The sequence below is a fragment of the Sphingobacterium daejeonense genome, from assembly GCF_901472535.1.
GTDB lineage: Bacteria > Bacteroidota > Bacteroidia > Sphingobacteriales > Sphingobacteriaceae > Sphingobacterium > Sphingobacterium daejeonense.
Genome location: NZ_LR590470.1, coordinates 2,533,721 through 2,647,340 on the forward strand (window position 1 = coordinate 2,533,721; position 113,620 = coordinate 2,647,340).

The window sequence follows — 113,620 nt, forward strand, 5'->3', positions numbered from 1 at the left end:
ATTGGAGCAAGTTGGTTTTGCTCGTCAGATTTCAAAAAATCTTTCATTTCCTCCTTATCATGACCAAAAATCAGCTCAACATCGAGATGATAAATATTACCATAACTAAATTTGGCATCAAAAAGTTGATAGACATCCTCAAAATCCATGTATTTATAAAGCAAGAACGCATTGACATCTAATGCGTAGTAGGATAATTCGTATTCCTGTGTTTTGATTTCTTCATCCAACAGCCATTTGATCAGTGGTTTGTCGTTAAATGAGCTTTCATTGAAGAGTTCTAGAATCAACAATGCACGATTCCAAGCATTGACATCATAACTCCATTTTCCATCTGGAGTGGGTTTTATTTCTGTCTTAAAACTATCCAAAAGCGATGTATCTTGGGTATTTCTAAAATCCTCAATGATTTTTCGTAGTTCTTTATTTGGTAATCCAAGGTTACTCATATATGTTTTTCTTAATTCAGGTAAATTATTTTAATGCTACTGTTCATCCACAATAGATTTTCCTTTGGATAGATCTCCGGAAGTCCATTGCCAGGATTCATGCAATCTTATTTTTCCATTATCCAATATTTCAGGTATAGATTCACAGGTTCCAGTCATTATTTCGCCTTTTATATTAACCTGATGATATTTCATATCAATAGTACCATACTCACTGACCAAGCCTAAGAGGTGACCATATTTAATCGAACCACCAAAATATTCAGCAAAAACTATATTACCAATCTGTTTGTAATGAAATTCAGTTTCAGAACTTGTTTCACCATTTTCAGAATTGCTCACTGTCCTAAAAATTCTATTGTGATAGTTGACCATTAACATATAATCAGATATTTAATAGCAAGTTAATCATTCTAATGCCAACTACCTATTTGGCATCAATATTGAATTAAAATAAATCAAATTATATAAACATTAATATATTCTATGAAAAATTTAATTTATGTACTTGTGTTATTTACGTTATCCTTTACATCTTGTGGGAAAGACGAATTTGAAGGCGATAAAGAAGAAATCAATATTGTAGGCACGAAATGGGAGGGAAGCGGTATTGTTGGCGGTGCTGAAAACACTAAAGTTAGGTTTGAATTTCTTGAAGGTGGAAAAATGAAAGGTTTTTATGAACCTAATAACTGGGACGGTACTTACAACTTCAATGTAGAAACCAATAAAGGCGTAATCAACGAATCGGGTGAAATAGAAATGGATTTTGAGATAATTGGAAATACCCTGAAGTTTGAAATTGATCCTGGCAAGTGGTTTGAGTTAACTAAAAAATAGACCAGAATGGACCAGAATGGAACAGAATTAGAGAATTAACAGAATTATAGGGCAGACGAGAGTTTGCCCTTTTATATATTGGAATATTTAGTCTCTTATCTACGGTTTCCCGTAATTTCCGAATCAATTTAAGTTTTTTCTTTGCATTATAAGAATCACACTTACAAGTCAATATAACTATGGAACAAGACTTAAAATTGAAATTAGAGCAACTTCATCAAAGAGTTGATGCATTAAAAGAACAAATTGGGACTGAAGAAGCAACGAAAAATGCTTTTGTAATGCCTTTTATTCAAATCTTAGGCTATGATATTTTTAATCCAACAGAAGTTATTCCTGAGTTCATTTGCGATATCGGAACCAAAAAAGGAGAGAAAGTTGACTATGTTATTAAAAAGGACGACGAACCAATTTTAATCATAGAATGTAAACATTGGAGAGAAAAGGCAGATGCACACAATTCACAGTTGCACCGATATTATCACGTGTCTAAAGCTAGATTTGGAGTTCTAACGAATGGACATATTTATAATTTCTATGCAGATTTAGAGAAGCCAAATATAATGGACGAAAAACCATTCTTTACATTGGATCTCAACAATTTAAAAGAATCAAATTTAAAGATTCTAGAGAAATTTACTAAAAATGGATATAATCTCGAAAGTATTTTGGATTCAGCAGAAGGATTAAAATATATCAAAGCAATTAAAACTGAATTTGAAAGGGAACTAGCAGAACCATCTGATGAATTTGTTAAAATGTTAGTCTCAAAATTTTTTGATAAGCCTATTATAGCATCTAGATTAGCGGTCTTTAAAGATTATACAAAGCGAGCAATTGCTACTTATATAAATGAAAGCATTAATTCTCGTCTAAAAAATGCATTAAGTATAAATGATACAATTCCATCAAAAGATTCTGATAATTTAGAACAAATAGATGGAAACTCTGGCGTCAATGAAAAACAAGATAAAATAAATACAACAGAGGAAGAAATGGAAGGATTTCAAATTGTAAAAGCAATTCTGCGAGAAATCCTACCTGCATCTAGAATTGCATTCCGAGATACTCAATCATATTTTGGCATTTTATTAGACAACAATAATCGAAAACCAATTTGTAGGCTACATTTTAATTCATCTACCATTAGATATATTGAATTGTTTAATAATGGAAAAGATAATGGTGATAAAAAACAAATAGAAACAGTGGATGATATATATAATTATAAAACAGAGTTGTTAGCCACAATTAATAATTATGAAAAGTAAAAATTATTAGGGTAAATCTATTTGATCTACCCTAATTAACTTTTTGATAATATTCTAATTAAGACTTGTTCCGGTCTTTAATTTTAGATTCTTCGATTCGTTTTTTCATTTCTTTTCTAAATAAAACACTTTCTTGAAAATGTTTTTTTCTCAGGAATTCCAGGAAATAAGCTGTTAATGCTCCTCCAAATACAGCTATTCCAATTTCGGACAAAACATCTAATATGATCCGGTCAACAAAATCGCCCAATTCATTGTCTTGGAATAAGTAACGCATAAGTCGAACACCAATTGTTAATACCAATCCTAATACGAAGAAATATTGCAGGAACTTGGTTTGGAAATATGATTGGTTTATGATTGCGTCGAGGTCATTGGGGTTATTTTTGTAATACTCTACCATTTCATCAGTAATTATAACTTTTCCATGTTTAAGTGCTGACTCAAGGATTTTATCTTCAATGTTCATGTGACTAAATTTGAGGTATTAGATTTATAAGGATTAAAGAATATTTAATACGAAAAGTTTTAATATATCTGCTTATTTAACCATTTATAATAAAAAAAACACCCTATAAAAAAATAATCATACTCATTTTCAGGCTAATAAAAATAAGGTTTTGGAAGGAGTTTAAAAATTTCTACTTTTGTCGCGGAGAGTTGGCAGAGTGGTCGAATGCGGCGGTCTTGAAAACCGTTAACTGTCACAGGTTCGGGGGTTCGAATCCCTCACTCTCCGCCAAACAAATCAAAGCCCGACGTCAGTCGGGTTTTGTTGTTTCTGGGGTTTTGCCAAACTTGTTTGAGCAAAACATCCAGAAACAACAAAACAGAGAGCGGAGCGAACGGCTTTGATTTGTTTGAAGCCAACCCCAAAAAGGGATGGTTCAGGGTAGGAGTGCGGGGATGGAGCGGCTGAACCAATCCCGTAGATCTTCATTTAGTATAAGGTATTGGGAGTTTAGTATTTAGACTTTGTCTGTGTTTCATTTGTCCCCTGATTTCATCCTTTTATTCCCATTGTCCATCTCATCTAGATATTTCTATCCTTTACATCCAGAAACAACAAAACAGAGAGCGGAGCGATCGGCTTTGATTTCATGTAGTATTTAGGATAAAATATTTAGTATTTAGCCTCTGTCCGTTTTGAATTTCCCCCTTGATTTCATTCTTTCATTCTTCTCTTCAAACCCATTTTAAGCTTCCACTGCCCATTTAAATTAAAATATCACTGAATAAATATATAAGCAAAATTGCTTATATTTAAACTATGATTAAGCAGTTTGAAAAATATAAAGGAATACATCCGGGGATTGTTCTTGATAGAGAGTTAAAAAAACGTTCTATCAAGCAACGTCCTTTTGCTTTGTCTTTAGGAGAACATCCTCAAACGTTTAATGCCATTACCAAAGGGAAAAGAGGAATTAGCACTGCATTGGCATTGAAAATTGAGCGACAACTTGGGTTGGAAGAAGGTACTTTGGTAATATTACAGGCATATTATGATATCCAAAAAATCAAAGAAAAAGAAATCAAAAGCTCTCCTGATCTAAATATCCTGAGTAAAGCTTTATTCTGGGATACAGACATTCAACACATAGATTGGGAACGACAATACAAGGCTGTTATTCAACGTGTTTTTGAGCGAGGAAATGAGAATGATAAAAACGAAATAATTCGCTTTTATGGTACTGAAAAAGTTAGCCAAGCTTTGCATGAGTCCAATATCAGAAATCCATATACTATTTACAGATTTAATAAAACTAAAGACTAATCATGATGTATTATAATACAGTCAATAATCTTTTAAAAAATACATTGATTATTCTAATGGAGTCTTCTTTGTTTGAGTCTTTTCGTTTGGTTGGCGGTACAGCATTAAGTCTTCAATTAGGACATCGTTTGTCTGTAGATATAGATTTGTTTAGTGATGCCCCTTATGGTTCTATTGATTTTAAAGCTATTGATGAATTCATAGAGAAAACATTTCCCTACCACCACCATTTTTCAAATCTAGATCCGGCAATGGGTAAATCTTATAGGGTGGGTAGAGATAAGGACAATGTGATAAAATTAGATGTGTTTTATACGGACACTTTTATACAACCTCCTTTGATTGTGGATGAAATTAGAATGGCTACTACCGAAGAAATCATTGCTATGAAAATAGATGTGGTACAACGCATAGGTCGCAAGAAAGATTTTTGGGATTTGCATGAATTGCTTTCCCATTACAATATTTCTACTATGCTTTCTCTGCACCTAGACCGTTATCCATATACACATGATCAAGAACTAATACTGAACAACCTCATCAATTTTGAGCTTGCAAATGATGATTTCGACCCAATCTGTTTAAGAGGGAAATATTGGGAGTTTATTAAGGAGGATATTGTTGATGCGGTAAAAGCATATAAACCCTAATCCATATTCCGCAAAGCAAGTAGCTTCAAAGCTTGAAGAACTTGTGGCAACTAATTTTATTTATCAAAATAACAAACCTTTAGTTGCGGAGATTGAAAAGAGATTGAAGTTATGTCAATAGTAGTTACACAACTCTTTACCCCACCTTTTAGTTTTGTTAAAAAGCATTAAAAATCCTTTTCCATTTATTTATTCCTGATTTATTGTCGAATTTAGCATAAAGTGATCGAGCATGAAGAAATACCTTATTCTATTTATATCCATTATCAATATTGCCTTTGCACAAAAATTGTCTTTTGATACAAAATTTTACGATGCTGAGGACAAGTGGGTTGTATTTGACAAAAAAGATAAACAGAACACCTATGCTTTGGGATTTATATATTTTGACCCACAGTTTGGTTATACCTTTGATTATGCTGGTGAACTAGAATTTAAAAATAATAAATTCGAAAGGCTTCCAAGGTTGGATACTACTACGATTAAAAATAGGCTGGACATTAATACATTTCCAGTAGCAATCCTTCCTGACGAGAAGGTCAAAGAATTTAAGCTAGACCCACAACCTGAATGGCTCAAGAACTATAAGTTGGAAAACAGTGATTTTATAGAGAACAGGATTCGCAGGGCTTCCTTAATGAATGGTGCTGGGGCGAGTGAAAAAGCATTGAAGATTTTGCAACAGGCTTATATTGAAGATCCCCATTATCCTGGGCTGGAATTTGAATTAGGATATGCTTATAATGCAATTGGCAGTTTTTATAAAGCGGTAATCGTGTTGAATAAAGCGATTGAAAATGATCCTATAAATTTTTGGTATTATCGGGAATTGGGATTTTCCTTAAAACATCTCAACAACCTTCCTGAAGCAGAAAAAGCATATAGAAAAGCCATCAGTCTGACAGCTGACAAGGATCATATCGCTGAGGTTGCTATCAATATGGCCCAAAGTTATTTTCATACTAAGGATAAGGTCAATTTTGATGCTTGGCGCAAGATTGTGGTCGAGAATGCAGAACCTGACTCACAATTTATGGCCTATATTCAATATTTTGATGAAAATTGGCATAAACCTAAATAAAGAGAAAAGATTTTTATGAAAGATCAACTAGAAAAACTGAGGTATCCAATTGGGAAATTCTCAAAACCTGAGATAATTACAGATGAAATTATTAAGTCATGGATAAATACCATTGCTAAATTTCCGGAGTATTTAAAAAATGAGGTCAATAAACTATCGGTGAAAGATCTTGAGTTAACTTATAGACCTGAAGGTTGGACGATTCGGCAATTGATCCATCATTGCGCCGATAGTCACATGAACAGTTTTATTCGATTTAAATTAGCCTTGACCGAAGAGACTCCTATAATTAAGCCATATAAGGAAGATCTATGGTCTAACCTGGCAGATAGTGAGATGCCAATTGAAAGTTCGATCAAGATTCTAGAGGGGTTGCATGCGCGATGGGCTTTTTTACTTTCTAATTTAAAGGAAGAGGAACTTAAAAGGGAATTTATCAATCCAGAATCGAATAAAAGATTAGATATAGAAACTGCCATAGGTATTTATGCTTGGCATTGTAACCATCACCTAGCGCATGTGATTAATGCAAAGAAGGTCTAGTCGGGTTTGCTGACTCCGCCAGCCACTTGTGTTAGCGGCTAAAAATAATTAAATTTAAATAATCAAAATAAACAAATTAATGGAACAGATATCTCTATTTAAAAGTGCGAGTCAAGCGATTGACTCATTGGATAATGGTGCGGAGTATTACAATATTTTCACAAAAGCGGATGATGATTTGATTTCTCAGTCTGAGGTTTCCAAAGTGGCAGGAGTGAGGCTTCCAAAACAAAAAAGCTGTTCTATTTTTAAAATTGGCAATGTCCGCATTGACCGAACGTGAGCAGCAGGAAATAGAAGGTAGATTTGATGACAGACTATCAGAAAACTTTACCAAATATAATCCAGAATTTGTGGAATCTGTTCAAGCTGTCGAAGCATTAAATCCCGGTACGGGAGTAATTATCACTGGAACTCCGAGAAAAATTGAAGGGGAAGGAGTTGTTTCAGGATATATTTCAATTCCTGTTATAGATGTTTTTACCCTAATTCCAATCAGCGAAACTTATATTGTGTACGAAATTATAGATGAAGCCTCTGGAAACAGGGTTTTGGTAGCACATGATAAAGATGCTGGCTTATTACCTGAAACTAAAATGAAAATTGCAGGCGTTGTCAAACAATTTCAGTTGGCACAGGAAGATGACAGCGAGTTTGAAAAATTTATTGAAGTAGATTATTTTGTTGAAACTATATAATAATCAAAGGGCTGCAAAAAAATGCAGCCCTTCTTTTTTCATAGGTACTATATATTATGCAAGTTTGTTAATCTATTAAATCAAATTCTGCCTCCTGAACATCTCTAGAGTTTGTTCCAATAAATACTTTGAATTTTCCAGGTTCAGAAATAAATTCCAATTGCTGATTATAAAATTTTAAATCTTCTTCAGTTATAGTAAAAACTATATCTTTAGATTTACCTTTTTCAATAAACACTTTCTGAAATCCTTTGAGTTCTTTAATTGGTCTGGTTTGAGAACCAACCAGATCTTGAAGATAAAGCTGGACAACTTCCTCGCCATCATAATTTCCATTATTCCTTACGTTCACGGATATTTTCAGGCTATCGGCTTTTGTTATGCTATTCTTATCTAGTTTCAAATTCGAATAGGTAAAGTTTGTATAACTTAGACCATACCCGAAAGGATAGAGGGGTTCATTGTTCACATCGAGATAATTTGATCTGAACTTTTGGAACCAAGCATCTTTCCCTAATGGCCTACCTGTATTTTTCTGACTGTAATAAATTGGCAATTGACCTACATTTTGCGGAAATGTTGCCGGTAATTTTCCAGAAGGATTTACATCCCCAAATAATACATCAGCTACAGCTTTACCAGTTTCGGTTCCTCCAAACCATACATTCAGAATTGCTGGGACGTTTTCATTTTCCCAAGTTAGGGTAAGTGGCCTTCCGGCAAAAAGTACTAATACAACAGGTTTTCCTGTTTTCAAAAGTGCTTGTAAAAGTCGTTTTTGACTTTCTGGAATATTCAAATCGGTGCGGCTAGAACTTTCACCACTCATTTCCGAACTTTCACCTAAAGCAGCAATGATCACATCAGCATCTTTCGCTGTATTAATAGCTTCATCAATAATCTGCTGAGGGTCTCGGTCATCTCTAGGGATAGTGCGACCAAACATAGTTGAACGCTCTTGTAATGCAGCATCATCTGTCAAGTTAGAACCAAGGTGAGTAACAATTTTCACCTTATTTCCCAAAGCTGATTTCATGCCATCCACCAAAGACATGGTGTTTGCCAACTCAGCACTTACACTCCATGTTCCCGGCATATTGGCTCCAGTATTTGCCAATGGACCAATAACAGCTACTGTTCCCTGTTCTTTTAAAGGTAAAGTTTGATTATCATTTTTTAAGAGAACAAATGATTTACCAGCAGCTTCTCTTGCTAGTTTTAAGTGTTCTGGAGTTAATATCTCATTTTTGGCGCGTTCGTCACTGCAATATTTAAATGGATCGTCAAATAAACCAAGTCTGTATTTAGCTTCAAGAACATACCTACATGCTCTGTCTATTTCTTCTAGAGTTACTTTTCCTTCATCCAAGGATTTTTTTAATGTCGTCAGAAAGCCTTCACCAACCATGTCCATATCGACACCCGCTTTTAAGGAGAGTTCAGATACTTTCTGAAGGTCACCTAGGCCATGATCAATCAATTCATTGACAGCAGTATAATCTGTTACAACTAAACCATTAAATTTCCAATCATCCCTTAAAAGATCTGTCAGAAGCCAATGATTTGCCGTGGCAGGGATGCCATTAATATCATTGAAAGAAGTCATTATGGACAATGCACCTGCATCTAAAGCTGCTTTATAAGGTGGAAGATATTCATTGTACATTCTATGTAGGCTCATATCCGTGGTATGATAATCCCTACCTGCTTCTGCAGCACCATATAAGGCAAAATGTTTTACGCAAGCCATTAAGGTGTTGTTCTTGCTTAAATCATCGCCTTGATAACCAATAACCATTTCTCGAGCAATTCTGGCGCTGAGGTAAGTGTCTTCTCCCGAACCTTCAGATATTCTTCCCCACCTTGCATCTCTGGAGATGTCAACCATAGGAGAGAAGGTCCAGTTCAGTCCATCCGCAGATGCTTCAATTGCAGCTACTCTTGCTGTTTTCTGGATCAATGGCATATCCCAGGTAGCAGCCAGTCCTAATGGAATCGGAAAAATAGTTTTATATCCATGGATAACGTCCATTCCAAATATAATCGGAATCTTTAACCTTGAATTATTAACTGCTAATTCTTGAGCTTTTCTGATTTTGGAAGGCGTGGTCATACTGAATATCCCACCGATATTTCCAGCTTTTATTTTTGACTCAACATCTGTTGACACAACTGATCCTGTGGTAGCTTCACCCGCAGTGACCAGATTCAACTGACCAATTTTTTCTTCTACAGTCATTTTACTCATTAAGTCATTGATGAATTGATTCATCTTCTGATTTTCTTGAGCATGACCTAAATTACTGCTTATTACTGCTGCTATGCAGAGTATATTTTTTAATAATTTCATTTATGATCAATTTTAACTCTTATTTCAAATTGGGGCTTTGAAATCCTAATTTTTTGAGACCATCTTGAATTTCTGGAGCTTGCATAAAAAGGTTCCAAATCAACCCTGACCTGTAGTTTTCCATCATGACAACAATAGGACCTTGGTCTATTGCCAAATAACGCTGAGGATACCAATTTTCTGTTTCACTGAAAGCATCATAAAATCCATATTTTCCCCATACTTTGTCTCCCAAATGATTAAATAGATACCTTGCAAATGAAAGGCTTTCCTTTGGTGTATAAGGGATGGATGATAATGCAGCTGTTGGGCTAATTACAGATTTGTCATTGTCGGGGTGATGTGCATCATAACCCGTGATGGAATATGAAGCAGTAAGCCCCCAAGCTTTATCAGCTCCATAGCCTTTAAATTTTCTTGGGTTATCCTCTGCATAGGCAATATTAATCCTCGCATGATTTTCAACTACTTGACCATAATCAACATATTGATCTTTTAATCCTATTGGATTTAATCCCAAGAAGGAATAATGAGCCCAAAATAATGGACCAACTTGGCCTTCTTTGGCATTATGCTTTGATCCCGATTGGGATTTCGAATTTTTTTAGATCTGATTTTATCTTACCATTTCTTGCCCATCCTTGATTGTATACTGCTGTATCAATAGGGTGAGTAGGTGAAGATGCTGCTAAAACATAGGTAATCAAACATTCATCATACCCTTGAATAGGGTGGTTCATACCAAAATCATGGGTTGGACTCCAATGCCAAAGTAATACGTTCTTTCCATTGGTGTAATGATTCCAATCAATTCCTTTCCACAATTCATCTGCTTTTTTGGCAACTTCTTTCTGGGTTTCTGAACCATTTTTAAAATATTCTCTTACAACAATTAAAGATTGAGTAAGGAATGCTGTTTCTACTAAATCACCGCCATTGTCCTTGTCGCTGAATGCTTTGACCTTTCCAGTATCTCCAAAATACCAGTGTGACCAAGCACCTTTAAATCGAGGTATTTTAGCTAAGTAATCCATGATATGGTTCAGTCTCTCCTCACCTTCTTTCTTAGTAATATAGCCTCTCTCCATGCCGACTACCAATCCCATGATTCCGAATCCGCTACCACCTGTAGTCACGACATTTTGGTCATTTTGTGGGTATTCTCCGTCAATATGGATTCTTTCCCTAGCAAGTCCCGATGTTGGTTCTGCGCCTTCCCAAAAATATTGGAAGGTTTGTTGCTGAATTTTATTCATCAGGGAGTCATTGGAAAGTGATATGCTGTCAGCTGAGATGCTGTCTTTCTTGTTTTCTGTTTTTTGGGTGTTCTGACAGGCTTGAAGACCTGCCACGCTTAATAATAAACCGATAGTTAGTGTACGTATTTTCATTTTATATTATATATGGGGTGAAGTAAAGCCGAGTTTTTTTAATCCATTTTTAATTTCTGGGCTTTTCATTAGCAGATTCCAAATCAATTGGCTTCTATGATTTTCAATGGCAATAATTATTGGTCCTTGATCAATTGCAATATAGCTTTCTGCAAACCATGGCTCATGTAAGGAAAAGCCATCTTTGAATCCATATTTCCCCCAAAGTTTGTCTCCTAATTTATAATAGAAAAATTCCAGTGCCTCTTTTGATTCTTTAGGAGTAAAAGCCATGGACGATAATGCAGCAGTTGGCGCAATAACGCCTATGTCATTATTCGGGGATTGAGCACCATATCCATTTGGTATATCACCTGCAGTAAGTCCCCAATTATTATTGCCATATCCATAGTACCCTTTTGGATTTGATATACAATAAGCTCTATTGATAAGTGTCTGGTTCTTTACTTGCAATTCATAATCTGCATAAGCATCTTTTAATCCTGTAGGATTTATTCCCAAGAAACTATATTGCGCGGTAAACAAAGGGCCACCATTATCAGGTCCCAATGGTAGAACATAATTAAAGAAGCTCTTTCCATTTTTTATGCTACCATTTTTGGCCCAGCCTTCATCATAAACAGATTTTTCAATAGCATGATTTGCTGCACCTGCCGCCAGAACATAAGTTATCAATGATTCATTCCAACCTTGGATTTTAAGATTCATATCCCACGCATGGCTAGGGCTCCAATGCCAGTAAAGTGCTTTTTGGCCATTTTGGAAGAAACTCCATTCGACGGCATTGAAAAGATTATTGATATCAGTACTTAGATTCGGGTCTTGATAATATTCCCTTGCGGCAATTAATCCTTGGAACAAAAGTGAAGTTTCCACTAGGTCGGCACCATTGTCCTTTTCACTGAATGGCTGTGTTTTACCAGTCCCACCATTATACCAATGTGAAAAAGCACCATGATACTTGTCTGCGGATTTCAGAAAGGCGACTATTTTTTTTGTTCGCTCCAAGCCTTCATTTTTGCTGATAAAGTTTCGATTTGCACCAACAATTATTGCCATTATCCCGAATCCCGTTCCTCCAATAGTTACGGTTTCATTAGAAGTACTTCTTTCCCGGATCATTCCGGAAGTGGGATGAGCAAAATCCCAGAAATAGGCAAATGTCTGTTTTTGAACCAGGGTTAAAAGCTCATCTTCAGATATCCTCTTGAATTTGTCAGATTGGTCAATTGCGGTGTTAAAGGGGAAATTATATTGCATTTTTAAAGTACTATTAGAAGTACTTTTCAAGGTGTTTTTTACTAATATCTCATATTTTGATAAGGGAGATAAATTAGCATTAGGCTTGATTGTTATTTTCTTTCCAGCATCAATTAATTTTATTTTAGCAGGAATTGTAGATTTATCAGCATTCAATATTTGAATGTTGTTAGCAAGATCTTGATCTGCAATCGTTTCATCAAAAGTTATTATAAATTCAGGTGCCAACTCTATTCCTTTGGGATTAGCTGTAAGTGTATTATTTCCAATTGCAACTGAATTTACAGCAAATCCATCATTAGGAGTAGGAGAAGGGTCATTGGATTTGGAACATCCCAAAAACAGTAAACTTATAATAAAAATGAAAGAGATCTTCATGTGTTCAAATTTTCTTATTGAAAAGGGAAGACCAGAAGATCTTCCCTCTAATTGTATGAAAAATTACCAGCCAGTATTTTGAATCATATCAGGCGTTTGAATAATCTGATTATCTGGAATTGGGAACAGATAATGTTTTGATTGAAACGGTTTTCCTGCGGCTTTCATTGCAGCTTCAGCCTGCTTTGTTCTTACCAGGTCAAACCAACGGTCATGCTCCATAGCTAATTCTAATCGGCGTTCTTTCCAGATCGCTTGTCTAATTGCTGCTTGCCCAGATGCAGTTGAATTTGGCAATTTTACTCTGGATCTAATTGCGTTCAGCGCTGTAAGTGCTTCAGCTGTATTTCCGAGTTCATTCGCAGCCTCTGCTTTAATTAGGTAAACTTCACCTAAACGTAGATATCTAAGGTTTTTATCTGTATCATTGGCTCCACCATTTGCAGATGAATAGGCTTTCTCATTGTACATTTCATTTTCTGTATTTCCAATTTCTCTGCCATCATACATGGTTTCATTTCTGAAAATAATGGTTGCATCTCTTCTGATAGCATCATTTTCTGCATTAAATGCATTCAATAGATTTTCCGAAGGGGTATTAAATCCCCAACCAATACCAGCGGCACCTCCACGAGGCCCTTGTGTTTGAGAATATTGCTGAATACCATGTGCAATAGAAGAACCCCTTGCTTGTACCTCAAAGATTGATTCAGATCCATTTTCACCTGCCAATCGCCATATTTTCTCATAATTTGGTTCAAGTGCATATTCACCTGAACTAATTACTGCCTGCGCCATATCATAGGCTTGTTGCCATTCACCTTGATAAAGATGAACTTTTGCCAATAAACCTTGTGCCGCACCTTTTGTAGCACGACCTAAATCTTTTGCAGCGTACTCGGATTTTTCAGGCAGATTATCAATCGCGTATTTAAGGTCAGCTTCAATGTAATCATATACTTCACTTGCCGGAACTCTTTTGATTAAATCTTGTTCTTGAATAGGGATGTCACCCCAACCTCTAACCAACCAAAAAATAATTGAGAGCTCTCAGAAATCTTGCTTCCGCTATATATCTGTTCTTTAAATTCTCATCAGTCAGACCATATTCTTCAGTGAATTGAATTGAATTCGTTGCACGACCGATTGATTTATACCATTGTTCCCACATGGAAGCAAAAGAACTTGCTGTAGAAGTAAAGGTTAAATTGTCAAGAATGTCCTTATCAGTTCCAGTATCGGTAGGTGAGGAACCTTTATCCGAATTGTCAGAAATGATTTCTGTGATTCCCATATAAGCAAATCCATAATTCCAGTCAGTGAACATTCCATATACCCCCATTCACCAAAAACCTCTGGTGAAAAATTCTGTTCACTATCTTCTGCTTCAATAATTTCTCTAGATGGAACATCTAAAAAATCTTTTGAACAACCAGTTATCATAAAACCAGCTGCCATAAGAAGTGCTATATTTATATTTTTAAATTTCATGTTATTTCGTAATTAAAGATTAAAACTGCACATTGATACCAAATAGGAAATTTCTTGTTGTTGGATAAGCCGAAAGCTCGATTCCCGAAGTCGCAGCTGGATTTCCATCACTTGCTATTTCAGGAGAAAACCCAGTGTATTTGGTGAACATAAATGGGTTTGAGCAGTAACATATAATCTCATATTGGATGTAGAGTTATACAGTTTTTTGAAAGTATAGCCCAATGTGATATTATTGATCCTGAAATAATTACCAGACTCTAGATAATAACTAGATGCATAAGAATCTCTGTCTGCACCTGGATTTGTATTAGATTTATTATCTGATGTCCATCGGTTGTTAAAGGTATCCTCGGTAATGTTTTCACCACCATTAATCCTAGTTCCTTTTAACGCATTATAGATTTTATTGCCCGCAACACCATAACCTGATAAAGAGAAGTCAATCGCTTTATAATTGATTCCAATATTCACACCATATGTAGACGTCGGCATATACGATCCAAAGAATACTTTATCTCTGTTGTCAATCACACCATCGCCATTTTGATCTTTATATTTTAAATGACCTGGTCTTGGTGAGCCATATTTTACTCCTGATTCAATTTCTGCTGTATTTTGCCATACACCATCAGCTTCCCACATCCACCATCCATAGATTGGCTGTCCAGCTTTTATTTGCTTTGTAATTTGTCCATTTGATAAACTACCACCGATAGCTCCATCATAGGCTGGTTTCACATCAGTCAACTCATTGTGGTTATAGGCATAATTAACACCAATATTGTAGTTGAAATCCTCAGAAATTGAATTTTTCCAACTTAACACAGCCTCAAAACCATTGTTTCTAACCTTTCCGCCATGGTCATAAAAGTTATTGGCAAAAGCAGAGTTTAGGATAGGCTGTACATTCATTAATACATTGGTATTTAATTTATTGTAATAATCGAATGAACCTGATAATTTTCTGTCAAACATCTCAAAGTCTAATCCGACACCTGTTTCGTGAGTTTTTTCCCAAGTTAGGGGTAATGCTGGGCTACCAAAAGCTGCACCTAATACTAGGTCTTGCCCAGGTCCAAATACATAATTGTAGTTTGAACTTCCATCAGCAGTCAATAATTGGGAAACATTTAATGGGATGTCTTGATTTCCTAAAATACCCCAATTGGCTCTTAATTTCAAGAAGTTCAAAACAGTGTTATTTTTCAAGAAATCTTCATTAGAGATTGTCCAACCAGCACCAAATGACGGGAATATATCGAAATAATCGCCAGTCGCTTTGAACACACTTGAACCATCTCTACGAACAGTTGCTGTTAAATAGTATGTACTGTTATAGTTGTATTGAACTCTTCCAAAAACAGAAGAAAGAGCGGTTGGCGTGTTATAAGTTTGATTTAAAACTTTGTTATAATCAGCCGAAGCCATGTTTAGATTCCAATATTGTTCTTGTACAGGTACATCATAGCCTGTTCCTGAAATATTATTTGAAATATTGAATTTTTCCATGGAGAAACCAGCCACAGCATTGATTTGATGACCATTAAAATTTTTGTCAAAAGTCAAGAATGTTTCCCATTGCCATCTAAAGTTTTCCGATTTGCTGTAATTCAAACTATTGTTGGCATAAGAAACAGCGTCTGGGTTGTCGGTTTTTAATTTTTGGAATTCTTGTTCAGTACGTAGAGGGTTTCCATTCAACCACGCATCTTTGATATCTGAAAATGTTCTACCGTTTGTAAAAATCTTCGTTGCACCAACTCTAGAATTAATTTTTAAGTAATCCAAAATTTGGTATTCACCTTCCATACCTCCCTGTATTCGAGTTGAATTTTGCAATTCGTTTGCTCTATGAATAGCATAAACTGGGTTTCCAATAGAATTCAAGTTTCCTGAAGCTTCATTTGGGCCGGTTTGATAACCTGCAATACCAGTGGTAGTGTTGTAAATTGAAGTTCCATATCTTCCATTATCGAACATTACCGGTGCCAAAGCGTTTGGCGGTATGCATCATTAAAAGAACTAAACGGTTTTGGAGTTGATTTATTAAAGGATAAGTTTAAGGTTTGTGTAAACTTCAATTTGTTATCCAAAAATTTATAGGTATTGTTATTTCTAATTGTATTTCTTACGAATTTAGAACCATCTATGATACCATTTTCGGTAAAATTATTCGCGCTTAAGAAATAATCAACTACTTCGGACCCACCTGAAATATTAATGGTATTGTTGTACACAGTTCCATTTTGCAATATTTCATCAAACCAATTGGTATTATAATTTTGTTGAGCTTTTAATTGAGTTCCTCTTCCAATACCCGCTATATTTTCGTTGTAATATTGAATATATTGAGAAGCATCAGCCATATTAACCTTGTTCAGCATTTTTTTCATTCCTGCATTATGCTTCATAACTGATTTTTACGGATCCGGCTTTACCTTTTTTTGGTAGTAACCATAATTACCCCATTTGCGGCACGGATACCATAAATAGATGCTGAAGAAGCATCTTTTAATACGTCAATGGATTCAATATCAGAAGGATTAATACTATTAAGGTTATCCATTGGGAAACCATCTACGATATACAATGGATTTCTACCTCCTAGAGCAGTTCCAAGACCACGAATATTTACTTGTGGTGTAGAGCCGGGGGCTTCAGAAGCAGTAATGTTTAATCCAGCTACTTTACCTTGGATAGACTGCATCGCAGACATAGCTGGTTGTTTCACAATTTCAGCCGCTTTCACACTACCAATTGCTCCGGTAAGATCGACTTTCTTCGCAGTACCATACCCGACCACAACTACTTCTTCAAGTGCTAAGTTTTCATCGTCTAAGAAAATATTGATTTGAGCTTTCTCACCAACGACGACAGATTGGGATACATATCCTACAAAAGAGAATACGAGCGAATCAGTAGGAGCAGCCTCTAGGCTAAAACGGCCTGCCTCATCCGTTTGTGTTCCTGCTGATTGACCGCTGATCGTAACGGAAACGCCAGGCAATGCCATCATGCTCTGACTATCCTTTACCGTACCAGTGACGGTCTTGTTTTGTCCATAAAGCCAGGTCAAGCTTAGTAGGAAAACAAAGGTCAGTGTAAATAACTTCCTCATATAACAAATGGTTTAATTGAGTAAAAATGTTTAGTTAAGTAAAAAAAAGTGTTTATTCACTTAACAAATATGTGATGTATTGGTTTGGAATCGAAATTTTTCATATCTACATTACTACTACATGAAAATTTTACTTGCTCAATGTGATATTAAGTAAATATTAAAGTATTGAATAATAAATCATTAAAAAATTTATATTCCTTACAACTTCAAATACTAAGTGTATGATTTACACATATTATATTTCGATGGATTGATGTAGTTTTGTAGTAGTAAGAAGTAAAAAAATATATGAATTTTTTGAATTTACTATCAGTAAGAAGGAGGATTTTTAGCAAAAAACAACACAAAAAGCTTAAAATTTTTAGCAATGTAAGTAACCGGTCAAGTTATAGGATTGACCATATCTTCACACATTAAAAAATATAAGCCTATACTTCGAGGAGAAATTCTGTTAGATTTTTTGTTGTAGGTAGGTTCAATTTTTTTCTTAACCTATACCTTCTGATTTCTACACCACGAGTGCTGATATTTAATAAGGAGGCTATTTCTTTACTAGACATATTTAACCTTAAATAAGCACAAAGTTTTAAATCATTAGGGACAAGTTCAGGATATTCAGCCTTTAGTTTTTTAAAGAAGTTCTCATGAGCTTCATTAAAACTCTTTTCAAACAGATCCCAATCTCTGTCATCATTATGAGCTTCATCTATAAGCTTACTTACTTTTCGGATTTGATCATTACTTAATTTATTCCCATTTGAATCATTAAGGTTAGTTAGCTCATGGTGTAAATTATTGAGCATTTCATTTTTGTAGACGATATTCATTGCAGCATTTGCCAATTCTCTATTTTTACTTTCAAGTTCTTGCTCCAATTGAATGTTTTTTCAAGGATATAAGTTTCTTTTCAGTGGCAGCCGCTTCTCTGGCCATACGTTCTTCTTGTTCTTCTAAAAGCTTTTTCTTTAATTTTCTTTGGTGAGCCATTAATCTGTTTTCATACCATTTCTTGCCGAAGTAAACAATCAAAAATATGAGTATGATATAGCATATTATGGCTGGCCAACTCAAATACCAAGGCGGCAGAATTTTGAAATTGACAGAAGTAATTTCAGATTGAGTTCCATTTGGTGTTATTGATCTAACTTGGAACACATATTTTCCGAATGGCAGGTTTGTGAAGTCTTTAAAAGCTAATTCTTCCCAATTAGACCAATTTTCTGAGTATCCATCTAAATAGAACTGATATTTTAATGGGGCAGAAGAATACCATGGCGAAGCAAAAGAAAACCGGATATTGTTTTTATTGTTGGGTATTTCAAGGTTTTCATAAAGTGAAATCGGTTCATCCGTTGTATTCCAAATACTTGTAATAATTGGTTTTGGCAAATTTTGTTGAACTGGATATTGGTTAAAATAGAGTGCAAAACCATTGTCAAGACCAATAAGAGATAATCTTTCATCAACGTTCAAGACCTGTTCATAATCATTCATCATCCTACCTTTTAATGAATTCCATGAACTGGAATCGATTTTAAGTTTTCCATCAGAAAGGAACTGTATTTTAGCAATATGTGATTTTTTAATAAACCAATATGCATTTGCATTTATTGGAATTACCTTGTTTGCATTTTTAAAAGTTGATAATTGCACATTCAGCTCCTCATATGGCTTAAATACTTTTAAGATATTATCGAACAAATAAAAACCTGAATCACTTGCAAAGACTACATTGTTTGACAAATTATAGATACCATGCAACTTTGTATCTTTTGGCAACCCGTTATTTTCAATTTTGAACTCCGTAGCATTTAGGTAATCTTGGCTAAGTTTAAAACTAAAAATGTTCTGATTGTTGCTCAGCCAAAAATCCCGAGGTCCAATTTGCATGATATTTCGAATTGGATCTTTTTTAAAGGAAAATTGCTTCAAGGATGTTATACCGTTACCGGCTTGCATTAGACCTATACCTGTATAATTCGCTTGCAACCAATAATTGGAATTTAATATGGGAGAGAAATTCCAAGCGCCAGTGACTGATGAAATTTTCCTCAATCCCGAACCTTCAACAATAAAAGTTCCATTGTTGTGTCCACACACCAGCTGTCCTGAAATATTTTCCAGTTTCCAAACTTGACCTTCTGAGTTGGGAACAATTTGAAACTCAATGATTTATATTTGTTAACTCCTTGCCAGTCACTGACAAACAATCCTTGATTGGTACCTAGATAGATTTTCTCATTAAAAATAATTGAGCTGTAAACAGTTCCGATGTTTCCTGTTAAATCAGAATAATAATACAAGGGACTATTAATATCTATTCGATCAATTCCATTGTCAAGACCCACCCATAAATTCGATTGTTTATCTGTAGCTAAACTCAGGACGGTATTATTCTGTAGGCCATTGTTTTTGTTAATATGCTGAACTATTTCTCCGTTTTGATTCAGGATAATAATTCCATTTTGTATCGTTCCAAAAGCGTACTGATTTCCGAAAAGTTTGATCCCATTGTTTATTTGGTATTTTTTCAATAAATCCTGAGCTTCATTAGGCCATGGTTCAATACTACCATCGAATCTCATTTTAAAGATTCCGTTTTTATCAGTTCCGATCAAAACTTCAGTGGGAGGTGAAAGAAAGCATAGTTAAGATATTAACACCCATTATTTTATGCTTTTCTTTTATTTGAACTAGACCATTCTGTTTGAATTCGTGCAGTCCTGAAGGGATTTGTTCGAAAAAGATTTTCCCATTTACATTGAATCCGAAAAGAAATGGCTCGCCATCAGCTGTAACAGTTTGGGATTTGGTTATTGTGGTATAGGTTAGCTCTTGGAAAATGTATGAAAATATACTTTTTGACCATCAAGTATAATTCTCCCAGATCTCATCGTTTTTTAATGCTTGTTTATCTTTGACAAGGCCGGTCAGACTGGTGTAGGTCATCTTACCATAGTCTGACCTAGTCCAATAACCAAATTCCCCAGCTCCACCAACGAAGATTCTGCCACTTGGATCTATATTTACGCTTCTTAAGCCAGCATTGTTTTTCATCCTATGCAGTTGCCATTCCTGGCCATCATAAGATAACAACCCTTCGGTATTGGCCGAATAAATAATTCCGGCATCACTTACGGCGAGTCCCCAGTTTTGGTTCCCAGCTTTATATTTCAGTTTTATTATATTGCTCAACAAATGGAGTTCCTACGCGTGGAATGCTCTGCCCAAAGGAATAGTTCCAGCGAACAGTGATAGTAATATCAATAATAAAAGATATGTATTGTTTGATCATCCGACATCAAATATAATAAAAGGTTGTTAGGAACATTAAATAGTGATTGGCTACATTGAAGAAAATCATTTAATTTGTATATGCTCAAGTTCGCAAACGCAAAAATTAATATAGGATTGCATATTCGCAAGAAAAGACCTGATGGCTATCATGATTTGGAGACCATTTTTTATCCTGTCAAGATTTATGATGTGGTTGAGATTCTGCCTCATTCTAAACTTGAATTGCATATTTTGGAATTCAGACCTGCCTGCGGACACAGATAACCTCTGTTTAAAAGCGTTCAGATTACTTGAAAAAGACTTTGATATTAATCCTGTTAAGATCCATCTCCTTAAAAACATTCCTATTGGTGCTGGCTTAGGTGGCGGTTCTTCGGATGCTAGCAGTACGCTCGAACTTTTGAACGATTATTTCGTACTCAAAATAGAGAAGGATAGGTTAAAGAAATATGCTGCCCAATTAGGTGCAGATTGTCCGTTCTTCATAGACAATAAAGCAATGTACGCTGAAGGTATTGGGACTGAACTGAGTGAGATTAGTCTAGACTTAAGTGCATATAAAAATTGTCGTAATCAAACCCGATATTCATATTTCCACTGCTGAAGCTTATAGTAATGTGAGTCCTATGATTCCTGAAGTAGACCTGGAGAAAAGCAATAGAATTACCGATTCAAGAATGGAAATTTCATATCAAAAATGACTTTGAAATTTCCTTATTTGAGAAATATCCACTTATTGGAGATATTAAAGCAAAGCTTTATGAATATGGAGCTATCTATGCTTCTATGAGCGGGTCAGGATCTTCCGTATTCGGGATTTTTAACGATCTGGAAGGATTGGAAGAACTGAATAAATACGGGAAAGTATATTTTCCTGCAGAACTTTAGATATTCGGCCCTTCGGCTCGGTGGCTGCGTTGGTTGAGCGCAGTCAAAACCAGGAGTCGAAGCCCAGGGACCGAGGCCGAAGCCCAGGGACCGGTATGTCTAGTCTGTGATTGTTCGGGCCCTTCGGCTACGCTCAGGGACCGAACATCCCGGTGGCTGCGTTGGTTGAGCGGAGTCGAAAACCAGGAGCCGCCCTTCGACTCGGTGGCTGAGCGGAGTCGAAGCCCAAGAGTCGAAGCCCAGGAAATTATTAAACAAAATTTAACAACCCTCAAAAGCAATTCTAATATTGTATAATTAAATTTATTAATCATAAATTATATGATTAATAATGGGCTATATGTACATTTTACGTTGTTCTAATGGAAGCTATTATACTGGAAGTACGGTGAATTTAGAAATCAGAATATTACAGCATAATCATGGAGAAGGATCGAATTATACTAAAAAGCATTTACCTGTGGAATTAGTTTACTTTGAATTATTCCAAAGAATTGAAGATGCTTTCCACAGAGAAAAACAGTACAGGGATGGAGTAGAAAAAAGAAAGAATTGCTTATTAGTGGATTTTACGATGATTTAATAAAAGTTTCTGAATGTAAAAATCTTTCACATTTTAAGTATTATTTGCCTAAAGAAGTATGAAAAAATAATTGACCCTTCGGCTCGGTGGCTGCGTTGGTTTAGCGTAGTCGCCCTTCGACTCCGCTCAGGGACCCCGGCTGAAGTCCAGGGACCAGATCGGTTTGTCTAGTCTGTGATTGTTCGGGCCCTTCGGCTACGCTCAGGGACCGAACATCCAAGGCCCGATACTTCGTCAAATCGCTTTTTTCTCTCCCAATATCCAACTTGGTTTCGGGTCTTGAAGTTTTATGATCTTATTGGTGTCGGCATATTTAAGGATATGTGCCAGCTGCTTCTTGGATATCATCGGTAAAGAGCAATAGATCCTGGTCTTCAGGGCTGATCGTCTTTTCAATGATCATCCTGTCGACATGTTCTTTAATGTTTTGATGGAAATCCATACCCATTACGACGATTGGGAATTGGGATATTTTTTTTGTCTGGATCAAGGTTAATGTTTCGAAAAATTCATCCAAAGTTCCGAAACCGCCTGGCATAATAACAAATGCAAAGGAATATTTTTCGCAGCAATTCTTTACGGACAAAGAAATAATCGATGTTTACAAATTTGTCCATGTAAGGATTATGCTTTTGTTCATGTGGGAGGACGATATTACATCCGACTGAAGCTCCATTAACATCTTTTGCACCTCTATTTGCTGCTTCCATTATTCCAGGACCGCCGCCGGTCATGATGGTAAATCCTTGTTCGGCTAGTTTAGCAGAGATCTCTCGGGCTTGAATATAATATGGATGGTCTTCACCGAATCGAGCAGAACCAAATACCGTAACGCATGGGCCAACAAAATGCAAAGTTCTAAAGCCTTTCATAAACTGAAAGACTACACCAAATGCATATTTTAGTTCATTCCAGCGTCCGCGGGCACCTTTAAGGAAGTTAATTTCTTCACGTACAAATTTATTACTCATGTTCTAAAGGACTGTTAATTAATTCATTTGCCTCTTTTAATATAAGTGATTGTTTATCTTTAGGGATCTGTATTCTATCCATAACCTGTGGAGTTTTTACTAGATCCTTGACCAATATAATCTGGCTTTTTAGTAACATCGCCTTATCTTGTTCTGTAATATTAGTTAAGCAGGTCACTGGGTATTCTGCATTGCTGTCAACTCTAGTTTTTAAGCAACTACCTTTAGGATAATCCCATGATAGAAGATTTACTTTATAATAATTGCCAAATGATATAGAGTCAGTAGTTAAGTAAGCATTTGTGACGAGCCATCCATCCGTAAATTCACGGTTTCTGATTAAAGAAATTATAGGATATTCCTGTTATATCTTCTTTTCTAGATTTGAAATACATTGGAGTCGTAACCGAAATTTTGGCATCTGCATCATTTCTGAATTTGCATTCAACTGCGAGCATTTCGTTTCCTTTGACCGCAACTACATCAATTTCATGACTTACTGCATGTCCCTGGACAGTCTGGCCAGTTATTGCTTCATATCCATCTTCTTGAAACAATCTTGCAATCCATTTTTCAAAATAAAACCCTTCAGGACCAAGTTCTCGGATTGCTTTCTTTAGACTATATCTAGCTGCGTAGGAGTTTTTTTTACCCCTTAGGGCATTAAATGCCATTTCATAAAGTTCTTTGGTAGATATCCCATCATATACTGAAGTTTTAATGGATTCATATACCATATTAACCTCATTTTCAGTTGCACCAGATCTAGTAAGGGAGCGTCGAAGAGCTGTTTTCATCAAACGGCACGAGCTCACCAGAATATTTTTTTACGCGCATAGACTTATTTTAAATACAGAAAGTTTGAATTTACGAATTATACGGGGCTTAACACAAAATTTATACCTAAGTAGAAACATTTTAATATTTCAATCGTTATATTGTAAAGGAATAAATTTCGAAAATTATGAGCGGTATTTTAAATTTTGCAATCGACAAAGTAAAGACAAAGCTAGATGAGTCCTGTGAATTAGGAAATGTTGGGACCTCGGAGCGTATTTTATCAGTTATAGCTGGTGGTTTTATATTAGGTATGGGAGCTAGAAAGCTATTCAAAAATCCCATTACGGCATTTTCGGGTATCACATTGGGTGGAGCATTAATTTTTAGAGGAGTAACTGGAAGCTGCCCAGTAAAGGAAGCTATTGAAGGCAAACAGCCTGAAGCAACAGTTATTGAACATAGATATTTTGTGAAGTAACATTCACAGTAACAACCTAAAATCGGTTTCATTGATGAATGAAGCCGATTTTTTTTTTAAAATTACATATGAAAAAAGTAGTTGTATTTACAGGAGCAGGAATTTCGGTAGAGAGCGGTCTTCCGACTTTCCGTGGTTCAGATGGTCTTTGGGAAGGGCATAGAGTTGAAGATGTTGCCACTCCTGAAGCTTGGCTGAAAGATCCAGAATTGGTCCAAGCGTTCTATAATAAGAGAAGGGCGGATTGTCTTTCAGCGCGCCCAAATCATGCTCATCTGAAACTCGCAGAACTCGAAAAAGATTATGACATCCATATCATCACACAAAATATAGATGATCTGCACGAGCGGGCAGGAAGTTCAAAGGTACTGCACTTACATGGTCAGATTACTAAATCCCAATCATCAATTAATCCATCACTTGTTTACGATATTAAAGGAGCAGAAATAAAAAGAGGAGAACAATGTGAATTAGGATCGCAATTGCGTCCACACGTTGTTTGGTTTGGTGAAGCAGTCCCGAATATGGAGCAGGCATATAAGTTGGCGACAGAAGCAGAGGTGTTTGTGACTATTGGAACATCATTGCAAGTTTACCCTGCTGCAAACTTAATTTATGAAACAAAACCAAACTGCAAATTGATTCTTATAGACCCTAATGCAGAAAATTATAATGTACCCCCAGTAGTCCATAAAATATCAGAAAAAGCAAGTGTAGGAGTGGATTATTTGGCAGAATTATTAGCCAAATAAAATTTTATATAAAATATTTATAATTGAAAATCAGTTATTTATAAATATTATTTAAAATAATAATTTAATTTAATAAAAACTTCAACATAAAAAAAACCTGAATTGCAAATATAATTTTGCATTCAGGCTTTTTATTATATAAACATCTAATTATCAAGTGTAAATATGATTTACATGTACTAATTATTGATATTTATTATAAGTTTCAATAATTGCACTTCTCATTTGTGCGAAAAGGTCCAGAACTCTTTTCATAAAGTCATCATCCAGCAATTCAAATATTCCATTCACACCACCAACCACATCAGCTTCCGCTAACTTATACGATTGTTCTAAACTTCCTTGTTCAAATTTTATTATAAATTTCTGGTTCATTCCGAAGATTGTGATTTTACAATCTGGATGGGTAACTCAGCTAATACACGCATGATTAAATATTTTTTTTGGCAAGATACATCAAAGTTTAGATTGAACAAAAGGCACTAAAGGTTTTAGCAGAGTCAAAATTTCTTTACTGTAAATTTGATATTAATTGTTATATAATAATTAATTAAATTAATAAAATGATTGTGATTATTTATTCTGATTTATTATTTTAGGGGATATATCTAACCAACAAAAAACTTGCTATGAAAAAAGACATCAGACTTTATATGTTTCAAACTGGCATTTTGAAATGTAAAGAGAACAACATCAAAATGAACGCATCCTTAGACCCTTACGAGATTCCTGTTCCATGGTATTTAATTACTCACCCCAAAGGAAATATCATAATAGATGGAGGCAATTCTGTACATTGTGCTCAAAACCCTTTGGAACATTGGGGTGGAATAACACAAGTTTATTGGCCTGTTATGGATGAATCGGAAGGATGTGTTGAAGTCATTAAAAATTTAGGAATAGATATATCTTCCATAAAATTCGTTCTGCAATCTCATCTTCATTTAGATCACACGGGAGCTATTGGAAACTTTCCGAATGCAACACATGTTGTGCAAAGAAAGGAATATGAATATGCATTTACTCCAGATTGGTTTGCTGCAGGTGGATATATCCGTAAGGATTTCGACAAACCCAACTTAAAATGGCAATTCCTAGAGTTGAATTATAATGATGAGTTTGATGTTTACGGGGACGGAGTTATTAAAATCATTCCAACACCTGGACATTCTCCGGGTCACTGTAGCTTTTTAATCACGCTGCCCAATTCAGGCTCCATTCTTTTAACAGTTGATGCTGCCTACACAACAGACCATTGGGAGGAAAAGGCTTTGCCTGGTTTTTTAGCTTCAACTGTTGACACTGTAAGATCAGTAAAGAAACTCCATGAATATGCAGATAAATATGATGCATTGGTAGTCACAGGTCATGATCCTATTAAGTGGGGTGAGTTCAAAAAAGGTCCGGAAGAATATTATAACTAATTTATACTTATGAAAATCAAAGCAGCGGTTCTCCATCAATCAGGAGGGCATTCACGTCCTTATACTGAATCGAGACCATTAACTATAGAGAAGGTTGAGGTTGAAAAACCTGGGAAGGAAGAAGTTCTAATAAAGATAAAGGCTGCAGGTCTCTGTCATTCAGATCTTTCGGTGATAGACGGTAATCGTCCTCGCCTAATGCCTATGGTGCTTGGCCACGAAGCGTCAGGAATAATTACTGAATTAGGTGAGGATGTTAAAGATTTTGAGGTAGGTGACCATGTTGTTTTTGCGTTTCTGCCATCCTGTGGACGTTGTGAATATTGTATGTCTGGGAGGGCGGCATTATGCAATCCAGGGGCAAAAAGCTAATAACGAAGGAGTTTTGCTCAATGGTGATAAGAAAATCAAAAACAATAAAGGAGAGATCTACCACCATCACTTGGGCGTATCAGGTTTGCTGAATATGCAGTTGCATCAGTCTATTCCTTAGTAAAGATTGACAAATCAGTTCCATTCGAAATAGCGGCTCTTTTTGGCTGTGCTGTGATGACGGGTGTTGGTGCAGTGGTTCATACTGCGGGAGTGCAACCCGGTGAATCTGTTTTGGTCGTTGGGCTTGGTGGGGTTGGTTTATCAGCTATATTAGGTGCAATTGCAGGTGGAGCGTCCAAAATAATCGCCGCAGACATAAGCGATGCTAAGCTAAAGGTAGCAAAAGAGTTATGGTGCGACTCATTCTTTAGATTCTAGCTCAGAAAGCGCATTAGAAGACCTCAAGCAAGAAATGACGCTAGGAGGGGTGGATAAATCAGTGGAGTTTGCAGGGGCGATGCCAGCTTTAGATTTTGCTTTCAATGCTACAAAGAAAGGTGGAGTAACGGTCACCGGTGCATTACCGCATCCTGATGCACGCTTAAGTTTGAATCCCTTAACCTTAGTAGGGGCAGGAAAAAACATTGAAGGGTTGTTATTTAGGAAGCTGTGTTCCGACGATTGACATTCCGAGATTTATTGAACTTTATAAAATGGGGACGTTTGCCAGTTGATAAATTAATAACTCACACCTTGAAACTAGAAGATATCAATTTGGGCTTTGAGCGTTTAGCAAATGGCGACGCGATCCGCCAAATAATTTTGTTCGATTAAGATTGGCAAGCAACTATATGATTTTTTATGTAGCTAAATGAATTGTCATTAATTAAAAAAGTTCTGACCCTTTCGGGGCAGAACTTTAAAAATATAAAATTATTACTATTCTAAACTACTCCTTGGGCTTTCATTGCTTCTGCAACTTTAATAAAGCCACCAATATTTGCACCTTTTAAATAATTGACATATCCATTAGGTTCTTTTCCAAACCTGACACAGGTTTTATGGATATTCTCCATGATCAGTTTCAATCTATGGTCTACTTTTTCATGTGACCATTGTTGTCCGATTGCATTTTGAGACATTTCTAAGCCTGATACTGCTACACCACCAGCATTTGCTGCCTTCCCAGGCCCGAAATGCAATTTTGCTTGATGAAAGATTTTGATAGCAGCTGCTGTAGAAGGCATATTTGCACCTTCCGCAACAATTGTACAACCATTTTTCACCAATTTTTTAGCATCAGATTCATTGATTTCATTTTGGGTAGCACACGGTAGAGCAATATCACATTTAAATTGCCAAGGATTCTCTTTAGCATGATAAGTTGCGAATTATATTTTTTCGCATACTTAGCCAAATCTCTTCCTAATGTTCCAATATATGTTAATTTTTCTAATGTAAAGCCATCCTTATCATAAATTGTTCCTTGACTATTTGAAAGAGTTATAACTTTAGCTCCCAATTGTATTGCTTTTTCCGCAGCATAGAATGCCACATTTCCAGCACCCGAAATACTTATTGTTTTACCTTCTATAGATTCGTTGTTATAATCCAGCACACATTGCACAAAGTATAACAATCCATATCCTGTAGCTTCTGGTCTAATATAAGAACCACCCCATTGGGTACCTTTACCAGTCAATACACCTGAGAAATTGTTCTGTAGTCTTTTATATTGGCCGAATAAGTATCCGATTTCTCTGGTTCCCACACCAATGTCTCCTGCAGGGACATCCGTTTCAGAACCAATATGTCTTTGCAATTCTGTCATAAAACTTTGGCAGAAACGCATAATTTCATTATCTGATTTTCCCTTAGGATCAAAGTCAGAGCCTCCTTTACCACCACCAATTGGCAAACCGGTCAGGCTATTTTTGAAGACTTGTTCGAATGCCAAAAATTTTAAGATACTCAAATTGACATCTGGAGCAAACCGTAGACCACCTTTATATGGACCAATTGCAGAATTCATTTGCACTCTATATCCTCTATTTACTTGAATCTGATTTTTGTCATCTAACCAAGCAACACGAAATGAAACTACACGTTCAGGTTCCACCATACGCTCCAAGATTCTCAGATCAATAAAATCAGCTCTGTTTTCAATAATATAAGGGATTAAATCCTCCACAACCTCCGTAACCGCTTGTAGAAACTCAGGCTCGTTAGGATTGCGCTGATCTACTAGCTTAATGAAATTCTTAAAATTAAGGGACATTTATTGATAAATATTTATTTGATTTATCGCAATATTAAACAAAAATATGCTAAAAATGCCAATATTTTAGCTTTTTAATCACAAGATTTTTATTGTTAATTTTAAATTATGAAAGAAGTTAACAGATTTGATTCACATCTATTGGTAAGTGGAATTAACAGGTTAAAACTGCTTAGTTTTCCCAGTCCACTTCTCTATTTACAAGGATTGAGCAACGAATTGGAAACACCAATTTATATAAAAAGAGATGATCTTACAGAGTTAGGTTGTGGCGGTAATAAGTTGAGGAAATTAGAATATCTTTTGGCGGACGCCAAACAGTACGAAGCCAATCGCATTATCACAATAGGAGCCAGGCAATCAAATCACGCACGCTTAACTGCTGTTACCGCAAAGATGATGGGATTTGATGTAGATTTGGTCCTAAAGAATTCGGTACCGCTCGATACTGAGAGTTACCAACTGAATGGAAACTTAGTTTTAGATAATATCGTGGATGCAAACATTCACGAAATAGCAAAATGATGGATCAGCAACCAACTTCATCAATAACCTAACGAAACATTATGAAACAGTTGGAGACAAGGTATACTTTATCCCTGTTGGGGGTTCCAATACCATTGGAGGTTTAGGATATGCAAGAGCTGTTTACGAAATTGAGGATCAATCCAAGGATCTAGATGTTGATTTTAAGCATATCACTTTGGCAAGTGGGTCTGGAGGTACTCATGCAGGTTTAATTGCTGGGTATGAGATTTTAGGTAAAAAAACATTCATTCAAGCTTATAATGTCCAGCCAGATAGAGAGGTTATATTGGATGAAACCAAAAATATCACTGAAGGAATTTTAAACTTGTTTGATTTATCAATGCAATCTCAGGGAATTGAATATAGATTGAGCAATGATTATGTGGGAGAGGGTTACGGAATTCCAAATGAGCAAACACTACAGACTATTAAACATTTAGCAAAAACCGAAGGTGTATTTCTGGATCCTGTGTATACTGGAAAGGCTTTTACAGGAATGGTTGAAGATATCAAGAAAGGTCGGTTTCCGAAAGGAGAGCCGATTCTTTTCATCCATACCGGGGGGATTCCGGGCATATTTGGCTACCAGAATTGGTTTTAAATCCCTATATTTAGCATTCTCAACCACAGATTTTTTAATTTCAACCTATGCATCGTAAAGATTTCATTAAATCAATGGGTATCCTTGGAGCAACAATTGTTGGATCTAATGCCATAGCAAATACATTATCATTAACTTCTAATCCTTTGAAAATAAAGAAAGGTTTGGGTTATTACATGATCAAGGAAGATCTGTCCGTTCTTGATAAATTCAAACTGGTAAAAGACCTTGGTTTTGACGGAATTGAATTCAATACTCCGTTAGATATTCCCATTAAAGAACTTTTAGATGCTCGAGACAAAACAGGTATAGAAATACCAAGTACTGTTAACAAGGATCATTGGGGCAAACCTTTATCTGATCCTGATCCTGCTATTAGGAAATATACGATAGAATCTGTAGCAAAATCATTGGAAGAAACGAAAGAGCTTGGTGGAGACACAGTTTTAGTAGTACCTGGTGTAGTTAGTGATTCCGTATCCTATAAAACAGCCTATGATAATGCACTGGATTCCATTAGAAAGTTGATTCCTTATGCTGAAAAGACCGGCATTCAAATCGGGATTGAAAACGTTTGGAATAATTTGATACTAAGTCCTATTGAAGCGAAGGATTTTCTAGACAAAATAAACCATCCATTAGTTGGGTGGTATTTTGACTTAGGTAATATTTTGAGGTATGGATGGCCAGAGCATTGGCTTGAAGTATTGGGTAATAAAGTGTTCAAGCTTCATGTTAAAGACTTCAGTAAAAAAGTGATGAATGAGCAGGGGATGGGTAAGGGTTTTTCTGTGGAATTGACGGAGGGAGATGTGAATTGGGCTAAGGTAATGCAGACAATAAAATCCATCAATTATCAAGGTGAATATATGACCCTTGAAGTTGGTTCTGGGGACCGCACTTTTCTTAAAAAGGTTTCAGAACAATTAGATAAAATTATAAAATCATAATTTTCTATAGGATTGTAATTACTATTGCTTCATTTGCCCAGCTGGCATGTTGATAGAAACTTTGGATTTTAACAAAATATTCCTGTAGATATTCGAATGATCTTTGATCTTCCCAAATATCTGGATAGACATCTTGTTCTATCATTAGGCCAGCATTAAATCTAAATTTCAAATCTTCAACATTTAGAATTTTGATTTTATTGTTGATGGATTTCACTTCCTCTGGGAGTAGATACCTTGGAGCACCATAACCAAGATTCAGAGATTCATCAAAAGAAGCGGTGCCTAATATTGTTGATGCTAATACATTTTGTCCAACATTGTTATGGGATTTTCCAGTCAGAAGAAAAATAATACCATCCCATGATTTATCTATATCCAACTGAGGTATTTCGGACACTTCATTAGAATAAAAATCTTCCTTCAACAAGTTACTGTTTTCGAGTAGGATTCTAATTTTCCCATTGGAATCCTACGCAAAGTACAATACATTCCCATATCATTAAATTTATCCTAAAGATAAAGAAAATTGCCTAGAATCAGAGTTTGATCAAACCTCTAAATCCACGGGCAGCATAATAGGATTCAGCTCCATTATGGTAAAAAACACCCTATTGTATCTTAAGTCTCCGAATACTGCACCACCGAGTTTCCTAACTTCTGGGGATGTTTTTAACCAGCTTGATGTTTTATTGTCAAATTTACCTAATGCTTGTAATGCACTATATTCTTCTTCAGACAACAACTCTATTCCCATCTTATGAGCCATATTCATTGCTGAATCTTTTGGTTTATGTTCTTTTCTGGATTCCAGGGCAGCTTGATCATAACATAGGCTACGTCGGCCTTTTGGACTTTCCGCTGAGCAATCTACATAAATAATTTCCTCATTGTCAAAAAGAGAAACAACATCAGGTTCACCTTCTGTTTCTTCCATTTCATTGATGGACCATAATTTTCTTTTGAAGACATTAATCGTTTCTCCACATTATCCCATATAATACTTGGGTGACGGTGCATATTTTTTTTCAAATCTCTTTTTTAAAATAGTAATCAATTCTTCGATTCGTTGAGGTTCTAAGGTTTTCATGGTATTTTTTTCTTTATAGGATGATATAACTTCTTCACCCAAAAGTAACAGTAATTTAGAAAAGATATCAATGAATCAAATATTTTCCTTTTACACTTTCGTTATACTCTTGTTCCTTTCTCGTTCTACTCTCGTTCGTCTCTTGATCGGACTTCCTTCGGACCTCGTTCGGAGCTTCTTCGGAATACACCCGAACAAGGTCCGAACAAGGTCCGAACGAAAGAAGACTGAGAGTGGAAGGAGAGTGGAAGGAGAGTGGAACAAGACTATAAAAAGCATATAAAAAATGATAGGGTAGTGATTGTTTTCAAAATCAGCTTATATTTCCTTATTCATAAAGTAATTTTTTCATTACTCAATCGGTTGCATACTTTCAAGAAATAAAACTGCCCAATTATTTAATGATGATATGTTTACTTCTCTCAAAAATAGATGTAATTTAGAAAAGAAATCAATGAATGAATCAATTATTATTTTATGAAAAAAGGCCTATTGACTATTGCCGGTGCTATTTTGTTAACGAGTTCAGTATTTTCACAAAGTGCTGATGACCTTCATGCTGTTTATTCAGACCTAACAGTTTTTAGTGATGGATTGGCAAGTAGCTTGAAGAATGGGGTTGGTAAAAAACAGATTAATCTGATCAAAAATGAAGAAATCAAAGCTTTAGCCTTTGATTTATTACGTGGCGAAAAAGTAAATGATTATAAATATTCTACTTACCGTGCGCTTTTATCGCCAAAGACCTTGGGTCAAGAATTGAGTATTGGAGATGGATATAGCAAATACGAGAATATTACTGGTGTATATCTTCCGATAGGACAACATATAGTTATTGCAGATGGTATTGAAGAAGACAAAGACATTCATTTAGTAATTCCCAATTGGATGCGTAAAGCTCCGAATCCGGATGACCCTACAAAGGACCCAAAAGGCTGGGGAATTGAAAAGAAGGAATTCAAACTTCGTAATGGGGTAAATATAATAGACTTGAAAGAATTTGGCAGTTTGGCCTATGTAAACTATTTTTCCGATAGTCCTGAAAATGAAAAGCCAGTTACGATTCATTTTCCTTTCCGGCCAAGTAAACGGTTATTTTGATATTGATAAGCATTCTGATCAAGATTGGAATTCGTTTATTGATAAAGCTGTATTCCCAATATTGGATGCTAAAGGAAAACATATCCAGATAGCCTATCCAGTAGAGTCTTTAAAGAAATATGCGTATGGCAGAGGCAAAGAATTGATCAGCAATTATGACTCTTTGGTTTATAGGCAACATCGATTAATGGGATTGGTGAAGTATAATAAAGTTCCTAAAAACAGGATTCTAGCAAGAGTGAATTACAACTATTATATGTTCAGGGATCGAGATGGGGTTGCCTACATGGGAGATAAAAAAGGTTATGCCATGAAAATGGTAGCAGATCCAAGTTCTGTTATCAAAGGGGATCCATGTTGGGGATTTAGCCATGAGGTTGGTCATGTGCATCAAACCAGCCCGATGCTGAGTTGGGGCGGTTTAGGTGAGGTTAGCAATAATATTTATTCATTATATGTGATGAGGTCCTTTGGTAATGAGTCGAGGATTTTAGATCAAGATAATTTTAAATTAGCAAGAACAAATATCATTGACAAGAAAATATCCTACCTTCAAGATCCTGATGTTTTTCAATAGACTTGTGCCGTTCTGGCAGTTACAGCTTTACTTTGAAGGTATAGGAGAGAATCCGGATTTTTATCCAGATTTATTTGAAGATTGAGAAATCAAAATTCTAACAATAGACCATCGAGGCAGAAAATAAGAGAGAAATGGGGAAGGGAAGGAGTAGTAAATAGAGCGGAATCCGGCAGTACATCAATTGAACTTTGTTAAAACTGCATGTGAGGTATCTAAAACCGATCTTACAGATTTCTTCGATCAATATGGTTTTTTCCATGTTGGCGAAATGGAATATGATGACTATGGTAATTATAAATATACTATGACACAAGAAATGGTTGATGATTGCAAGAAAGCAATCAAAGCTATGAATTTATCTAAACCTAAAAATTGATATCAGCACTTTAGTTGATAAGATCTAGGTTGGATATTAAAAGTAATTAAAAAGAATAAAATAGAGGTGGGTATTTATCTTCCTCTATTTTTGTTTTATTGATTAAGGCATTACTTTGTAGGTTGGATCGTCCTCAATGTCTATTTCAATAAATCCTTTAGCATTATCCAATAACCGAAACACAATCAGGACTCAAATGTCTAAGAATAATTTTTTTGTTTTGGTCTTGGTATTTTTGGGTCAGCTTTTTCAGCACTTCTATAGCAGACATATCCACCACTCTTGATTCTTTAAAATCAATAATTACGCGATCTGGATCTTCGGATATATCGAATTTATCTAAAAAATTACTAGTTGAGCCAAAGAATAAAGGGCCATAAATCTCGTAGATTTTGTCTCCATTCTCAGCTATCGATTTTCTTGCACGGATTCTTTTTGCATTATCCCAAGCAAAAACGAGAGCAGATATAATTACTCCTACAAAAACAGCTAACGCTAGATTATGTAAGATAACCGTTATTGTTGCGACTAAAATCCCGACGAGTACATCTGACTTAGGCATTTTTATTCAACAATCTTAAAAAAACCCCATTGAAATGTTGAGATCGCTACCATCATCATGACCCCGACCAAGGCAGCCATTGGTATTTGTTCAATAACGCTTCCTCCAACCAGAATTACAAATAGGATTCCCAAAGCACCCACTTATTGCTGAGATCTTGGTTCGAGCACCAGCATTTGATATTTACCAAGGTTTGGCGCAACCATAGCACATTCCACCCATTCCTGCAAAAAAACCATTCACTATATTTGCAGAGCCTGTGCAATAGCCTCTTGATTTGAACTTCCTTTCGTATTTGTGATTTCATCAACCATATTCAAAGTCAATAAGGATTCAATTAAGCCTACTGCAGACATAACTGCTGCATAGGGGAAAATTATTTTCAGGGTTTCAAGATTGAAAGGTACTTGAGGCAAATGAAAGGTTTGGAAATGAGCCGCTGACTGTAGCAATATCGATCACTTTTTTAGTGTCAATATTAAAAAAAGTAAACTATTGCAAAGGTTATTATTATCGCAATTAGAGATGAAGGTATAGCTTTTTGACAATTTTGGAAAGAATTGTACCGTAATTATGGTCAATAATGTTAACCCAACCATTGTAAAAAGTGAAGTTCCTGTCATCCAAGTTTCAATACCATTTTGGACGATTTTGAACTGTTTGACTTGAGCGAGGAATATAATTATTGCCAACCCGTTTAGAAATCCATACATTACTGGTTGGGGGATTAACCTAACGAATTTTCCGAGCTTATAGACACCTACCAGTATTTGAATGACACCTGCTAACGCTACTGCTGCAAAAAGATATTCCACTCCATGGGATGCTGCCAGTGCAATCAACACCACCACCGTTGCGCCAGCGCCACCCGAGACCATTCCAGGTCTTCCTCCAAGGATCGCAGTTACAATGCCCATTAAAAATGCTGCATATAATCCTGTCAAAGGGCTCAATCCAGCTAAGATAGCAAAGGAAAGTGACTCAGGAATCATGGTCATAGAAACCGTCAATCCTGCAAGGATTTCATTTTTAAGGTTGATTTTTTCTTTTGTTAATAAATTAATCGCCTGAAGCTTCATTGAAAACAATTTGGATTGCAAATATGGCGTTTTTAATAGAATTGTGAATGAATATCTTCAAATTACCCAAACTGCTCATTTCTCAAACTCCAATAAACTTCTGTGTTGGTATTTAGCATAGAATCCTTCAAGATTTGCATTCTGTACAATTTTTTCAACTATTTCACGAGAAGAACAAATATAGGTCTGAAAGCTGTCCCAATGACAGGTTATTAATATTTTTCGATCATAGGTATATAAATTTGTTTGTAAGGTCAATTCCTTTACATCATTAATCAGATCATCTATCCAAACTAATTCCATATAATCTCCAAACTCTGATCCTATGCATATCCACTCGTAATTCAAGGATTTAATGGCCTTCAGGATAAAATTGATGTTGCCATGTGGAATTCTACCTTCAATAGGAGATATAATCTGGGACTTTTCCAGCGTACTCTCTAGTAAGCTTTCTAACTCATAATTTTGTTTATCAAGATTTAATCCCAAAATAGAGGTTCTTAGCGCTATGTCAATCTCATTGATATTTTTTAAACTGGAAATTTCAACAATATTCTTCCACGTAACAGGATTTGTATTTTTCAATAAATGCTGTTTCCATGTTTCATTTAAGTCTTCTTCCCAAAAATTTTCGAGCGTGTAATTTGAAGAATCTAAAATTTGTGCAAATGGATTTAAGGAAACATATACTGTATCAAATATTCCTTCGTAATATTTTAGGATTTGAATATCCGCTGGTGGGCCTATTGTATGTCGGTCCATTGAAGGTAATTTCCTGTTTTCTTTCATATATCTTTATAAAATTGCTAAACAGCTGAAATATTGCTTGAGGGATTTATTCACAAATCATAGTTGTAAATTCCAAATGTAGTTTTCTACAAGAACTTTGCATTTTGAGCTCTTAATTGCTTCAGCTGCTTCGATACTGGAATAAAACTTTGCTTTTTAATATTCCTGTTAACTTTAAAAGTTTCATAATCAATAAGTAATTGTCTTTACTAAAGATACATTTTTTTTTTCAGGAAACAATTGTCAACAAAATCCAAAAGGGAACATTAAAAATAAAAAAACCATTGAGAAATATTTACCTAAAATATTCACACAATTAGCACGTTTTAGGGTTGTATATGTTTGAAGACTATGAAAAAACCTATTCTATTTTTTGCATTAATACCAAGCCTCCTCTTCGGATCCTGCCATTTTGAAAAGAGTGTAGAAAAGGATTTCAGAAATTCTTCTGAGACTATTCAGATGGGATAGGAGTGGAGGATGTGAAAATACTTCGGAACGGTGATGAAACACCTAATAACGAGTTTGAATTTGCCGATGATATCAGTTTTATATTCAACAAGGTCACTGGGCTGCAGGAAAAGGATGGAAAAGTTTATCCAAAAATGTCCATGCGAGTTGTTTCAAGTAAGAGGGATACGGTATTTCATGAGCCAGACCTACTTGGGCAAAATCTGAAAGATGGAACAGATCTGAATCCCTTGCAATTAACTGCAAGATTAGTACCGGCTTTCTCGATTAAGGATAGTCCCTATGATTATCTACTTTGGAGATTACGGATGCCAATGGAAAAGGCAAGCTTGAATACCATATATTAATCGATCTTATCGAAGGAAAGGGGCTCCAAATTGATGCCGAGGGTTTGGGGTATGAACATATCTATCTATACAACGAAAGCCAAAAAACCATGGTCCGGGAAGGGAAGGTGGATGCGAAAGATGAATATGTTTTGATGTTTGAGGGTCTTTCTGGCTTACAGGCCAAGGATGGATTGGTTTATCCGGCACTCATGTTGGATATTACTGATAGTCTTGGAAAAAAGGTGTTGCATAACCCCAATCTCTTGAAGGAGCTTACCGATAACGGCATGAAGGAATCTGAATTCCTCGAGAGCAAATTTCCAGTGACCATTCGTTTCAAGCCTTATGAGTTAGTTAATCCATGTGTTTTGAAAGCTGTTTTTGAAGATAGACTATCCGGAAAAAAGATCCATGTAGACGGTTTGATTCACATTCAGTATTAATAACAAACAGTATTTATTTAAGTAAATAATTATTTCACCTTATTTTTTAAATTAGACTATTTTAGATTTAAACAAATATTGTATTATATAAAAATAATTATGCCTTGGAATCCAGAAATATACAATCGTTATAAGGATATACGTTTTAAGCCTTTTTATGATCTTCTTACGTTAATTGAGGAGGTTCCAGATATGAAGGGGATAGATTTGGGATGTGGTACCGGTGAACAAACAGCTACCATAACCCATCGATTTAAGAGTGCTAGTATTTTAGGAATTGATTCTTCTGCTGAAATGTTGGAAAAATCAAAGGAATATGAAAAACAACAGGTTAAAATTCGAGCTTCAGAGCATAGAAGATGCTGTTCATTCAGACACAAAATGGGATTTGGTTTTCAGTAATGCGGCATTGCAATGGTTGGACAATCATCAGGAATTATTTCCTAAGGTGATTCATCTGTTGAATCCAGGTGGTCAACTGGCTATTCAAATGCCTGTACAAACAGACAATGTGTTAAATCAACTGCTTCTTGAATTGGTACAGGAAGAACGATATGCAAAGATATTTAATAATTTTGTTCGTGAATCACCTGTTTTGTCTATGGATGAATATGCACAAATACTATTTGAAAATGGTATTGAAGAAATAGACCATTATGCAAAAAGTTTATCCAATAATTGCGGAGAATGCCGACCAATTATTGGAGTTTATTTCGGGATCAGCACTTATTCCTTATCTAGAATTATTGGAAGGGGAGGAGAAGACAAATTTTGTGACAGCCTATAAAGAAAAGATTGAAAATCACTTCCATAAATTTCCATCTATTTATGCATTCAAAAGACTATTACTATATGGAAGAAAGGGTAGAGGCAAATAAATTGAAATAGGGTATTATATCAACAATTATATCGTTGTTAATAATAAAATTTCAAAAAATGAAATAAATCATATTATCTTGAGTTGAATTTATAATTCAAGCCCTATGAAAAATTTATTGTCAATAATTACATTTTGTTTTTTGACAAGTATTGTTTTTGGTCAGGAACATTTAAACAAGACTACAAGAATCTATGGCGTTGTTATTGATTCTGAAAGTTATTTGCCAATCAAAGATGTCAAAATATCTTACAATAATAAAGTGCTAACCTCCACAAACAAGGATGGTTTTTTTCGAGAGTGATATCAATTTTAATTCATCTTCGAGAGATGGTTTAAAAGTGACGTTTAGTAAGTCTGGATTCAACAATATCAATTCAATGGAGAAATGGGAGCCGTCCATGTACAAAAATGGCGTTAATTATTTGGTTGGATTGAAATCAGGTAATAATAAAGGGTTTACAGATGTTTCTCCAGGTGATTTATCTTATGATCAAACCATTGATAAACTTGAGGACATAAAAAAGAAAAAACATTTTAAAGATAGATTGGCTCAAATTCGTCTGAATAATGAAAATTCATTTTTTGAAATTGATGAGCATTATTATATTTTTGAGCAACACGAGTTGGCTAGAAATTGGTAGTCCTGAGGATTCTATTCGCATAAATGAAAGTAAAACAATTTTAGCGAGTGAGCTAAATTCTGTAATTAATCGCAGCCAAATTGTAGCGATGACTCCAGATGAATTCGAAGTTGGTGTTTACCGCCTTACTACGAAAAAACAGTAATCAGCAAGTATTAATTTTCATTCATACCTATAGCTTTCAATAAAATGAAAGCTTTTTGATTTTTGCGGATTTATATTCATAAAAATTAATAAATTTACCCCTAAATTATTATTAGTCAATAAATCGGAATTAGCTGCAGCAAATAATGAATGGAAATAAACTCAATGATTTATCAATTGACAAGCTCTATAAAGCAAAAAAGAAAAATAAGAGACTTCTAAATTTGCATTTATTTTTATTCGGTTTTTTTTCGATGATTAGTCTATATGTATATCTAGTAGATGAATTCAAAAATCTATTTATTATTTCCTTTGATTTTTCTTATTATATCATTGACATATTGGAAAATCATTAACAGTATCAATACTGAAATTAGGTTTAGACGTAATAAGGAATAAATTGAAGCTATAGTGAATCGGAACCTTTATTAGGAACTAATTAACCTGAGGGAAGCACATTGTTTTAAATAAAGCGAACAGATATTTACCATCTATTCGCTTTTAAGAATTTTTTCTATAATTTGATAAAGTATGTTATCATGTGAGCTAGTGCTTTGATACTTATTTATTTTTTTGTTCTAAATTATATTTTTTAGCTTCCTTTAAATCTATAAATGCCTTTTGTCCATGTTTTTCTAATAAATAGAGTAAATTATTTCCATTTAATAAAGTTAATGGCTTGTTTTTAGCAAATTCATAGGCATCTGGACCATAATCAGCTGTAGATACTAAAATTCCTTTGGTAGCACCTTCATTCAAAACTGTACCGTATAAATCTCTGACTGCCGAAACTCCTACTGTATTTGTATACCTTTTAGCTTGGATAACTATTTTACCCCCTCTTATAGGATCTGGATCAAAAGCTACAGCATCTACACCACCATCTCTACTAGCTCGTGTTACTTTTACCTCCCCGCCATTAGTACTAAATTCTTTTTGAAATAGTTCCCTTATAAGGTGTTCAAAATCTTCCCAGCTCATTATAGCAAGATTATAACCTTCATCTAGCATATGCGCAATATCATAGGAATCAACAAATCTTTTATCATTTCGATTTATTTGAATAAGTGGCTTTATTGACGTTATAGAATGTAATTTACTACTTCCAACTCCTTTTAAACTTTTAAAGCACGCTTTAGGATCTACATGAGATAAGTCAATTTGATTAAACTCTTCTTTTTTTGCTTGTAAAGAAACAATACAAGAGTTGATTTTTTTTCCATTGGCTCTATTTATAGTTTCAACCCAACCATTAAATACTATTATATCTATTGCAATTGCTTTATCAGCTTCAAAAATTTCATGTAGTGTACGAAGGCAAATATTATATATTGCAGTATCATACATTTTTGCTAATTGTAATTCAGAGATATAGTACTCTTTAATTTCCTTTTTTGTTGCTATATACTTGACTTCTGAAAGTTTTGGGAAATCTGATGGTGATGGTAAAACAAAATCAATTATTAATAAATCACTCTCTGATTTATATTCAAGATCAAAATCTTTAGGAAATGTATCAGGATATTGTGAATTATTTAATACCAATTCGCAATATTCAATAATAGCATTTTCTTCCTTTTGAAAATATTGTTCTTTTAATTTCTCAATTTTTAAATTATGTACTTTTTGTTTATTGTTAAATTCATCTTTGGATTTCAACCATTCAATTTCTAAGGAATTAAATTTTTTTAAAAGTAATTCTTCACTTTTAAGATGTTTTTCCAACAAAATTGTATAATCTTTATCGATAGTGGTATTAATATTTTCTATTTGTTGTATTTCCTTATTCCAATTATCCATTGCCTCATGATATTTTTTTTCGCTTTTCAAAATTTTTTGTTGCTTAACGCTTTTCAAAATTTTATCAAAAAAGTTAAATTTAGGTTGAAAATCCGCTTTATTAGGCTCTTTTGGCAATTTCTTATATCCTTTTTTCTTTGGTACAACAAGTTTTTTTAATTCTTTTTCTAATAAATTTTGGGGATTTGATTCTGTAAATTTCTTTTTATTTTTTAATGAATTCCAATCAATAGCATCATCAACAGTTAATGTCTGAAATAAAATATTTTCTATTTGTAGTAATGCTTCTTGTGCTTCTCTAGTTTTTTCTTCTGCTAACTTTTGGTTAGCTATCTTTGTGGTTTGAACATTATTTTTTAGGATGATTTTTGACCATTGTTCATCCCATTTTTTAAATTGATTATCAATTTTATTATCCAGAATCCAACTTTCTTTATCTTTTAAAACTCTATAAGTATTCAACCCTAAATGAGAGATTTCAGCTACATATCGCACTTGGTAATTCTTTAAATATTCTTCACTACGGTTAATAACATGTAGCTTTTTAAAATTTTCTGACATTTTATAATTGTTTGGTTTATTATATAAGAGATATTATAATTTATTTTATATTAAAATCTAATCTGATTAATATTATACAAAATTCCAAATTATTATTTAACCTATGCGGTTTTTTAAATTCAGTGAAGTAAAATTTCATTCTTATTTTATTAAAAAATTAATAGTAAAATTAGATTATAATACCTAACAAAATTGTTAAAACATGGATAATTTCACCAAGCAATTTATTAATAAGCACAAAATCGATAAAAAACATATTTTCGATGCTAAAGGAAAAACGATCAATAGCCTAAAACTTTGGATGAAGGCTAATGGTAAATTATATGCTTATAATTCTACATTCTGTAAAAATGGACATTCAATAAAAAGTAAAAGTGGACATTGTATTGTATGTAATGTTACTCGGATAGCATTTGTAAAAAGGAAATATAAGAATGGATTTTTATATGTGTTTGGAACTAAAACTAAACAATATATTAAAGTAGGCATGACAACTGAAAACATTTTCAATAGGTTACAAAAGTTAAATAGTAGACGAGTAGGAGGCGTAAATGATTGGGAGGCTTTATTATATTTCAAAGTAGATAACACTAATTCTATTGAATTTGATATTCATAAAATTCTTAAACCTTATGAAGTCAAGAATTCACTTTATCAAGGTACCCAAAGTAAAGAATTATTTAGATGTAGTTACTTTAAAGCTGAAAGTATAATAAATGAATATATAAAATCAAATAATATTTTGGTTATAGAAAGTAAGCAATTATATTCCAATTACAATGATTTTGATTTTAAAAATTTAAGAGCAATCTACAAATGAACCTAACTTGTGGGTTTTGAATAATACAAAAAGCTCCTTTTATACATTATCAAAAAGATTCACCTTAATTTTCGTTTGTAACTATTTTATTTGTTTTACTCATATTTAATAGTATCTAAGCCAGAATTCGAAACAATCTATTTGTCAAATAATTTATATTATGTTAAATAGATGTTTTTAAATACTCACCTCTTTATACAGAAAAAGCTTCATTATATTATAGTGAAGCTTTTTCTTTTTTTGTTTACTTGTTTGTTTATTATAAAATAGCTGCTGCTACAGTTAAGTTTGTCCTAGGATCAATAATAATAGCTCTAGAGTTTTCTGAGAATTCATTTTGTTTATCAAAGATGATTTCATCTGCAGATTTAATAACCACACGGCCAATATCATTTAGTCCGATTGACTGGTTATATAATTGTTCTTGATTATGAATATCATATTTGAATAATATTTCTGGGATTTTAATTTTGCTGACTTTAGAGTGCGTTTGTAATAGATATATTTGGCTTGTGTCCAATTCTTTATTTTCAAACCATGATATGTTGGCTTCAAAAGATTTTTCAGTTCTTGCTGGATGGTTAGCGCTTATGATATAATCACCTCTTGAAATATCTATTTCATCCTGTAAATGTACAATAACTGAAGATCCGTTTTGAGCTTCTTGCAATTGTTCTCCATTAAATTCAATGGATTTAATCCTTGTTCTAGAGCCATTAGGCAGTACCAACACCTCTTCTCCTACTGTTAACCCCTCTCCTAACACTCGACCGGCATATCCTCTATAATCGTGTAAATCAGCACTTTGAGGTCTAATTACCCATTGAACAGGAAATCTCCAACCTTGATTTTTAGCCTCTAACAAATTCAATTTCTTCCAAATAATTCAATAGTGATGCTCCATGGTACCAAGGCATTCTTTGGGATTTATTGACAATATTATCGCCTTTTAGGGCAGAAACTGGAATAAAATCAACATCTTCTAATCCTAAACGGTTTGCCAGCGCTAAATAATCGGTTTTAATGTTTTCAAATACGGCCAATTCATAATCGACCATATCCATTTTATTCACACATACCAATACTTTTTTGAGGCCCAATAATTTGGCTATAAAAGAGTGTCTTTTAGTTTGTTCTATAACACCTTTTCTAGCATCAATTAAGATAATAATCAAGTCAGAATTTGATGCACCTGTCACCATATTTCTAGTATACTGAATATGACCTGGGGCATCTGCTATAATAAATTTTCTTTTGTCCGTTTGGAAATATTTATAGGCTACATCGATTGTAATTCCTTGTTCTCTTTCCGCTTTTAGACCGTCCGTTAGAATCGCCAGATCAATAGTTCCATCATCATTTTTCCGATTTGCTTTTTGGATAGCTTCTAATTGATCATCTAAGATTGAATTGGTATCGTATAAGAGTCTACCAATTAAAGTACTTTTTCCATCATCTACCGATCCTGCAGTTAAGAATTTCAATATATTCATTTTCTTAATTTTAATAGTCTTTAAAAATACCCTTGCTTTTTACGATCCTCCATAGCAGCTTCTGAAACTTTATCATCAAGTCTTGCACCTCTTTCACTGACTGTTGAAGCTTTTATTTCATCGATGATATCATCCAGCTCCACAGCTATTGAATCGACAGCAGCAGTACAGGTCATATCCCCTACAGTCCTAAATCTCACTGATTTATGTTCTACTATATCAGCATCGTCGATTTGCAACACTGGATCAGCTGCCATCCACTGACCATTTCTAAAGACTACATTTCTTTTATGAGAGAAATAGATAGAAGGCAGGGCAATTTTCTCTCTTTTTATATAATTCCAAACGTCTAGCTCAGTCCAGTTAGAAATTGGGAAAACACGCACATTTTCACCTTTTTGGATTTTGCCATTAAAAATATTCCATAGCTCAGGTCTTTGTCTTTTTGGGTCCCATTGTCCAAAGTCATCTCTTACAGAGAAAATTCTTTCTTTTGCACGAGCCTTTTCTTCATCTCTCCGAGCTCCACCAATACAGGCATCGAAACCATTTTTTTCGATCGTTTCTAAAAGAGTTACTGTTTGCAATGCATTTCTGCTTGCATTCTTTCCTTTTTGCTCAACAACTTTTCCGGAGTCGATACTGTCTTGAACATATCCAACAATTAGTTTTTCACCAATTTCATTGATGAGCCAATCTCGGAATTGAATTGTTTCTGGAAAATTATGACCAGTATCAATATGTACAAGAGGAAAAGGAAATTTTCCTGGTCTAAAAGCTTTTTTTGCTAAATGCACCAATGTAATTGAATCTTTTCCACCTGAAAACAGAAGTGCTGGATTCTCGAATTGTCCGGCCACTTCTCTCAATATATATATAGCTTCCGCTTCTAAATGATCTAAGTAATCCATTTTTTAAAATATTATTTATGTGTCACATGTAACCCACACTCCTTTTTAGATTGGTCTTCCCACCACCATCTACCAGCGCGAAAATCCTCACCATCTTGCACTGCTCTTGTACAAGGTTGGCAACCAATGCTTATAAAACCCTTATCATGTAATGGATTATAAGGTACATAATTGGTCTTTAGGTAACTTTCTACCTCTTTCAAAGTCCAATTATAGAGTGGATGGATTTTAATAATTTGATTAACCTCATCCCATTCCACGTTCTCCATTTGGTCCCTATTCTGCGATTGTTCAGCACGTATGCCCGTAATCCAAACTTTGAAGCCTGCAATTGCCCGTTTCAAAGGTTCTATTTTTCTAATTTGACAGCATTCTTTTCTGTCTTCAACAGAATTATAAAAACTGGAAGGTCCTTTTTCTTCCAATAATCTTTCTACAGATTGAGAATTTGGATAGTAAGCTTTGATTTTTAACTTATATAAGTCTAAAGTTCTGTTCCACACGTAATATGTTTCTGGAAATAATCTGCCAGTATCCAAAGTAAAGATGGATACTTTAGATTTTTGTTCAGCTAACATATGAGTGATAACCTGATCTTCAATTCCAAATGAAGTTGAAAAAACAGCGTCTTGTCCAAAATGCTCATCAATATATTGTATTATTGATCGAGCATCCGCTCCTTTTAATTCTGATTTAATTTGCTCGATCATATTCATTTTTGATTACTAATTGTTCCGTATGCGCATTTAACACCTCTATTTTTTGTTTTAGATCCCTTGAATTTGATTTCTCAGATCCGACATCAGGTTCAAAGTCTCGTCTATCTCTTCGGGCAATAATTCATTTAAGAATTCTTTAAGTCTTTTAGCGATTGTGGGAGATTTACCATTGGTAGAAATCCCTATTTTCAAATTACCTTTTCGAACAACAGATCCGAGATAAAAATCACATAATGATGGCTTGTCAGCAACATTCAAAAGGATATGATGTTTTGTACATAAATCTCTAACCAGATTATTCAATTTCGGATTATTTGTCGCTAGTATAACTAGTTGTTTTTCAAATAAATCAACCGGACTAAATGAACGATTAGATAATTCAATTAACGGTTTATCAGCGATGAACTCATAAAATTCCGTTGAAACTTTTTCGGCTACGACTTTAACTTTTGCATCGGGAGAATTGGATATTATAGCTTGAATTTTTTCCAATCCAACAGGTCCTGCTCCGACAAGCAAAGTTTGGACTTGATCAAGTTTAATATATATTGGAAAAAGAGTATTCATTAAAATTCTAATACTTGTATTTCTTCTTTAATCTGTTCAAACTCGAGGTGTTTTGCAACTACCTCGCCCAATACAATGATTGCCGGCACCCCAATTGCTGAAGCTTGAGCTTTTTCCAGAATATTTTCTACTCTGCCCAGAACAATTTTTCTCATTTGGAAGAGAACCGTTTTGTATTAATGCAATTGGCAGTTCTCCTTTCCCATTATCAGTATACAAATCAATGATTTCCTTTAACTTAGCATATCCCATCAAAACAACTACTGTAGCGTTAGTGTTAACAGCTTTGTATAAATCTTCTGATAAAAATCCGGCTTTAGTTGCGCCAGTTATTACCCAAAAAGATTCAGAAATCCCTCTATAAGTCAATGGAATTTGTTGCAGTCCGGTTAGGCTTATTGATGAAGAAAGTCCGGGCACAACGGCTGTAGGGATATTGAATTGTCTAACGTAATCAATTTCTTCACCACCTCGGCCAAATACAAATGGATCACCGCCTTTAAGCCTTACGACATGTCCATGTGTCAATGCATAATCAACTAATAATTGATTGATCTGTTCCTGTGAAGTAGATAATTGTTCGGCTCTTTTGCCTACATATATTTTCGTACAATTCTCATCTGCTAATTCTAGCAATTCTTCATTTACTAGTGCATCATATAATATTACGTCAGCTTTTTGAATGGCTTTTATCCCTTTTAATGTAATAAGTTCAGGATCCCCTGGACCCGCACCTACTAAAGTTACAAATGGTTTAATTTCCTTCATTTCTCTCCTCTCTTATTGGTTAACTAATCGCCATTCTTCCCTGCGCGCTTTTGCTTCAAGACAAAAAGCTCTTGCTTGTAAAATGTAGGTTTTTGCAAATTCTTCAGAAGGCTCAAATTTATTTATTTGAAGCACACGGTCTGTAAAAGAAGATGAAAATTGAAAATAATCTTCATTTACATAATGTACATCAAACTCTTGTATTACAGCAGATTGTGTGGAAGCATTTATTCCTTTGTCTAACAACAATGCTTTTGCTGTCCAAACAAATGCACTATAAGCATGATAAATAGCGTCTGCATATTGATTTTTCTCTAATGCTATTTCAGCAAGATCAATTTTTTCTTCAGCTTCCAACAACAAGGTTGCCACTAAATCAATCACTACACCAGCACATTCACCCACACCGATTGCAGTTTCAAAAGTTTCTTCATGTCCCCAATCGATGTGTTCATCTGCAGTCAGATTAGTCAGGTCTGCCAAAGGTTTTAAAAGTTTATAAAAATAATCCTTTCCTTGTTGTTCGTAATAAGCTAGGAAATTCTGATCTACTAATTTATTTTGCTTAAAATCAGTAAGTATAAAGTCAACTACTTGAAGTACTCTTTTAGTAGGAACTTTGATTACACGTTCTGCTACTTTTCCTTTTCCATCGCCTAATGTTCCTCCTCCGATCATCACTTGAGCGGCAGGAACTACATTTCCATTTACCTTCACAGAACTACCATGAAAACCGATATGAGCCAAACCGTGTTGACCACAGGAATTCATACATCCTGAAATTTTAATTTTCAGTTCTTTTTCTTTGATAAAATCTTGGTGAAATTTATGGATATAATTTTCTAGGACGCGAGCCATTTCGGTTGAATTGGAAATTCCTAGATTACAAGTGTCAGTTCCTGGGCAGGTTGTTATGTCGGCTGTACTATTATAACCTGGTTTCGCAAAGCCTAAGCTTAATAATAAATTATAGATAGCAGGTAATGATTCCTTTCTAGCATACTTAAACAGAAGATTTTGATCTTGGGTTATACGAATGTCATCAGCAATATGCTTTCTTAGGCCATCAACCAATTTACGAGCCTTTTGAGTTGAGATGTCTCCAGTTTGGATATTAGCATATACTCCAAAATATCCTTTTTGTTTTTGTTCGAACGTATTTGTAGCCTTCCAAAGTTCAAATCCAAGCAAATCCTCTGGAACTTCCTCTTGAATTAGATCTTTTGGTGCAACAGGTTGCTGTATTGATTCTCTATCAACAATTACTTTTTTGTTTTTAATGGCTATTTTTTCTTCTTCAATTAGGTTTAAGACCGTGTCTAAGCCTAATTTTTGAACTAAATATTTAAACCTAGCTTTATTTCTGTTATTTCTTTCTCCGTTTCTGTCAAATACACGCAAGGTTGCTTCTATATAAGGAATAAAATCATCCTCATGCAAGAAATCATAAACTTCGTGGGCCAATATTGGTTGAGCTCCTAGGCCACCACCAAGCATCACTTTAAAGCCTCTGATTTCTTCTCCATTGGCAACCTTTATCTTAGGGATGAAACCAAAATCATGGATATAAGAGAATGCGGTATCCTTGTCACTGGAGGAAAATGACATTTTAAATTTCCTGCCCATTTCGGCACATACGGGTTTCTTAAGAAATATTCAAATGTTTTTTGTGCATATGGTGAAACATCGAATGGTTCATCTGGGTCAATTCCTGATGCTGGAGAAGCTGTAACATTTCGAACAGTATTTCCGCATGCTTCTCTTAATGTTATATCATCCTCAGCAAGTTTGGCCCATAATTCTGGAGTTTTGTCCAAACTAACATAATGAATCTGTATGTCCTGTCTGGTTGTTAAATGCAGATTTTTGCTAGCATATTCATCGGAGATATCGGCGATTTTTAGAATTTGTTTAAACGTAATTCTTCCAAAAGGCAATTTAATTCTCACCATTTGTACACCAGCTTGTCTCTGACCATAAACTCCTCTCGCTAAACGCAAGGATCTGAATTTTTTCTTCGGGCAATTCCCCTTGTTGAAAAGCTCTTATTTTCTTTTCTAGTTCGATTATTTCCTGTTCCACCACAGGATTTTCTAATTCTGTCCTAAAGCTCTGCATTCTCTCTTCTATTATTAAAAAGGCAAATAAACACCCCTTTGTTTAGGTTATCGTTAATGTTTCTTTGACAAATGTATAAAATAATTATAAAATAACTATACAAAGTCTACCAAATTACTATATATTTGTGTAATTAATCAAAAATAATGTTCAAAAAGGGTCTATATATTTATATTAAAACATTGTCATTCAGTATATTATTGATTTTTGTAACATTTTCTTGTTCTCCAAAAATTGATCAGGGGTATGATAAAGAGAAAGGATTTATAGGCACTATTTCGATTTCAGGTGCTTTTGCACTTTACCCAATTGCAGTATTATGGAGCGAAGATTTCAAAAAAATTCATCCGAATGTCCGCTTCAATATTTCTGCTGGAGGAGCAGGAAAAGGAATATCAGATGTATTATCGAATATGGTTGATATAGGATAGTTTCTAGGGATCTTCATCCTATTGAGCTTGAACGGGGAGCTTTTCCAATCATAGTTGCCAATGATGCTGTGATTGGCACCTTAAACAGTGCGCATCCAAACATTGATGAATTATTAAAGCGAGGCTTGAGCCAAAAAGAGTTGAAAGGTATATTTATAACGGGGAGCATCAAAAAATGGAGCGATATAGAACCGGGTTTTGTAAATAAAAATATAGAGGTTTACGTTCGTTCTGATGCTGCTGGAGCTGCTGAAACATGGGCAAAATATTTAGGAGGTACACAGGAAGAACTGAAGGGGGTTGGCATTTTTGGGGACCCAGGGCTCGCCCAGGCAATAAAAGATAACCCTTTAGCCATAGGATTCAACAATATCAATTATGTATTTGATTTGAAAACAAAGAAGACTACAGATAAACATTGTTGCTTTACCTCTTGATGTCAATTCGGATCATAAAATTGATGAAAATGAGAGTTTTTACACAGAATTGGACAGTCTTACGAATGCTGTTGCCTTAGGTAAATATCCTTCACCACCATCCAGAGAGTTGATGTTTGTCTTAAACAAAAATCAACAATCAAAATTAATGGCGGAATTCGTTCGTTTTGTCATGTCGCCAAAACAGCAGGGTTATCTATTGGAGAATGGATTTGTTCCATTAGAAAAGGAATTAATAAATAAAGAAATCAATAAACTATCGGCGAGTGAATTATAGATTAATAAAAGACAAAATAATTAGAAATCTATCGGGGCTTTTATTGGGAATTAGTCTTGTTGTGATTTTGGCCATTGTCATAGGTTTGAGTATAAAATCTGAGCCATTAATCACTACAGAATCCATTTGGACCATCCTTGGGAGCAGTATTTGGTCACCAATGAAAGGCAATTTTGGTTTCTTACCTTTTATTATGGGTACGGTATGGGTCACATTGATATCTTTAATTATAGCGGTTCCCTTATGCTTGGCAGCATCTGTTTATTTAGTGGAATACGCTGGAAATAGATTGAGAAACTTTGTACTCCCACTGGTTAATATCCTTGCTGCCATTCCGCCTGTTTTTATATGGGGTTTGGGGGGTATTATTTGTGGTTCCTTTAATTGGAAATTATGTTGCTCCCATTTTTGGGATTAGCACGACAGGATATTCGGTTTTTTCTGGCGGAATTGTACTTGCTGTGATGATTTTTCCGATAATGGTGAGTATCATGGTGGAAGTATTACAGACCATTCCTAAGGAACTGCGATCTGTTTCTCTGTCATTAGGAGCTACTAAATTAGAGACAATTCAAAAAGTAATATTAAAGAAAGCTCGTCCAGGCATTATGGCAGCGATTGTATTGGCAGTTTCAAGAGCTTTTGGAGAAACTATAGCTGTTTTAATGGTTTGTGGGAATATCCCAAAGATACCCCAGTCGTTATTTGATGCAGGTTATCCTCTCCCAGCATTAATTGCCAATAATTTTGGAGAAATGATGTCTATCCCATTATATGATTCTGCATTGATGTTTGCGGCATTGTTGCTATTTGTGATCATTCTGGGCTTTAATTTAATTTCACGAGGCATTTTAAAGAAAATGGAGACCAAAAACATATGAGTAATATCAAAAGAAGGCTGAGAAAGGAGAAAATTGCCAAGGTCTTAATGCAAGCATCTGGAATAATTATTACAGGTTCTTTATTTTTTATTATAGGTACGATTCTTTATAAGGGTCTTCCCTATTTGAGTTTGGATATGATTACCAAAACACCGCAGGGTGGTTTTTATATTGGAAAGGAAGGCGGCATATTGAATGCTATTCTTGGTTCTCTATACTTGGCTGGGCTATCTACATTATTAGCAACGTTGATAGGAATTCCTATTTGTATTTATTTGAATGTTTATGCAAAGAAAGGGTCTAAAATCTCTAACTTTTCGAAGTTAATATTTGATGTATTGTTTGGTATTCCGTCTATTGTTTATGGCGCCATAGCCTTCAGTATTATGGTATGGCTTGGTGTCAGGGCATCTTTGATTGGCGGAGTTATTACTATTACTTTATTAACTATTCCAATTGTCGTTCGAACCATTGATGAACTGATTCAGACGATTCCAGGGGATTTGAACCATATTACAACTTCACTTGGCGCTACTCGCTGGGAATCTGCCAAAGTAATGCTAACCTACATCAAACCGGGGTTGTTTACTGCAATTCTGTTGGCTTTTGGAAGAGCTATCGGAGATGTTGCAGGTGTATTATTGACGACAGGTTTTAGTGATAACATTCCATTATATCTAGACGAGCCTACTGCGACTTTGCCTTTAGCTATATTTTTTCAATTAAGCAGTCCAATACCTGAGGTACAAGGCCGCGCCTATGCTTCAGCACTTATTTTAACAATCATCATTTTAGTTATCGTTATATGTACGCAATACCTAGCATCGAAACAGAAAAAGCATCGGGTATAATCCATCAGGTTAACCCACATATACAGATCAAGGATTTAAATGTTTATGTAGAAGATCAGCATATTCTAAAAAACATCAATCTAGAGATTCCCAATAATTGTATTACATCCATTATTGGACCATCTGGTTGTGGCAAGACGACTTTGCTGAAGACCTTAAACCGACTATTGGATGATTCTACTGAGGTTCAAGTCACAGGGTCAGTTTTAGTGAATGGTGAGGATATTTATGGTCCGAATGCAGAGGTAACCCATATACGCAAAAAAATGGGATTGCTCTCCCAAAAACCTTTTCCACTGCCTATGTCAATTTTTGACAATATTGCATATGGACCGAGGATACACGGGAACAGAGATAAGAAATCATTAAAAAATATTGTGGAGCAGCAGCTCAAAAATGTTGGTTTGTGGGAGGAAGTTAAAGATAGACTTGATAGTTCGGCGTCTAAACTTTCAATAGGCCAGCAGCAAAGGCTTTGTTTGGCTCGAGGTTTAGCTGTAGAACCAGAAATTATTCTTGGGGATGAATCTACCTCTGCACTAGATCCAATTTCTACACAAGTAATCGAGAATCTTCTAATTGATTTAAAACAAGATTATACGATCGTATTGGTAACTCATATCTTGCGTCAGGCTCGACGGGTATCGGATTATATCTTATTTCTTTACAATGGTGAAGTTGTAGAATTTGGAAAATCAGAACAAATATTGTTGAGTCCACAACATGATATTACTCGACAATATGTCAAAGGCTTTATTTCATAATCATTAATAGAAAAAGGAGCTGTTTTTATTTTTCAGCTCCTTTCCTATTATATTTTGATTATCTAACTTCTAGTTTCGCCTTCAGGCCCTTCTTCGATCACTTCAGCAATCTCTTCTAAACCATCTTCATCAGAATCTTTCCTGAACGGAGCTGCTTCATCAAATTCACCTTCCCATTTTGCAACCACGACAGTTGCCAAACAGTTACCAATCACATTCACTGATGTTCTTGCCATATCCATCAGCTCATCAATACCAAGAATAGCAGCGATAACAAAAACTGGGAGTCCAAACTGGTCAGCGGTTGCAATTAAAATAATCAATGAGGCTCTAGGTACAGCAGCTACCCCTTTTGAAGTAATCATTAGGGTGAATGCAATCATCAATTGTTGACCGAATGACAGATCAATTCCGGCTGCTTGCGCAACAAATATTGAGGCTAAGGAAAGATATAATGATGTTCCATCGAGATTAAAGCTGTATCCAGTAGGAATTACAAAAGATACGATTTTCCGCGGCACACCGAATTTTTCCATTGCGCTCATTGCTTTAGGCAATGCTGCATCAGAGCTTGTTGTTGCAAATGCAATAGATACCGGTTCTTTAATTGCATTTATAAATTGTTTTACAGGAACTTTTAAATACAATGCCACCGGCAATAATACACAAGCCAAGAAGAATATCAATGCTAGATATAATGTTGCCAATAACATAAAAAGATTTTTCAGGATATCAACGCCGAGGTGTCCGACGGTATATGCCATTGCTGCGCCGACACCAATTGGAGCAAATAACATCACCAGATTGGTGAACTTAAACATCGCTTCAGAGAGGGATTCTGTAAAATCCACAAAGGGTTTTCGTTTTTTCTCGTCCACCATTGCTAGTCCAATACCGAAGATAACAGCAAATACGACAATTTGAAGTACCTTGTTTTCATAGACTGATTTTACAATGTTTTCAGGGAAAGTATCTCTAAAGAATGCTGTGAAATTATATAACCAATGAGCACTTTCATCGATGTGTTCAAGGGCCAATTTATCAGTTTCAGAAACGGCTGAAGTTTTGGGTAATTCTTCATGCGGCATATGTTCAATATCAATACCCACACCTGCTTTAGTTAGGTTAATCGCACCTAGTCCTATGAAAATGGCACAAGTTGTAGCACAGAAGAAATAGAGCATTGATTTCCAGGCCATTCGACCTACCTGTTTTAGGTCTGAATGTCCAGCAATACCGAAAACTAATGTTGAGAATAGGATTGGTCCAACGATTGTTTTGACTAATTTGATGAAACCTTGGCTTAAAGGTTGGAGCGCTTTGGCTACATCAGGAAAATCCAGACCAACAAAAATACCTAAAACCATACAGGTCAAGATCCAGGTTGTTAAGCCTTTACGAACGATTGCATTTAGAATTAAGACTGCAGCTGTTATCCAGCGAACAATCATCATTACAGCTGGAGGAATTGCAACTAAGTCAAATTCATAAAGTAGAGTTAATATTGAGGCTATTGCTATTGTAATTAGCAAAATATATCCCGTGTTTTTCTTTGACATGCAGATTATTTAGGGTTATTTATTTCTTTTTTCACTTTTTATGACGAACAAAAATAAAAAAATAGAGCTGCAAACCAAATAAATTACTCTAATGTATCTTTTGTTTGACTCATTATGAAAAGAATTTTATTTCTTAAAATGTTGGGATTAAGAAAATTAATTCAAAAAATGTTTTTTGAGGAAATTTCATGAAACAGCATAAAAAAAGCCACCTGAAAGATCAGGTGGCTATAAAAATATTTTTTGTTATTTATTCAGCGTGTAACCAAGCTTTTTTAGCTAATAATTCGTCTTCAGATTCACGCACATCTTCATCTTCTACACAGCAGTCTACTGGGCAAACAGCTGCACATTGAGGTTCATCGTGAAAACCCACACATTCTGTACATTTATCAGAAACAATATAATATACTTCATTGGAGATCGCTTCTTGCGATTCATTTGCATCAAGAGTTACTCCTTCGCCAAAATCTATAACACCATCCAATGCGGTACCGTCAGAAAATTTCCAACTTACCCCTGCATCATAGATTGCATTATTTGGGCATTCTGGTTCACATGCCCCACAATTTATACACTCGTCAGTAATTTTAATTGCCATTTATGTCCTTACAATAAAATAATAAACTAATTTTGCACTTTCAAAGTTAGTACTAATGCTATACACTGTAAAATAAAAGTATACAAAATTAGTAGTTATTTACTTTGATATGGCAAATATACAGCAAAAAAACTACAGAATAATTCTAAATAGCAAGATTTTGACAAGAGAAACTAGAATATCAGCATTTGTAAAATTAGGAGAATACCTTAAATCTAAAGAACTCAGAGAGTCTCCATTTTTAGAAAACATAGTACATAGAAATGCCTGGTATACAAGAGATAATGTATTGCAACAGATCGATGCCATTTCTTCAAATTTGACTAGCGATAAACTTGAGAATTGGTTAAGAGAGGTCCCTAATCATAATATTGATAAATCTGTAGGTTTAGTATTAGCAGGAAACCTGCCTTTGGTTGGGTTTCATGATATTATGACGGTATTATTAGCAGGTTTTAAGGCTCAAATCAAAGTTTCGTCGGATGATGCTGGTCTCACGAAGTTTATTTTAGACCATTTATTTGAAATTGAACCTCTATTTAAAGAAAGGGTTCAATTTGTAGAGAAATTGGAGCATTATGATTTAGTCATAGCAACTGGCAGTAATAACTCTGCCAGATATTTTGAATATTATTTCGGGAAGAAACCAAATATAATCAGGAAAAACCGAAACTCAATTTCTGTTCTTTCTGGACATGAGACTGCTGAAGAATTAAAGGATTTGGGGCATGATATTTTTGACTATTTTGGTTTAGGATGTCGTTCCGTATCCAAAATATTTTATTCCATTGGATTACAATATTCCAAACTTGTTGGATAATTTCGAATCTTTTCAAGGCATAAAAGATCATACAAAATATAACAATAACTATGATTTCAATAAATCTATTTATTTAATTAATAGGAATAAGCATTTTGACAATGGTTTTTTACTTTTAAAAGAAGATGAGAGCTTGGCCTCTCCCCTTGCTGTTGTACACTTTGAATATTATGATTCGATAGAAAAAGTAGAAGAATATATTAATTCTCATCGAGATGAGATTCAATGTGTGACTACGGAAATGGATTTAAACAACATTGATGTTCCTGTTTTTCCATTGGGATCGAGCCAACATCCTTCTTTAGATGATTATGCGGATAATATCAACACTTTATCATTTTTACTGAATAACCAATAATTAGCTTTTATTGCCGTTATATGAGTATGAATTCGTAAAAAATTATAATTTTGTTTGACTATGTATGTTATAAAAGTTAAAGGTGTTGCAAAAATCCCGGATTATGTTCAGTTGCGGGACGATTCATTTACACTTTTGGCATATTTCCGCGTGGATAGGCCAGACAAATCATTAGATAAAATCGGCTTAGGTGACAGAGCAGACTATATTATGGATATAGTTAAGGAGTTACCTTTCGGCCAAATTAAGAAAATCGACTTATAAATACCATGAGAGAAACGAATACAGTTATCAAACTTAAACATGTAGATATCTATCAACAAAAACATCTTGTACTTTCTGACGTGAACCTTGATATCGCACAAGGAGAGTTCCTATACTTAATAGGGCAATCGGGTTCAGGTAAGAGTAGTTTATTAAAAATCATTTATGGTGATTTATATATTGCTACAGGAGAAGGCATGATAGCTGGTTTTGATTTAAAGAAACTTCACGAGAATGATGTTCCATATCTAAGGCGCAAGCTTGGTATTGTCTTTCAAGATTTTCATTTATTGAATGACCGTACTGTTGAGAAGAACTTAGAATTTGCTTTAAAAGCTACTGGCTGGAGGGAAAAAGCTCAGATTGAGAATAGGATTATTGATGTTTTGGAAAAAGTAGGTCTTCGTTCAAAATTGAAGAAAATGCCTCATGAATTATCCGGTGGTGAGCAGCAACGTGTTGTTATTGCTAGGGCTTTATTGAACAATCCTGAAATCATATTGGCGGATGAGCCGACAGGGAATTTGGATCCTGCTACTTCCGAGGAGATTGTTTTATTATTACGTGATATTGCTGCTTCAGGCACTGCTGTTTTGATGGCGACTCACGATTACCAAATTATAAGAAATATGCCTGCACGCATCCTCAAAACCGCTGATGGTGCGTTGCATGACAATGTCAGCATCTAATTCTGACAATAGCACATTCTATCCGACAATATTGCTAGTGTTTTACGCAAACACTGACAGCCTGTCGGATTTTTTTTGTTGGCAAAAAATTGATGTTATCGAAGTTAAGGTTACACAAACAATATTATAGGAGATGATAAACGAGAACGAGAATATTCAAGATCCAGAAATGAACAATTCGGAGGAGAATGTAGAACAAGGCACTTCAGCGACAGATGAACTAACAAATAAACTAAATGAATCAAACGACAAATATGCTCGTTTGGTTGCTGAGTTTGACAACTATAAGAAAAGAACAGCAAAAGAAAAGATTGATTTAATGCAATCTGCTGGAAAAGATGTAATCCTAAAATTATTACCTGTTGTGGATGATTTCGACCGTTCCTTGAGTTTCATGAAAGATGTTCCAGAGGATGATCCGATGAAGCAAGGAATAGACTTGGTTTACCACAAATTGAAAAAAACAATGGAACAACTTGGAGTTAGGGAGATTGATGTTGTTGGACAACCATTCGATCCTGAATTCGAAGAAGCCATTACCTTAATACCTGCACCTACCCCAGATTTAAAAGATAAGGTTATTGATGTTATAGAAAAAGGATATACTTTAAATGACAGCGTAATCAGATTTGCAAAAGTAGTAGTAGGTCAATAAATATAAAAGATGTCAAAAAGAGATTATTATGATGTTCTTGGTGTTAGCAGAACTGCTGAAGTTACTGAGATCAAAACATCTTATCGTAAATTAGCTATAAAATATCACCCGGATAAGAATCCAGGCGACAAAGAGGCTGAGGACAAATTTAAAGAAGCTGCTGAAGCCTATGAGGTATTAAGCAATCCTGAGAAAAGAAGGCGTTATGATCAGTTTGGCCATGCGGGTAATTCTGCATCTGGCTACGGTGGTGGCGGCATGAACATGGATGATATCTTCAGTCAGTTTGGCGATATATTCGGTGGCGGCAATCCTTTTGAAAGTTTCTTTGGTGGTGCTGGTGGTTCACGCGGTGGCCGTAGAGTTCAAAGGGGCACAAACCTTAGGATTAAGGTTAAGTTGACATTGGAGGAGATTGCTAAAGGAGTTGAGAAAAAAGTTAAAGTCAACAAACAAGTAAAATGTAATACTTGTGATGGTACTGGCGCAAAGGACAAAAACTCTTACCATACCTGTAATACTTGTGGCGGATCAGGATCTGTAAGGCGTGTGACCAATACCATATTAGGTCAAATGCAAACAACTAGTACTTGTCCAACATGTAATGGTGAAGGAGTTGAAATTACTGCGAAATGTACTTCATGTAAAGGTGAAGGATTAGTACGCGGAGAAGAAACAATTTCGATCAATATTCCGGCAGGTGTAAGTGAGGGCATGCAGCTTTCTATGAGTGGCAAAGGAAATGCTGCGCCTAGAGGCGGTATTCCTGGAGATTTAATCATCCTTGTTGAAGAAGTACCTCATGAAACATTGAAACGTGATGGAATCAATGTTATTTATGATTTATATATAAATTTTGCTGACGCGGCATTGGGCACAAGCGTTGAAATTCCTACTATAGATGGCAAAGCAAAAATAAAAATCGAACCAGGTACTCAAGGTGGAAAAATTCTTCGCCTAAAAGGTAAAGGTCTTCCGGAGGTTAATTCATATCATAAAGGCGATCAATTAGTCTATGTGAATGTTTGGACACCAAAGACAGTTTCGAAAGAAGAAAAAGAACTTCTTGAAAAATTGAAAAATTCGGCAAACTTTAAACCCCAACCAGGGAAAAGTGAAAAATCATTCTTTGAAAGAATCAAAGAGTATTTTGAGTAGTGCTTAACTTAGACAGTAGACAATAGACATAAGACATTAGACTCTAGATAGTCTGAAACACTTTTTATGTTAATGTATTAAATATATTTTGGAAGGAATCAGTATCTGATTCCTTCCATTTTTTTATGAACAAAAAGGCATGGAATAATTCCATGCCTCTATTTTTTTGAGCTGAAGGAAGAAGCATTCAACAGATTACTTCTTCTTTATATTTACTACTAAGACATAAAAATATATCAAACTATATACTGTCTTATGTCTTGTGTCTTATGTCTTATGTCTTATGTCTAAAGACTACTATAAAACGGCTTGTCTAATTTTCATTAATTTTTCCAAGAGTCCATCCAAAAGATCAAGGTGCAGCATATTTGCTCCATCGGATTTTGCATTTGCAGGATCGGGGTGAGTTTCAATAAATAGTCCGTCAGCACCTACAGCGATTGCAGCTTTAGCGATTGTTTCGATCAATTCTGGCTTCCCTCCTGTTACACCAGAGCTTTGGTTTGGCTGTTGTAAAGAGTGAGTACAGTCCATCACTGTTGGCACATTGAAGGATTTCATTACTGGAAACCCTCTATAGTCTACAATTAAATCTTGGTATCCGAATGTATTTCCTCTGTCAGTGAGGATTACTTTTTCATTACCAGCATCTTGAACCTTTTCGACTGCAAATTTCATTGATTCAGCAGAAAGGAACTGTCCTTTTTTAATATTCACGACTTTGCCAGTTTCCGCAGCAGCATTCAACAGATCAGTCTGTCTACAAAGGAATGCTGGGATTTGCAGCACATCGACGTATGCAGCTGCCATTGCAGCTTCCTGACTTTCATGAATATCAGTTACCGTGGGAACTCCAAAGGTTTTTCCAATCTTTTCCAGAATCTTTAGTGCTTTTTCATCACCAATTCCAGTAAAAGAATTTCCCTTAGATCGATTTGCTTTGCGGTAAGATCCTTTGAAAATATAAGGGATACTATATTTGTCAGTGATCGTGACAATTTTTTCAGCAATTCGCATTGCTATTTCCTCACCTTCTATAGCACATGGACCAGCCATTAAAAAGAATGAAGATGAGCTGCCATTTTTAATATTTGGCAAATATTTATTAATCATATTATTTAATTACCTAATTCCGACATAAATTTTATACGCATCAATTGGATATCTTCAAAGGAATAATCTTCCTCGCCTAATTCATCCAGAGCAGACTCTATTGCATCATTTTCAGCTGTTTTGAAATAATCGTAAACTTCATCTTGACGATCTTGGTCTATCATTTCATCTACAAAATAGCCGATATTGAGTTTAGTTCCTGAATTTACGATTGATTCAACTTCTCTCAATAGATCCTCATAACTAATCCCTTTGGATGATGCAATGTCCTCGAGACTTATCTTGCGATCAATATTTTGGATTATTGATACCTTAAGAGCTGACTTATTGGCTGTGCTTTTAATTACTAAATCCTGTGGTCTATCGATATCATTGTCTTCCACATACTTTTTGATCAACTCTACAAAAGGCGCCCCAAACTTCATTGCTTTTCCAGACCCTACACCTTGAATCTGTTTCAATTCATCAATTGTTACAGGATAATGGGTACACATTTCATCCAGCGAAGGATCTTGGAATATTACAAACGGAGGTAGTGATTTTTGTTTTGCGATCTTTTTCCTTAGATCCTTGAGCATCTTTAATAGCTCAGCATCCAGAGCTCCAGATTGACCTGAAGCTTCATCAGTAGATACAGTTTTGGTTACTTCCATTGGTTTATTTAAGATAAACTTTAATGGATAAGGGTTCACGATATACTTTTTGCCCCCTTCTGTTAATTGAAGTAAACCATAGTGGTCTATATCTTTTTTGATAAAACCTGCCAGTTCAGCTTGACGGATTAAAGAATTCCAAAAATTTACGCCCTGTTCTTTACCTGAGCCAAACAGAGGATGAGTATCATGTTTATATTTTGATATGGGTTGATTGTTTTGCCCAATCAGAACATTAATTATATGCTGGTCATCAAATTTATCACCTTGTTCTTTTATGAAATTGAGGACAGTCAATAACGGTTCTTCAGCATCAAAATATGTTTTTTGAGCCCGACAATTATCACACATTGAATTACAGCCTGTTTCATCAAACTTCTCTCCGAAATAATGAAGGATTTGTTTTCTACGACAAACCGCTGATTCAGAATAATCAATTACTTCTTTGAGGATTTGAGTACCGATTTCTTTTTCAGAAACTGGCTTATCTTTCATGAACTTGGTTAATTTTTCAACATCTTTTTCAGAATAAAAAGCCAAGCAGTAACCTTCTCCTCCATCACGTCCAGCACGTCCAGTTTCTTGGTAGTACCCTTCCATAGATTTAGGAATATCGTGATGTATAACATATCTGACATCGGGTTTGTCTATCCCCATTCCAAATGCAATGGTTGCAACGATTACCTCAATATCTTCCATCAAGAATTTATCTTGCGTATCGGCACGAGTTTTAGCATCCAACCCAGCATGATAAGGTAATGCTTTTATTCCGTTGATATTTAATACTTCGGCTATTTCTTCAACCTTTTTACGGCTTAGACAATATACAATTCCTGCTTTTCCCGTATTGCTTTTTATGAAGCGTACAATTTGCTTTATAACATCTTCCTTCGGTCGAACTTCGTAATATAAATTAGTTCTATTGAAAGAAGACTTAAACAAAGTGGCATCATTCATTTGCAGATTCTTACGAATATCTGACTGGACCTTAGGTGTTGCAGTTGCCTGTTAAGGCAATAATTGGGATATCTTCCCCAATTTCATTGATAACTTGTCTGATTTTTCGGTATTCGGGTCTGAAATCATGTCCCCATTCTGAAATACAATGAGCCTCATCCACAGCAACAAATGAAACTGTAATACTTCTGAGGAAGTTTACATTTTCTTCTTTTGCGAGTGATTCAGGAGCGACGTAGAGGAGTTTTGTTTTTCCATCTTGAACATCTTGTTTAACTCTTTGAATCTCATTTTTTGTGAGGGAAGAATTTAAGAAATGTGCGATGCTGTCTCTACCACCAAAAGCACGAACTTGGTCGACCTGATTTTTCATTAAAGCTATTAATGGGGAAATTACAATTGCTGTTCCTTCGCTCATCAGTGCTGGCAACTGGTAACATATAGATTTTCCTCCACCTGTTGGCATAATGACAAAAGTGTCTTTCTTATTCAAGACATTTGTAATAATAGCCTCTTGATCGCCTTTAAAAGTATCGAACCCAAAAAAATCTTGAAGATTATCGAAAAGTGATTTTTCTATTTCCATTGACTATGCAAAATAAATAGATGTAATAACGGTATGAATAATACGTGTTAAATAATGTATTTTTGTAGCGAACACATCATATTTATATATAAAATTAAGGAAATATTACGTGAAAAACAATATAGATATCAAATCGTTGGCGCAGAGTACTTTTGAGCTTGAAGCTGCTAACGTATTAGCTCTTTCTGAGAAAATTGACGAGGACTATGTGAAGGTTATTGAAGAGATTTTAACATTAAAAGGAAGGGTGATATTAACAGGTATTGGAAAGAGTGCTATCATTGCCCAAAAGATTGTCGCCACATTAAATTCTACTGGTACCCCTGCTATTTTTATGCATGCTGCTGATGCTATCCATGGTGATTTAGGAATTATTCAAAAGGACGATTTAATAATAGGTATTTCAAAAAGTGGAAACACACCAGAAATTAAAGTTTTAGTTCCGTTTTTAAAAACAAAACAGGGAACACTTTAGTTGCCATGGTTGGAAACCGAAGTTCATTATTTAGCAGAACAAGCCGATTATATTTTAGACACTAGTATTACAAGAGAAGCTTGTCCTAAATAACCTTGCTCCTACGACAAGCACTACCGTTCAATTAGCAATGGGAGATGCTATTGCGGTATGTTTACAAACCAAAAGGCAATTCACAGATCAAGATTTTGCGAAATATCATCCTGGTGGAGCTTTAGGGAACAGCTTTATCTGAAAGTTGGGGATTTATCTGACAATCATGGTTTACCAGCAGTTAGTTCTTCCTCAGACGTTCGTACAGTACTTATTAGTATTACCAAATTCAGGCTTGGTGCAACCGTAGTAACAGAAAAAGAACAAATTTTGGGTATAATAACTGATGGAGATATCCGCAGGATGTTAGAAAAGCACACTGATGTTTCAAACCTAATTGCAACTGATATCATGTCAATAAATCCAAAAACTATCGAACGGGATGAATTGGCAGCAAATGCTCTTCATCACATGCGCCAAAATAGTATATCACAATTGGTGGTGACAGATGATGGGAAATATGCAGGAATAATTCATCTTCAAGATATTCTAAAAGAAGGAATCATTTAAAAAGCAATTTGTAAAATTATTGTGGAATTATTCTAAAACTTTAATAAAGAATCGTATTCTTATAAAAATGGTCTTAGATTTGATTGTGTAAAGCAACGAAAAAATTGAAACAATGAAAAAAATTACGAGTATATGTGCAGTAGTGATTGCATTTATTAGTCTAACTGCAATGGGAATGTTGGCAGCAGAGTTTAAATTTGATAAAGAAACGCACGATTTCGGAAAGATTGCATTGAATAAACCGGTTTCACATGAATATAAATTCAGTAATTCAGGAGATGAACCTATTATAATTTCAGATGTGCAACCGACTTGTGGATGTTCTGTAGCCGAGTTTACCAAGACTCCTGTTAAACCAGGTGAGGCAGGAACTATTAAAGTAACCTTTAATGCTGCTGCAAAAGGACCTTTCACGAAATCATTTATCGTGAAATCAAACACAAAAACTCCTGTTAAAACACTTACCATTAAAGGTATAGTTGAATAAATCAGAATTCAAGAATTCACATTTTTGAGAACAGATATTTGAGAGCCGATCATTCGAGATCGGCTTTCTATTTTTTATGACAAGCAGTGTTTTATTTGTATTTTTGAAAAGTTAAAAAACATAATTTATTAATAATGCCAACTATATCTCAAAAGGGCAATAATATGCCTGCCTCACCTATTAGAAAGCTAACTCCTTATGCTGATCAAGCTAAAAAAGAAGGAAAGAAAATCTATCATTTAAACATAGGTCAACCTGATATTGAAACACCAGAAATCATGTTGAATGCTTTGAAGAACATTGATTTCAAAGTTTGGGCATATACACCTTCTGAAGGAACACTATCATACAGAACAAAACTAGCGGAATACTATAATAAACTTCACTATAACATCACCCCTAATGATATATTAGTAACAAATGGTGGATCAGAAGCAATAACAATTACTATGCAAGCCTGCTTGAATCCAGGTGAAGAGGTTATTATCCCAGAGCCATTCTATGCGAACTATAATGGTTTTGCATGTTCTGCGGATATTATTGTAAAACCTATTATGTCAACAATTGACAATGGATTTGCATTACCATCGATTTCTGATTTTGAAAAAGTGATAACAGAAAAAACGAAAGCAATTGCTATCTGTAATCCTAACAACCCAACAGGATATTTATATTCTAGGGAAGAACTAGAAGCTCTAAAGGAATTGTGTTTAAAACATGATTTATATCTATTTTCTGATGAGGCTTATAGGGAGTTCTGTTATGATGGTCGTGAATTTATTTCTCCGATGCAATTAGAAGGTTTAGAACAAAACGTTGTTGTATTTGATACTGTTTCAAAACGTTATTCTGCATGTGGAGCTCGGATTGGATGTATTATAACGAAAAATAAAGAACTCTACCAAACTTCATTAAAATTTGCTCAGGCAAGACTTAGTCCGTCATTAGAAGGACAGATTGCTGGAGAAGCTGCTGTAGATACTCCGGATAGTTATTTTGAAGCAGTTTCAAAAGAATATACTGCAAGAAGAGATACTTTAGTGAAGGGATTAAATAATATTGATGGTGTTTTTTGTCCAAATCCAGGAGGAGCATTTTATGTAATTGCAAAATTGCCTATAGACAATGCTGATAAATTCTGTCAATGGATGCTAGAAAAGTTCTCGTATAACAATGAGACAGTCATGATGGCACCAGCTACAGGCTTCTACTCTACTCCAGGGGCAGGTTCCAATGAGGTAAGATTAGCGTATGTATTAAACCAAGATGATCTTAAAAAAGCTTTAATCTGTCTTGATAAGGCATTACAAGAATATCCAGGAAGGACAATTTAGTAATTATATACCGCTGGATTTCAATGTCTTAAAAATAATTCACAACAATTTCATCTGTTTAACGTTTATATATTATAAACTAATGAAGAATATTTATGGATAAATTAAAGAAATTCGAATTAATGGAGAAAATATCCAGAGAATTAGAGGACATTAGAAATAGCCAGCAGGCTGTTTTAGAAAAAATAGCAAAAGTTGAAGTAGATAATATTGAATTAGGTGACAAAACAATTGAATCCAAAATTCCTGAAATCTATTCACGTACTGCTGATAACTCTGAAGCTATTCTGGAGATCCTAAATTCCTTCCAAGAAAAGACAGATGAATTTGGAAGTAAAAATAATATCGATCAATTGAAACAACAACAAGAGATTGATAATATGAAATAATAAAAGGCCTCAAATTGAGGCCTTTTTTCTTTATCTAATTTTAGTTAAGATCTATTTTTTCCTTCACTAAGTTTATTACAAATTGTAATTGCTCTTCTTGATTCAATTCGGAATTATCCAATACAATTGCATCTTCAGCTTGTCTTAGTGGACTTTCTTCTCTCGTACTATCTATATGGTCTCTGTGGGATAAGTTTTCTTTTACTTCCTCCATTGTCAACACTTCACCTTTTGCACCAAGCTCAGCGAATCTGCGTTCTGCACGAACTTGTGGACTAGCCGTCATAAAAATTTTGAGGTCAGCATTTGGAAAGACTGTAGTTCCAATATCTCTCCCATCCATCACAATATTTCTTTTTTTGCCAAGGTTTTGTTGTTGGTGAACCATTGCTTTACGAACTGGTTTTAGAGCACTTACTTCACTTACATATTCAGAAACCTCCATAGTTCTAATAGCATCCGAAACGTCCTCGCCGTTTAGGAGAATTTGTACTTTTTCAGGGTTAGGGACAAAATCAATATGTATATTATCTAAAGCATCCAAAACCTCTTGCTCATTTTCAATATTAACCTTGTTCTGTTGAATATAAAGAGTAACTGCTCTATACATTGCACCACTATCAATAAACACAAAATTCAATTCTTTAGCTAGAGCCTTAGCAACCGTACTTTTACCACAAGAAGAGAATCCGTCAATCGCGATAACAAAATTTTTCATAGCCTTAATTGGTGCCCCCAATCATTACACCTGGTTTATTTACTAATGGAATTTTTATTAGATTTTCATCAACGATACTTTCAGGTAAAAAAACATATTTTTTATCATATATAGTACCCTCAACATAATAACTTAACCAATATTCATTGGTTAACCCAAAAACCTGAGGATCAATTGCCTCGATTTTTTGAGAACTATTAGCCTCCATATCACCAATGAAATGTCTTAATGTAGTGGTTTTCACCTCTCTCCCATCTTTCAATCCATATCCTTTAGAAGAAACCAGAACATTCTGAATAGCAGATTTTTTTTCATTAATCAGATATACATTCCAAACTTTAGAGGTCGGTGATTCTGTTTCCAATACAACAGCAATAGATATATCTTCAACAATATTTAAAGGGAGGTCCTTTTTCATATTAACTATTTCTTCTTCGCTTTTGTTGTTTTAGTTGTTTTTGTTGCTTTAGTAGTCTTTGCTATTTTTGAACCTGCGGCTTTTGGATCTTCTTCTGCCCATTTCAATACATCAGCATAGGTAATTTTCTCTACTTCTGTACCTTTTGGAATTTTCAAGTTTTGTTTACCAAAACGCACGAATGGTCCCCATCTACCGTTTTCAATTTTAGCATCAGGATTTTCATCAAAAACTTTTATTACCTTATCCTTATCTTTTTGGCGTTTTTCTTTGATGATCTCAATTGCTTGTTCTTCCTCAACGTCTAAAGGATCTAATCCTTTAGGTAAGGAATAGAAGCTACTGTTATGTCTAATATATGGTCCAAAACGACCAATAGCAACGGTCATTTCTTTATCCTCAAATTCACCAACTTTTTTAGGTAGTTTAAATAACTCCAGTGCTTCTTCTAATGTAATTGTTTCTATCATCTGCCCTTTTCTCAGAGAGGCAAATGCTGGTTTTTCTTCATCATCTGCAGAACCGATTTGGACTAATGGGCCAAATCTTCCTACTCTAACAGAAATAGGTTTTCCACTTACAGGGTCAATTCCCAGTTCCCTTTCATGCGTTGCACGATCAGCATTATCTAAGGTATTTTGGACTTCTGAATGGAATGGTCCGTAGAAATTAGACAACATATGAGTCCACTCTTTAAAACCTTGAGCAATCTCATCAAATTCTTTTTCAACTTTCGCAGTAAAATGGTAATCAACAATTCCTTTAAAATGCTGAACTAAGAAATCATTAACCAGAACACCAATATCAGTTGGAAACATTTTATTACGTTCAGCTCCGGTAATTTCAGTTTTTGTGACTTCTGAGATTTTACCATCTGTCAATGTTAAGACTTTGAATGATCTTTCCTTACCGTCTCTATCTTCTTTTACAACATAGCCACGATTTTGGATCGTAGATATAGTTGGAGCATACGTTGATGGTCTACCAATTCCTAACTCCTCAAGTTTTTTAACCAAGGAAGCTTCCGTAAACCTTGCTGGAGGTCTTGAGAATCTTTCCGTCGCATTCATGGTCTCAAGATTAAGATTTTGGCCATTACTCAGTGGAGGAAGGATTGAATTATCAGAATTGTCAAGATCTATATCATCATTATCATCATCAGAAGATTCAAAATATACTTTTAAAAACCCATCAAATTTCATGATTTCGCCTGAAGCAACCAAGTCTTCTGATCTGGTAGAAATATTGATTTTAGCAGTAGTTTTTTTCAAATTCTGCTTCAGTCATTTGAGATGCAATTGAACGCTTCCAAATTAATTCATACAATCTTTTTTCGGAGTTATCACCTTCAATTGTATGATCATTAAAGTATGTTGGACGGATTGCTTCGTGAGCTTCCTGTGCACCGGCACTTTTAGTACGAAATTGTCTTAATTTATGGTATTTATCACCATACGCATTGATGATTTCCGATTTTGCACCCTGTAATGCGGTATCGGAAAGGTTTACTGAATCTGTACGCATATAAGTAATACGCCCAGCTTCATAAAGTCGTTGAGCTACTTGCATTGTTCGAGCCACAGAAAATCCAAGTTTTCTACTTGCCTCCTGTTGTAATGTAGATGTTGTAAAGGAGCCGATGGAGAACGTTTTGAAGGTTTAGTTTCTAAACTCTTAATATTAAATACAGCATTAGCACAATCATTTAAAAATTGATTAGCTTCCTCAACAGTCGGAAACCTATTTGGAAGTTCTGCTTTAAATCTATCTTTTTGGTTTCCAGTATTAAAAATAGCAACAACTTTAAATGCTGCCTCAGCATTAAACTTATTAATGTCCCTTTCGCGCTCAACAATTAATCTAACCGCTACAGACTGAACACGGCCAGCAGATAAAGAAGGTTTGACTTTTTTCCAGAGTACCGGAGAAAGTTCAAAGCCGACCAATCTATCTAATACTCTACGAGCTTGTTGAGCATTAACAAGGTTAAAATCTATTTTACGTGGTGATTCAATTGCTTTTAAAATGGCAGGTTTAGTGATCTCATGAAAAACAATACGTTTGGTTTTATCGTCTTTCAGCCCTAAAGTTTCATATAAGTGCCAAGAAATTGCTTCTCCTTCTCGGTCTTCATCGGATGCTAACCAAACTGTCTCTGCAGATTTAGCTAGCTTCTTCAACTCACTTACTAAAGCTTTTTTATCCGAAGGAACTTCATACTTCTGTTTGAAGTTATCGTCAGTGTCAATCGCATCATCGGTTTTCACCAAATCGCGGATGTGACCATAACTAGATTTTACCAAAAAATCTTTTCCTAAATATCCTTCTATTGTTTTGGCCTTTGCTGGAGACTCAACTATCAATAAATTTTTTGCCATTTATACTGTATGATTTCATGCAAAGAAAACGATTTCAAAATGGAATGCAAATTCTTTTTTATTACGATTATTAAAAATGTGACTTGGGTATACGCTCATTTTATCCAAATATCCAGTAAATAAAACACTGCAAAAACTACAGAAGCAATACCATTTGTAGTCATAAATGCACGGTCTACCCTACTTAAATCATTTAAACTCACTATTCGATGTTGGTATATTAATAATGCTGCATAGAATGCAACGCCTATATAGTATAATATTCCAACAGGCATATATAATACTGGCAGTAAAATAAAGATAAATGACAGTACATGAAGTATTTCAGAAATCCTTAATGCTGCCTTTCCTCCAAAATTTGCAGGTATCGAGTTTAAGCCATTAGCCTTATCAAATTCTTCATCTTGCAAAGCATATATGATGTCAAATCCACTCACCCATGTAAGGACAGCTAATCCATAAAAGATAGGTACTATATTAAAATGTCCGGTCACCGCTAAGTAAGCACCAACAGGTGCTAAGCCCAATCCAACCCCCAATACAATATGACATAAAGGAGATATTCTTTTCATGTAAGAATAGAATAAAATAACAAATAAAGCGATTGGAGAAAGTAGAAAGCACAAAAAGTTTATGAAGTAACAAGCTATTATAAATACTATACAATTGATAATGGTAAAAATTAGAGCTTGATTTGCGGAGATTTTACCAGCAGGAATATCCCTTACCGCAGTTCGAGGGTTTAATGCGTCAATATCTCTATCTAAATATCGATTGAAAGCCATAGCAGCATTTCTTGCAGTCACCATACATACCAACATCAATAAAAACAACTTCCATTCAAATTGATAATCAGTAGTATTGATCGCTAAAAAGAAACCTATGATGGCAAATGGTAGAGCAAATATACTATGTGCAAAAAGCACTAAGGACATGTATTTTTTCATATATTAACCCAAAGGAGAAACGAAGTTTTTATTGATATCATCAATTGTTTCCAATACCTGTTCACAACCTAGTTTAGTTTCTGAGGATGTAAGAATATGTGGTGGAACCTCTTCAAACCAAGTTTTCAATGCTTTGCGAAATTTAGCTATGTTCTGATCAGACTTTACCATGGAGTGTTTATCAGCCTTGGTAAATAACAATAAAAATGGAATTCCTTGCTCTCCTAACCAGTAACAGAAGTCTAAATCAATCTTTTGTGGCTCGTGACGACTATCGATCAGTACAAATACACATTGTAGATTCTCTCTTCTAGTCAAATACTCACGAATAAACTTTTCCCAAGATGCACGGTTCTTTTTTGAAGTTTGGGCAAATCCATAACCTGGTAAATCCACCAAATACCATTCATCATTAATTATGAAATGGTTGATTAATTGAGTTTTACCTGGTTTTTGAGAGGTTTTGGCTAAACCTTTTCTACGTGTGATCGCATTTATCAGTGAAGATTTTCCAACATTCGAACGTCCAATAAATGCGTATTCAGCTTTATTAGCTTCCGGAAGCTTAGTTACATCAGTATTACTAGTTAAAAATTCTGCTCTATTGATATTCATTCAGCAAAGGTACAATTAAATACAATTTTATTTCTCTTTTGAAACGCTATAGAACTATTAGTGTTTCAATAAAAATTCATAATTTCAGCAGCAAATATGTTTGTATGCTGGAAATAAAAAATATTGTTAAGCAATATGCCAACCATAAGGCTTTAGACGATGTGTCTATTCATGTACCATCAGGAAAGATTTTTGGTCTTTTAGGGCCCAATGGCGCAGGAAAGACTTCATTAATCCGAATTATCAATCAAATCACTGCACCAGATTCAGGCGAAATAATTTTCGATGGCAAACCTTTGAATTCTTCCCATATCAGTAGAATCGGATATTTACCGGAAGAGCGAGGACTATATAAAAAAATGCAGATTGGGGACCAAATGATTTATCTAGCCCAATTAAAAGGTCTGAGTAAAAAGGATGCCAAAGAAAGAATAAAATATTGGTTTGAAAAACTTAAGATTGAAAGTTGGTGGGATAAAAAAGTAGAAGATCTAAGTAAAGGAATGCAACAAAAAGTACAATTTGTAGCCACTGTCCTCCACGAACCAGATTTAATAATTTTAGATGAACCCTTCTCAGGATTTGACCCAGTAAATGCACAAGTTATTCAAGATGAAATCCTAGAATTAAATAAAAAAGGTGCTACCATTATTTATTCCACCCATAGGATGGAATCTGTGGAAGCATTGTGTGACAATATCGCATTGTTAAACAAATCAAAAGTGATTTTGGAAGGTTCAGTTAAAGAGATTAAAAACCAGTATAGAAATCAAACCTACAGGATAGAATATCATCTGAAACCTGAAACAGAGCGTATTCAAATTGATCATTCCCTTTGGCAGAACCTAGATCAGTCGGAATCAAATAACAATATATTAACTATCCAGATTCCTCAAGAGAAATCATTAAATGATGTTTTAATAAACTTGATTCCTCAAATTGAGATTCAGCAAATATTTGAAATAATACCTTCGATGCATGATATTTTCATCGATAATGTTACTAATAATAAATAACCCTAAAAGTATATGAACAAAATATTATTAATTATCCAAAGAGAATACTTGAGCAGGGTTAAGAAAAAAACATTTCTGCTGACCACTTTTTTAGTTCCTCTATTTTTTATTGGGATGTACGTTGGTGTATTTTTCCTAACAAAACAGAGTTTTGAGGATTCTAAAGCATTGATATATGTTGTAGACAACACTAAAGAAGTAGGCAATCAATTAAAGAATACTGATCAAATAACCTTTACAGAATCTACAGAAGAACTAAATAGTCAAATTCAGAAAATCAAGGATTTGGATGGAAATACTAATATCCTTTTTATCCCTGAGGATTTCTATCAAACACATAACATTGAATTTTTATCTTCTGGCAAGCCAAACATTGCAACCAAGGGGCAGGTAGAATCACAATTAGAAAATATTTTATTGGAATACCAATATAAAGAATTGAATATTGATGCTTCTAAGATTAAAAGCATAGACACCAAAGTCAGTACTGCAGCCAAGGAAATTACTGCATCGGGAGAAGCAAAAGATAGTGATACAAGGATTGCGATGGGTATTGCGATGGCATTATCTGTCTTAATTTACTTATCTCTATTCTTGTATGGGGCACAGGTGATGCGAGGGATTATTGAAGAAAAATCAAATCGAATCATTGAAGTAATCATATCATCAGTAAAACCATTTCAATTGATGATGGGTAAGATTATTGGTATTGGTTTAGTGGGTATTACACAGTTTATTTTATGGATTATCTTGAGTTTTGGTTTGATCGCCATTGCATCAAATACATTAATTGACAAAAACGAATTCCAGAAGGAAATGATGCAAAACTCTCCTGAGGGGACTGAAATTGGTAGTGGATCAATAATGTCAGAAATCAATACAGCAATGGAGGCAGTAAATATTCCAGAATTACTGATCAGCTTCTTTTTATTTTTCATTGGGGGTTATATGCTATACAGTGCATTATTTGCTGCTGTAGGCTCTGCAGTAGATAATGAAACAGAAGCAAACCAATTTACTATGCCGATTACTACGCCTTTGCTATTAGCTTATATCCTTTCATTTGGTGTTTTGGTAAACAATCCACATGGACCTATTGCAGTTTGGTTAAGTTTTATTCCTCTCACGTCTCCAATTGCGATGTTGGTAAGAATTCCATTTGGTGTTCCAACTTGGCAAATTGCCCTTTCATTTATTTTATTAGTAGGTGGATTTGTATTTACAACATGGTTTGCTGCAAGGATATATAGGATCGGAATTCTTATGTATGGTAAAAAAGCAAGCTTTAAAGAACTTATAAAATGGTTCAGGTATAAAAGCTAAATTTATAGGAACAAAATAGGGACGCCTTTCTCATTTTAATTTTGAGAAGGGCTTCTTTTTATATTTTTTATAACTTTACCGCTGTTTTATTAAACATCTTCAATCTTAATTCTGTTATGGCGAATAATATAAATCTGTCTGTATTTAAGAAATTCTTTTCCTCAAATACATCGGGCGGAGTATTACTTTTTTTATGTGTTATTATATCACTTATCATTGCTAACACTTCATTTTCTACAAATTTCAATGAGTTTTTACAGGTCAAATTAGGTTTTGAGAATGAGACTGTTCAATTAAAGTACAGTATTAAGGGTTGGATTGATGATGGTTTAATGGCGATTTTCTTTTTGTTGGTAGGTTTAGAAATAAAAAGGGAGTTGGTTGAAGGGGAATTATCATCTCCTAAGAATGCTATCTTGCCCATTTTAGCAGCTGTAGGCGGAGCTATTGTCCCTGCAATAATCTATATCCTATTTAATCACGATCAACCATCACATCATGGATGGGGTATCCCAATGGCTACAGATATTGCATTTGCATTGGCCATAATCTCAATGTTAGATAAAAGAGTACCTCCTAGTTTAAAAATATTTTTAGCGGCATTGGCGATTGTAGATGATCTTTTGGCAATCTTAGTTATTGCTATTTTTTATTCAACAGAATTGCATTATACTTATTTACTATATGCTGCCGCTATATTAGCAGTTCTGGTTGCATTCAACAGATTTGGAGTAAAAAGTGTATGGGCTTATGTTATACCAGGATTATTCATTTGGTATTTTATCCATCATTCCGGAATTCATGCAACTATTGCTGGAGTATTGGTTGCAATGACTTTACCTACTACTCCGGATGAAAAGGAGTCAACTCTAGAAAAATTAGAACATGCGCTAGCGAATCCTGTGAATTTTATTATTATTCCCCTATTTGCATTAGTAAATACAAATATTACCATTCACAGTGAAATGGTACAGGGACTAACCACTCCTTTAGGTTTGGGGATTATTTTAGGTTTATTTTTTGGCAAAACAATCGGCATTTATGTTACTACCTGGATCTGCGTAAAAACTAAACTTGCAAATTTACCCGATATGGCTGGTTGGAAGCATATGATAGGTGTTGGAATGCTTGGAGGAATTGGATTTACTATGTCAATTTTTATTTCCATGCTCTCCTTTAAAGATCCATTGTTTATTGAGGAAGCAAAATTTGCTGTTTTAATAGGTTCCTTGATTTCAGGGGCATGTGGTTATATATACCTATCGATAATTGGCAAAAAGCAAAAATTTGATGGTCATTAAGAATATATAAGTTACAACGCTTTATTTAAATATACATTAAAATTATGCGCGCATATATAAAATAATATGCGCGCATTCTATTTTAAAGAAATATTCAAAGCAATTACTTTATCGTTATAGGAAATTTTAGACTACAGTATAATTTGGATTTTTGAGTGAAAATTGACTTAAAAAAATAAAGCTTGAGTCAATCGGGCGATCGCTCAAGCTTTAAAAAATAACCTCTTTATGAGGTAATCAACCTAAACCTAAGACAAAGATAGAGATTTTGTTATGTAAAATCCAAATATATTTCAGGAATAAAGCTGAGATATTATCTATAAAAATATTTAACTTGTTGGAAATCAGGGAAATAATTTTAAAAAATAAAGGTTTTCAAACGGGGAGAATGAAAACCTTTAATAACCAATTATAAACCTAAATTATGATGACACAAAGATAGTGTACATTTTACACATATCCAAATTTTTTTTAAAATATTTTATGGCATTCTTCTTATGTGCATGAAATTTGATTATCTTATATTTGAAAAAATCATTCAGCATTATGTTTACAGGCATTATAGAAACTTTAGGAACTGTTAAGAAAATTGAGCACGAGCAAAGCAATATTCATTATTTTATTGAATCAAGCATATCCCCTACTTTGAAAATTGATCAAAGCGTGTCTCATAATGGTGTCTGTCTTACCGTAGTTGGAATAGATGGTGAAGTACATCAAGTAACAGCTATTCATGAAACCTTAGAAAAAAGCAATCTTGGCAAATTGAAAGAGGGAGATATTGTAAATCTAGAACGTTGTGTAAAGGCAGATGGCCGCCTTGATGGACATATTGTCCAGGGGCATGTGGATCAAACTGCTATTTGCACCGCTGTAGAACCGCAAGACGGAAGTGTCGTATATTCTTTTGAATATGATCCTACATTGAAAAACCTAACAGTAGAAAAAGGATCAATAACTGTGAATGGAATAAGTTTGACAGTTGTTAATTCGGGGAAAAACAATTTCTCAGTAGCAATAATTCCTTATACTTTAGAAAACACGAATTTGAAAACACTAGAGATAGGAAGTACTGTTAACCTTGAATTTGATATTATAGGCAAGTATGTAAATAAGCTTCTTTCCTTAAGGGATTAATTTAATATTGGGCTTTTTAAATAGAAAAGCCCATTACTTCCTTCTTTTTTTTAGATTTAAATTTTTCAGGAACAATATTTAAAATTTCATTTTTCAACATGTTGATAGCATGTTTTTTCACGTAATTTTGAGGTGTCACTAAACTGATTTCACGCACTGGTTCAGGATTTTTAAAGTAACGAACATGCCCTAATTGATCTTCATCATAATTGGAAATACTCATTTCTGGAAGAATAGTTAAACCACCATTCAAATCAACCATCCGTTTTAAAGTTTCAACACTACCTGTATTATAATCAAATGTTCCTTCTTTAGATTGATTGTGTTTATAATTACAAATATTCAGGACTTGTCCTCGCATACAGTGACCTTCATTTAACAGCCATAACTTTTCATGAGAAATATCATCTGTACTTATCATTTTCTTTTCATATACAGGACTTTTTTGGGAAACATACGCTACAAAGGTCTCGTAAAACAGAGGCATTTCGTGAATTCCTGCATCATGTAGTGGAGTTGATAAAATCCCACAATCAAGAGTTCCTAATTTTAATTCTTGAATAATCTGTTCTGTTGTATATTCCCAAATCTGCAATTTCAGTTTGTTATATTTCTTCATAAAACTGGAAATGACATGGGGTAATAAGTATGGCGCAACGGTCGGAATTACTCCTATCCTTAATTCTCCGGTTAATTCTCCGCGTTCAGCTTGTAGAATTTCAGAGATTTTTTTTGCTCTCGGTCAAAATAGTTCTAGCTTGATCAATGATTTTTTCACCAATCTCGGTTGGAACAACAGGCTGTCTGCTTCTATCAAATATCTTCACTCCTAGTGATTCCTCCAACTTTTGTATTTGCATACTCAAAGTAGGCTGAGTCACAAAACATTTTTCTGCTGCGGCCACAAAACTCCGATAGGTATCTACGGCTATAATATACTCTAATTGAACAAGTGTCATGCTATAAATTTTAACTATACTAAGTTACAGAAGATATAGCGTTTTAGCCAATTTCAATGGAAATAGGACATAAAACAAACAAAGCCCGGAAAATTCCGGGCTTCGTGTTAATCAACAGATCATTTTAATGATTCTGCTTATATTTCATTTCTAAATCTAAAATTATATCTCTTTTTTTTCCTTCTATCAATGATAGATTTCCTGCAACAAAAACTCCCTTTTCACCAGTTTTTGTATTTCTTATTCCATATACTGAAGATTCATCTGCGGGATCGGTTTCTCCTTCATACCTGTAAAGCTCATCAATTTGATAATCCGAAGCATTCTCCACCAGTCCATCAAACTCAACATTGTAGTCTACTGAATAACCTTTGATTTGCGAGGTTATCCAAAGCCTCTGTTGTTGTGGCATATTTAAATGTTCTACTCATAACTATTATTACGTTCGTTTATGTAAAAACACATAACTTTGACTATTGTTTCAATACCAAAAATTTTTAATACTATTTTTTATGTCACATACACCCCCACCTGCAAAACAAACTCCTAATGAAGCTTTTGACAGATTATTAACTGTATTGAATACCTTAAGAATAGAATGTCCATGGGATAGAAAACAAACAATGGAGTCACTCCGTCATTTGACCATTGAGGAACTATACGAATTGACAGATGCTATTTTGGAAAAAGATTATCAAGAAATAAAAAAAGAACTTGGTGATATAATAATGCATTTGGTATTTTATGCAAAAATTGCAGAGGAAGAAAATCAGTTCAATATTACTGACGTATTGAATGCCGTTTGTGATAAATTAATTAGTAGACATCCACATATTTATGGAGATACGCAGGTTAAGGATGACGAAGAAGTTAAACAGAATTGGGAATCCATTAAATTGCAAGAAGGAAATAAATCTGTTCTTCAAGGTGTGCCACAGAGCCTTCCAGCTCTTGTCAAGGCCTATCGTATCCAAGACAAAGTACGTGGAGTAGGATTTGATTGGGAAGATAAGGCTGAAGTTTGGAACAAAGTTGAAGAAGAACTTGCAGAATTTAAAGCAGAATTTGACCTAAAGAATAATAATGTAAACCAAGAAAAAGCGGAAGGCGAGTTTGGCGACCTACTATTTTCTCTTATCAATTATGCAAGGCATTTAGGCATTAATCCTGAAAATGCTCTTGAAAAGACTAACAAAAAATTCATCAGAAGATTCACCTACTTGGAAGAAAAAGCGGCTGAAAATGGGTTGGTATTGAAAGACATGAGTTTGGAGGAGATGGATGTCTATTGGAATGAAGCTAAAAGTCTGAAATAATTGCTCTTCTGTTCTTTTATTGATAACTTTAATACGGTACAAACCATATCGTATGCAACACATTTTGAAGCTTTTAAAATGGCTAGGTATTATCCTTGCCTCCCTAATCATAGTCGTAATAATCTATCTTTATGCAACAGGAAAAGATTTTTTAATCAAAGGTGTTTTATGTTACATATTTACATGGTCATAAAACAGCATATTTAGATGATTACAAACATTTTGACAATCACATTGTAGAGATTGGAACTTCACAGCCCTGGAACAAATCAAAAGAATACAATAGTGTTAAAGCCACAGATTCATTAAGAACAATCCATCAAAACACGAAGTCAATTGCCTATATGATTATCCATCAGGACAGCATTTGGTTTGAGGAATATTATGATGGATATTCTGACTCTTCAAGATCCAATTCATTTTCGATGGCTAAAAGCATGGTTTCTGCTTTGTTAGGAAAAGCTTTAGAGACTGGACAAGTAAAGAGTATCAATCAAAAGGTTATAGATTTTGTGCCTGAGCTAACAGGTCCTTATGCTGACTCCTTAAAGCTCGTCGATTTAGTTTCAATGAGTTCAGGAATGAAATGGGATGAAAGCTATTATGATCCATTTTCTATCACCACTAGACTTTATTTTGATAATGATATCGTAGGGACCTTAGAACAAATGCCCATTGATAGCCCCCCGGGACAAAGTTTTAATTATAAAAGCGGAGACACTCAAGTCTTGGGAATAGCATTGCAGAGAGCGACAAATAAAACCTTGTCTGAATTATTATCGGAATATTTTTGGAAACCAATGGGTGCTGAACATCCTGCATTCTGGCAAGTTGATAGCAAGAAATATGGTATCGAAAAAGCATATTGTTGCGTCGCATCAAATGCCCGAGATTTCGCAAGGTTTGGGAAACTGTATTTACAGCATGGAAAATGGAATGGAGCATCCTTGTTAGATTCTTCATATGTACAGAAATCAGTTGTCAATACCTTTCCTGATTCCCCGCAATACGGATATGGCTGGTGGATAGGGAAATATCATGAAAAGGATTATTTCTATATGGACGGGCATTTAGGTCAATATGTTATTGTTATTCCAAAAGACGATCTAATAATTGTAAGATTGGGTCATGGTATTGATGGTAAACCTAGAACAGACCCCTCTTCAGCTTTTAATAATTTTATTGACCAAGCCTATGTAATGTTGGGAGACAGGATTAAATAAAAAATGGCTAATCATAGGTTTTAAAACCCTAGTATAGATAATATTTGTAACTTTGTCTCAATGAAAGAATTAGCCGTAATTTTTGATATGGACGGTGTTATTGCTCATACAAATCCATATCACGCCAAAGCCTTCGAAGCATTTTTTGATAGATATGAAATTCCTTATACAGATGTAGAATTTGAAAAGCATATGTATGGGAAACATAATAGTTATATCATGACACATTTTTTCAACAGACCTATAGTTGGCGAAGAGCTAATTACTCTTGAAAATGAGAAAGAGGGACTATTTCGAGAGATATATCAATCCGAAGCTAAGCCTATACCCTATTTACCTGAATTTTTAAATAATTTAAAAGAAAACCGGGTAAAACTTGGAGTAGCTACCTCTGCACCAAGAGCAAATATGGATTTGATCTTAGATTCCCTTGAAATTCGAGATTTCTTCCAATCGACACTTGGTTCTGAAAATGTTGAGCTTCATAAACCACATCCGGAAGTATACCTTAAATCTGCGTCTAACCTTGGGATCGATCCTCAATATTGTTTCGTTTTTGAAGATTCTTTTTCTGGAGTTACGGCAGGTAAAAATGCTGAAATGAATGTTATTGGTGTTTTGAGTTCTCATAAAAAGGAAGATCTTCCAAAATGCCTAGCCTATATAGATAATTATCAGGACATGAATACTTCCATATTGAAAGAATTATTCAGGAAGAATGTGGAATAGCGTATTAGATCTAATTCCATCACCTGCTGCTTGGGCATTGTATTTTTTTTGTGCTATGCTCATCGGCGTTTCAAAAACTGGTATCCAGAATGTAGGAACATTTACTATTCCTTTGTTTGCTTTATTATTTGGCGCCAAGTTCTCCACAGGAATTGTACTTATCCTCTTATGCATGGCGGATTTAATGGCCGTAATATATTATCGGAAAGAATTTATTTGGTCAGAAGTAAAGACAATGCTCCCTTATGCGATAATTGGACTTATAATAGGCCTATTAGTTGGAGATTATATAGATGACAAGGCTTTTAAATTTATTATGGGAGCTTGTATTTTCATCAGTGTCGTACTCATGATTTGGGGGACAAATAAAGCCAAGAATAACAAACAAGGAAATGATTTCACTAACAAATGGTGGTATTCACCTTCATTTGGATTGTTGGTAGGGTTTTCCACTATGATAGGAAATGCAGCAGGTCCAGCGTTGACCATTTTCCTCCTTACAAGGAAACTTAAAAAAGTGACTTTAGTAGCTACAGGAGCATGGTTTATCATGATCCTAAATTTCTCAAAGATACCTTTGCAATTATTAGTTTGGAAAAATCTTACCTGGGAAGGTATTATTCTTAATCTATTAGCCCTTCCATTTATCATATTAGGGGCTTATATCGGAATCAAGATTGTCAAGGTAATACCTGAAAAGGAATTTAAGATAGTAATCTTAGCTTTAGTGATTATTTCATCTTTGATGTTGATGTTTGGATAAGAATAATGACCTGAAGTTTCATTTAACAAATAAAAAAAGCCTGAAACAAATTGTTTCAGGCTTTTATTTTTTAAAATGCCGCTGTGTCGGCTGGAGCTTCAGTATTTTCCGTTTCTGGAGCTTTATCAATTAACTCCATAAATTGATCTAATTTTGGTGTTATGATAATTTGGGTCCTACGGTTTTTAGATTTACCATCCGCTGTATTATTACTTGCGACTGGGTTATATTCTCCTCTACCCACCTGCGGTTAAGCGTTTTGGATCAACTCCATAAGTATTTTGCAATGCCTGTACGACAGAAGATGCTCTCAACGTACTCAAATCCCAGTTGTTTCGGATATTAGCTTTGGAGATTGGGTCAGTATCTGTATTACCTTCGATTAACACATCATAATCCTTGTAATCTTGGATAATCTTAGCAATTTTGGATAACGTTTCTCCTGCACGGTCTGAAATTTCATAACTTCCGGATTTGTAAAGCATATTATCAGACAATGATATGTAAACTACGCCCTTCAATACTTGGACATCTACATCTTGCATCTCTTCCCTGCTTAATGAACGTGTCAAATTGTTAGTCAACACCATATTAAGTGAGTCACTTTTTTGTTTAGTATTCACTAGGTGTTGAATATATTTATTTGATGCATTAATTTCATCAACCAGTTTAGAAATATTCACATTACCTTGAGTGTTTTGGCTGATACTATTGTCCAATGTTCCTTGAAGTTTTGCCAATGCCTCTCTTAATCCAGCATTATTTTTACGCTCCTGTTCAAGTTGTTCTTCTAAACTTTTAACACGAGTTCTGCTTTCTGCAAGATCTAATTGACTCTGATTATATTTATCGCCGAGTTCTTTGTACTGGGCTTCTAAAGCCATATGAGTTTTCTTATTTACACCACATGAGGAAATGAAGAGAACTGTCATCAGTAATAATGGTACGCTAATTCTTTTAATCATAACGCTTGATTTTATTTGTATTCATTTAATGTTACGGTATTGTTAAGCAAAAGGAATGCCTTTTATATCATGCTAAAATTTCTTTTAAATTTATTTAACCAAAAAGTCCATTGATAATCATTCAAATGAGGTTTTAATGGTATTCCTTTTTTTTAAATTTAATATGATTGGAGAAATTTTATACTAAAAAAGAAATAATTAGTTGCCTCAACTCAATAAAATATATGATAATCGATGTAGTGAAATTACGTTATCATACCTCATTGAAAAATCCATTAACTAGTTACTGTAACAGGAAATAAAAAAAGGCTTGAGATCGGGGAGATTTCAAGCCTTAACTAACCAATTATTAACCTAAATTATGAATACTAGTTAACTTTCAAACTCCGTGCCAAAAAATATAATTAATAAATTTTTCATCATTTATTATTCTAAACCATAAATACCAATCATTAATTTTAATTTTGTCTATGCAACATTTAAATACATATTTAAAAAACTTGAATATCCAAGAACTTAATCCCATGCAAGAAGAAGTTCTTGAGAAATTCAACCCTGAAAAAAGATTTTGTTCTCTTATCCCCTACCGGATCTGGAAAAACATTAGCGTTCAGCTTATTACTATTCAACCTTCTTGGAGACAATCTTTCTAAAGGAACCAACGGATTAATTGTTGTCCCTACCAGAGAACTGGCATTGCAGATCGAATCAGTGATTAAGCAGATGAACAGTTCGTTAAATGTTGCTTTACTTTATGGAGGTAATAACAATCAAATTGAAAAAGATAAGTTAAAACAACATCCACCATTAATTATTGGAACGCCAGGAAGGATAATCTATCATATTGAGAGAAATCCTGCGCTTCTTGAAAACTGCCATACTTTAGTCTTAGATGAATTGACAAATCCTTAGAATTGGGATTCCAAGACCAATTGAGTTATATAGTTAAATCGGCTAGAGATGTTAGACATAAAATCTTAACATCGGCTACAGATATGGAAGAAATTCCCTCATTTCTGCAGTTGAATGATCCAATCAAACTTGATTACTTCGATTCCAATGGTCTAAGGCCTGATTTGTCATATTATAAAGTTATAAGCAGTTCTAAGCTTAAATTAGAATCCTTGTTTAAATTACTATGTAAAATCGGCAATGAGAGAGTCTTGGTATTTTGCAATCATAGAGAAGCTGTAGATAATATCTCTGATATTCTTGAAGGGAAAGGAATTGAGAGTATTCCTTATCATGGGGGTTTAGAGCAGTTTATGCGCGAGTTGACGATTATAAAAATTAAAAATGGTAGTCAAAACATTTTAATAACAACTGATTTAGCAGCTAGAGGATTAGATATTCCAGAAATGAACCATGTTGTTCATTATCAATTTCCATATAAAGAAGAAGATTTTATTCATAGAAACGGTCGAGCTGGCAGAAATGGGCAAAAAGGTTTTGTATATGGCATTTTAACTGAAGAGGATCGTGCTGCGAAGTATCTTGAAGAGGCTGAAACATTAGAACTTGGCGGATTTTACCCAATCCCTGAAGAACCTGAATTTAAAACTTTAAGAATTAATGCTGGAAAAAAACAAAAGGTAAATAAAATTGATATTGTTGGTTATATTTTAAATCTTCCAGAAATTTCAAAGGAAGATCTAGGACTGATAGTTGTCAAACCACATGATTCCTATGTAGCTATTCGAGCTGAAGTAGCAAATAAAGTGGTAAAGAATGGCAGTAATGGAAAAATTAAGGGTCAAAAAGTAAGAATAAGTTTAATTTGATTTCTTAATGTGCTTTAAGATAATTGGAGAAACCAAATGACTGATATCACCACCATTTTTCCAAATATCTCTTACGATAGTTGAAGAAATATGAGCCTCTCCACTCCCTGCTTAGCAAGAAATAAGTTTCGATTTGAGGGGCTAATATTAAGTTATTTTGAGCAATTATATTTTCATAATCCAGGTCTGTACCATTACGTAAACCTCTGATAATATAATTTGCACCTATAGATTGACAATAATCTACAGTCAATCCATTATAGAAACTTACTTCTACCTGATCATTATCACTATAAAGTTCAGAAATGGATATTTTTCTACTATCTACATCCATCATCCCAACCTTTGAACTGTTTATTCCAATTGCAATATAAATCTTATCAAAAAGTGGTAAAGCTCTATTTATTAAATCTTGGTGTGCTATTGTAAAGGGGTCAAATGAACCTGGAAAAACTGCTATTTTCATAATTAGATAGAATAAAAACTAAATGATGAATTACCGTATTGTCTCATTTCTACAAAATTAGGGTGGTCTATCATTTTTCTGTTGCTTGGATGTTCAATAATCAATATGCCACCTTCCTTTAATAAATCATTCTCTAGGACCAACTTTGGAAGCATAGGCAATTGTCCTAAATCATAAGGAGGATCAGCAAAAATCAAATCATATTTCTCCTTATCAGATTTTAAATACTTGAAAACATCAGCTTTTCTAGATTTTATCTGATTTAAATTTAGTTTTTTTGATGTTTCGTTAATATACAAAATACATTTGCCATGTTGATCAATTGAATTGACCTTTTCTGCACCTCTAGATGCTAATTCAAAAGATATATTCCCTGTACCAGCAAATAAGTCTAAGCATACCATCCCGTCAAAATCAAACCTATTATTTAATATATTAAATAAAGCTTCCTTCGCAATGTCTGTAGTAGGTCTTACAGGAAGATTTTGTGGAGGATTTAACCTCAGTCCGGCCGCTTTGCCTCCAATTATTCGCATATTGGTAAATCTAAAAGATAATGAGCCAGGAAAGTTTTTGATTCATCATCCAATGATTGAGCTGGACGTGATGCAGTGATTTCTATGACTTCTTTTGATAAATTCCTAAGTTTTTCAACTAAAGAATCATCAACTATAGTTCCCGAATATAAAATCTTATTTACCTTTCCCTGGATTCCAAAAGTTTCAAATACATTCAGTATGAAATAACTTAAATCATCCTCACTCACTATTTCAAATGTATTGTAAAACTTAAATTGACCATTTATAAATAAATAGATATCAGCTGAATTATCATCGAAAACAACTCCCAAAACTTCACCTTTTAAAGGTATATATGGTCTAGCTTGAACCAAGTTTAATTTAAATTCAGGAACAAATTTGGCATCGGGGAATAACGTGTTCCACCTATGGTATAATAAGACATCAAATTGAAATAAAGCTTCAATATTCAAGAAATCAATCGTTGTCCTGCTCATTGCCTGAGAAGGATTTTCCATAAATTCTTGATATTTATCCAAATCTATTTCTTGAAATAAATCGTTGGGGATAAAGGTTAAATTATGAGTAGGAATACTTACATATACATTTTGAAATGGTAAGCTCAATAATTTTAGTGCTTCTTCCGATGGATTGTGACTCTCAAAATTCATATAAACCAAAAGTTGGTTCTCTTGGTCTAAAACATAAAGCTTATCATATTGATAATTAGCTTTAACTATCAATGTATAGTGCGAGATATAATGTAAATGAAATTGTTTTGCAGTATAATTCATTCCTTGCAGATGGTATTAAACAAAAATAGTTTTTAAAATTGGATTGACCAACCTTTTGAATAACTTTGAATGTGCACATAAAAAATACGCTTTTACAACAATTTTCACATCAACCTACAATTCAACAAGAAAAAGTATTTGAAATCCTAGCAGACTTCATCCATACTTTCTCTGAAGACTCATGCTTCATTCTTAAAGGGTACGCAGGTACGGGTAAAACTAGTATGATAAGTGCGCTTGTGAAATCCCTTCCAAGATTCAACAAACGATCTGTGCTTCTTGCACCAACAGGTCGTGCAGCAAAGGTCATGGCTTCCTACTCTGGAAGAAATGCGCTTACGATACACAAAAAAATATACAGAAAAAAAAATGCTGCTTCATTAGACATGCAATTCAGTCTGGCTGAAAATCTTCATGAGAACACCTTATTTATTGTAGATGAAGCTTCTATGATCAGCAATGAAGGTTATTCCATGTTTTCAGATGGCTTGCTCCATGATCTGATAAAATACGTTCAATCTGGTGAAAATTGCACTTTGATGCTGGTGGGTGATATTGCTCAATTACCACCAGTTGGCTTAGAAACAAGCCCAGCTCTTGATTCTGAATACATGAATGCAGAATTTGGATTAGAGATATTTTCCTATGAGATGACTGATGTTGTGAGACAAGACAAGAATTCAGGGATTTTGTTTAATGCAACAAAGATTAGAAATGACATCCGATTGGATGAAGAATTCGCTGAATACAACTACCCTCAATTTATTACTAAGCCTTTTAGAGACATCTATAGAATGAATGGTGAACGCCTGATTGAAGGATTGCATTATGCATATGACAAATTTGGCATTGAAAATTCTATGGTTATATGTCGATCAAATAGATCAGCGAACTTATATAATCAAAATATCCGAAACCAAATTCTGTTTCGTGATGAAGAAATCACCGGTGGTGATATCATTATGGTTGTTAAAAACAATTATTATTGGCTCCAAGACAACGATGAAAAAAACACTGGATTTATAGCCAATGGAGATATGGCTGTTATCAAAAAAGTCAGCAATATTCATGAGATGCACGGTTTTCGATTTGCAGACCTTTATTTGGAATTTATGGATAACAATGAAGGTGACGCAATTCGCTGTAGAGTTCTTCTTGATAGTCTCTACGTTGATTCACCAAACCTTCCGTATGAAAAACAACAAGAATTGTATAATAGTATTGCACAAGATTATAGCGACATCTCCAATAAAAAAGATCGGATGGAAGCTATGAAAAAGGACCCCTATTACAATGCATTACAAATAAAATTCGCGTACGCTATTACTTGTCATAAGGCACAGGGTGGCCAATGGCCACTAGTATTTGTTGATCAAGGCTATATGACTGATGAGATGTTGAATACGGAATTCATGAGATGGCTGTACACAGCTATTACTAGGGCATCCAAGGAATTATTCTTGGTGAATTTTAACGAAAAATTTTACGAAGCCTAATCCTATCAAAAAAAATACAATTTCTCTTCGTAAAAAGAGTTTTAAAAGGATATTTTCGCAGAATTATCGACTAACAATTTATAATGAAGCACTTATTATCCCTACTCTTATTATTCTCATTTACAGTTGTAACTGCACAAGAAAAATCAAATTTAGCGAAGCCTAATTACCACCTAGCGTCTAAATTCTCACCTACCAAATTGAGTAAGCTTATTTTCTCCACTGAAGTGAATCCGAATTGGATAAACTTTGGAGATAAATTCTGGTACGAATATAATACCCCGCAAGGTAAGAAATGGTATTTAGTAGATCCTAAGAATAAAAAGAAATCAGAATTATTTGACCATGCTGAAATGGCAAGAAAGATTTCATCGATTGTTAGAAATCCCTTTGATGCTCAACACTTAGAGATTAGGAATTTAAGGTTTCTGGAAAATGAAAATTTAGTAAGATTTGAAGTTCAGAGTACTAAGGACACTGTAAAATCGCAGGAAGAGATAAAGAAACTTACCAACAAAAAAGATACGATCAAAAAAAAGCTTTATTATTTTGAATATAATATAAGCAACAATAACTTAACAGAATTATCTGAGGAAAGTAAAGATAAGGCTAGACTTTTTGGGCTAACTTTAATCCTGATACTACCAGAGTTTACTATGCAAAAAAATTATAATCTATATTGGATGGATTATGAAAATTTCTTAAAAGCTCAAAAAGACGAAAAGGATTCCACTATAGTAGAACACCAAATCACTACAGATGGAGTACAATATTATGCATGGGGAGGTGATGAGTATAGCGTCACAACTGGTGATAAAAAATCTGAAGAGGAAGAGAAGAAAAAAAGAAAGCCTGTTTGGATTAATTGGTCGCCTAACGGAAAATACTTTACATTAACACGTAAGGATAACAGAGAATATAGTGCACTATGGGTCATTAACAATGTTGCTGCAAAACGTCCTACATTGGAGACTTATAAATACTTGATGCCTGGTGAAACAGATTCAACTGAGGCTGAATTGTATATTTTTGATAGTAGTACATTAAAACCAAAACAGGTTAATATTGCTGCATTCAAAAATCAAACAATAAGCAATTGGAATAAAGACAGAACCAAGGACTCTTATAAAGGAAAGCACTATATCAATTATTGGCTAGGTAATGATGAAGAATTCTATATTGCAAGATCTAGCAGAGACTTGAAAAGAATAGATATTGTTGCGGTAAATGTAAATGGACAAACCAGAACAGTCCTTGAGGAAAGATCAAATGTTTACTTGGATATTAAAAAACCATATTTCATTAATAATGGAAACCAATTTATACACTGGTCACAAAGAGATGGATGGGGGCATTTTTATTTATACAACAAAAATGGTGGACTTGTAAACCAAATTACTAAAGGCGAGTTTCATTGCGATGATTTAACAAGGTTTAATGAAAATACAGGAACTCTATTTTTTAGAGCAAATGGGAAGGAAAAGAATATTGATCCTTATTATTCTTACTACTATTCTGTTTCCAAAAACGGTGGTCCAATAAAGCTTTTAACTCCTGGTGATTTTGATCACCAAGTTTTGGCGAGTGAAAGCTCAAATTATTTTATAGATAATTTTTCGAGGGTTTAATACTGCCCCTGTTAGTAAATCTTTATAGTTCAAGTGGTCAATTGATAATGAAGTTGGAAGAAACTGATCTTTCTAATTTATTTGCTGCAGGATATAAATTTCCAGAACCATTTAAAGTCAAAAGCTGGGTGATGGCAATAACCGATCTTTAATGGGGTAATGTATAAGCCATTTGATTTTGACAGCACAAAAACCTACCCTATTATTGAGTATGTTTATCCAGGTCCTCAAACTGAAGCTGTTAATAAAAGCTTTGGTAGATCAATGGATAGAATAGATCGTTTAGCACAAATGGGATTTATTGTGGTCTCAGTTGGAAAATAGAGGTGGTCATCCTTCACGTTCAAAATGGTATCATACTTACGGTTATGGTAACTTAAGGGACTACGGATTGGAAGACAAAAAAGTGGTTGCAGAACAATTAGCTGATAAATATTCATTTATTGATATCAATAAGGTCGGTATAACAGGACACTCTGGAGGGGGATTTATGTCTACTGCTGCGATGTTGGTATATCCAGATTTTTTCAAAGTAGCGGTTTCGGGCGCTGGAAATCACGAAAATAACATCTATAATCGTTGGTGGAAGTGAAAGACATCATGGTGTAAAGGAAGAAATATCCTCTAAAGGTGATACCACATTTACCTATAATATTCAAAGAAATACCGAACTTGCGAAAAACTTGAAAGGTAAATTGTTGATTGTTACTGGTGATATCGATAATAATGTACATCCAGCAAACTCGATTCGCATGGTAGGATGCATTAATTAGAGCAAACAAAAGATTTGACTTTTTATTATTACCAGGACAGAGACATGGTTTCGGAGAATATGACGGAATATTTCTTCTGGAGAATGGCAGATTATTTTTAGTCAACATCTATTAAGGTTCTTCTGAAAATGAATGAACGGATATCATGGAAATGAACCGAGAAAAGCCAATGAAATAATGACAGCAAATAACATAGAAAATTTAAAAGAAGCCTTGATTAGTTTTTGGGGCTTCTGACTTAAATGAGAATATCTTAAATGATATTAGCCTAACAGAATTGATGGAATTGAGCGTCGATGAATCAAAACCGAGGTTATGTTTCAGAAGTGCTTGGGCATATAGAACACATACTGCTAAAAAACACAAATTTGTTTAGATCTTCCTATAAAAACTCTCATTTTAAAATTATGTCAAATTAAATAATTGGAGCAGTTTAAGGAGTTATTCTAAATTGGTTATGTGGTTAGTCTCAAATAAAAACTTAGATATCCAATTAACTGAGGTGGAAAGAGAAAATATATTAGAGAAAACTTTTCAAATAATTGAGGATTCAGGTTGTCCTGTAGCTGTTAAGGTGAATGGATTTGATATTTTATATGATCTTTGCCCTTATTTTGAAGGCCTCTCCCAAGAATTAAAAGTATTGATAGAGCTAAACCTAGAAAAAGAAAACACCCCTGCTTTAAAAAGCAGAGGTGTAAGAATCTTATCTAAGTTAACGTGAGTTCGGTTTAAGCACACTGTACCCGTTCAGCAGTATTCCTGAAAACCCCTGTGCTGTTGTATCCTATTCTCCATTTTTTCCTTTCAAACAGGAGTCTACACTGACTCTCCGTCCTCTCTCGTTCAGAGATTGTTCGGACCTTGTTCGGACCTCGTTCGGGTGTGATCCGAACAAGGTCCGTACAAGGTGCGGCTGAGGTCCGAACGAAAGAGGACGGAGAGTGCAACATGTCCCCTATACGTCCTAAGTAAAAGGACAAAAAGACAAAAAGAAATTAAATGAAAATCAAGATTTGAATCCTTGTGTATTAGTTAATGAGAGTTCGGTTTAAGCGGCGAGGAACAATTGGTTTACATGCTGTTCAACCGATGGAACACTGTCCCCGTTCAGCAGTATTCACTTTTGCCAAGACAACCACATCTTTACAAAAAGCATAAAGGGGAGAGCACATTTTAACTCTTTTTCTCATCCCGAACTCACGTTAAGTTAGGATGATTAAAATAACGTATTACCTTTATTAAAAATGTTTTTTCCTAAATGCTTAAACGCTAATTCAGTACATTCACGACCTCTTGAGGTACGCATAAGGTATCCTTCCTGAATCAAAAATGGTTCATAAACCTCTTCAATAGTTCCTTCATCTTCACCCACTGCAGTTGCAATTGTTTTCAATCCTACAGGACCCTCCTTTGAATTTATCAATAATGGTACTGAGAATCCTATTATCCATTTCATCCAAACCATGCTCATCCGACATTTAGAGCATTCAAAGCAAATTGAGCTATTCCTTTTTCAATGGAACCGTTTCCTTTAATTTGGGCAAAATCGCGGGTTCTACGCAACAGTGCATTTGCAATTCTAGGTTGTACCTCTACTTCTTTCTTGCAATTTCAAATGCTCCTTCTTCATTTATTGGAACATTCAATATAATTGCCCGAACGCATTACAATATCAGTTAACAGTTTAGAATCATAATATTGCAACCTATGAATTGATACCAAAACGAGCTCTTAATGGAGCAGTCAATAATCCAGAACGTGTCGTAGCACCTACTAAAGTAAATGGGTTAAGAGAAATTTTGGACAGATCGTGCATTCGGGACCTGTCTCCAACATGATATCTATTTTGAAGTCTTCCATTGCTGAATACAAATACTCTTCAACCAAAGGGCTTAAACGATGTATTTCATCATGAATAATATGTCTCCTTCTTCAAGATTTGTCAATAGACCTGCAAGATCACCAGGTTTATCTAAAACGGGGCCTGAGGTAATTTAATACCTACCCCCATTTCATTAGCAATAATGATGAGACAATGTGGTTTTTCCAAGTCCGGAGGACCGTGCAATAATACATGGTCTAATGCCTCGCCTCGTAATTTGGCCGCTTTAACAAATATGGAAAGGTTTTCTAAAATCTTGGCCTGACCAGTAAAATCATCGAAGCTTTGAGGACGAAGAACCCGCTCCCAAATCTTTATCAGTCGGCGTTAATCTATCAGGATTGGGATCAAGGTTTTCATTCATATCGCTGTACACTAATCTTTTACAATAATTATCTCTCGTATTTCTTAAATAAACTTCCCATTTTCATCTGGATAACTCCGAAAAAAGCTTCTTTAAAAATTTTGGTACTCATTTTTGAAGTGCCTAATGTCCTATCTGTAAATATAATAGGAATTTCCACTACATTAAAACCATATTGAATTGCTGTAAATTTCATTTCAATTTGAAAAGCATATCCTACAAATTTAATTTTATCAAGAGGAATAGTTTCTAGTACCTCTCTTCTAAAACAAACAAAACCTGCAGTAGCGTCTTGAATTTTAATTCTTGTAATCAAACGAACATATGCTGAAGCAAAATATGACATCAATACTCTGTTCATAGGCCAATTAACAACATTTACACCTTTAATGTATCTAGATCCAATTGCCATGTCTGCTCCTCCATTCTTACAAGTGTCACGCAAACGGATTAGGTCGTCAGGATTATGGCTGAAATCTGCATCCATTTCAAATATAAAGGAATATTCACGTTGCAATGCCCATTTGAATCCATGAATATATGCTGTTCCTAACCCTAACTTACCTTTTCTCTCCTCAATGAACAATCGATCCTTGAATTCTGAAGCTTGTAATTCCTTTACAATATTGGCTGTTCCATCAGGGGAGCCATCGTCTACAATTAAAATATGGAATTCCACTTCTAAAGAAAAAACCTTGCGTATTATTCGCTCTATGTTTTCCTTTTCATTATATGTTGGAATAATAACTATGCTATCTGCCACGTCAATTTTTTGATTTGGTAAAGTTAATCATTTACTATAATTAATTTACAGTTACGGGTACAATGGTTCAAGAAAAAAGCCGATTGAATTATCAATCGGCTTTCTCTATTAATTTACACGTGCCATTAACCTCTTAATATATGGTGAGAGAATAATTATATTGCTCCAGCAATTAAAGAGTATAATCCTAACTGCTTATATCCTTCCGTGTAGGTTATCAACTTATCCATTAGCGAATCTCCTTCCCTAGCCTCAGCCATATTTGCGCCCAATTAATCCCAGCAACATATTGTCCATAAGCACTTGCCAAAAACCACATACCCATCATAATACCCTGCAACTTAGCAGGTGATAATTTAGTCATGATAGAAAGTCCAATTGGTGATAAACATAGTTCCCCAACAGTTATCACTAATAATGCTAAAGTGAAAACATCCAATGAGGTCATTCCATCAACAGCAAAAAATCTAGTCGCATATAATACATAAAATCCTAAACCTAGGAACAAAAATCCCAATCCAAATTTTATTATAGTATTAGGTTCTAATTTTCTTTTGGCCAACCAGATCCATAACAGTCCAAACAATGGTGCCAAAGCGATTATAAAAAATGCTCCGCCGGAATTGTTCACACCATTAGGATCCAAAGTCAATGTACCACCAAGGATGGTATCATTCAGATTTTTAGCAGCAAAAATACTCAAGGAGCCACCACTTTGTTCATATATTCCCCAAAATACTATAGAGAACAAGATAAAAATCAAAGCCGCTATTAATTTATTACGTTCTACTTTACCAACTTTTGACATCTCATAGAATAAATAAATTAATGTTAATGGTCCAATGGTATACATGAAATAATCTGTGTATTCTGTTTTGGAAACCATAATCTGTATTAGAGGAATTAATAATAATGTTCCAATATATACAGCATATTCAACCCATTTAGGCAATGGTTTGGTTTTTATAATTGCATCTGGGTGTCCCCGGTTGCAAACCGATTGGGCCCAATTCATGTTTGGTAAATTGAAAGTTAATCAAACTAATGAGCATACCTACTGCTGCCAAACCAAAAGCAACATTCCAGCGGTAAGCTTCATCAATAACAGAACTTAGCATGTATCCTTTACCAATAGCTACACAAATATACCCTCCTAAGAACGCGCCTAAATTGATCCCAGCATAAAATAGTGAAAATCCAGCATCGCGTCTGATATCACCATCTTTATAAAGTTCACCAACCATGGTAGAAATATTTGGTTTGAAAAACCCCGTTCCGATAATGATAAATGCTAACCCAAAAAAAGAAAATTCATGGGTATCGATTGATAGTAATACTGAACCCACAATCATCAGTAAACCTCCGAAAACAAGAGATTTTCTGAATCCTAAAACTTTATCTGCGAATAACCCGCCGACAAAGGTAAATGCATAAACAAATGCTTGGGTTGCACCATATTGTAGATTTGCTTCCTTCTCACCAAAATTAAGTTGTGTTATCATAAAGAAAACCAACATCCCGCGCATTCCGTAAAAACAGAATCTCTCCCACATTTCGGAGAAAAACAATCTCCAAATTTGTTTAGGATACTTGCCTTCAAAATTCTGAACCTCAGCAAGAGTTTTGTGTGTTTCTGATGCCATAATTAATTCAGTTTTTTTATTTTACACCGTGCATTAATTTCTTTATAATTGGCTGCAATGACATCACAATCACACCAGCAACAATGGGAACAATTGTGAATATTAAGAAAAATGTACTGAGAGAATATTGATTTGTGATGACCTCGATTTGACCTCCTAAAATTGCCGCTAGCTTGTTTCCAATAGCCAATGCTAAATACCACATACCAAACATAAAACCAATCATTCGCGCTGGAGCCAATTTAGAAACATAGGATAATCCCACTGGTGATAAGCATAACTCACCCAAAGTATGGAACATATAAGCAAGTATTAACCAAATCATCGAAACTTTGATGCCATCTTGAATGCCATGTGCTCCAAATGCCAACAATCCAAAACCAATAGCCATTATGATTAAGCCCATTCCATATTTGACTGTTGCCGGTGGATTAAATTTAGAATCCCATATTTTTGAAACAAAATTTGCAAAGGTGATAATAAAGAAAGAATTCATGATGGAAAACCATGACACTGCAATTTCGGATGATTCAGCTGTAAATTCACGATATAGCATCCAAATTGCAACTCCCCAAACACCTGCAAAACATATAAACTGTACAATATTGGAAAGTGGAGCCTTGCCATAGGTCTTCTTTGTAAGCATGATGACAACATAAGTCACCAATAATAAAGGAACTACTGTCAATAATGTATTTATTACATTGAATATGGTTAATGAATTACCAGACAAGCTGCGATCCACACTGTCACGTGCAAAGATCACCAAGGATGAAGCCCCCTGCTCAAAAGACATCCAAAAGAAGATGACAAAAAAAGCAAAGATAATAACTGCAATTAATCGATCACGTACCACTTTAGTATATCGGCTTAACCTCGAAATTACTACGAATAAGAACAAAATTAATGCTATGATAATAGCCACATTTTGCCCTGCTAATGTCCCAATCTGAAGGCTAGATAATATATCGATTCCTGCAATTTTTGATAAAGGGTCATTAAACGCAAATCCAAGACCTAAAATGGTCATAATACCGATTAGAATTGAGTCTAACTTAGTAAATGGATTAGGTTTGTCATCTGGATTATCAATATTTACAACCGTAGCCTTTTGTTCTAAGTTTGTTTTTGAAGGTGGGTCACCAACGGTACCAAAAATTGGTTTTGCATACCAAAACTGTAAGGTACCTAGAAACATAAAAATTCCAGCAAGACCAAATCCCCAGTGCCATCCTACTTTCTCTCCCAAATAACCACATAGCATCATACCAAAAAATGCACCTGAATTAACACCCATGTAGAAAATAGTGTAGGCAGCATCCTTTTTTTGAGGGAACTTTTTATACATTTCAGAAAGAATAGAGGTCATATTGGGTTTAAAGAAACCGGTTCCCAACACCAATGCTCCAAGGCCTAAATAGAGAAATAATGGGGTGTCAAATGCCATAAACAAATGGCCTAAAGTCATAATTGCTGCTCCAATTACAATAGCATACCTGTAACCTAAATACTTATCTGCCATAATTCCCCAAAAATTGGTGAAATATAGAGCAACATTGCGTATGTACCATAAAGTGCACCTGCTTGGATTGGGTCCCAGCCCCAACCAGAAAATGGACTGCCTGATATAATTGCACTGGTTAAAAAGTTGATTAGTAATACGCGCATTCCATAAAAAGAAAAACGCTCCCACATTTCCGTGAAAAATAAAAACAAATAAACCTGAAGGGTGTCCTAAGACTAAACTACCATCTATTCCTTGTTTCTCTAGTTCTTCAGAAAATGAGGCATCTGAAATTTGATTCATACGTTAATTATTGGATTCTATATTCTGTAATATTGGCCGTAAAATTAAACAAAAAGCCGAATGTTAAACAATTCGGCTTTTTAATTACTTTATATTTCTTTTACTTAAACTTATTATTAATGAATTCCATGCATCATTTTCTTCAATTTATTATTGAAAATCAATAACAATAATGCTACGAAAATTGGCAAAGCAGCAATAATCAAGAAAAATGTAGACATAGAATATTTTTCTGCAATTTGGTCGATATAAGAACCAGTCATACCAGCAATAAAGTTTGCAATAGCTGAAGCTGTGAACCAAAGACCAAATAATAATCCTGCTAATTTTTTAGGAGATAACTTACTTACATAAGAAAGACCAACTGGTGAGACACATAATTCGCCTGTTGTATGGAAGAAATAAGCTAATATCAACCAAATCATACTAACCGAAGCTGTTTGAGCTCCCGAAGGAATTGACATTGATCCATAAGCTAAGGCTAAAAATCCTACAGCAACTAAGATCAATCCAAAAGCAAACTTAACTGGCCCTGAAGGATTCCATACCTTTTCCCACAATTTAGAAAATGAAGAAGCTAAAGTAATAATGAAAAATGAATTTAAGATTTGAAACCAGGAAACAGTTACTTCAGTATTTTCAACTGAAAATTCTCTATTAACTTTCCAAATACCTAATGCCCAAATTATAGCGAAAGAGATTGCTGTAAAAATAACTGTTAAAGGGTATTTGCTGAAAATTTGTTGGGATAGTTTAAATAATACCCAAGTAACAATTAATATTGGGAAGATGGTCAAGGCCGCATCAACCCATTTAAATATTTCACCGGAATTACCTTCTAATACACGCTGTGTATAGTTTTTAGCAAAAATGGTCATGGACCCTCCTGCCTGTTCAAATGCAAAGAAGAAAAAGATACTTGCAACCATTAAAGATCCAGCGACAATCAATCGATCCCTAACGATTTTATCAGAAAAGGCTTTCTTAAGATATATTAAAACATTATTTTTTTCTTCTTCAGTTGCACTAGTTAGTTTAGAATCTATTTCTGCTTTAACCAAATCAGTATCAAATTCCTTATTATTTTCATTATCCTCTTCTTCTTCCTGTTTTACATGGTTAAAGGCAGCAATAATCTTGTCTTTTTCTGGATTAGGTTCTTCACCAATAACTCCGAAGATTTTCTGTCCAAAATAAAATTGGATCATACCAAAGAACATGAAAACTCCAGCAAGTCCAAAACCGTAATGCCATCCAACCTTTTCACCAATGTATCCACATAAAAGCATTCCTAAGAAAGCACCTGAATTAATCCCCATATAGAAAATTGTATATCCAGCATCTTTTTTCTTACTATTATTTGGATATAATTGACCTACCATTGAAGAAATATTAGGCTTAAACATACCATTACCTAAAATCATCAAGACTAATCCCAAATAAAAAAAAGATTGTGATGTCCCTTCAAGAGCCATTGAGGCATGACCGAGAGTCATAATCAATGCTCCCCATAAAATTGCTTTTCGATATCCTGTTAATTTATCAGCAATCATACCACCTATTAATGGAGTTAGATAAACTAATCCAGTATACCAGGCGTATAATTCCATAGCATCAGCATTTGTCCATCCCCAACCGCCTTTTACTATTTCTGTAATTAAAAACACCGTAAGGAGAGCTCTCATACCGTAGTAACTAAAACGCTCCCACATTTCTGTGAAGAATAGGACAAACAAACTCGCAGGATGTCCCATCACCATTTTATCGTCAACCCCTTGTTTGGCAAGGTGATGGACCAAATCCTGGTCTTTTTCTTGATTCATCGGTTATTATTATTTATGTTAATATAGAATTATTTACAGAACATTATTTTTTTCGGATAGCAAATTAACAAATTTTTATTTAGAATTAACACTTTGTTAATGCCCTCCCTCCCTTTTAACATTTAAAACTTATGATTGGATTAGGTCAGAAAAGTTTAATGAATTTTTAAATTTTTATGGGTTTTACGAACTATTAATTTTTAATGAAACCAGAGTTTTATTGTTGATTTGAAATCGGCAACTTCAGTTAATTAAATAAAAAACAATAAATACACGAATTTACAATCAATAACATATTCATCAAAGGATCTAAATAATTTAAAAAATGGGGTTATTAAGCAAGGAATAGTTTAGGTTTTCAGTTTTAATTAAACTTGTGTAAACATTTTTTTACGAATGAAAAAAGTTAAAAATAAAAAAGGCAAGGTTGAACAAACCTTGCCTCAATTTTATAATCTTTTTTTACTATTTGAATTTCTCCAATAATGCTTTTGTTAATTTGATTCCTTCATCTTCTGAAATCTTATCACCTTCAAATTCAATCCCCACATATCCTTTATATCCAGCTTTCTTCACGATATCCATCATTTTTGCATAATCAATACCTGTGTCATTACCATTAGCATCAAAGGCATGAGATTTAGCACTAACACCTTTTGCATACGGCATTAATTCAGCAACTCCTTGGTATCTATCGTACTCATAGAAATTTCCAAAATCTGGTAAACTTCCACAATTTTTCTTCCCAACAGTTTTTAGAACATCAGCCAACCAATCTCCATGAGATGAAATACCACCATGATTCTCTACAACAACAGAGATCTTTCCTTTTTTACCGTAATCTGCTAATGTTGAAAGACTTTTTACCACTTGATCCTTCACTTCCTCTTTGGTACCTTCCCCGGCCGCATTAACACGGATGGCGTGACAACCCAAGAAGTTTGCAGCATCGATCCATTTGTAATGGTTTTCGACCGCTTGCTTACGCTTATTCTCATCGCGATCGCCTAAATTACCTTCCCCGTCAATCATAATCAGGACATTTTTCACTCCATTATCCTTTGCACGATTGTTCAAATCTTTTAAATAAGTCATATCTTTTGCCTTATCTTTAAAGAATTGATTTACATATTCTACACCATAGATACCAAAATTCTTCGCCGTATACTCTGGAAAATCAATGTTTTTCAGATCGCCCTTAAAAATTTTCTTATGTAAGGACCACTCAGCTAATGAAATCTCAAACCAGTCTTTCTTTCCTGCAAATACATCAAGCGAAGGTGCCAATGTCACTCCTGCAGTAACCAGACCAAGGTTTCTTAAAAATTCTCTTCTTGAACTCATGATTGTTGTTATATATAGTTTATTAGATATTTGCCCATCCAGAAGTCAATACATCCACTAAATGCATTGTCTTGATAGGTAGTTGATTTTTCTCAATATAAGCTTGCAATTGCAGTAAACATGACGAATCCGTAGAAATAATATAATCTGCTTTTACATTCATTGCATTCTGCACTTTCTGCTCTGCCATGGCTGTAGATATACCTTCGAATTTCACTGAAAAAGTACCACCAAACCCACAGCATGTTTCTTGGTCTTTCATCTCAAGAATTTCTAAACCGCCGACATGACTTAATAATTTGCGAGGTTCCTCCTTAATCTTGCATTCACGCAGTGCAGAACATGAATCATGATACACTGCCGTGCCTACTAATTCAGCACCAAAATATTCCTTCTGCAATACATTAACCAGAAAATCACTGATTTCAAATATATTACGTTGAAGGGATCTACATTTATTATGTTCTATAGAATTTGTAAATAAGTCATCATAACCACCTCTCACCATTCCAACACAAGAGGCAGATGGACTTACAACAGGATGTTCATCATTAAAATCATTTAAGAACTTTTGCCCTATTTTCTTCGCATCATCCCAAAATCCAGCATTATATGCTGGCTGTCCGCAACAAGTTTGCTCGGTATTATAAATAACTTGGCAACCCGCCTTCTCTAAAAGTTTTACGCTGTTAAATGCAGTCTCTGGATATAACTGATCGATAAAACAAGGTATAAATAGCTCTACTTTATGCATTAATTGCTTTGAATAATCTGTAATTTATTAAATTTTAAAACACGAAACAACAACAAAAACCCTATAATAAAATAAACAGCCAAGAATAATGCCGAATAACGAATATTTTGAGTCATCTGCTCAATCAGTCCAAAACTAAACAAACCTATAACGATGGCAACTTTTTCAGTGACATCATAAAAACTAAAAAATGATGTGGTATCCTCAATATCCTCTGGTATTAACTTTGAATAAGTGGATCTGGATAAAGATTGAATACCTCCCATCAATAATCCGACAGAAAATGCCATTCCATAAAACTGGTATTCATTGGTCATAAAATACGAAGCGCAACAAATTAATATCCAAAAGAATACAACGACCATTAGAACCTTAATATTACCAAATTTCTTTGCTGCAATAGACATTATATAAGCACCGCCAATTGCAACAATCTGAATCAGTAAAATTGAGGCGATTAATTTACTGGCACCCAAATTCAAAACTTTCTCGCCAAAAGCCGCAGCAACAATAATTAACGTTTGGATCCCCATGGCATAAAAGAAATATGCAGGAAGAAACCTTTTTATAGCATCGATTTTATTGATTTGATTTAAGACAGTAGAAAATTCTTTTTTAACCTTAGTAAAAAATGGAAGTTTTTCAGATCCGACTGTAGGTCTATTTCTGGGAAGAAATCTAAATGGAATCTGGGCAAAAAGTATCCACCACAACCCTACTAATAGAAATGAAAATCTGGCTGGAAATGATGCATCCGTAATACCAAACCATTCTGGTTTGAAAATAAAAACAAAACAAATCAACTGTAAGGTTACACAGCCAACATATCCATAAGCAAATCCTTGGGCACTTACTCTATCTTGTTGATCAGGAGTGGCAATAATTGGTAAGTATGAATTATTAAAAGCAACACCGCCAATATAACCCATAGCAGCTAATCCAAAACAGAATATCCCCCACTCCAAAGTTTCAAGTTTGAAGAAAAACATACCCATACAGGCAATAGCACCTAGATAGGTGAAGAATTTCATGAAAAATTTACGCTTGCCAGCAGCATCTGAGTAAGCCGATATAAATGGAAGACCCAAGGCCATTAATAAATAGGCAATGGATAATGCAAAATTAGATAAAGCCGTATTTATAATCTCATACCCAAAAAATGATACTGTATCATTTGTATCAGGATTTTTTGTAATTGTAGTATAATAAACAGGGAAAATCGTCGAATTGATGACCAAATTATAAGCTGAATTAGCCAATCATACATGGACCAAGACCTAATCAGCCTTTTATCATTCTTCTTGAATATCTTCATAAGGTTTGCTTATGCGAATATACCAATTGATTTATATATGATTTAATAATTTTCGTAGATATGTGTTACTATTCTTACCATTTCTTTACGTACAGGTGCTGAACTACCTAAATAATTGTTATTCAGGAATGAAAAAAGCATATCTTTTCCCTTTCTTGGTTAGAATATATCCACTTTGACAATGAACACTATTAATTGTACCGGTTTTAGCCCAAACGAATGGTTTCCCTCCCGGAGTTGAATAGATATTTTTAAGTGTACCCTCCAAACCACCTGCAGGAAATAAATATAACTTCGCAGTTTCATCACGAATATCATTATTTATCTGAAGTAATACTTCAACCATACTTCTAGGTGTTATTTTATTATAACTCGAAAGACCACTTCCATCCCTTAGCTCAATAGAATCACTTAATTTACTATAATAAGTGTCTTTCATAAATTTCCGAAGGTCTTCCGTTTTAAATTTATTATACTTTAAAAAGGATGCCACCATGTTAAGTTGTTCTGCTAAAAAATTATCGCTAGGTAGCATCATTTCCCTCAAAACAGCTCTTTTCTCCACAGAGTTTATAATTTTAAAATCTGAGGGCAAAGGCTTTGAAACTAATCCCCACTTCTTTTTTTAGAGTATCTTGAAGTAGTAATACAAGAAGACTATTACTAGGCCTAAAAGGCTTTTCATTGACATAATTTTTTGGCAATGGAAGTTCATTTATTTCATACCTATTATTTTCCAAAGGTCTATGTATTTCTATACCTGGTCGTAGTATCGGACAATTGTTTTACATCTCTCTCAAAATATGATGGAAATAATTTTAATTTACCATTGACTTCTCTAAACTGAACGACATTTCCATAAATTGGAAAAGGAAATAACTCTGGCTGGTAATAAAATTCATAATCCTCTATAGACCATCCGTTTCTATAAGTTGGTTCTTGTGTAGAAGTACTTGAATAAAATAATTTTTTATCGCTGTTTTTCAGTAAATTATATACTTTACCACTATCAAGTCTTGGATGTAAAAAGCTAGGATCTCCAGTTCCCCAAAATATTAAGGAATCACCACGTTCCACATAAGCTAAGCCAGGAATTGAATCACCAATCAATTTCAATGAAGTAAATAATGTAAATACTTTGGTGTTAGATGCAGGTGTAAAATGCTTATCCTCGTTATATCCATATACATATCGCTGTTGATCAATATCATATAGACTGAATCCATAATAGTGCTTTTTCAGAATATTGGATTGATTAAACTGCTCATTTAGGTTTAAGGTACTGTCTTGCGCCTTTAGATTAACGCATGCCAATAACCCTAATAGGATTAATATGCTTCTCATAATGTAAACATAGTAAATTTTACATTTCTATTGATTCTGAAACAAACATTTTATAAATAAAAAGAATGGGCTAACCTTTACGGTCAGCCCATTCTTCTTTATTTGATTTAACTTATTAATTCGGTTTTAACACTCCATTACTTCTGTCGATTTCCACCTGAGGAATTGGCCAGTATTCGCTTTTAGCACCGAATACTAAACCTTTATACGAAGGAAGATATTTACCTTCAAAAGCAGAATAGCTTTCAAGAACTGATTTAGCAACTCCCCATCGAACTAAATCGAAGAATCGATGTCCTTCCATAGCTAGTTCTAATCTGCGCTCTGTTCTTACAGCTGTTCTTGCTGCATCCTGATTTGCGAAGGATGGATAAGGTTTAACATTATAGGCAGCGGCATTAGCCCCCTGACGCAGTTTTCTTTGGTGCCAAATTCGCTGCACGATTCCTGACATCATTTACCAATTTCAAAGCATTCGCTAAAATTACCTACCTCAACTTCACATTCTGCAGCCATTAACCAAACATCCGCCAAGCGAATAATATTCACATCCAATCCAGTTAAATAATTAGCACCTGGAGCAGCATTACTTGCAAATTGAGATTGTGGAATCATTGTTTTGATACCCACAAAAGGACCTGCATATTTTGCATCACGGATCCAAGCATTCCCTGGCATAATGCCATAGTCTAAATATGAAACACCTCTACGACCAACCGTATAATCTAATCTTGGATCAAATTTTAAATCCACTTTTTAAAACATAGCTATCTGATGGATTTTCTAAATCTGATAAATAAGGATTTGCTCTATATGCAGTTGGGGACAAAGGTAAACCATTGGCATCGACTTGATAAGCATTTACTAAATCAATGGTTGGTTGATAAAACCGCAACAACCTACTGGAGATGTACCGTATAAGCCAGAAAGCATATCACCAACGTTTGAATTATCTGCATCACCATTTGAATTGATTGCGTGTTTTGAAACCACTACCCTTCTGGTCCATTTTCTTTAGTAACATCAAAATTGTTCCAAAATGGCATAGACACTAAATCTTTTCCGGCCATAACTTCTTTAAAGAGAGTTAATGCTTGAGCATATTTTTTCTGGTACAGATATAGTTTTCCTAAATATGCTTTTGCTGCATTTTTATCCATACGGCCAAACTCATCATTGATTTTAGTAGTCGGCAGGTTTTCTACTGCAAACTTCAAATCTTCTTCAATTAATGGAAGCACATCCTTATCATTTGGAATTTTAGCAGCTTCTTCTGCTGTAGCTATTTCTTCAGTAATAATAGGAACGTTTTCTAAAACTCTCCATAAATAAAAATAATAGTGTGCCCTCAACATTTTAGCTTCTCCCTGAATTTCCTTTGGCTCTTTCTGCAGATATTTCTTTTGGACCTGCTTGGTCATTTGCCAATAATTTCAAGGTATTATTACAACGCAATACTCCTTCAAAATATACTTGCCATTGAGTGCTAAGATTATCATTTGTACTGATGGAGGTAAAATTCTCAATCATATTCATAGGAGTCTGGTCCGTAAGCTCTGATCCTTTATGTGCATTATCAGATGCCATTTCTCCAAAAACCCATTGACTAGGAGCTGAAGCATAGTTTCCCCAGGTTCCACTAACATTACCATTCATTATACTATATGCCCCCATCAGAGCGCCTTCCACCCCATCTCTATTACTTACCTGAGGTTCAGACAATTCCCCTTGAGGCAATTTCTGTAAAGAATTCTTTTCCGCAGGAACTTACTAGTAGCATCCCCGCACCTAAAAGAATCATTAATTTATTTCGTTTCATGATTTTTCAATTTAAATTTCTACTATTAAAATCCTAAGTTAAGTCCGAAAGTATACTGGCGAGCTTGTGGATATACTCCAAAATCTACACCCAATGCAGGATAATCAGAAGGTGTCGCTGAAACTTCTGGATCTAATCCTTCATACTTTGTAATTGTAAAAAGATTAGTAACACCTAAATACAGTCTAAATCTGCTGAAAGTAGTATTCTCTCCAAACAATTTTTTGAGTAGGTAGATTATATCCAATTTGGAAGTTTTTAAGTTTCAAGAAACTTCCATCCTGCACATAATAGCTAGATGTTGCATATTCGAATGCACTCGGCTCATCATTTGGATTTGCTAAAGAAGGGAATATTACTGCCCGTATTGGTTTCACTCCAAGCATCTAACAATCTTGTGCTTTTTTGACCTCTAAATACACCAAAGTCTGTAAAGTATCTAGTTGCTTCGTAAATATCATTCCCTTGAGAACCATAGAAATATAATAATAAGTCAAAGTTTTTGTATGCTGCATTGATATTAAAAGAGTATACAAAATCAGGATGTGGATTTCCTATAATCGTTCTATCTCCTGGATCAATCTCACCATTATTATTTAAATCAGCATATTTTTAAACCACCTGGTCTTGCTTTTTCATATGATGGAGAGTTAGCAACATCCTCTACACTTTGGTAGATGCCTGCTACTTGGTATCCATAAAAAGAACCGAATGGTTGACCTTTTTGCAGAATTGAAGTTTCCATAGATCTAAAAGCACCATAGTTAACTTGAGTAACTTCTGGAGATAAAGCAACTACATTATTTTTATACATTGAAAAATTCGCTGGCCAAATCTAAAGTAAATGGTTTTTCTTGTCTATATCCGTAATGATAGCCAAGGGAGAACTCAAAACCTTTATTGCTCATGTCGCCTATATTTCTATAAGGTACACCTGCACGTCCTGTTGCTGCAGCAGGTAATGGAACTCTAAATAACATGTCGGTGGTCTTTTTATTGAACCAATCTATTGAACCATCAAAATCACCATTCAATACAGTAAAATCTAAACCTACATTCAGTGATTTAACCTGTTCCCATTTGATATCTGGATTTGCATAAAAGTTTTGCCATATACCATTGATCACTCCATTATTGATTGGGTAAGAAGATTGAGTTAATGAAGCTAGGTATCTATTTAAGAATTGAAATCCTGGAATTCTTTGGTTACCCGTAACACCATAACCAGCACGAAGCTTTAAATCCGTTAACCATTCTGCATCCTTAGCGAATTCCTCTTGTGAAATACGCCAAGCACCACTAATACCAGGGAATACACCATAAAGATTTTTCTCACCGAAGTTTGACGAACCATCACGACGAAGTATTAAGCTCAATAAATAACGGTCTTTGAAAGCATAATCCGCTTTTCCCATTAAAGAGAACATACTGCCAATAGATCCCGAACCATTATTATTGAAGTTTGAACTTCCTGAATTTAGATAAAGGTAATCTAAACTGCTCATAATAAAATACCCGTTTCTGCTACCATCTATCCCGCGGTTTCTATTTTTGATAGCTTCAGTACCTACCATAATATTTAAACTATGGTCTTCCCCTAAGTTTGGTTTATAATTCAAAGTATTAGTCCAAGTCCATTCCGTAGTATAACCATGATATTCACTCATACCATTGTTAAAACTTCCTTCTGAGAATTCCGGATTTGGATAATTATAACTAACGCCGTTATAATTTTCATAACGTAGACCAAAATTAGTCCTTAATGTTAAACCTGGAATAAAATCATATTCTGCGAAAGCGTTACCGAAAAAGAAATTAGATCTGTTCATATTATCTTTTGCTCGGTATGCCATAGCCACAGGGTTTTGACCGTTACCTAGATCTTTACCAAAAGATCCAGCAAAATTACCTCCTTCATCATAAACCGGAATTATATTCTGAATACGGTAAGCAAAACCTAATACCGATCCCTCACCTTGGTATCCACCAGCAGTATTTGGATTTACTCCCATACCATAGCCTTCAGTGTAAGCATAGGATAAATTCTCTCCAAACCTCAGTTTCTTTTCAAAAGCATTAAATTGCGTATTGGTTCTCACATTATAACGTCTGAATCCAGTATGAATTAAACTTCCTTTTTGATCTAAGTATCCGCCTGAAAAAGCATATTGGGAAGTTTCATTACCGCCATTTGCTGCTAATTGATAAGATTGTATAGGTGCAGTTTGGGATAATTCATCAAACCAATTTGTTCCTTCCTTATTTGCTTTTGTGATTTGATAAAAAGTTGAACGGTCTTTAGCATTATAATTATACTTGCTCATATCAACATCAGCCGGAGTTATATCCCAATTGGTTTTTGAGCCAGCAAGCAAATAATCTTGTAACTGAAGATTTGTGCCATTAAATTTATTATCAAAATCCAAAACTTGTTGTGGTGTTAACATTTTAGGGAATGCTCCTTTATTTGGAACACCAGCAACCTGCATAAGCATCTAATGTAATATTTGTCTTGCCTTCTTTTCCCGATTTAGTCGTTATAATTACGACACCATTATTTGCCCGAGCACCATAAATTGAAGCAGCGGAAGCATCTTTCAAGACTTGCATGGACTCAATATCATTTTTGATTTAACCAGCTCAATTTACCTTCGAATGGTATTCCATCGATAATATAGAGAGGTTCGTTATTGTTGATTGTTGAGTAACCACGAATACGGATTTGTGGAGTTGACCCTGGCGCACCATCATTTACGATCTGAACACCTGTAGCACGACCTTGTAATGCTTCAACAGCACTTCCTGCCGGTTGCGATTTTTAATTCAGTAACATTTACAACTGCAACCGCACCTGTTAAATCTTTCTTGCGTTGAGTACCATAAACCCGTAACAACCACGGTCTCCAAATCACTACTATCCTCTGATAAGGATATAGTAAACAGGTTGACTGGTAGAAGTAACAGTAAAGCGAGTGGATACAAAACCAACATATGTAATTTCTAATACATCGTTTGGTTGTGCATCAATTTCAAAATTTCCCGAAACATCTGATGAGGTACTTGAGGTTTTTCCAACGATTTTGATCGTTGCCCCAGCAATCGGCTCTTGGGTTGCCTGGTTAACAATCTTACCTTTTACTGGACTTTGCATAGCATATAATGGATGCATAGCGATTTTATTCCAAATGGATGGCTCTGATGCTGTGACATTGCTCATGCTGAGTAACCCCATAGAAATCAGAAGACCACTTTTTAGCAACCTTTTGGGAATAAAAGAATTGCTATGGAATTTCATTGATCTTCCCATAATAGAATTTGTTAGTTAGTTTGTTAAATTATTTTGTTTAGTACTTTTTTATTTAACCAAAAACCAAGCGCGGCCATGGAATAAATAATTAAATTTAGATCCTATATAACTCCAATTTGGAATTACATTAATTTTTTAAGAATTGGATTCTCTAAGTTGGTTTCTTAATTGGATTTAAGTAATGGTGGTTCATAAGCTGTTAGTTTTATATAGTTATTAGTTATTCAAAATTATAAAATTAAGCAGTGGTGCTTAACGTTAAACAAAGTGTACATCAAACACTTGTGAATTTTAATTATACTCTCCTCCAGATACTAAAAAAGTATGATATAATGATAACAGGATTAAATTTCGTTTAGAATTTAGTTTACAATTAAATCTAATTTATGAAATATTTTTTAATAAACAAGAGTTTTGTGCAACAAAATATTTACAACAAAAAAAAGGAGGTTTTCACCTCCTTTTTTAATTCATTTATTGTAAATCAATTAATATCCTAAAACGTATTTTAAACCCACCAATAATTTGTTTTTGAAAATTGGGTTCATGCAATGATTCTTTGGTATGCCCCAGTCCTGTATAAAAAACTTTTATACATCATAAACCTGGTACCATGCAATTGGATGAAAATCTCCCATCTTTCCATCCTTATATGATGATTCGTCTAGGGTCATCAGAATTTTTAAATCAGGCTTTACATTTGAGAAGTCGTACCATTCATCCTTATGCATCCATACTTTTGGCAAATGCTTCGTTGCTAAGTGTTTTCTGTTCTTAACATCTATCTTTGCTTCTTGAACTGCAGGATGACTAGCAAAATATGCCCCTACTAAGCCATTATACCATGGCCAATTATGTTCTGTGTCTGTTGCAGCATGTATCCCCATAAATCTTTCCCTGATTTCAAGAACTTTTGAAATGCTTCCTTTTGATCCGCATTAAAAATATCTCCGGTAGTGCTAAAAAACAATACAGCATCAAATTATTGAGTGAATCCGCCAGAAAAACATTTGCATCCTCTGTATGGAACATCTGCATATTCTGGTCTTTCAATAGTCCAGATAATACCTTCACTCCTTCTTCAATATTGTCATGCCTGAAACCAGCAGTTTTAGTAAAAACCAATACCTTTTTAGGCTTTTCCAAATTAACTCCAAATGCAAAACAGAAACCTAAACAAAAAAGTAGTGTCAGTACGCAAATTCTTTTCATATGATTTTTATTTAGTCAGTGTCTGATAAAAATCTAAACTTTCAACAATCGCATCTTCTTCAACAAATTTATTGAAGTCACAATCACCAATAGATCTCAACAAAGCAAAACCTAATTTGTTCCCTTCATTTTTCTTGTCGTTCTTCATCAAATCTAAAAGCTCAGGATAGATTGCTGATATTCAATTGATAACTAGGATAAATTGAAAGTAAATAAGAAACTATTTCATCTAATTCACTTTTCTCTAGATTGTTGAATTTGTATGATAAGTAAGCTTCACAAACCATACCGATTGCTATTGCTTCACATGTAGTAAGGGGTTAACATCATTCACCAATGAATATCCCTCAATAGCATGTCCAATGGTATGTCCGAAATTTAAGATTTTCCTTATTCCTTTTTCAGTTGGATCTTCGGTTATTACGCTATTTTTGATAACCACAGATTCATAAACTAACCCTTCAGGAATTTCCGGTAAAATAACTGACTTACAACGAATAAACAAGTCTTTATCTTTTATAAGGCCATGTTTAATAACTTCAGCAAAACCAGATAAAATTTGTCGATCATCCAAAGTCTCCAAAAATTTATTTGAGATAAAAACGGCTTTTGGTTGACTAAAAGTACCAATGATGTTTTTAACATTATCTAAATCAATTCCTGTTTTTCCCTCCAACAGAGGCATCAACCTGTGATAATAGTGTGGTAGGCACATTTAGAAAATCAATACCTCTTTTATAGGTTGAGGGCAGCGAATCCGCCCATATCAGTAACTACGCCCCCTCCTAAATTCATCATCAAAGCTTTTCGATCAGCTCCAAAATCTAACATAGTCTTCCATACTCCTATACAGAAATCTATGTTTTTATTCTCCTCCCCTGGATCGACTTCAATAATATCATAATCTACAATGTCAGGAATGGCTGCTTGAATTACAGGCAAACAATGGTCATTGGTGTTTCTGTCAACTAGAATTAAAAGTTGCGAATAATCATGGTCTATTAAGAAAGACTGCAATTCATTTAATTCATTATCGAATACGACATCGTATCCCAAACTATTAATCTTCTTCATATTTATTTTCTACCTAAAGATAGGTAAATTTCTCAATCTTAATCGGCTTAAAAATTAACCGATAAATATTTTACACAAAAAGAATACTATAATTATTTTAACCTTATTGCCATCAAATTCAACAAAGATCTCCTACCTTAACTTTTAATCTTTTCCTATAATCGACTTGACCATTGTATTTTACAAGTCCTTCTTCAACTACCCATTGAGCCATAGCGCCATGCTCTACCCAATTCATAACTTTTAATAATTGGATTAATTGAATGTAATCCCCTTCTAGTGTAAACGTTTGCATAAACAAAAGTAATTCTATTCAACAGTATTTACGACATTACTATGATTTTAATTCATAAAAAAAACCTAATTTTGCCAGCATCAAATTAAAGTAATATGGACATAGCTTCACCCTTAAAGCTGGACTTTAACAACACTGAAATTGCCTTTAAAGGAAAAAGTGATAAAGATCTTAACAAAGCTTATTGGTTATTTAAAATGGTTGCCAGTAACGCCCTGATCAAAATTGGCACTCCTATAACAAACTTTTCTCTAAACATCGGATTGCCTATCCAAGAATAATCAAAAATACAATCTACAAACAATTCTGTGGTGGTGAAAGTATTGAAGATTGCCAAAAAGCAATTCAAGACCTGGGTAAAGGTCATGTAACTACGATATTAGATTATTCAGTAGAAGGAGAAGATTCTGAAGAAAGCTTCGATGCTTGCTGCAATGAAATTCTGAGAACAGTTGAAGCAGCAAAAAACAATCCTTTAATTTCTTTTTGTGTATTCAAACCAACTGGACTTGGAAGATTCGACCTCTTAGCAAAAATCGATGCAAAAGAAACGCTAAACGAGAATGAAAAAGCTGAATACCAACGATTATTAGATAGATGCGACAAGATTTGTAAAGCTTGTTATGATGCTGATATCCGAGTATTAGTTGATGCTGAACATTCTTGGATTCAAGACACAATCGATGATATTGCAAGAGAAATGATGGAAAAATACAACCAGGAAAAACCTATTGTATATAATACCTATCAGTTGTACCGTCATGATAAATTAGCCTCTTTAAAAGCAGATTTTGCTTATGCTAAAACTCAAGACTTTCATTTAGGAGCTAAAATAGTTCGTGGTGCATATATGGAAATTGAAAGAGAAAGGGCAAAAGAAAATGGATACCCTTCACCAATCCAACCAGATAAAAAAGCATCTGATATAGATTATAATGAAGCAATTCATTTCTGTTTGGATAATATCGACCAGATTGGACTCATGGCTGGAACTCATAATGAACAAAGCTGCAGGATATTAGCTGAAGAACTTGAGAAAAGATATATTCCACATAACATTCCAAATGTATTCTTTGCACAACTTTTAGGAATGTCGGACAACCTTTCATTTAATTTGGCTGCTGCAGGTTATAATGTAGCTAAATATATGCCCTATGGTCCTGTGAAAGCAGTAATGCCTTACCTTTTCAGAAGAGCTCAGGAAAACACTTCCGTTGGGGGACAAACAGGCAGGGAACTCAGCCTGATCATGAAAGAACTTAAACGAAGAAAAGCAACAAAGAAATAATTAATACTTGAAAAGTCTCCAGATAATGGAGACTTTCTTATTTTTGCCGCATGACACCAGAAAATTATCAAAAATATCTAAGACTAAAAGAACTTGCAAATCCATATAAAGCATTGTTATTTGATGTTGACGGAACATTAGCAGATAATATGCTTGCTCATAAAGCAGCTTATGTTGCAACTGCAAAAGAACATGGTATCATTTTAAACCCAGACTTAATTGATGAAACCGCCGGCTGGCCTACTATAGCAGTGGCTGATGAAATCTCAAATCGATATGAGGTATCCTTAGACAAATATGATTTTGCAAAGCGGAAATCATCAATCTTCATCGAACAATTTATCCAAAAAACAAAACCTGTAGATTTTGTTAGACAGATCTTATATGATTTTTCGGAATCACGTAAAATAGGAATCGTATCTGGAGGAACGAGATCAACATTAAATATTACCTTGGAAGTGATTCAGGTAGTAGGCAGGTACGAAACATTAGTCTGCGCTGGTGATACTCCAGAAGGAAAGCCATCTCCACAACCATTCTTATTAGCGGCTAAACAACTAGAGGTGGACCCAACAGAATGTTTGGTCTTTGAAGATGGGGACCCAGGAGTACAAGCTGCAATATCAGCAGGAATGTCATGGGTAAGGATTGATCAGATCTAACTAGAAATTCGTAATAATTCGGATTCCTCCATTCGTATAGTTCATATCCGCACGTTTGAAACTTCCTACTGGTAGTTTTAAATAGGGTTCAACTGAAATCTTCATACTTTTGTTCATTTTCATCTCTTTACCAATAGATAAATTAACAAATCCACCAAAACCATTACTACTGATATTTTCATCTTCGGTTTTGATCGCTCGAGAAACCTGTTGTACAGCATTCTTAACATCTGCCTCATTTTCTGGGAGACCATTACCAAATAATTCACTATTGGCATTCTCTACATAATGAGTGTACCTATTTTGATTAAATACGGCTGCATAAGTTAGTCCTGAAGATGCATAAAAGCCATCTTTGGATTTAACACGGATATCCAAAGGAATCTCCAATGCCTGTACATTCCCAGTAATAGCATTTACATTTGGCAAAACGATAGCATTATTACTTGCATATTGTTGGGTCAATCCGTTCGTCGTAATTTTCTGAATAGCTTCTTGACTTGCTAAAACTGGTGTCTCAGAATTAGCAATTGGATCCTTCAAAACCGAAACATCATATTTATTGTAAGCCAAACCAGTTCTAACACTTACGTTTTTATTAATGTTATAAGATAATAAAACACCTCCCCCAAAATTAAATCTCTCATTTGTAGAATTTGGAGACACAAATAACCCTAAATCAAACTTATTTAATAGATTGAATTTACGACTTTTTAAATCTGGTTCATTGCCATTTTGATTGACGTTATTGTTATAGGCCAATTCTGTTTTTACACCATTACCAGATGTTTTATATTCTGTGTCATCCAATGTAATGTTTGCCATAGGACTCTCCTTAGAATAAGAATCCAGTGCAGAAGGCATTTGAATAGAATTTCTAAGGTTAATTGATGGATTATCTGAATAATTTCCCATTAAACCATACAATTTGCCCTGAACATTCCTCGGTGAAGATGATGAGGCTACGATATTTTGATTGTCAATTCTTTTCGAACTAAAAATTATTTTCATAAACAATTACAGCATCTTCATCAGAAGACATCTGTTCTGTTCCAATTCTATTCTCAGTTATGCTATTTTCAATAGGTTTTTGGATAGAGTTATTTTTTGCTATTTCATTTTCTGAAACAACCTGATCAGGTCCCCAATTTCTAATTGCAAATAGGCCAATCAATAAAATTGCTGCAGCACTAGCTGCCCAATAAAAGGTCTTATTCCTTTTAGGTACTACTGGGTCATATCTATGCTGAAAATTCTCCCAAGAACCTTCCTTATAAGGAAGTTCCTCAGTTGACTTCATTTTTTCAATGATTTGATCGACAATATCTTTGTTATTTTTGTTTTCCATTTTCTTTAACGAATCAGGATTTAATATTTTCTAAATTTATTTGGCTCAGATATAATTTGCGGAGTTTTTGTTTTGCTCGGGTCAAGTAGGTCCGCGAAGTACTTTCGGGAATACTGAGCTCCTTCCCTATTTCCTCATGCGAATAACCCTCGATTTCATATAAATTGAAGATTGACCTCTGAATATCGGGCAATTGCTGGATTAAACTCAGCATATCTTCGTACTCCAAACGGCTTCCATTGTCAACAGCATAATGAATGGTGTCTCCAGCACTCAGGTCATCCAGCATATACATTTGCTTTCTAACACGTAAAGCGTCGATAGATGTATTAACCGCTATCCTAGCGATCCAAGACTTGAAAGTTTTTTCGAGTATCGTAGGATCTTCATGTAACGAAAACGTGCTGATCTTATTAAATACCTTAACAAAACATTCATTAGCTAGCTCCTCAGCTTCCATCTCATGCTTCATATAACGGATCACTATTGCCATGATATAACCATAAAACTTCTTGTATAAAAAGGATTTACTTTTCTCAGAATTTGACATAGCACATTGCTCCAAAGCTGTCCTAAGATC

General features: G+C 34.6%; 142 protein-coding genes, 1 tRNA gene and 8 pseudogenes (2 of these 151 cut by a window edge). 64 read left to right on the plus strand and 87 right to left on the minus strand.

Translation table 11 applies throughout. From position 1 onward, the window contains the following. Positions 1-449: the 5' portion of a hypothetical protein gene (locus tag FGL31_RS12290; protein ID WP_138091829.1), read on the minus strand. Its footprint begins 154 nt before the window's first position; 449 of the gene's 603 nt are visible here — the first part of the coding sequence; the start codon lies at positions 447-449; its stop codon lies beyond the left edge, outside the window. A 36-nt stretch (positions 450-485) separates the two neighbouring features. Then, on the minus strand, positions 486-824 hold the full coding sequence (locus FGL31_RS12295; protein WP_138091832.1) for an avidin-fold protein: 339 nt from the start codon (positions 822-824) through the stop codon (positions 486-488). 111 nt (positions 825-935) lie between these two features. Here FGL31_RS12295 and FGL31_RS12300 point away from each other — a divergent pair, with 111 nt between their 5' ends. Together FGL31_RS12300 and FGL31_RS12305 are read left to right on the plus strand one after the other, a co-directional pair. Continuing rightward, complete coding sequence (locus FGL31_RS12300; protein WP_138091835.1) at positions 936-1,289, plus strand: hypothetical protein; 354 nt, start codon at positions 936-938, stop codon at positions 1,287-1,289. Between the two features lie 179 nt (positions 1,290-1,468). Next, a complete protein-coding gene (locus FGL31_RS12305; protein WP_138091838.1) occupies positions 1,469-2,560 on the plus strand; it encodes a type I restriction endonuclease in 1,092 nt (363 codons plus the stop codon). A 58-nt stretch (positions 2,561-2,618) separates the two neighbouring features. Here the strand turns inward: FGL31_RS12305 and FGL31_RS12310 are convergent, their stop codons facing one another. Then, on the minus strand, positions 2,619-3,029 hold the full coding sequence (locus tag FGL31_RS12310; protein ID WP_138091841.1) for a hypothetical protein: 411 nt from the start codon (positions 3,027-3,029) through the stop codon (positions 2,619-2,621). Positions 3,030-3,214: 185 nt separating this feature from the next. Here FGL31_RS12310 and FGL31_RS12315 point away from each other — a divergent pair. The 7 genes from FGL31_RS12315 to FGL31_RS12345 all read left to right on the plus strand — a co-directional run bounded on the left by FGL31_RS12315 (position 3,215) and on the right by FGL31_RS12345 (position 7,306). Next, positions 3,215-3,302: transfer RNA gene (locus FGL31_RS12315), tRNA-Ser, on the plus strand. A 528-nt stretch (positions 3,303-3,830) separates the two neighbouring features. Then, complete coding sequence (locus FGL31_RS12320) at positions 3,831-4,334, plus strand: helix-turn-helix transcriptional regulator (RefSeq protein ID WP_138091844.1); 504 nt, start codon at positions 3,831-3,833, stop codon at positions 4,332-4,334. A 2-nt stretch (positions 4,335-4,336) separates the two neighbouring features. After that, positions 4,337-4,984, plus strand: a complete 648-nt coding sequence (locus FGL31_RS12325) for a nucleotidyl transferase AbiEii/AbiGii toxin family protein (RefSeq protein ID WP_138091846.1) — start codon at positions 4,337-4,339, stop codon at positions 4,982-4,984. Positions 4,985-5,216: 232 nt separating this feature from the next. Beyond that, positions 5,217-6,065 carry a hypothetical protein gene (locus FGL31_RS12330; protein WP_099371053.1) on the plus strand — a complete coding sequence of 283 codons (849 nt, stop codon included), beginning with the start codon at positions 5,217-5,219 and terminating at the stop codon, positions 6,063-6,065. Between the two features lie 15 nt (positions 6,066-6,080). Then, complete coding sequence (locus tag FGL31_RS12335; protein ID WP_138091849.1) at positions 6,081-6,608, plus strand: YfiT family bacillithiol transferase; 528 nt, start codon at positions 6,081-6,083, stop codon at positions 6,606-6,608. Between the two features lie 79 nt (positions 6,609-6,687). Beyond that, positions 6,688-6,891 (plus strand): hypothetical protein, encoded by a 204-nt coding sequence (locus FGL31_RS12340; RefSeq protein ID WP_138091852.1) that lies wholly within the window; start codon positions 6,688-6,690, stop codon positions 6,889-6,891. Continuing rightward, positions 6,869-7,306, plus strand: coding sequence for a hypothetical protein (locus tag FGL31_RS12345; protein ID WP_138091855.1), 438 nt, complete (start codon positions 6,869-6,871; stop codon positions 7,304-7,306). Before FGL31_RS12340 ends, FGL31_RS12345 begins: the two co-directional genes overlap by 23 nt. Before the next feature lie 67 nt (positions 7,307-7,373). Here FGL31_RS12345 and bglX read toward each other — a convergent pair whose 3' ends face one another. From bglX to FGL31_RS12390, 13 genes are all read right to left on the minus strand, one after another. Continuing rightward, positions 7,374-9,656 (minus strand): beta-glucosidase BglX, encoded by a 2,283-nt coding sequence (gene bglX, locus FGL31_RS12350; protein ID WP_138091858.1) that lies wholly within the window; start codon positions 9,654-9,656, stop codon positions 7,374-7,376. 19 nt (positions 9,657-9,675) lie between these two features. Continuing rightward, entirely contained in the window at positions 9,676-10,176 is a 501-nt protein-coding gene (locus FGL31_RS27980) for a glucoamylase family protein (RefSeq protein ID WP_262709114.1), read from the minus strand. Between the two features lie 49 nt (positions 10,177-10,225). Then, complete coding sequence (locus FGL31_RS27985) at positions 10,226-11,047, minus strand: glucoamylase family protein (RefSeq protein ID WP_262709115.1); 822 nt, start codon at positions 11,045-11,047, stop codon at positions 10,226-10,228. Between the two features lie 6 nt (positions 11,048-11,053). After that, the gene (locus FGL31_RS12360) at positions 11,054-12,685 is read right to left on the minus strand and encodes a glucoamylase family protein (protein ID WP_138091861.1); all 1,632 of its coding nucleotides are present in this window, start codon (positions 12,683-12,685) and stop codon (positions 11,054-11,056) included. A 63-nt stretch (positions 12,686-12,748) separates the two neighbouring features. Next, complete coding sequence (locus tag FGL31_RS12365) at positions 12,749-13,714, minus strand: RagB/SusD family nutrient uptake outer membrane protein (RefSeq protein ID WP_197734221.1); 966 nt, start codon at positions 13,712-13,714, stop codon at positions 12,749-12,751. Continuing rightward, positions 13,707-14,027 carry a RagB/SusD family nutrient uptake outer membrane protein gene (locus FGL31_RS23545; RefSeq protein ID WP_197734222.1) on the minus strand — a complete coding sequence of 107 codons (321 nt, stop codon included), beginning with the start codon at positions 14,025-14,027 and terminating at the stop codon, positions 13,707-13,709. The genes FGL31_RS12365 and FGL31_RS23545 overlap by 8 nt, the downstream gene beginning before the upstream one ends. A gap of 263 nt (positions 14,028-14,290) precedes the next feature. Then, a complete protein-coding gene (locus tag FGL31_RS23550; RefSeq protein WP_232046696.1) occupies positions 14,291-16,171 on the minus strand; it encodes a SusC/RagA family TonB-linked outer membrane protein in 1,881 nt (626 codons plus the stop codon). Continuing rightward, the gene (locus FGL31_RS23555; RefSeq protein WP_197734224.1) at positions 16,159-16,590 is read right to left on the minus strand and encodes a hypothetical protein; all 432 of its coding nucleotides are present in this window, start codon (positions 16,588-16,590) and stop codon (positions 16,159-16,161) included. Before FGL31_RS23555 ends, FGL31_RS23550 begins: the two co-directional genes overlap by 13 nt. 23 nt (positions 16,591-16,613) lie before the next feature. Beyond that, on the minus strand, positions 16,614-17,297 hold the full coding sequence (locus FGL31_RS23560; RefSeq protein WP_197734225.1) for a TonB-dependent receptor plug domain-containing protein: 684 nt from the start codon (positions 17,295-17,297) through the stop codon (positions 16,614-16,616). Between the two features lie 431 nt (positions 17,298-17,728). After that, the gene (locus tag FGL31_RS12375) at positions 17,729-18,175 is read right to left on the minus strand and encodes a helix-turn-helix transcriptional regulator (protein ID WP_138091863.1); all 447 of its coding nucleotides are present in this window, start codon (positions 18,173-18,175) and stop codon (positions 17,729-17,731) included. Beyond that, positions 18,159-19,289 carry a triple tyrosine motif-containing protein gene (locus tag FGL31_RS12380; RefSeq protein ID WP_138091866.1) on the minus strand — a complete coding sequence of 377 codons (1,131 nt, stop codon included), beginning with the start codon at positions 19,287-19,289 and terminating at the stop codon, positions 18,159-18,161. The genes FGL31_RS12375 and FGL31_RS12380 overlap by 17 nt, the downstream gene beginning before the upstream one ends. A gap of 62 nt (positions 19,290-19,351) precedes the next feature. After that, positions 19,352-19,885: a two-component regulator propeller domain-containing protein gene (locus FGL31_RS12385; protein ID WP_138091869.1), complete on the minus strand. Its 534-nt coding sequence runs from the start codon at positions 19,883-19,885 to the stop codon at positions 19,352-19,354. A 283-nt stretch (positions 19,886-20,168) separates the two neighbouring features. Then, positions 20,169-20,495 carry a hypothetical protein gene (locus FGL31_RS12390; RefSeq protein ID WP_138091871.1) on the minus strand — a complete coding sequence of 109 codons (327 nt, stop codon included), beginning with the start codon at positions 20,493-20,495 and terminating at the stop codon, positions 20,169-20,171. 319 nt (positions 20,496-20,814) lie between these two features. On the opposite strand from FGL31_RS12390, the gene FGL31_RS25595 reads away from it, so the two are divergent. The 3 genes from FGL31_RS25595 to FGL31_RS12400 all read left to right on the plus strand — a co-directional run bounded on the left by FGL31_RS25595 (position 20,815) and on the right by FGL31_RS12400 (position 22,068). Continuing rightward, positions 20,815-21,201 (plus strand): 4-(cytidine 5'-diphospho)-2-C-methyl-D-erythritol kinase, encoded by a 387-nt coding sequence (locus tag FGL31_RS25595; RefSeq protein WP_232046697.1) that lies wholly within the window; start codon positions 20,815-20,817, stop codon positions 21,199-21,201. A 104-nt stretch (positions 21,202-21,305) separates the two neighbouring features. Beyond that, positions 21,306-21,485, plus strand: coding sequence for a hypothetical protein (locus tag FGL31_RS25600; RefSeq protein ID WP_262709243.1), 180 nt, complete (start codon positions 21,306-21,308; stop codon positions 21,483-21,485). 340 nt (positions 21,486-21,825) lie between these two features. Next, positions 21,826-22,068, plus strand: coding sequence for a GIY-YIG nuclease family protein (locus FGL31_RS12400; protein ID WP_197734226.1), 243 nt, complete (start codon positions 21,826-21,828; stop codon positions 22,066-22,068). Positions 22,069-22,381: 313 nt separating this feature from the next. On the opposite strand, the gene FGL31_RS25605 is transcribed toward FGL31_RS12400, so the two are convergent. From FGL31_RS25605 to FGL31_RS25615, 4 genes are all read right to left on the minus strand, one after another. Next, a complete protein-coding gene (locus FGL31_RS25605; RefSeq protein ID WP_232046698.1) occupies positions 22,382-22,606 on the minus strand; it encodes an LOG family protein in 225 nt (74 codons plus the stop codon). Continuing rightward, positions 22,578-23,039: an LOG family protein gene (locus FGL31_RS25610; protein WP_232046699.1), complete on the minus strand. Its 462-nt coding sequence runs from the start codon at positions 23,037-23,039 to the stop codon at positions 22,578-22,580. Before FGL31_RS25610 ends, FGL31_RS25605 begins: the two co-directional genes overlap by 29 nt. Next, on the minus strand, positions 23,032-23,178 hold the full coding sequence (locus FGL31_RS30525; protein WP_512745625.1) for a hypothetical protein: 147 nt from the start codon (positions 23,176-23,178) through the stop codon (positions 23,032-23,034). Before FGL31_RS30525 ends, FGL31_RS25610 begins: the two co-directional genes overlap by 8 nt. Positions 23,179-23,365: 187 nt before the next feature. Next, positions 23,366-23,854, minus strand: a complete 489-nt coding sequence (locus FGL31_RS25615) for a restriction endonuclease (RefSeq protein ID WP_232046700.1) — start codon at positions 23,852-23,854, stop codon at positions 23,366-23,368. 149 nt (positions 23,855-24,003) lie between these two features. Between FGL31_RS25615 and FGL31_RS12415 the strand changes: the two genes are divergently transcribed. Continuing rightward, positions 24,004-24,297, plus strand: coding sequence for a YgaP family membrane protein (locus FGL31_RS12415; RefSeq protein WP_099371066.1), 294 nt, complete (start codon positions 24,004-24,006; stop codon positions 24,295-24,297). Between the two features lie 68 nt (positions 24,298-24,365). Beyond that, entirely contained in the window at positions 24,366-25,049 is a 684-nt protein-coding gene (locus tag FGL31_RS12420) for an SIR2 family NAD-dependent protein deacylase (RefSeq protein ID WP_138091874.1), read from the plus strand. Positions 25,050-25,232: 183 nt separating this feature from the next. Here FGL31_RS12420 and FGL31_RS12425 read toward each other — a convergent pair whose 3' ends face one another. Then, positions 25,233-25,424, minus strand: coding sequence for a hypothetical protein (locus FGL31_RS12425; RefSeq protein WP_171017663.1), 192 nt, complete (start codon positions 25,422-25,424; stop codon positions 25,233-25,235). Between the two features lie 254 nt (positions 25,425-25,678). On the opposite strand from FGL31_RS12425, the gene attM reads away from it, so the two are divergent. The 4 genes and pseudogenes from attM to FGL31_RS23575 form a co-directional block, all read left to right on the plus strand. Next, a complete protein-coding gene (gene attM, locus FGL31_RS12430) occupies positions 25,679-26,473 on the plus strand; it encodes an AttM family quorum-quenching N-acyl homoserine lactonase (protein WP_197734227.1) in 795 nt (264 codons plus the stop codon). Between the two features lie 9 nt (positions 26,474-26,482). After that, a complete protein-coding gene (locus tag FGL31_RS23565; RefSeq protein ID WP_197734228.1) occupies positions 26,483-26,845 on the plus strand; it encodes an alcohol dehydrogenase catalytic domain-containing protein in 363 nt (120 codons plus the stop codon). Between the two features lie 177 nt (positions 26,846-27,022). Further along, on the plus strand, positions 27,023-27,226 hold the full coding sequence (locus tag FGL31_RS23570) for a hypothetical protein (protein ID WP_232046701.1): 204 nt from the start codon (positions 27,023-27,025) through the stop codon (positions 27,224-27,226). A 25-nt stretch (positions 27,227-27,251) separates the two neighbouring features. Beyond that, a pseudogene (locus tag FGL31_RS23575) lies at positions 27,252-27,473 on the plus strand (hypothetical protein); the annotation flags it as partial. A gap of 259 nt (positions 27,474-27,732) precedes the next feature. Here the strand turns inward: FGL31_RS23575 and FGL31_RS30370 are convergent. Then, positions 27,733-28,131, minus strand: a complete 399-nt coding sequence (locus FGL31_RS30370; RefSeq protein ID WP_446677082.1) for a dehydrogenase family protein — start codon at positions 28,129-28,131, stop codon at positions 27,733-27,735. Then, positions 28,071-29,066: a Glu/Leu/Phe/Val dehydrogenase dimerization domain-containing protein gene (locus FGL31_RS12440; RefSeq protein ID WP_446677071.1), complete on the minus strand. Its 996-nt coding sequence runs from the start codon at positions 29,064-29,066 to the stop codon at positions 28,071-28,073. Before FGL31_RS12440 ends, FGL31_RS30370 begins: the two co-directional genes overlap by 61 nt. 108 nt (positions 29,067-29,174) lie before the next feature. Here FGL31_RS12440 and FGL31_RS27990 point away from each other — a divergent pair, with 108 nt between their 5' ends. From FGL31_RS27990 to FGL31_RS12455, 3 genes are read left to right on the plus strand one after another with little or no spacing between them, the layout of a single operon-like run. Continuing rightward, positions 29,175-29,591: a pyridoxal-phosphate dependent enzyme gene (locus tag FGL31_RS27990; protein WP_138091877.1), complete on the plus strand. Its 417-nt coding sequence runs from the start codon at positions 29,175-29,177 to the stop codon at positions 29,589-29,591. A 19-nt stretch (positions 29,592-29,610) separates the two neighbouring features. Next, positions 29,611-30,195 carry a pyridoxal-phosphate dependent enzyme gene (locus FGL31_RS27995; protein WP_138091880.1) on the plus strand — a complete coding sequence of 195 codons (585 nt, stop codon included), beginning with the start codon at positions 29,611-29,613 and terminating at the stop codon, positions 30,193-30,195. 47 nt (positions 30,196-30,242) lie between these two features. Further along, complete coding sequence (locus FGL31_RS12455; RefSeq protein ID WP_138091883.1) at positions 30,243-31,145, plus strand: sugar phosphate isomerase/epimerase family protein; 903 nt, start codon at positions 30,243-30,245, stop codon at positions 31,143-31,145. A gap of 4 nt (positions 31,146-31,149) precedes the next feature. Here FGL31_RS12455 and FGL31_RS12460 read toward each other — a convergent pair whose 3' ends face one another. Further along, positions 31,150-31,572, minus strand: a complete 423-nt coding sequence (locus tag FGL31_RS12460) for a YfbM family protein (protein WP_171017664.1) — start codon at positions 31,570-31,572, stop codon at positions 31,150-31,152. A 123-nt stretch (positions 31,573-31,695) separates the two neighbouring features. Next, complete coding sequence (locus FGL31_RS28965) at positions 31,696-32,082, minus strand: DUF4256 domain-containing protein (RefSeq protein ID WP_394366145.1); 387 nt, start codon at positions 32,080-32,082, stop codon at positions 31,696-31,698. Positions 32,083-32,712: 630 nt separating this feature from the next. On the opposite strand from FGL31_RS28965, the gene FGL31_RS25625 reads away from it, so the two are divergent. Both FGL31_RS25625 and FGL31_RS25630 read left to right on the plus strand, forming a co-directional pair. Next, a complete protein-coding gene (locus FGL31_RS25625; protein ID WP_232046702.1) occupies positions 32,713-33,336 on the plus strand; it encodes a M60 family peptidase N-terminal accessory domain-containing protein in 624 nt (207 codons plus the stop codon). Further along, complete coding sequence (locus tag FGL31_RS25630) at positions 33,281-33,913, plus strand: M60 family metallopeptidase (RefSeq protein WP_232046703.1); 633 nt, start codon at positions 33,281-33,283, stop codon at positions 33,911-33,913. The genes FGL31_RS25625 and FGL31_RS25630 overlap by 56 nt, the downstream gene beginning before the upstream one ends. Positions 33,914-34,455: 542 nt before the next feature. On the opposite strand, the gene FGL31_RS28970 is transcribed toward FGL31_RS25630, so the two are convergent. From FGL31_RS28970 to FGL31_RS12480, 4 genes are all read right to left on the minus strand, one after another. Beyond that, positions 34,456-34,854, minus strand: a complete 399-nt coding sequence (locus FGL31_RS28970; protein ID WP_317131003.1) for an STAS domain-containing protein — start codon at positions 34,852-34,854, stop codon at positions 34,456-34,458. Positions 34,855-35,096: 242 nt separating this feature from the next. Beyond that, positions 35,097-35,306: a SulP family inorganic anion transporter gene (locus tag FGL31_RS28975; protein ID WP_317131004.1), complete on the minus strand. Its 210-nt coding sequence runs from the start codon at positions 35,304-35,306 to the stop codon at positions 35,097-35,099. A gap of 6 nt (positions 35,307-35,312) precedes the next feature. Beyond that, the gene (locus tag FGL31_RS28980) at positions 35,313-35,933 is read right to left on the minus strand and encodes a SulP family inorganic anion transporter (RefSeq protein WP_317131005.1); all 621 of its coding nucleotides are present in this window, start codon (positions 35,931-35,933) and stop codon (positions 35,313-35,315) included. A 75-nt stretch (positions 35,934-36,008) separates the two neighbouring features. Further along, positions 36,009-36,722, minus strand: coding sequence for a DUF2711 family protein (locus FGL31_RS12480; protein WP_138091889.1), 714 nt, complete (start codon positions 36,720-36,722; stop codon positions 36,009-36,011). A gap of 473 nt (positions 36,723-37,195) precedes the next feature. On the opposite strand from FGL31_RS12480, the gene FGL31_RS12485 reads away from it, so the two are divergent. The 4 genes and pseudogenes from FGL31_RS12485 to FGL31_RS12500 all read left to right on the plus strand — a co-directional run bounded on the left by FGL31_RS12485 (position 37,196) and on the right by FGL31_RS12500 (position 39,486). Next, positions 37,196-37,540, plus strand: coding sequence for a hypothetical protein (locus FGL31_RS12485; protein WP_138091892.1), 345 nt, complete (start codon positions 37,196-37,198; stop codon positions 37,538-37,540). Next, a complete protein-coding gene (locus tag FGL31_RS12490) occupies positions 37,489-37,965 on the plus strand; it encodes a hypothetical protein (RefSeq protein ID WP_138091894.1) in 477 nt (158 codons plus the stop codon). Before FGL31_RS12485 ends, FGL31_RS12490 begins: the two co-directional genes overlap by 52 nt. 192 nt (positions 37,966-38,157) lie before the next feature. Beyond that, positions 38,158-38,752 (plus strand): annotated as a pseudogene (locus tag FGL31_RS12495) (class I SAM-dependent methyltransferase). Positions 38,753-39,126: 374 nt separating this feature from the next. Continuing rightward, entirely contained in the window at positions 39,127-39,486 is a 360-nt protein-coding gene (locus FGL31_RS12500) for a hypothetical protein (protein WP_138091897.1), read from the plus strand. 705 nt (positions 39,487-40,191) lie between these two features. Here FGL31_RS12500 and FGL31_RS12505 read toward each other — a convergent pair. After that, the gene (locus tag FGL31_RS12505; RefSeq protein WP_138091901.1) at positions 40,192-41,991 is read right to left on the minus strand and encodes a restriction endonuclease; all 1,800 of its coding nucleotides are present in this window, start codon (positions 41,989-41,991) and stop codon (positions 40,192-40,194) included. Between the two features lie 202 nt (positions 41,992-42,193). Between FGL31_RS12505 and FGL31_RS12510 the strand changes: the two genes are divergently transcribed. Next, positions 42,194-42,811 (plus strand): GIY-YIG nuclease family protein, encoded by a 618-nt coding sequence (locus FGL31_RS12510; protein ID WP_138091904.1) that lies wholly within the window; start codon positions 42,194-42,196, stop codon positions 42,809-42,811. Between the two features lie 259 nt (positions 42,812-43,070). Here FGL31_RS12510 and FGL31_RS25635 read toward each other — a convergent pair whose 3' ends face one another. From FGL31_RS25635 to FGL31_RS12540, 7 genes and pseudogenes are all read right to left on the minus strand, one after another. Next, complete coding sequence (locus FGL31_RS25635; protein ID WP_232046704.1) at positions 43,071-43,676, minus strand: elongation factor 1-alpha C-terminal domain-related protein; 606 nt, start codon at positions 43,674-43,676, stop codon at positions 43,071-43,073. After that, a complete protein-coding gene (locus FGL31_RS25640) occupies positions 43,663-44,304 on the minus strand; it encodes a GTP-binding protein (RefSeq protein WP_232046705.1) in 642 nt (213 codons plus the stop codon). Before FGL31_RS25640 ends, FGL31_RS25635 begins: the two co-directional genes overlap by 14 nt. A gap of 20 nt (positions 44,305-44,324) precedes the next feature. Further along, complete coding sequence (gene cysD / locus FGL31_RS12520) at positions 44,325-45,215, minus strand: sulfate adenylyltransferase subunit CysD (RefSeq protein WP_138091907.1); 891 nt, start codon at positions 45,213-45,215, stop codon at positions 44,325-44,327. An 11-nt stretch (positions 45,216-45,226) separates the two neighbouring features. Beyond that, positions 45,227-45,925: a phosphoadenylyl-sulfate reductase gene (locus tag FGL31_RS12525; RefSeq protein ID WP_138091910.1), complete on the minus strand. Its 699-nt coding sequence runs from the start codon at positions 45,923-45,925 to the stop codon at positions 45,227-45,229. 57 nt (positions 45,926-45,982) lie between these two features. Further along, positions 45,983-46,501 carry a precorrin-2 dehydrogenase/sirohydrochlorin ferrochelatase family protein gene (locus tag FGL31_RS12530; RefSeq protein ID WP_232046706.1) on the minus strand — a complete coding sequence of 173 codons (519 nt, stop codon included), beginning with the start codon at positions 46,499-46,501 and terminating at the stop codon, positions 45,983-45,985. A 36-nt stretch (positions 46,502-46,537) separates the two neighbouring features. Then, positions 46,538-47,269, minus strand: a complete 732-nt coding sequence (gene cobA, locus FGL31_RS12535; RefSeq protein WP_317131006.1) for a uroporphyrinogen-III C-methyltransferase — start codon at positions 47,267-47,269, stop codon at positions 46,538-46,540. Between the two features lie 12 nt (positions 47,270-47,281). Continuing rightward, positions 47,282-49,387, minus strand: a pseudogene (locus FGL31_RS12540) (ferredoxin-like domain-containing protein). 146 nt (positions 49,388-49,533) lie between these two features. On the opposite strand from FGL31_RS12540, the gene FGL31_RS28000 reads away from it, so the two are divergent. The 7 genes from FGL31_RS28000 (at position 49,534) to FGL31_RS12560 (ending at position 53,028) form a co-directional block, all read left to right on the plus strand. Next, positions 49,534-49,818, plus strand: coding sequence for a substrate-binding domain-containing protein (locus tag FGL31_RS28000; RefSeq protein WP_262709116.1), 285 nt, complete (start codon positions 49,534-49,536; stop codon positions 49,816-49,818). A 68-nt stretch (positions 49,819-49,886) separates the two neighbouring features. Beyond that, on the plus strand, positions 49,887-50,255 hold the full coding sequence (locus FGL31_RS28005) for a substrate-binding domain-containing protein (RefSeq protein ID WP_262709117.1): 369 nt from the start codon (positions 49,887-49,889) through the stop codon (positions 50,253-50,255). 49 nt (positions 50,256-50,304) lie between these two features. Further along, on the plus strand, positions 50,305-50,532 hold the full coding sequence (locus FGL31_RS25645; RefSeq protein ID WP_232046707.1) for a hypothetical protein: 228 nt from the start codon (positions 50,305-50,307) through the stop codon (positions 50,530-50,532). Further along, complete coding sequence (locus FGL31_RS25650; protein WP_232047199.1) at positions 50,522-50,950, plus strand: ABC transporter permease; 429 nt, start codon at positions 50,522-50,524, stop codon at positions 50,948-50,950. The genes FGL31_RS25645 and FGL31_RS25650 overlap by 11 nt, the downstream gene beginning before the upstream one ends. Continuing rightward, a complete protein-coding gene (locus tag FGL31_RS25655) occupies positions 50,904-51,413 on the plus strand; it encodes a PstC family ABC transporter permease (RefSeq protein WP_232046708.1) in 510 nt (169 codons plus the stop codon). Before FGL31_RS25650 ends, FGL31_RS25655 begins: the two co-directional genes overlap by 47 nt. Next, complete coding sequence (locus FGL31_RS12555) at positions 51,410-52,264, plus strand: PstA family ABC transporter permease (RefSeq protein WP_138091913.1); 855 nt, start codon at positions 51,410-51,412, stop codon at positions 52,262-52,264. Before FGL31_RS25655 ends, FGL31_RS12555 begins: the two co-directional genes overlap by 4 nt. Then, the gene (locus FGL31_RS12560) at positions 52,219-53,028 is read left to right on the plus strand and encodes a phosphate ABC transporter ATP-binding protein (protein ID WP_138091916.1); all 810 of its coding nucleotides are present in this window, start codon (positions 52,219-52,221) and stop codon (positions 53,026-53,028) included. Before FGL31_RS12555 ends, FGL31_RS12560 begins: the two co-directional genes overlap by 46 nt. Positions 53,029-53,090: 62 nt before the next feature. On the opposite strand, the gene FGL31_RS12565 is transcribed toward FGL31_RS12560, so the two are convergent. Both FGL31_RS12565 and FGL31_RS12570 read right to left on the minus strand, forming a co-directional pair. Continuing rightward, a complete protein-coding gene (locus FGL31_RS12565) occupies positions 53,091-54,587 on the minus strand; it encodes a dicarboxylate/amino acid:cation symporter (protein WP_138091919.1) in 1,497 nt (498 codons plus the stop codon). 250 nt (positions 54,588-54,837) lie between these two features. Then, a complete protein-coding gene (locus FGL31_RS12570) occupies positions 54,838-55,188 on the minus strand; it encodes a 4Fe-4S dicluster domain-containing protein (protein WP_138091922.1) in 351 nt (116 codons plus the stop codon). 160 nt (positions 55,189-55,348) lie between these two features. Here FGL31_RS12570 and FGL31_RS25660 point away from each other — a divergent pair, with 160 nt between their 5' ends. The 6 genes from FGL31_RS25660 to dnaJ all read left to right on the plus strand — a co-directional run bounded on the left by FGL31_RS25660 (position 55,349) and on the right by dnaJ (position 59,132). Continuing rightward, complete coding sequence (locus FGL31_RS25660; protein WP_232046709.1) at positions 55,349-56,008, plus strand: acyl-CoA reductase; 660 nt, start codon at positions 55,349-55,351, stop codon at positions 56,006-56,008. Then, positions 55,977-56,366, plus strand: coding sequence for a hypothetical protein (locus tag FGL31_RS25665; protein WP_232046710.1), 390 nt, complete (start codon positions 55,977-55,979; stop codon positions 56,364-56,366). The genes FGL31_RS25660 and FGL31_RS25665 overlap by 32 nt, the downstream gene beginning before the upstream one ends. A gap of 60 nt (positions 56,367-56,426) precedes the next feature. Then, complete coding sequence (locus tag FGL31_RS12580; protein WP_099370897.1) at positions 56,427-56,630, plus strand: fructose-6-phosphate aldolase; 204 nt, start codon at positions 56,427-56,429, stop codon at positions 56,628-56,630. Between the two features lie 5 nt (positions 56,631-56,635). Next, the gene (locus FGL31_RS12585) at positions 56,636-57,319 is read left to right on the plus strand and encodes a cell division ATP-binding protein FtsE (protein WP_099370896.1); all 684 of its coding nucleotides are present in this window, start codon (positions 56,636-56,638) and stop codon (positions 57,317-57,319) included. Between the two features lie 133 nt (positions 57,320-57,452). After that, a complete protein-coding gene (locus tag FGL31_RS12590) occupies positions 57,453-57,974 on the plus strand; it encodes a nucleotide exchange factor GrpE (protein ID WP_099370895.1) in 522 nt (173 codons plus the stop codon). 9 nt (positions 57,975-57,983) lie between these two features. Then, complete coding sequence (gene dnaJ, locus FGL31_RS12595) at positions 57,984-59,132, plus strand: molecular chaperone DnaJ (RefSeq protein WP_099370894.1); 1,149 nt, start codon at positions 57,984-57,986, stop codon at positions 59,130-59,132. Between the two features lie 297 nt (positions 59,133-59,429). Here the strand turns inward: dnaJ and kdsA are convergent, their stop codons facing one another. Both kdsA and recQ read right to left on the minus strand, forming a co-directional pair. Next, positions 59,430-60,245: a 3-deoxy-8-phosphooctulonate synthase gene (gene kdsA / locus FGL31_RS12600; RefSeq protein WP_099370893.1), complete on the minus strand. Its 816-nt coding sequence runs from the start codon at positions 60,243-60,245 to the stop codon at positions 59,430-59,432. A 5-nt stretch (positions 60,246-60,250) separates the two neighbouring features. After that, positions 60,251-62,441, minus strand: a pseudogene (gene recQ, locus FGL31_RS12605) (DNA helicase RecQ). A 109-nt stretch (positions 62,442-62,550) separates the two neighbouring features. Between recQ and FGL31_RS28985 the strand changes: the two are divergent. From FGL31_RS28985 to FGL31_RS12625, 5 genes are all read left to right on the plus strand, one after another. Further along, positions 62,551-62,916, plus strand: a complete 366-nt coding sequence (locus FGL31_RS28985; protein WP_317131007.1) for an SIS domain-containing protein — start codon at positions 62,551-62,553, stop codon at positions 62,914-62,916. Between the two features lie 150 nt (positions 62,917-63,066). Beyond that, positions 63,067-63,519, plus strand: a complete 453-nt coding sequence (locus FGL31_RS28990) for a CBS domain-containing protein (protein ID WP_317131008.1) — start codon at positions 63,067-63,069, stop codon at positions 63,517-63,519. A 112-nt stretch (positions 63,520-63,631) separates the two neighbouring features. Continuing rightward, the gene (locus FGL31_RS12615; protein WP_099370890.1) at positions 63,632-64,006 is read left to right on the plus strand and encodes a DUF1573 domain-containing protein; all 375 of its coding nucleotides are present in this window, start codon (positions 63,632-63,634) and stop codon (positions 64,004-64,006) included. 134 nt (positions 64,007-64,140) lie between these two features. Then, positions 64,141-65,340 (plus strand): pyridoxal phosphate-dependent aminotransferase, encoded by a 1,200-nt coding sequence (locus tag FGL31_RS12620; RefSeq protein ID WP_138091925.1) that lies wholly within the window; start codon positions 64,141-64,143, stop codon positions 65,338-65,340. Positions 65,341-65,435: 95 nt separating this feature from the next. Beyond that, positions 65,436-65,729: a hypothetical protein gene (locus tag FGL31_RS12625; RefSeq protein WP_099370888.1), complete on the plus strand. Its 294-nt coding sequence runs from the start codon at positions 65,436-65,438 to the stop codon at positions 65,727-65,729. Positions 65,730-65,769: 40 nt separating this feature from the next. Here the strand turns inward: FGL31_RS12625 and cmk are convergent, their stop codons facing one another. From cmk to yihA, 5 genes and pseudogenes are all read right to left on the minus strand, one after another. After that, complete coding sequence (gene cmk / locus FGL31_RS12630; RefSeq protein ID WP_099370887.1) at positions 65,770-66,447, minus strand: (d)CMP kinase; 678 nt, start codon at positions 66,445-66,447, stop codon at positions 65,770-65,772. A 4-nt stretch (positions 66,448-66,451) separates the two neighbouring features. After that, positions 66,452-66,865, minus strand: a complete 414-nt coding sequence (locus FGL31_RS12635) for a hypothetical protein (RefSeq protein ID WP_099370886.1) — start codon at positions 66,863-66,865, stop codon at positions 66,452-66,454. A gap of 5 nt (positions 66,866-66,870) precedes the next feature. Further along, positions 66,871-69,243 (minus strand): annotated as a pseudogene (gene topA / locus FGL31_RS12640) (type I DNA topoisomerase). Between the two features lie 95 nt (positions 69,244-69,338). Continuing rightward, positions 69,339-70,190 carry a UbiA-like polyprenyltransferase gene (locus FGL31_RS12645; protein ID WP_138091928.1) on the minus strand — a complete coding sequence of 284 codons (852 nt, stop codon included), beginning with the start codon at positions 70,188-70,190 and terminating at the stop codon, positions 69,339-69,341. A gap of 3 nt (positions 70,191-70,193) precedes the next feature. Beyond that, positions 70,194-70,805, minus strand: coding sequence for a ribosome biogenesis GTP-binding protein YihA/YsxC (yihA, locus tag FGL31_RS12650; RefSeq protein WP_099370883.1), 612 nt, complete (start codon positions 70,803-70,805; stop codon positions 70,194-70,196). 104 nt (positions 70,806-70,909) lie between these two features. Between yihA and FGL31_RS12655 the strand changes: the two genes are divergently transcribed. From FGL31_RS12655 to FGL31_RS12670, 4 genes are all read left to right on the plus strand, one after another. Further along, positions 70,910-71,821 carry an ABC transporter ATP-binding protein gene (locus FGL31_RS12655; RefSeq protein ID WP_138091931.1) on the plus strand — a complete coding sequence of 304 codons (912 nt, stop codon included), beginning with the start codon at positions 70,910-70,912 and terminating at the stop codon, positions 71,819-71,821. Between the two features lie 12 nt (positions 71,822-71,833). Beyond that, positions 71,834-73,144, plus strand: a complete 1,311-nt coding sequence (locus FGL31_RS12660; RefSeq protein WP_138091934.1) for an ABC transporter permease — start codon at positions 71,834-71,836, stop codon at positions 73,142-73,144. A 116-nt stretch (positions 73,145-73,260) separates the two neighbouring features. Then, positions 73,261-74,445, plus strand: a complete 1,185-nt coding sequence (gene nhaA, locus FGL31_RS12665; protein WP_099370880.1) for a Na+/H+ antiporter NhaA — start codon at positions 73,261-73,263, stop codon at positions 74,443-74,445. A 546-nt stretch (positions 74,446-74,991) separates the two neighbouring features. After that, positions 74,992-75,582, plus strand: a complete 591-nt coding sequence (locus FGL31_RS12670) for a riboflavin synthase (protein ID WP_138091937.1) — start codon at positions 74,992-74,994, stop codon at positions 75,580-75,582. Positions 75,583-75,598: 16 nt separating this feature from the next. On the opposite strand, the pseudogene FGL31_RS12675 reads toward FGL31_RS12670, so the two are convergent. Both FGL31_RS12675 and FGL31_RS12680 read right to left on the minus strand, forming a co-directional pair. Continuing rightward, a pseudogene (locus tag FGL31_RS12675) lies at positions 75,599-76,541 on the minus strand (hydrogen peroxide-inducible genes activator). Between the two features lie 124 nt (positions 76,542-76,665). Beyond that, complete coding sequence (locus FGL31_RS12680; protein WP_138091940.1) at positions 76,666-76,953, minus strand: hypothetical protein; 288 nt, start codon at positions 76,951-76,953, stop codon at positions 76,666-76,668. A gap of 100 nt (positions 76,954-77,053) precedes the next feature. On the opposite strand from FGL31_RS12680, the gene mazG reads away from it, so the two are divergent. From mazG to FGL31_RS12700, 4 genes are all read left to right on the plus strand, one after another. Then, on the plus strand, positions 77,054-77,857 hold the full coding sequence (gene mazG, locus FGL31_RS12685; protein WP_138091943.1) for a nucleoside triphosphate pyrophosphohydrolase: 804 nt from the start codon (positions 77,054-77,056) through the stop codon (positions 77,855-77,857). Between the two features lie 161 nt (positions 77,858-78,018). Then, positions 78,019-79,080 (plus strand): serine hydrolase domain-containing protein, encoded by a 1,062-nt coding sequence (locus tag FGL31_RS12690; RefSeq protein ID WP_197734231.1) that lies wholly within the window; start codon positions 78,019-78,021, stop codon positions 79,078-79,080. A gap of 60 nt (positions 79,081-79,140) precedes the next feature. Beyond that, positions 79,141-79,809, plus strand: a complete 669-nt coding sequence (locus tag FGL31_RS12695) for an HAD family hydrolase (protein ID WP_099370874.1) — start codon at positions 79,141-79,143, stop codon at positions 79,807-79,809. Continuing rightward, on the plus strand, positions 79,799-80,572 hold the full coding sequence (locus tag FGL31_RS12700; protein WP_138091946.1) for a sulfite exporter TauE/SafE family protein: 774 nt from the start codon (positions 79,799-79,801) through the stop codon (positions 80,570-80,572). Before FGL31_RS12695 ends, FGL31_RS12700 begins: the two co-directional genes overlap by 11 nt. A gap of 70 nt (positions 80,573-80,642) precedes the next feature. Here the strand turns inward: FGL31_RS12700 and FGL31_RS12705 are convergent. Further along, a pseudogene (locus FGL31_RS12705) lies at positions 80,643-81,537 on the minus strand (OmpA/MotB family protein). Between the two features lie 540 nt (positions 81,538-82,077). On the opposite strand from FGL31_RS12705, the gene FGL31_RS12710 reads away from it, so the two are divergent. Beyond that, the gene (locus tag FGL31_RS12710) at positions 82,078-82,449 is read left to right on the plus strand and encodes a DEAD/DEAH box helicase family protein (RefSeq protein ID WP_171017665.1); all 372 of its coding nucleotides are present in this window, start codon (positions 82,078-82,080) and stop codon (positions 82,447-82,449) included. Positions 82,450-82,451: 2 nt separating this feature from the next. Beyond that, positions 82,452-83,318, plus strand: a complete 867-nt coding sequence (locus tag FGL31_RS12715) for a helicase-related protein (protein ID WP_138091952.1) — start codon at positions 82,452-82,454, stop codon at positions 83,316-83,318. A gap of 46 nt (positions 83,319-83,364) precedes the next feature. Here FGL31_RS12715 and coaD read toward each other — a convergent pair whose 3' ends face one another. Genes coaD through FGL31_RS12730 form a run of 3 tightly spaced genes read right to left on the minus strand, consistent with a single transcriptional unit; the run spans position 83,365 to position 85,096 of the window. Further along, the gene (gene coaD, locus FGL31_RS12720; RefSeq protein WP_232046711.1) at positions 83,365-83,784 is read right to left on the minus strand and encodes a pantetheine-phosphate adenylyltransferase; all 420 of its coding nucleotides are present in this window, start codon (positions 83,782-83,784) and stop codon (positions 83,365-83,367) included. A 2-nt stretch (positions 83,785-83,786) separates the two neighbouring features. Further along, complete coding sequence (locus FGL31_RS12725) at positions 83,787-84,320, minus strand: RsmD family RNA methyltransferase (protein WP_099370869.1); 534 nt, start codon at positions 84,318-84,320, stop codon at positions 83,787-83,789. Next, a complete protein-coding gene (locus tag FGL31_RS12730) occupies positions 84,311-85,096 on the minus strand; it encodes a DUF3822 family protein (RefSeq protein ID WP_138091955.1) in 786 nt (261 codons plus the stop codon). The genes FGL31_RS12725 and FGL31_RS12730 overlap by 10 nt, the downstream gene beginning before the upstream one ends. 71 nt (positions 85,097-85,167) lie before the next feature. Here FGL31_RS12730 and FGL31_RS12735 point away from each other — a divergent pair, with 71 nt between their 5' ends. From FGL31_RS12735 to FGL31_RS12745, 5 genes are all read left to right on the plus strand, one after another. After that, positions 85,168-86,592 (plus strand): ATP-dependent DNA helicase, encoded by a 1,425-nt coding sequence (locus FGL31_RS12735; protein ID WP_138091958.1) that lies wholly within the window; start codon positions 85,168-85,170, stop codon positions 86,590-86,592. A gap of 83 nt (positions 86,593-86,675) precedes the next feature. Then, positions 86,676-88,220 (plus strand): DPP IV N-terminal domain-containing protein, encoded by a 1,545-nt coding sequence (locus tag FGL31_RS23580; RefSeq protein ID WP_197734232.1) that lies wholly within the window; start codon positions 86,676-86,678, stop codon positions 88,218-88,220. 159 nt (positions 88,221-88,379) lie between these two features. Beyond that, the gene (locus FGL31_RS23585) at positions 88,380-88,544 is read left to right on the plus strand and encodes a hypothetical protein (RefSeq protein ID WP_197734233.1); all 165 of its coding nucleotides are present in this window, start codon (positions 88,380-88,382) and stop codon (positions 88,542-88,544) included. Continuing rightward, entirely contained in the window at positions 88,534-88,812 is a 279-nt protein-coding gene (locus FGL31_RS23590) for a prolyl oligopeptidase family serine peptidase (RefSeq protein WP_197734234.1), read from the plus strand. The genes FGL31_RS23585 and FGL31_RS23590 overlap by 11 nt, the downstream gene beginning before the upstream one ends. A 638-nt stretch (positions 88,813-89,450) precedes the next feature. Further along, a complete protein-coding gene (locus FGL31_RS12745; protein ID WP_138091961.1) occupies positions 89,451-89,717 on the plus strand; it encodes a hypothetical protein in 267 nt (88 codons plus the stop codon). 495 nt (positions 89,718-90,212) lie between these two features. Here FGL31_RS12745 and FGL31_RS30375 read toward each other — a convergent pair whose 3' ends face one another. The 32 genes and pseudogenes from FGL31_RS30375 to FGL31_RS12820 all read right to left on the minus strand — a co-directional run bounded on the left by FGL31_RS30375 (position 90,213) and on the right by FGL31_RS12820 (position 109,742). After that, on the minus strand, positions 90,213-90,452 hold the full coding sequence (locus tag FGL31_RS30375) for a Holliday junction DNA helicase RuvB C-terminal domain-containing protein (RefSeq protein WP_446677072.1): 240 nt from the start codon (positions 90,450-90,452) through the stop codon (positions 90,213-90,215). 11 nt (positions 90,453-90,463) lie between these two features. Further along, positions 90,464-90,559, minus strand: a complete 96-nt coding sequence (locus FGL31_RS30380; protein ID WP_446677073.1) for a hypothetical protein — start codon at positions 90,557-90,559, stop codon at positions 90,464-90,466. Between the two features lie 142 nt (positions 90,560-90,701). Beyond that, positions 90,702-90,812, minus strand: coding sequence for a hypothetical protein (locus FGL31_RS30385; RefSeq protein ID WP_446677074.1), 111 nt, complete (start codon positions 90,810-90,812; stop codon positions 90,702-90,704). Beyond that, a pseudogene (locus FGL31_RS30390) lies at positions 90,770-91,199 on the minus strand (AAA family ATPase). Before FGL31_RS30390 ends, FGL31_RS30385 begins: the two are co-directional and overlap by 43 nt. A 71-nt stretch (positions 91,200-91,270) precedes the next feature. Then, positions 91,271-92,005: a polyprenol monophosphomannose synthase gene (locus FGL31_RS12755; protein ID WP_138091964.1), complete on the minus strand. Its 735-nt coding sequence runs from the start codon at positions 92,003-92,005 to the stop codon at positions 91,271-91,273. Between the two features lie 229 nt (positions 92,006-92,234). Further along, positions 92,235-92,957: an oligopeptide:H+ symporter gene (locus tag FGL31_RS25670; protein ID WP_232046712.1), complete on the minus strand. Its 723-nt coding sequence runs from the start codon at positions 92,955-92,957 to the stop codon at positions 92,235-92,237. Further along, positions 92,950-93,648 (minus strand): peptide MFS transporter, encoded by a 699-nt coding sequence (locus tag FGL31_RS25675; RefSeq protein WP_232046713.1) that lies wholly within the window; start codon positions 93,646-93,648, stop codon positions 92,950-92,952. Before FGL31_RS25675 ends, FGL31_RS25670 begins: the two co-directional genes overlap by 8 nt. A gap of 16 nt (positions 93,649-93,664) precedes the next feature. Continuing rightward, positions 93,665-95,455: a peptide MFS transporter gene (locus tag FGL31_RS12765; protein ID WP_232046714.1), complete on the minus strand. Its 1,791-nt coding sequence runs from the start codon at positions 95,453-95,455 to the stop codon at positions 93,665-93,667. 116 nt (positions 95,456-95,571) lie between these two features. Further along, positions 95,572-97,278, minus strand: a complete 1,707-nt coding sequence (locus FGL31_RS12770; protein WP_138091967.1) for a peptide MFS transporter — start codon at positions 97,276-97,278, stop codon at positions 95,572-95,574. 465 nt (positions 97,279-97,743) lie between these two features. Continuing rightward, positions 97,744-98,622 (minus strand): sugar phosphate isomerase/epimerase family protein, encoded by an 879-nt coding sequence (locus tag FGL31_RS12775; protein ID WP_099370963.1) that lies wholly within the window; start codon positions 98,620-98,622, stop codon positions 97,744-97,746. 22 nt (positions 98,623-98,644) lie between these two features. Then, positions 98,645-99,376, minus strand: a complete 732-nt coding sequence (locus FGL31_RS12780; protein ID WP_099370964.1) for a (Fe-S)-binding protein — start codon at positions 99,374-99,376, stop codon at positions 98,645-98,647. Next, complete coding sequence (locus FGL31_RS12785; protein ID WP_317131009.1) at positions 99,376-100,635, minus strand: MFS transporter; 1,260 nt, start codon at positions 100,633-100,635, stop codon at positions 99,376-99,378. Before FGL31_RS12785 ends, FGL31_RS12780 begins: the two co-directional genes overlap by 1 nt. Before the next feature lie 174 nt (positions 100,636-100,809). Next, on the minus strand, positions 100,810-101,256 hold the full coding sequence (locus FGL31_RS12790; protein ID WP_138091970.1) for a D-alanyl-D-alanine carboxypeptidase: 447 nt from the start codon (positions 101,254-101,256) through the stop codon (positions 100,810-100,812). A gap of 179 nt (positions 101,257-101,435) precedes the next feature. Then, positions 101,436-102,035, minus strand: coding sequence for a D-alanyl-D-alanine carboxypeptidase (locus FGL31_RS12795; protein WP_138091973.1), 600 nt, complete (start codon positions 102,033-102,035; stop codon positions 101,436-101,438). 115 nt (positions 102,036-102,150) lie between these two features. Beyond that, positions 102,151-102,492, minus strand: a complete 342-nt coding sequence (locus FGL31_RS28010) for a RagB/SusD family nutrient uptake outer membrane protein (protein ID WP_262709118.1) — start codon at positions 102,490-102,492, stop codon at positions 102,151-102,153. Then, entirely contained in the window at positions 102,489-102,788 is a 300-nt protein-coding gene (locus FGL31_RS28015; protein WP_262709119.1) for a RagB/SusD family nutrient uptake outer membrane protein, read from the minus strand. The genes FGL31_RS28010 and FGL31_RS28015 overlap by 4 nt, the downstream gene beginning before the upstream one ends. Positions 102,789-102,899: 111 nt before the next feature. After that, entirely contained in the window at positions 102,900-103,028 is a 129-nt protein-coding gene (locus FGL31_RS28020; RefSeq protein WP_262709120.1) for a hypothetical protein, read from the minus strand. Continuing rightward, on the minus strand, positions 103,028-103,456 hold the full coding sequence (locus tag FGL31_RS25685; RefSeq protein ID WP_232046715.1) for a RagB/SusD family nutrient uptake outer membrane protein: 429 nt from the start codon (positions 103,454-103,456) through the stop codon (positions 103,028-103,030). Before FGL31_RS25685 ends, FGL31_RS28020 begins: the two co-directional genes overlap by 1 nt. Continuing rightward, entirely contained in the window at positions 103,392-103,772 is a 381-nt protein-coding gene (locus FGL31_RS25690; RefSeq protein WP_232046716.1) for a hypothetical protein, read from the minus strand. Before FGL31_RS25690 ends, FGL31_RS25685 begins: the two co-directional genes overlap by 65 nt. 107 nt (positions 103,773-103,879) lie before the next feature. Then, complete coding sequence (locus FGL31_RS25695; protein WP_232046717.1) at positions 103,880-104,101, minus strand: TonB-dependent receptor; 222 nt, start codon at positions 104,099-104,101, stop codon at positions 103,880-103,882. A gap of 354 nt (positions 104,102-104,455) precedes the next feature. Further along, positions 104,456-104,668 carry a hypothetical protein gene (locus FGL31_RS25700; RefSeq protein WP_232046718.1) on the minus strand — a complete coding sequence of 71 codons (213 nt, stop codon included), beginning with the start codon at positions 104,666-104,668 and terminating at the stop codon, positions 104,456-104,458. Continuing rightward, on the minus strand, positions 104,661-106,343 hold the full coding sequence (locus FGL31_RS25705; RefSeq protein WP_232046719.1) for a TonB-dependent receptor domain-containing protein: 1,683 nt from the start codon (positions 106,341-106,343) through the stop codon (positions 104,661-104,663). Before FGL31_RS25705 ends, FGL31_RS25700 begins: the two co-directional genes overlap by 8 nt. Then, complete coding sequence (locus FGL31_RS29920) at positions 106,318-106,464, minus strand: hypothetical protein (RefSeq protein ID WP_394366146.1); 147 nt, start codon at positions 106,462-106,464, stop codon at positions 106,318-106,320. The genes FGL31_RS25705 and FGL31_RS29920 overlap by 26 nt, the downstream gene beginning before the upstream one ends. A gap of 10 nt (positions 106,465-106,474) precedes the next feature. Next, on the minus strand, positions 106,475-106,612 hold the full coding sequence (locus tag FGL31_RS25710; protein WP_232047159.1) for a hypothetical protein: 138 nt from the start codon (positions 106,610-106,612) through the stop codon (positions 106,475-106,477). A gap of 156 nt (positions 106,613-106,768) precedes the next feature. Then, a complete protein-coding gene (locus tag FGL31_RS25715) occupies positions 106,769-107,161 on the minus strand; it encodes a carboxypeptidase-like regulatory domain-containing protein (RefSeq protein WP_232046720.1) in 393 nt (130 codons plus the stop codon). A gap of 590 nt (positions 107,162-107,751) precedes the next feature. Beyond that, positions 107,752-108,048 (minus strand): ThuA domain-containing protein, encoded by a 297-nt coding sequence (locus tag FGL31_RS28025; protein ID WP_262709121.1) that lies wholly within the window; start codon positions 108,046-108,048, stop codon positions 107,752-107,754. Between the two features lie 16 nt (positions 108,049-108,064). Next, positions 108,065-108,373: a ThuA domain-containing protein gene (locus FGL31_RS28030; protein WP_262709122.1), complete on the minus strand. Its 309-nt coding sequence runs from the start codon at positions 108,371-108,373 to the stop codon at positions 108,065-108,067. Between the two features lie 7 nt (positions 108,374-108,380). Next, on the minus strand, positions 108,381-108,524 hold the full coding sequence (locus FGL31_RS28995; RefSeq protein ID WP_317131010.1) for a hypothetical protein: 144 nt from the start codon (positions 108,522-108,524) through the stop codon (positions 108,381-108,383). A 144-nt stretch (positions 108,525-108,668) separates the two neighbouring features. After that, the gene (locus FGL31_RS29000; protein WP_317131011.1) at positions 108,669-109,049 is read right to left on the minus strand and encodes a 3-dehydroquinate synthase family protein; all 381 of its coding nucleotides are present in this window, start codon (positions 109,047-109,049) and stop codon (positions 108,669-108,671) included. Then, positions 109,027-109,086 carry a hypothetical protein gene (locus FGL31_RS29005; protein ID WP_317131142.1) on the minus strand — a complete coding sequence of 20 codons (60 nt, stop codon included), beginning with the start codon at positions 109,084-109,086 and terminating at the stop codon, positions 109,027-109,029. Before FGL31_RS29005 ends, FGL31_RS29000 begins: the two co-directional genes overlap by 23 nt. Positions 109,087-109,108: 22 nt before the next feature. Continuing rightward, complete coding sequence (locus FGL31_RS29010) at positions 109,109-109,447, minus strand: dehydroquinate synthase/iron-containing alcohol dehydrogenase family protein (protein WP_317131012.1); 339 nt, start codon at positions 109,445-109,447, stop codon at positions 109,109-109,111. A 118-nt stretch (positions 109,448-109,565) separates the two neighbouring features. After that, complete coding sequence (locus FGL31_RS12820; RefSeq protein WP_317131013.1) at positions 109,566-109,742, minus strand: RNA-binding S4 domain-containing protein; 177 nt, start codon at positions 109,740-109,742, stop codon at positions 109,566-109,568. Positions 109,743-109,837: 95 nt separating this feature from the next. Here FGL31_RS12820 and FGL31_RS29015 point away from each other — a divergent pair, with 95 nt between their 5' ends. From FGL31_RS29015 to FGL31_RS12830, 3 genes are all read left to right on the plus strand, one after another. Then, positions 109,838-110,023: a hypothetical protein gene (locus tag FGL31_RS29015; RefSeq protein ID WP_317131014.1), complete on the plus strand. Its 186-nt coding sequence runs from the start codon at positions 109,838-109,840 to the stop codon at positions 110,021-110,023. Positions 110,024-110,118: 95 nt separating this feature from the next. Beyond that, positions 110,119-111,030, plus strand: coding sequence for a proline dehydrogenase family protein (locus FGL31_RS12825; protein ID WP_317131143.1), 912 nt, complete (start codon positions 110,119-110,121; stop codon positions 111,028-111,030). 50 nt (positions 111,031-111,080) lie between these two features. Continuing rightward, the gene (locus FGL31_RS12830) at positions 111,081-111,692 is read left to right on the plus strand and encodes an HAD family hydrolase (RefSeq protein WP_138091976.1); all 612 of its coding nucleotides are present in this window, start codon (positions 111,081-111,083) and stop codon (positions 111,690-111,692) included. Here FGL31_RS12830 and FGL31_RS12835 read toward each other — a convergent pair whose 3' ends face one another. The 3 genes in view from FGL31_RS12835 to FGL31_RS12845 are tightly spaced (at most 13 nt apart) and all read right to left on the minus strand, a layout consistent with a single transcriptional unit that may run on beyond the window. Beyond that, a complete protein-coding gene (locus tag FGL31_RS12835) occupies positions 111,693-112,703 on the minus strand; it encodes a hypothetical protein (RefSeq protein WP_138091979.1) in 1,011 nt (336 codons plus the stop codon). Next, the gene (locus FGL31_RS12840; RefSeq protein WP_138091982.1) at positions 112,687-113,040 is read right to left on the minus strand and encodes a hypothetical protein; all 354 of its coding nucleotides are present in this window, start codon (positions 113,038-113,040) and stop codon (positions 112,687-112,689) included. Before FGL31_RS12840 ends, FGL31_RS12835 begins: the two co-directional genes overlap by 17 nt. Positions 113,041-113,053: 13 nt before the next feature. Then, on the minus strand, positions 113,054-113,620 hold the 3' portion of the coding sequence (locus tag FGL31_RS12845; RefSeq protein WP_232046721.1) for an RNA polymerase sigma factor. Its footprint extends 42 nt past the window's final position; 567 of the gene's 609 nt are visible here — the last part of the coding sequence; its start codon lies beyond the right edge, outside the window; the stop codon is at positions 113,054-113,056.

Coding starts and splice junctions, on each gene's coding strand:
- FGL31_RS12770 (WP_138091967.1), bottom strand. CDS start 97,278: ATGAATCAAGAAAAAGACCAGGATTTGGTCCATCACCTTGCCAAACAA.
- FGL31_RS25605 (WP_232046698.1), bottom strand. CDS start 22,606: ATGCCAGGCGGTTTCGGAACTTTGGATGAATTTTTCGAAACATTAACC.
- FGL31_RS12320 (WP_138091844.1), top strand. CDS start 3,831: ATGATTAAGCAGTTTGAAAAATATAAAGGAATACATCCGGGGATTGTT.
- FGL31_RS25640 (WP_232046705.1), bottom strand. CDS start 44,304: ATGAATATATTGAAATTCTTAACTGCAGGATCGGTAGATGATGGAAAA.
- FGL31_RS23555 (WP_197734224.1), bottom strand. CDS start 16,590: ATGAAGCATAATGCAGGAATGAAAAAAATGCTGAACAAGGTTAATATG.
- FGL31_RS12565 (WP_138091919.1), bottom strand. CDS start 54,587: ATGTCAAAGAAAAACACGGGATATATTTTGCTAATTACAATAGCAATA.
- FGL31_RS12580 (WP_099370897.1), top strand. CDS start 56,427: ATGTATGTTATAAAAGTTAAAGGTGTTGCAAAAATCCCGGATTATGTT.
- FGL31_RS23570 (WP_232046701.1), top strand. CDS start 27,023: ATGACGGGTGTTGGTGCAGTGGTTCATACTGCGGGAGTGCAACCCGGT.
- FGL31_RS12635 (WP_099370886.1), bottom strand. CDS start 66,865: ATGAAAAAGGACCTCCCTTTAAATATTGTTGAAGATATATCTATTGCT.
- FGL31_RS25675 (WP_232046713.1), bottom strand. CDS start 93,648: ATGGCATCAGAAACACACAAAACTCTTGCTGAGGTTCAGAATTTTGAA.
- FGL31_RS12680 (WP_138091940.1), bottom strand. CDS start 76,953: ATGCCACAACAACAGAGGCTTTGGATAACCTCGCAAATCAAAGGTTAT.
- FGL31_RS12345 (WP_138091855.1), top strand. CDS start 6,869: ATGTCCGCATTGACCGAACGTGAGCAGCAGGAAATAGAAGGTAGATTT.
- FGL31_RS12330 (WP_099371053.1), top strand. CDS start 5,217: ATGAAGAAATACCTTATTCTATTTATATCCATTATCAATATTGCCTTT.
- attM (WP_197734227.1), top strand. CDS start 25,679: ATGAAAAAAGACATCAGACTTTATATGTTTCAAACTGGCATTTTGAAA.
- FGL31_RS12455 (WP_138091883.1), top strand. CDS start 30,243: ATGCATCGTAAAGATTTCATTAAATCAATGGGTATCCTTGGAGCAACA.
- FGL31_RS23580 (WP_197734232.1), top strand. CDS start 86,676: ATGAAGCACTTATTATCCCTACTCTTATTATTCTCATTTACAGTTGTA.
- FGL31_RS12730 (WP_138091955.1), bottom strand. CDS start 85,096: ATGAATTATACTGCAAAACAATTTCATTTACATTATATCTCGCACTAT.
- FGL31_RS12300 (WP_138091835.1), top strand. CDS start 936: ATGAAAAATTTAATTTATGTACTTGTGTTATTTACGTTATCCTTTACA.
- FGL31_RS12560 (WP_138091916.1), top strand. CDS start 52,219: ATGTACGCAATACCTAGCATCGAAACAGAAAAAGCATCGGGTATAATC.
- FGL31_RS12505 (WP_138091901.1), bottom strand. CDS start 41,991: ATGTCAGAAAATTTTAAAAAGCTACATGTTATTAACCGTAGTGAAGAA.
- kdsA (WP_099370893.1), bottom strand. CDS start 60,245: ATGATTAATAAATATTTGCCAAATATTAAAAATGGCAGCTCATCTTCA.
- FGL31_RS25715 (WP_232046720.1), bottom strand. CDS start 107,161: ATGGGAAGATCAATGAAATTCCATAGCAATTCTTTTATTCCCAAAAGG.
- FGL31_RS12695 (WP_099370874.1), top strand. CDS start 79,141: ATGAAAGAATTAGCCGTAATTTTTGATATGGACGGTGTTATTGCTCAT.
- FGL31_RS29010 (WP_317131012.1), bottom strand. CDS start 109,447: ATGAAGAAGATTAATAGTTTGGGATACGATGTCGTATTCGATAATGAA.
- FGL31_RS25705 (WP_232046719.1), bottom strand. CDS start 106,343: ATGCAGGTTGCTGGTGTTCCAAATAAAGGAGCATTCCCTAAAATGTTA.
- FGL31_RS12400 (WP_197734226.1), top strand. CDS start 21,826: ATGTACATTTTACGTTGTTCTAATGGAAGCTATTATACTGGAAGTACG.
- FGL31_RS12530 (WP_232046706.1), bottom strand. CDS start 46,501: ATGAATACTCTTTTTCCAATATATATTAAACTTGATCAAGTCCAAACT.
- FGL31_RS12570 (WP_138091922.1), bottom strand. CDS start 55,188: ATGGCAATTAAAATTACTGACGAGTGTATAAATTGTGGGGCATGTGAA.
- FGL31_RS12645 (WP_138091928.1), bottom strand. CDS start 70,190: ATGAAAAAATACATGTCCTTAGTGCTTTTTGCACATAGTATATTTGCT.
- FGL31_RS12510 (WP_138091904.1), top strand. CDS start 42,194: ATGGATAATTTCACCAAGCAATTTATTAATAAGCACAAAATCGATAAA.
- FGL31_RS12415 (WP_099371066.1), top strand. CDS start 24,004: ATGAGCGGTATTTTAAATTTTGCAATCGACAAAGTAAAGACAAAGCTA.
- FGL31_RS28990 (WP_317131008.1), top strand. CDS start 63,067: ATGTTTACAAACCAAAAGGCAATTCACAGATCAAGATTTTGCGAAATA.
- FGL31_RS12590 (WP_099370895.1), top strand. CDS start 57,453: ATGATAAACGAGAACGAGAATATTCAAGATCCAGAAATGAACAATTCG.
- FGL31_RS12795 (WP_138091973.1), bottom strand. CDS start 102,035: ATGAGAAGCATATTAATCCTATTAGGGTTATTGGCATGCGTTAATCTA.
- FGL31_RS28010 (WP_262709118.1), bottom strand. CDS start 102,492: ATGATGTCAGGAATCGTGCAGCGAATTTGGCACCAAAGAAAACTGCGT.
- mazG (WP_138091943.1), top strand. CDS start 77,054: ATGTCACATACACCCCCACCTGCAAAACAAACTCCTAATGAAGCTTTT.
- FGL31_RS28025 (WP_262709121.1), bottom strand. CDS start 108,048: ATGGGGATACATGCTGCAACAGACACAGAACATAATTGGCCATGGTAT.
- FGL31_RS12660 (WP_138091934.1), top strand. CDS start 71,834: ATGAACAAAATATTATTAATTATCCAAAGAGAATACTTGAGCAGGGTT.
- cmk (WP_099370887.1), bottom strand. CDS start 66,447: ATGAAAAATTTTGTTATCGCGATTGACGGATTCTCTTCTTGTGGTAAA.
- FGL31_RS12655 (WP_138091931.1), top strand. CDS start 70,910: ATGCTGGAAATAAAAAATATTGTTAAGCAATATGCCAACCATAAGGCT.
- yihA (WP_099370883.1), bottom strand. CDS start 70,805: ATGAATATCAATAGAGCAGAATTTTTAACTAGTAATACTGATGTAACT.
- FGL31_RS12420 (WP_138091874.1), top strand. CDS start 24,366: ATGAAAAAAGTAGTTGTATTTACAGGAGCAGGAATTTCGGTAGAGAGC.
- FGL31_RS25700 (WP_232046718.1), bottom strand. CDS start 104,668: ATGTATAAAAATAATGTAGTTGCTTTATCTCCAGAAGTTACTCAAGTT.
- FGL31_RS29920 (WP_394366146.1), bottom strand. CDS start 106,464: ATGCAAGTCTTGAAAGATGCTTCCGCTGCTTCAATTTATGGTGCTCGG.
- FGL31_RS12775 (WP_099370963.1), bottom strand. CDS start 98,622: ATGAGTTCAAGAAGAGAATTTTTAAGAAACCTTGGTCTGGTTACTGCA.
- FGL31_RS12745 (WP_138091961.1), top strand. CDS start 89,451: ATGTGGTTAGTCTCAAATAAAAACTTAGATATCCAATTAACTGAGGTG.
- FGL31_RS23565 (WP_197734228.1), top strand. CDS start 26,483: ATGAAAATCAAAGCAGCGGTTCTCCATCAATCAGGAGGGCATTCACGT.
- cobA (WP_317131006.1), bottom strand. CDS start 47,269: ATGAAGGAAATTAAACCATTTGTAACTTTAGTAGGTGCGGGTCCAGGG.
- FGL31_RS12625 (WP_099370888.1), top strand. CDS start 65,436: ATGGATAAATTAAAGAAATTCGAATTAATGGAGAAAATATCCAGAGAA.
- coaD (WP_232046711.1), bottom strand. CDS start 83,784: ATGAAAATAGCAGTTTTTCCAGGTTCATTTGACCCCTTTACAATAGCA.
- FGL31_RS28965 (WP_394366145.1), bottom strand. CDS start 32,082: ATGGAAGAAACAGAAGGTGAACCTGATGTTGTTTCTCTTTTTGACAAT.
- FGL31_RS28030 (WP_262709122.1), bottom strand. CDS start 108,373: ATGAAAAGAATTTGCGTACTGACACTACTTTTTTGTTTAGGTTTCTGT.
- FGL31_RS12500 (WP_138091897.1), top strand. CDS start 39,127: ATGGTTTTTTTCGAGAGTGATATCAATTTTAATTCATCTTCGAGAGAT.
- FGL31_RS12820 (WP_317131013.1), bottom strand. CDS start 109,742: ATGCAAACGTTTACACTAGAAGGGGATTACATTCAATTAATCCAATTA.
- FGL31_RS25610 (WP_232046699.1), bottom strand. CDS start 23,039: ATGAGTAATAAATTTGTACGTGAAGAAATTAACTTCCTTAAAGGTGCC.
- FGL31_RS12325 (WP_138091846.1), top strand. CDS start 4,337: ATGATGTATTATAATACAGTCAATAATCTTTTAAAAAATACATTGATT.
- FGL31_RS12440 (WP_446677071.1), bottom strand. CDS start 29,066: ATGTCCCTTAATTTTAAGAATTTCATTAAGCTAGTAGATCAGCGCAAT.
- FGL31_RS12295 (WP_138091832.1), bottom strand. CDS start 824: ATGGTCAACTATCACAATAGAATTTTTAGGACAGTGAGCAATTCTGAA.
- nhaA (WP_099370880.1), top strand. CDS start 73,261: ATGGCGAATAATATAAATCTGTCTGTATTTAAGAAATTCTTTTCCTCA.
- FGL31_RS30385 (WP_446677074.1), bottom strand. CDS start 90,812: ATGCACGATCTGTCCAAAATTTCTCTTAACCCATTTACTTTAGTAGGT.
- FGL31_RS12780 (WP_099370964.1), bottom strand. CDS start 99,376: ATGCATAAAGTAGAGCTATTTATACCTTGTTTTATCGATCAGTTATAT.
- FGL31_RS30525 (WP_512745625.1), bottom strand. CDS start 23,178: ATGTTACTAAAAAGCCAGATTATATTGGTCAAGGATCTAGTAAAAACT.
- FGL31_RS12585 (WP_099370896.1), top strand. CDS start 56,636: ATGAGAGAAACGAATACAGTTATCAAACTTAAACATGTAGATATCTAT.
- FGL31_RS12620 (WP_138091925.1), top strand. CDS start 64,141: ATGCCAACTATATCTCAAAAGGGCAATAATATGCCTGCCTCACCTATT.
- FGL31_RS25625 (WP_232046702.1), top strand. CDS start 32,713: ATGAAAAAAGGCCTATTGACTATTGCCGGTGCTATTTTGTTAACGAGT.
- cysD (WP_138091907.1), bottom strand. CDS start 45,215: ATGGATTACTTAGATCATTTAGAAGCGGAAGCTATATATATATTGAGA.
- FGL31_RS12830 (WP_138091976.1), top strand. CDS start 111,081: ATGACACCAGAAAATTATCAAAAATATCTAAGACTAAAAGAACTTGCA.
- FGL31_RS12835 (WP_138091979.1), bottom strand. CDS start 112,703: ATGAAAATAATTTTTAGTTCGAAAAGAATTGACAATCAAAATATCGTA.
- FGL31_RS27985 (WP_262709115.1), bottom strand. CDS start 11,047: ATGAAAATACGTACACTAACTATCGGTTTATTATTAAGCGTGGCAGGT.
- FGL31_RS25630 (WP_232046703.1), top strand. CDS start 33,281: ATGAAAAGCCAGTTACGATTCATTTTCCTTTCCGGCCAAGTAAACGGT.
- FGL31_RS12385 (WP_138091869.1), bottom strand. CDS start 19,885: ATGAGATTCGATGGTAGTATTGAACCATGGCCTAATGAAGCTCAGGAT.
- FGL31_RS23560 (WP_197734225.1), bottom strand. CDS start 17,297: ATGAGGAAGTTATTTACACTGACCTTTGTTTTCCTACTAAGCTTGACC.
- FGL31_RS12525 (WP_138091910.1), bottom strand. CDS start 45,925: ATGATCGAGCAAATTAAATCAGAATTAAAAGGAGCGGATGCTCGATCA.
- FGL31_RS12310 (WP_138091841.1), bottom strand. CDS start 3,029: ATGAACATTGAAGATAAAATCCTTGAGTCAGCACTTAAACATGGAAAA.
- FGL31_RS12305 (WP_138091838.1), top strand. CDS start 1,469: ATGGAACAAGACTTAAAATTGAAATTAGAGCAACTTCATCAAAGAGTT.
- dnaJ (WP_099370894.1), top strand. CDS start 57,984: ATGTCAAAAAGAGATTATTATGATGTTCTTGGTGTTAGCAGAACTGCT.
- FGL31_RS28970 (WP_317131003.1), bottom strand. CDS start 34,854: ATGCCTAAGTCAGATGTACTCGTCGGGATTTTAGTCGCAACAATAACG.
- FGL31_RS30375 (WP_446677072.1), bottom strand. CDS start 90,452: ATGAAATGGATAATAGGATTCTCAGTACCATTATTGATAAATTCAAAG.
- FGL31_RS12700 (WP_138091946.1), top strand. CDS start 79,799: ATGTGGAATAGCGTATTAGATCTAATTCCATCACCTGCTGCTTGGGCA.
- bglX (WP_138091858.1), bottom strand. CDS start 9,656: ATGAAATTATTAAAAAATATACTCTGCATAGCAGCAGTAATAAGCAGT.
- FGL31_RS12340 (WP_138091852.1), top strand. CDS start 6,688: ATGGAACAGATATCTCTATTTAAAAGTGCGAGTCAAGCGATTGACTCA.
- FGL31_RS12425 (WP_171017663.1), bottom strand. CDS start 25,424: ATGAACCAGAAATTTATAATAAAATTTGAACAAGGAAGTTTAGAACAA.
- FGL31_RS28000 (WP_262709116.1), top strand. CDS start 49,534: ATGTTCAAAAAGGGTCTATATATTTATATTAAAACATTGTCATTCAGT.
- FGL31_RS12335 (WP_138091849.1), top strand. CDS start 6,081: ATGAAAGATCAACTAGAAAAACTGAGGTATCCAATTGGGAAATTCTCA.
- FGL31_RS12615 (WP_099370890.1), top strand. CDS start 63,632: ATGAAAAAAATTACGAGTATATGTGCAGTAGTGATTGCATTTATTAGT.
- FGL31_RS12480 (WP_138091889.1), bottom strand. CDS start 36,722: ATGAAAGAAAACAGGAAATTACCTTCAATGGACCGACATACAATAGGC.
- FGL31_RS12725 (WP_099370869.1), bottom strand. CDS start 84,320: ATGCGAATAATTGGAGGCAAAGCGGCCGGACTGAGGTTAAATCCTCCA.
- FGL31_RS28980 (WP_317131005.1), bottom strand. CDS start 35,933: ATGAAGCTTCAGGCGATTAATTTATTAACAAAAGAAAAAATCAACCTT.
- FGL31_RS23545 (WP_197734222.1), bottom strand. CDS start 14,027: ATGGGGGTATATGGAATGTTCACTGACTGGAATTATGGATTTGCTTAT.
- FGL31_RS12840 (WP_138091982.1), bottom strand. CDS start 113,040: ATGGAAAACAAAAATAACAAAGATATTGTCGATCAAATCATTGAAAAA.
- FGL31_RS12765 (WP_232046714.1), bottom strand. CDS start 95,455: ATGAATCAAATTTCAGATGCCTCATTTTCTGAAGAACTAGAGAAACAA.
- FGL31_RS23585 (WP_197734233.1), top strand. CDS start 88,380: ATGTATAAGCCATTTGATTTTGACAGCACAAAAACCTACCCTATTATT.
- FGL31_RS25685 (WP_232046715.1), bottom strand. CDS start 103,456: ATGACCAAGCAGGTCCAAAAGAAATATCTGCAGAAAGAGCCAAAGGAA.
- FGL31_RS12360 (WP_138091861.1), bottom strand. CDS start 12,685: ATGAAGATCTCTTTCATTTTTATTATAAGTTTACTGTTTTTGGGATGT.
- FGL31_RS27990 (WP_138091877.1), top strand. CDS start 29,175: ATGAAAGAAGTTAACAGATTTGATTCACATCTATTGGTAAGTGGAATT.
- FGL31_RS12555 (WP_138091913.1), top strand. CDS start 51,410: ATGAGTAATATCAAAAGAAGGCTGAGAAAGGAGAAAATTGCCAAGGTC.
- FGL31_RS12670 (WP_138091937.1), top strand. CDS start 74,992: ATGTTTACAGGCATTATAGAAACTTTAGGAACTGTTAAGAAAATTGAG.
- FGL31_RS29015 (WP_317131014.1), top strand. CDS start 109,838: ATGGACATAGCTTCACCCTTAAAGCTGGACTTTAACAACACTGAAATT.